Raw genomic sequence first — 96832 nt, forward strand, 5'->3', positions numbered from 1 at the left:
GCCGCTCAGCCGCTCACGCCAGTGCATGATCGTCTCGGGGTCGTCCTCGAACCAGTCCTGCCGGTCGTCCGTCGACCAGACGCCGACCTTGTTCAGCCAGCCCGCGAGGTTCGTGCTGGTGCTCACGTCCGGACTCGCGGTGACGACCCGGCGCGCCACCTCGGGCGCCGATCTGGTGAGATCGAGCAGCACGCGACCGAGCGCCGCCTGCGTGGTGCCGCTGCCGCTCGGCGTACGACCGAAGTCGGCCGGCACGGCCGGGATGACCGCCGCCGGAACGGGATCGCGGGTCAGTCGCCGCGCGGTGGCAGCGCACGCCCGTCCCTCCGGCGAGTCGGGCTCGAATCGCTGCCACGGGGCGGACGGGTCCATCCCGACCTCCTGCGCGAGCTGCGCATACTGCTCGTGCGTGAGCAGCGAGGAGTGGTTCTGCGGATGCCCGGCCGTGGGCAGCCCGTTCCCCTTGATCGTGTACGCGATGATCACCGTCGGGCGCGCATCGTCGATCTGCGCGAACGCCTCGCGCAGCGTCGCCAGGTCGTGCCCGCCCAGATTGCGGATCGTGGCGACGAGTTCGTCGTCGTCCACGGTCTCGAGCAGAGCCCGGATGGCGGAAGCCGACGCCTCGGCCCCGGGCAGGCGATGGCGCAGCTCCGCCGCCGGGCAGCGCAGCAGCCGCTGGTACTCCGCGTTGGGCATGTCGAGGATCCGCCGTCGGAGCTCGGCGCCTCCCGGATGAGACAAGAGCGCTTCGAGTCGCTGCCCGAACGGCACGGTGATGACCTGCCATCCCGCGGCGCTGAACATCCGCTCAAGCCTGCCTGCGGCGATGTTCGGCACCACCCGGTCGAGCGATTGCCGGTTCAGGTCGACGATCCAGACGATCTCGCCCAGGTCGGACACATGAGGGTCGAGCACCGCCTCCCAGACCGCACCCTCATCGAGTTCGGCATCCCCGACCAGCGAGTACTGTCTCCCCTGCGCCGACGCCCCCGAGATCGTGGCCGCATAGCGGCGGGCGATCGCGCCCCAGATGGGCGCGGTGGCGCCGATCCCCACGGAGCCGGTGGAGTAGTCGACGGTGTCGGGGTCCTTCGACCGGCTCGGATAGCTCTGGATGCCGCCGAACTCGCGCAGCGAGCCCATGTGGTGGTCGTCGAGCTCTCCGAGCAGATAGTGGATGCCGTGCAGCACCGGCGAGGCGTGCGGCTTCACCGACACGCGATCCTCGGGCTGGAGCTGGTCGAACCACAGCGCCGTCATGATCGTCGCGATGGACGCGCTGGACGCCTGGTGTCCTCCCACCTTGAGTCCGGACGGGTTGGGACGGACGCGGTTGGCGTGGTGGATCATCGACGTCGACAGCCACAGCACGCGCTGCTCGATCGCGGCGAGCGTGCGGAGGTCTGCGGCGGAGTCGGCGACGGGTGCGGCGAAGGCGTTCATGCGACGGGTTCCTCGGAATGGGATGCGGCGTCCTCGCCGTCATCCGCGGATGCTCCGGCCCTTCTGGGGCCGCAGGGTGAAGGTGCATGATGTGCGCCGATGCCCGGAGATGAAGCAGATGTTTCCCTCATTGGAGCAAGAGGTACCGTGTTGGACAATAGTGATCGTCGATATTGAGCAGAACGGGCAGAATCCCGCGATCGAGAGCCAGGATGATGAGCACTGTGTCCAGCACCAGAACCGCTGACCGCACCGACCGGGAGCTGCTGCGCCGGCTCATCCGCACGCCGGGGGCGACGATCGTCGCCCTCGCCGAATCGGCGGGACTCGCACGCAACACCGTCCGCTCACGCCTCTCCCGATACGACGAGGACGGGACGCTGCGCTCCTTCCAGCGCCGCATCGCCCCGGCCGCGCTGGGCTACCCGCTGAGCGCGTACGTGCTCACCCGGGTCACGCAGCGGAAGCTCGATCAGGTCGGTGAGGCGCTGTCCGAGATCCCCGAGGTGATCGAGGTGCTCGGCCTCTCGGGGATCACCGACCTCATGATCCAGGTCGTCGCACGAGACGCCGACGACCTGTACCGGGTCGCCGGCCGCATCCTCGGCGTCGACGGCGTCAAGCGCACCAGCACGGGCCTGGTGATGCGCGAGATGGTGCCGTACCGCATCCAGCAGCTGCTGTGAGAGCCACTGTGTTCATGAGCGGGTTCCGCATCGGATAGGATGGACAGGTTGTTTCCTGGTGACGTGTCCGAGCGGCCGAAGGAGCACGCTTGGAAAGCGTGTGTTGTGCAAGCAACCGCGGGTTCGAATCCCGCCGTCACCGCCAGAACGCCCGAGGGCCCTCACGACGTGGGGGCCCTCAGGCGTTTCCGGACCGGCGCACTCGCGCACGGCGTTGCGCTCAGGCGAAGCGGATGCCGTAGTGCGCGGCGTCGGGCGTGACCTCGAGCAGCGTCATCCCCAGGCGCTCGTAGAACGCGCCGGCGGCCGCGTTGGCGGGGTTCATCCCCAGGTGCAGGCCCGGCACGCCGCGGCGGCGCAGTTCGTCGAAGAGCGTCTCGATGAGCCGGCGCCCCAGCCCCTGACCCTGCGTCTCGGGCAGAAGATCGATGTGCAGGTGCGCGGGGTACTCGGCGGAGTAGGCGGCCTGCCCCGGCGCCCGGCGGGTCGCGAGCCCGATCATGGCGTCCTGTCGCGTCGGCTCGCTCTCGCCCGACAGCGGGTAGCGGCCCGCGACGCCCGGCCACCACTCGTCGCGGAACCATGTCTCGAACGCCTCGGTGTCGGACGTGGCGACGATGTAGCCGATGGTTCGTCCGTCGGCGGACTCCACGACCCAGGCCAGATCCGGATGCCGCTCCACATAGGGCACCGCGAAGATGTCACCCCAGAGACGATCGTCCTCCAGGATCCCGGTCGCATCGCCGCCGACATCCGCCGTCCGCACGCACACCTCGTACAGAGCGTCACGGTCGGAGGGACGGTAAGGACGGATGCTCGACACGGGGGACTCCTTCAGCTCCGCTGCTGCCACGGAACGTTCCCAGCCTAGTGAGGCCCAGCCTCCCGCGACCGCCGCGACCAGCAGCGGGGCCGCTGTGCCGACCAGCATCCCGCCGACGGTGTCGGTGAGCCAGTGAACGCTGAGGATCGTGCGTGACAGCGCCATGCCGACGGTCCAGCCGATTCCGACCGCTGCCGTCCAGCGTCGAGGCCAGACGAGGTACAGCAGCACTGCGAGCGTGGCGGCGTTCGTCGTATGCCCGGAGGGGAATGAACCGGGGTCAGAGACGACGAGCATGTCCTCCGGTCGCGCACGGTCGAACAGCGCCTTCATCAGCTGAGCGAGTCCCACGCTCACCAGCAGGGCGGCAGCCGCGAGCACCGCGGCCCGCCAGCGTCGCAGCAGCAGGAGGATCCCGATCAGCACCAGGGGCACGACGACGCCCGCCCGCCATCCCCCGCCGACGTAGTTCAGCACGTACGACAGCGCCAGCATCCACGGCTGCCTGACCTCGACCATCAGGTCGTGCCATCCCTGATCCAGGCCGTTCACCGCGCTACCGGGCAGCACCACGACGGCCCAGCCGAGCACGGCGGCGGCCGCGAGCATGCTGCCGACCGCGATCAGCATCCTGGCCCTGGTCATCGTCCCATTCTGCCTGCCCGGCTCGATCGACCCGGCATCACGCGCGTCAGGGTGCGAGCATCGCGACCGTGCGCGGGCGCACGATCAGCCAGAGCGACAGGATCGCCACCACCGCGCACCCCACCATGACGATCGCCATGGTGGTCGCCGTGATGCCGGACCCTGCCGAGATCAGCCCGACGGCCGGCGAGATGATCGCGGCGACGCCGTTGTTGCTCGCGCCCAGCACGGACGCGGCGGTGCCGGCGGCCTTGCCGTGCCGGTCCAGCGCGAGCACCTGCACGCAGGGGAACGTGAATCCGCAGGCCGTCATGAACAGCCACAACGGGATGACGGTGCCCCAGAACCCGGCACCCACCTGATCGCACACGATGATCGTCGCGCCCGAGATCAGCAGCAGAGCCGTCGAGAACGCCATCACCCACTGCGGCCCGAACCGCGCCGCCAGCCGCGCGGACACCTGCACACCGCCGACCACGCCGAGCGAGTTCGCCGCGAACAGCAGCCCGTAGGCCTGGGGGTTCAGTCCGTGCGTCTGCTGGAACAGGACCGGCGAGGCCGACAGGTACGAGAACAGGCCGGAGAACGTCATGCCGCCGATGATCAGCACGCCCACGAACACCCGGTCGGAGAACACGCTGCGGTAGCGCTGCAGCACGGTGCTGGACCCCCGCTCCTGCCGGCGCGCCTTCGGCAGCGTCTCGGGCAGCAGCAGGATCGCTGCGAGCAGCATCACGGCGCCGTAGCCGGCCAGGACCACGAAGATGCCCCGCCACGGCATGACCGTCAGCAGCCCCGAGCCGATGATCGGTGCGACCACGGGCGCGACGCCCGAGACCAGCGACAGGCGCGAGAGCATCACGACCAGGCGCCGCCCGCCGAACAGGTCGCGCACGATCGCCATGGCCACCACGCCGCCGGCAGCAGCGCCGATGCCCATCACCACGCGCGCCGCACCCAGCAGGATCAGATCCGGCGCGATGGCGGCGGCGATGCTGGCGAGCACATGCAGTGCGGTCACCACGATCAGCGGCACCCGGCGTCCGACCTTGTCGCTGAGCGGTCCGACGATCAGTTGACCGATCGCGAAGCCGATCATGGTGCCGGTGAGGGTCAGCTGGATCATCGCGGCCGAGGTCGAGAAGTCCGCCTCCAGCTGCGGGAACGCCGGCAGGTACAGGTCGATCGTGAACGGCCCGAGCGCCGTGAGCGCGCCGAGAAGCAGGATGTAGAGCACCCGGCGTCCGGTGGAGATCGCGTCGCCCGGGTGCAGCATGATCGGCGCGGTCGCCGGGTTCGCCCCGAGTGTGCGGATCGCGCCGGTCGGCGTGGAGGTGCGGATGGTTCCGGTGATGGCCCGGATGCTGCCGGTGGGAGTGCGATCGTCGCTCACGGGGAACTTTCGAGGGAGGAGCGGATGCTGCGCTCGAATCGATTCGACGCAGGGGAAGTCCTCAATGTTACTCGCCCGCACAACCTGCCGCGGACTCCGCGCAGGGCAGCCTCAGCGTGCGGCGACGCGGGCCAGACCCTCCTCCAGGTCGGAGATGAGGTCGGCGACGTCCTCGATCCCGACGGACAGCCGCACCACGTTCTCGGGGACGGCGAGCGCGGTGCCGCGCACCGAGGCGTGGGTCATCTCGGGCGGGTAGCCGATCAGCGACTCCACGCCGCCGAGCGACTCCGCGAGCTGGAACAGCGTGGTCGATTCGGCGAACGCGCGCGCTGCGGAGGGCCCTCCGGAAAGGCCCAGTGACAGCATCCCGCCGAAGCCGCTCATCTGGCGTGCGGCGATCTCGTGGCCGGGGTGCGAGGCGAGTCCGGGGTGATAGACCTCGGAGAACTCCGGCCGCGCCGCTGCCCACTCGGCGATCGCCTGCGCGTTCTCGCTGTGCTGACGCACCCGCACGGCGAGCGTCTTGATGCCGCGCGTCGTGAGCCAGGCATCCAGGGGTGCGGACACCGCGCCCACGGCGAACTGCTGGAATCGGACCGCCTCCTCGAACCTGTCGTCACGCAGCACCACCGCCCCTCCGAGCACGTCGGAGTGCCCGCCGAGGTACTTGGTGGTCGAGTGCACCACGATGTCGGCCCCGAGCGCGAGCGGCTGCTGCAGCGCCGGCGAGGCGAACGTGTTGTCCACGACCAGCACCGCACCGGCGGCGTGTGCGATCTCCGCGACCACCGCGATGTCGACGATCTTCAGCAGCGGGTTGCTGGGGGTCTCCAGCCACACGATCCTCGTCTCGGGCCGCAGCGCCGCACGGATGGCATCCGCGTCCTGCAGCTCCACCGTGGTGGTCTCGATGCCCCAGGGCGCCAGCACCTTCGTGAGCAGGCGGTAGGTGCCGCCGTACACGTCGTTGCCGAGCAGCACGTGGTCGCCGGGGCGCAGGATGCCGCGCAGCAGCGCATCCTCGGCGGCGAGCCCCGACGAGAACGACAGCGCCGAGGCGCCGCCCTCCAGAGCCGCGAGCTGCGTCTCGAGCGACGAGCGCGTGGGGTTTCCCGCGCGGTTGTACTCGTAGCCCTCCCGGAAGCCGCCGATGCCGTCCTGCACGTGCGTGGACGCCTGGTAGATCGGCGGGATGATCGCGCCGGTCGTCGGGTCGGGCTCCTGACCCGCGTGGATGGCTCGGGTGGCGAAGGCGCGGTCGGTCATGACTCTCCTCAGTCGTGTGGGGCGGTGTGCTCACCGTACGCCCGGCGACCCGGGCATCCGCCGTCCTGTTACGTCGCGAGACGACCCTTCGGCAGGCCCAGGGAGCCGGATGTCGTCAGCGGGACAGGTATCCGAGCAGATCCTGACGGGTCAGCACCGTGTGCGGGCGTCCGTCGACCGTGACGAGCAGGGCGTCCGCGTCGGCGAGCGCGCTGCGCGCCTGCGCGACCGGGGTGTGGATGCCGATGAGCGGCAGCCGCTCCCCCACGTGCATGCCCACCGGGTCGGCGGGCTGCGCCTCGCCCCGGAACAGCAGGTCGAGCAGCCCCTTCTCATCCACGGCGCCGACGACCTCGCCCATCATCACGGGCGGCTCGGCGCTGAGCACCAGCAGCTGCGAGACGTCGTACTCGGTCATGGTTCCGATGGCCTCGAGCACGGTCTCGTCCGGATGCGTGTGCACCAGCGCGGGGATCGCTCGGTGGGTCTCCTGCTTGAGCTTGATCACGACGTCGCGCGCGGCCAGCACGTCCGCGACGGTCTCCTCCGCCTCCACCTCGCTGAAGCCGTAGGATCGCATCCACGAATCGTTGAAGATCTTGCCCAGGTAGCCCCGCCCGCCGTCCGGCAGCAGCACCACCATCACGGCATCCGCGGGCAGGTCGCGCGCGACCCGCAGGGCGCCGACCACCGCCATCCCGCTGGATCCGCCGACGAGGATGCCCTCCTCGCGCGCGAGCCGGCGCGTCATGGCGAACGCCTCGGCATCCGTGACGGCGACGATCTCGTTCGGCACCTGCGGGTCGTAGGCCCCGGGCCAGATGTCCTCGCCCACGCCCTCGACGAGATACGGCCGGCCGGTCCCGCCGGAGTACACGCTGCCCTCGGGGTCGACGCCGATCACGCGCACGCGGTCGTCCGAGACCTCGCGCAGGTATCGTCCCGTGCCGCTGATCGTGCCGCCCGTGCCGACACCGGCGACGAAATGGGTGATCTGGCCGTCGGTGTCGCGCCAGATCTCGGGCCCTGTGGTCTCGTAATGGCTGCGCGGCCCGTTGGGGTTCTCGTACTGGTTGGGCTTGAACGCGCCGGGGATCTCACGGGCGAGCCGATCGCTGACGCTGTAGTACGACTCGGGGCTGTCGGCGGGGACCGATGTCGGCGTCACGACGACCTCGGCCCCGTAGGCGCGCAGCACGTCGATCTTGTCCGCACCCACCTTGTCGGGCACCACGAACACGCAGCGGTAGCCGCGCTGCTGCGCCACCAGTGCGAGCCCGACGCCGGTGTTGCCGCTGGTGGGCTCGACGATCGTGCCGCCCGGCTTCAGGTCGCCGGCAGCCTCGGCCGCGTCGATGATGCGACTGGCGATGCGGTCCTTGGCGGAGCCGCCGGGGTTCAGGTACTCGAGCTTGACCAGGACGGTGCAGGCGATTCCGGAGGTCACCCGGTTGAGCCTGACCAGGGGCGTGTCGCCGACCAGGTCGACGATGTTCTCGGCATAGCGCATGCGCTCCACGGTAGATGCACGGAAGCCGGATGCCGCTTGTGTTTCAGCCTGCGCGGGCTGTGTGTCCGCGCAGGCCGCACGTGCGGCATCCGGCTTCCGTCCGGTCAGCCCTTGGTCGCGCCGGCCAGCAGACCGCGCACGAAGAAGCGCTGCAGCGCGAAGAACACGATCAGCGGCACGACGATCGCGATCAGCGTGCCCGCCGACTGCAGGAACCAGCGGTTGCCCCACGTGCCCGACAGCGAGTTCAGCGCCTGGGTGATCGGCAGCGCGCCGGGCGAGGCGAAGATCGTCGCGACCAGCAGGTCGTTCCACACCCACAGGAACTGGAAGATGCCGAACGACGCGATGGCCGGCATCGCGAGCGGCAGGATGATGCGGAAGAACACCTGGCCGTGACCCGCGCCGTCCACTCGAGCCGCCTCGACGATGTCCCCCGGGATCTCGGCGATGAAGTTGTGCAGCATGAACGTCGCCAGCGGCAGGGCGAAGATCGCGTGCGCGATCCACACCCGGGCGAAGCTGTAGTCCAGGTCGTTCAGCGTGAAGCCCGGGAAGACCGCCACATCGCCGATCGTCAGCCCGTTGGAGAACAGGCTCAGCAGCGGCACCAGGGCCATCTGCAGCGGCACGATCTGCAGCGCGAACACGAACACGAACAGCAGGTTGCGGCCCTTGAAGTCGATCCACGCGAACGCGTAGGCGGCCAGCGAGGCGATCACGATCGGGAACACGGTGGCGGGGATCGTGATCGCGAGCGAGTTCACGAACGCCGTCGCCAGCGTGGTCGACGTGCCACCCGCGTTGAGCGCCTGCACGTAGTTGTCCAGGGTGAACTTCGGGTCGGTGAAGACGGTCCACCAGCCCGTGGACTGCGTGTCGGCGCCGGGACGGAAGGAGGTCACGAACAGGCCGAACGTGGGGATCGTCCAGAAGAAGGCGATGATCACGGCCGCGATCGTCGCGCCCTTCGAGGTGAGCTTCTTGTGGGCGATGGCCTCGTTGCGGCGCGTGTCGCGGGCGACCTGACGCTTGCTGCGGGTGTCGCGGACGATGGCTTCGGTGACGCTCATCAGCGGATCTCCCTCTGCTTGGCCATGGATCGGGCGTTGTAGATGATCAGCGGCAGCACGAAGATGAACAGCACGACGGCGAGCGCCGAGGAGTGCCCGTAGCTCTGGAAGCGCTGCTGCTGGTTGACCATCTCGAAGCCGAGCACGGTGGTGTCGTCGCGACCGCCGGTCATCACCGCGACGATGTCGTACACCTTCAGCGACATGATCGTGATGGTCGTCAGCACGACGATCAGCGAGGAGCGGATGCCCGGGACCGTGACATTCGTGAACCGCTGCCACGCGTTCGTGCCGTCGAGCTCAGCAGCCTCGAGCTGCTCGGCGGGAACGGCCTTGATCGCGGCGGAGAGGATCACCATCGCGAACCCGGTCTGGGTCCAGATGAAGACGATCAGCAGCATGATCGTGTTGAGCAGCGGCTTGACCGCCAGCCAGTTCACGGGGTCGCCGCCGAACATCGTCACGATCGCGTTCAGCAGGCCGAGCTGGTCGCCCTGCCGGTAGTCGTACATGAACTTCCAGATGATGCCGGCGCCCACGAACGAGATCGCGACCGGCATGAACACGAGGACCTTCAGCACCTTCTCGCCGCGGGCGCGGTCGATGAAGACGGCGTAGGCCAGCCCGAAGGCCACCGAGATGGTCGGGGCCAGCAGCGCCCAGATGAGGGTGTTGATCACGGACCACGTGCCGACCGGGTTCGTGAACACCCAGACGTAGTTCTCGAATCCGACGAACTCCTTGCCCGTCTTGTCGAAGAAGGACTTGAAGAAGGTCGCCACGGCCGGGTAGATCAGGCCCATCAGCAGCATGATCGCTGCGGGTGCCATGAAGAGGATGAGCTGGAACAGGTAGCCGGCACCCTGGCGCGATCGGTAGTCGGCGAAGAACAGCAGTGCGCCGGAGACCAGCGCGATTCCGACGACGTAGAGCACAGCGTTCGAGTACGGCCGCAGCAGCATGAACGCGAGCACCGGGATCACCAGGCAGGCCACGAGCCGCATGATGAAATAGCCCTTGCCGGGACGCGGGGCGTACTCGATGAGCACCAGCACGATCGCCACGACGACGCCGAAGGCGAGCAGGACGACCGGTATCTGCAGCAACGGGTGCAGACCGCCCAGCCACATGAAGAACGTGTTCAGCGAGACCGGCCCCAGCGCGATGCGCGAGGCATTCTCCACGGGTGTTGAGAACAGCAGCAGGAAGAAGAGGGCGACGATCAGCGCGAAACCGACCACGACGAGCGTGCGGGTGATCGCGCGTCCTCGTCGGTCTGTGCCGTGCGTGGTCTGCGGCAGCTCGCCTGTTCCCTGATCCTCGTCTTCGACGATCACTTGCGACATGGATTCCCCTTCTGTGAGGCGGGTGCGGGGCCGGGCGTCTCCGCCCTTCCCCGCACCCGTCAGCAGGTTGCGCTCAGACTAGCGCGACCGATCAGTTGTTGTAACCGGCCTGGATGTCGCTGAGCACCTGGTCGGTCGACTTGCCGTCGATCCAGTCGACCATGCCCTTCCAGAACGAGCCGGAGCCGACGGTCGCGGGCATCGCGTCGGAGCCGTCGAAGCGGAAGGTCGTCTTGTCGTCCTGCATGATCTTCATGGCATCCTGCAGGAACTCGCTCGACGCCAGGCTGGGGTCGGCCTTCTTGTTCGCGGAGATCACACCGCCGAGCTTGACGCGGGCGTCAGCGAACTCGGGCGATGCCATGAACTCGAGCACCTTGACGGTGGACTTGTCCGCGTTGAAGCCGGCGACGAACTCGCCGCCACCCTCGACGTTGAGCTCGCCCTCCTTGGTGCCGGGCATGATGAACGCGTACACGTCGCCGTCGGGCGCGACCTTCGGGGTCTGACCCGCGGCGTTCTTCACGTCGAGGAAGTTCGCCGACAGGAACGACGCCTGGTGCGTGAGCGCGCAGCTGCCGTCCGCGACCTTGGCGGCGACGTCGCCGAACGCGGTCGAGTTGATGCTCTTCACGTCACCGAAGCCGGCGTTCACGTAGTCCGGGTTCTTCAGGATGGAGCCGACCGCCTCGAAGGCGTCCTTGATCTGCGGGTCGGTGAACTTCACGTCACCGGCGACCCACTTGTCGTAGACGTCGGCGCCGGACTGGCGGAGGACGAGGTCCTCGACCCAGTCGGTTCCCGGCCAGCCCGAGGCGTCACCCGACGCGAAGCCCGCGCACCAGGGCGCCGTGCCGGTCTTGGACCGGATGGTGTCTGTGAGCTTGATCATGTCGTCCCAGGTCTTGGGGACCTCGACGCCCCACTCCTTGAACTTCGCCGGCGAGTACCAGATGTAGCCCTTGAGGTTGGCGAGCATCGGCGCGGAGTAGAACGTGCCGTCGATCGTGCCGTAGTTCTTCCAGTCCTTCGACCAGTTCTCGTCGACCGCCTTCGACACCCCCTCCGGAGCCTTCTGCACCTTGCCGGTCTCGACGAGGGACTTCAGCAGACCCGGCTGCGGGACGATCGCGATGTCAGGCGCGTCGCCACCGGTGACCTTGGTGACGATGTTGCCCTCGAAGCTCTTGTCACCGGTGTACTCGACCTTGATACCGGTGTCCTTGGTGAACTGCGCGAAGGTCTTGTTGAGGTCGTCGGCCTCGGAGCCGGTGATGCCGCCGGAGATGCGGACCGTGGTCTTGCCCTCCGAGCCGCCGTTCCCGCCGCCCGGCGTCGCCTCCGCGCATCCGGTCAGTGCGATCGCAGCCGCACCGACCAGAGCGAGGGGAGCAAGTAGGCGGTATCGCTGTGACAGAGCCATGTGTTTTCTCCTCATTCGGGTGGATCCCGGCCCTCAGGCTGCGATCTCCGCAGCCTTTGAGGAACCGATTCCAGGACAACCTACTTGCCCTGAGCGCCCTTGCACAACGCCACGCACAGAGATCTTCACAACCGTTGTGGAGACGTGATGCGTCGCGTGGGAGCGCTCCCATAGCCTATCGTGTGGAACCGGTTCCTTTCGACGCGGCATCCGGATACGCTGTCGTGAGCCCACCCCGGACGCCCGACCGGGCATCCGATTCGGAGGAATGATGAGCACGATCGCCGATGTCGCCGCACGCGCCGGCGTCTCGAAGGCGACCGCGAGCCGCGCGCTGAGCGGCGGCGGCTACGTGTCGCAGGAGACCCGCGCGCGCGTGCAGGCCGCGGCGTCCGAGCTCGCGTACGTGGCGCATTCCTCGGCGACAAGCCTGGCGACCGGGCGCTCGCTCTCCGTCGGCGTGATCATGCCCGCGCTGGATCGCTGGTTCTTCGCCGAGCTGCTCGCGGGCATTCAGGAGGGATTGCTCGCCTCCGGCCAGGACCTCGTGCTCTACGGCATCCAGGAGGGCACCGCCGAGCGCGCGCGGCTCTTCGAGGAGGTGCTCCCCCGGCGCCGGCTGGACGGCATCATCGCGGTGGGCATCCAGCCCAGCGCCCACGAGCTGGAACGCCTGATCCAGGTGGAGTCGCCCCTGGTCAGCGTCGGCGCCTACAGCGAGGACACCAGCGCCGTCTCGATCGACGACGCAGCCGCGGCGCGGATCGCCACCGAGCACCTGATCGACCTCGGCCACCGCGACATCGCCTTCCTCGGTGGCAGGGCGGATGCCGCGACCCACGCCTTCGGCGACGAGCAGCGCCGGTCCGGCTATCGCGAGGCCATGAACGCCGCGGGGCTCGCCGAGTTCATCCGGCATGCCGACGGCGCGCCGACCATGCCCGGCGGATACGAGGCGGGTGTGCGGATCCTCGGCGACAGACAGAACCGGCCGACGGCCCTCGTGGCGGTCTGCGACGAGGCTGCGATCGGCGGCGTGATCGGCGCACGAAGGCTCGGCCTGTCGGTCCCTGCCGAGCTGAGCATCGTCGGGATCGACGACCACGAGCACGCCGAGATGTTCGCCCTCACCACCGTGCGGCAGCAGCCGCGGGTGCAGGGGCGCGCGGCGGTCGACCTGCTGCGCCAGCGCATGGAGGCGCCGGACGCCGTCCCCGAGCGGCGCGTGCTCCCGTCCGAGCTCGTGGTGCGTGCGTCGACCGCCGCGCCGCGGACATAGCGTCGCGCACATGACAGAGGGCCCCGGGACGAATCCCGAGGCCCTCCGAGCGCTGTGAAGCGCGGGACGATGCGCTTCGCGCGTCGTCCAGACAGAATTACTTGAGGGTGACCGTGGCGCCGGCGGCCTCCAGGGCCTCCTTCGCCTTGTCAGCGGTCTCCTTGTTGGCGCCCTCGAGGACGGCCTTCGGCGCGCCGTCGACGACAGCCTTGGCCTCGCCGAGGCCCAGCGAGGTGAGCTCGCGGACCGTCTTGATGACCTGGATCTTCTTGTCGCCGGCAGCCTCGAGGATGACGTCGAACGAGTCCTTCTCCTCCTCGGCCTCGGCCGCACCAGCGCCACCAGCAGCGCCGGCGACGGCGACGGGGGCAGCAGCGGTGACGTCGAACTTCTCCTCGAACGCCTTCACGAACTCGCTGAGCTCGACAAGGGTCAGACCAGCGAACTGCTCAAGCAGCTCCTCGGTGGAAAGCTTCGCCATGATGTATCTCCTAATAAATGGGGTTTGGGTGAAAGAACGCAGGTCGCTTACGCGGCCTCGGCGGTCTCCAGCTTTTCGCGAAGAGCGTCGATGGTGGCGGCAGCCTTGCCCATCGTCGCCTTCATCATGCCCGCTGCCTTCGCCAGCAGAACCTCACGGCTCTCGAGCGAGGCGTACTTGTTGACCTCGTCGGCGTCGAGGGTCTTGCCCTCGAAGACGCCGCCCTTGATCACGAGAAGCGGGTTGGCCTTGGCGAAGTCACGCATGGCCTTGGCAGTGGCGACGAAGTCACCGTGCACGAACGCGACGGCCGACGGACCCTTGAGGTCGTCGTCCAGCGTCGTGATCCCCGCGTTGTTGGCGGCGATCTTGGTCAGCGTGTTCTTCACCACGGCGTATTCCGCGTCCTGACGGATGTCGTTGCGCAGCTGCTTGAGCTGGGCAACCGTCAGACCGCGGTACTCGGTCAGCAGGACGGCGTTCGAGTTCTCGAAGTTCTTCGTGAGCTCGGCAACCGTTGCATCCTTCTGCGCCATGGTCACTCCTTACGTGTACGGATGCCGCGCGGCTGCGTGGCATCGACCTCGACCGCCCGCATGAAAAGCAAAAACGCCCCGGCGCAAGCGCACGGAGCGTGAAACCCTCTGTGTCACCTGCGCGGGCCCCTGCTGAGCAGTGCTTCGATCCTCGTGCTCGCGCACGACGATGACCGGCGGTCTTCGGTTGCCCCCAGCTTACGGCATCCGCCCCTCTCCCCCAAATCCACCCGCTCCCCCACCTCCTACCTGCATCCTCGCCCCTGCTGGGCTACCTCGCCCCTGCTCGTTCACGTAACTGAGCAGGGGCGAAGTAGCTGAACAGGGGCGAGGACGAAACGAGAGACAGCACCGGGGAGCGGCACGGGAGGATGGCGCGAGCCGACGCGAAGGCGGCGTGGGAGTGCGGGGAGGGTGGGAGGCGGGGCGTAGGGTCGAAGGGTGACACCGGAACTCGAAGCGCGCATCATCGCGGACTCCCGCGATCGGGTCGCGTGGCTTCGGGCACGGGCGCGCGGGATCACCGCGACCGACGTCGCGGGTCTCTCCGGAGAGGCCTCCATCATCCGTGCGGCGGATGCCAAGCTCGGGCACGGTCCGCGCTTCGGGGGGAACGCCTACACCGATCACGGCCGTCGCCGCGAGCCGGAGATCGCCGCCTGGGTCGCGGCGACCCACGGCATCCTGCCCTCCTCCGCCCTGTTCCGCGCCGAGATCGAGCAGCGCCACCTCGCCACGCCCGACGGCGTCTGCGTCGACGGGGAGGGCCGCGTGCTGCTCGCCGAGATCAAGACCACCAACAAGTCCTGGGCCACCATCCCGCGCACCTATCTGCGCCAGGTGTGGTGGCAGCAGTACGTGCTCGGGGCCGAGCGGACGCTGTTCGTCTGGGAGGAGCACGTCGACTTCCAGCCGATCCACGACGAGCCCAAGAGCGTGTGGATCGAACGCGACGACAAGGAGATCGGCCGCCTCGTGGGGCTCGCCAACCGCCTGATCGACGAGCTGTACCACCGTACGACCGGCCAGACGCCTCCTGCGCGCGGTCCCATCGCGCCCAACCGCCGGGATGCCCTGCGCGAGCGCGACATGTTCCGCGCCCTCGCCCTGTCCGACTGAGGCCCCTCGGGCCGAGGCCATCCCGCCGCAGGGCCGGTCTCTCACGCGGTGGAGCGCTCGCGCTCCCTCACCCTGCGGCGCACGCGCAGATCCCCGAGGAGCATCGGGATCCAGGCCACGGCGCACAGCGCGGCCACGATCAGCGCGATCGTCGTCACGACCATCGGCGCGGTCACCGAGCCCTCCGGTGAGAAGCCCGCCTCGACGGCGTCGAGCACACCCATCCGGAAGAACCAGGCCGGCAGGGCGATCGTGATCGCGGGTCCGATCAGACCGACCGCGTATCCGCTGAGCAGCACCGCGCCGACCGTTCCCAGCAGAGCCAGCGGCATGGCGAACGACCGCGGGTCATTCGTCGCGCAGCTTCCGCCGCCGCAGTCCCAGTCCATCTGGTCGGCGGTGTACGCGAACGTGTACGCCGCCCAGGTCGCGACGGCCACCAGGACGATGGCACCCACCGCCGCGAGCACCTTGCGGTTTCCCCTCACGAACGGCTTCACACGAACCATCCTATGAATGGCCGGAGGCTTCGACGAACCGGCGAGCTTCACAGCGGTGCGAGCACGCGGCGCGCCTCGGCCGCCACCTCAGAGGCGATCGCGTCGAGCAGCGGCGAACGCAGGTTCCACTGCTGCCAGTACAGCGGCACCCGGATGAGCGGATCACCGAGCGACACCAGGGTGTCCGAGACGTGCGGCGCGGGGATGAGGCCCCACCCCAGCCCGAGTCGCACCGCCTCGGAGAAGTCGTGGGAGGCCGGCACGTAGTGCCGCGGCACCGACCAGGGGTCCACTCCCCTGGCCCTCAGCCAGCCCTGCTGCAGCGCGTCGCGCCGGTCGAAGTCCACGAACGGCGCGAGCTGCAGAGCATCGGACGTCACACCGTCCGGGAACCAGCGCGCCACGTAGTCGGCCGTCGCCATCGCGCGGTACTCCAGCACGCCCAGAGGCGTGACGGCGCTGCCGCCCACGGGCTCGGCCTCACTGGTGACGGCCGCCATCACCTCACCCGACTCCAGCATCCGCGCGGTGTAGTCCTGGTCGTCGCGGTGCAGGTCGACGTCGATCGGATGCTGTCGCGCGACGCGCGCGAGCGGCGCGAGGAACCACGACGCCATCGAGTCGGCGTTCACCGCGAGCGGCACACGCACGCGCGTCGCCCTGGCGGCATCCGCGTCGCCGAGCCCGAACGCGGCGACCGTGTCGTGCTCGAGCAGCTCGACCTGCCTCGCCAGCCGCACGAGCGCTTCACCAGCCTCGGTCGCACGCACCGGACGGGAGCGCACCAGCACGGCACGACCGATCTGCACCTCCAGCGCCTTGATCCGCTGGCTGACCGCGGACTGCGTGATGTGCAACCGGCGGGCAGCCGCCTCGAAGCTGCCCTCGTCCACGACAGCGGCCACGGTCGCCGCGAGCTGAGCATCGATCCTCATATCAGTCATGCTAATGGTAGAGCAGTTCTCTTCGCTGGCGCTGATACCCTCGCACGCCTAACGTGGAGACGTGCTCACCCTGCTCTCCGGCCTCGGCCTCATGTTCTCGCTCATCATCGCCGTCGGCGCCCAGAACGTGTTCGTGCTGCGCCAGGGTCTGCGCCGCGAGCACGTGCTGCCCGTCGTGCTGATCTGCGCGGCATCCGACGCCCTGCTGGTGGTCGCCGGAACCGCCGGCCTGGGCTATCTGATCGGCCAGCTCCCCTGGCTGCTCGTCGCCGCCCGCTGGCTGGGCGGCATCTCGCTCGTGGTGTACGGCATCTACGCCGCGCGCCGCGCCTGGGGGTCGAACGGCGAGTCGCTCGTCGCGGACGCCTCGCCCGCCGCGGATGCTGAGGGCGGATCGCGCACAGGGGGCACGGCAACGGCCACGCGATCACGCCTGGCGACCGTGGTCATCGCGACGCTGGCCTTCACGTACCTGAACCCCAACGTCTACCTCGACACCGTGCTGCTGGTCGGCTCGATCGCCGCCACGCACGGCGATCAGCGCTGGCTGTTCGCCGCCGGCGCGATCCTGGCGAGCATCACCTGGTTCTTCGCGCTCGGCTTCGGCGCCCGGCACCTGGGACGCTGGCTGCGCACCCCGCGCGCCTGGCGCATCCTGGACACCGGCATCGCCGTGCTGCTGGTGGTCATGGGCGTCCTGCTGGTACTCCCCGTGTTCACCGGCTGATCAGCGACCCTCGATCTCCGAGATCCGGAAGAGGATGAGGTCGCGGATGAGGGCTTCGGGAGGTTCCGAGCCGGGGTCGATGCGGATCGCACCCGTGCTGGCCTCGACGCCGGGAATCCCGGTGACCGCTCCGGCCACGGCGGCGACGGCGGCGGAGCTGAAGGGATAGACGCCGATGTGGGTCTTCGTCCGGATCGCGGAGATTAGCGCCTTGCCGCGCAGCTTGAGTGCGGGCATCCGGTATCCCGTGCCCTGCTCGGCATCCGGCGCCAAGTCCCGCGCTATCGCGTAGATCCGCGTCAGCGACGCAAGATCCGCCTCGTCGGTCACCGTGCTCAAGTACTCGTCGACAGCTCCCATGCGCTCATCCTGGCATCCGCCGGACGCACGCAGAAGGCCCCCGCCGGCGAACCGGTCGGGGGCCTTCGTGAAGACGATCAGCCTCAGATGGCGTTGACGTCCAGCGGGATGCCGGGGCCGAACGTGGTCGACACGGCGCCCTTCTGGATGTAACGGCCCTTCGAGCTCGACGGCTTCAGACGCACGATCTCCTCGAGAGCGGCCTTGACGTTCTCGTCGAGCTGCTCAGCGGTGAAGGAGGCCTTGCCGACGATGAAGTGCACGTTGGCGTGCTTGTCGACGCGGAACTCGATCTTGCCGCCCTTGATCTCCTCCACGGCCTTGGCCGGGTTGGGGGTCACGGTGCCGGTCTTCGGGTTCGGCATCAGGCCGCGGGGGCCGAGCACCTTACCCAGACGACCGACCTGGCCCATGAGCTCGGGGGTCGACACGGCTGCGTCGAAGTCGGTCCAGCCTGCGGCGACCTTCTCGATCAGCTCGCTGCCACCGACCTCGTCGGCGCCGGCGGCGATGGCGGCCTCAGCAGCCGGGCCGTTGGCGAACACGATGACGCGGGCGGTCTTGCCGGTGCCGTGCGGGAGCATGACGGTGCCGCGCACCATCTGGTCGGCCTTGCGCGGGTCGACGGAGAGCTTCAGCGCGACCTCGACGGTCGAGTCGAACTTCGCCGAACCGGTCTCCTTCGCGAGAGCCACGGCCTCGGTCGGAGTGTAGAAACGGTCTGCCTCGATCTTCGCGAGGGCAGCCTGGTATGCCTTGGACTTGGTAGCCATTGTTATCTCCCTCAGCCCTCGACCGTGATGCCCATGGAGCGGGCGGTTCCGGCGATGATCTTCGACGCGGCGTCGATGTCGTTCGCGTTCAGGTCGGCCTGCTTCTGCTCGGCGATCGCGCGGACCTGGTCCATCGTGATCTTCGCGACCTTGACGGTGTGCGGGGTCGCGGAGCCCTTGGGGACGCCTGCGGCCTTCTTGATCAACTCGGCTGCCGGCGGGGTCTTCAGGATGAACGTGAAGCTGCGGTCCTCGTAGACGGTGATCTCCACGGGGATGACGTTGCCGCGCTGCGACTCGGTCGCGGCGTTGTACGCCTTGCAGAACTCCATGATGTTGACGCCATGCTGACCGAGCGCGGGGCCGATCGGCGGCGCCGGGTTGGCTGCACCGGCGTTGATCTGAAGCTTGATCAGGCCGGTCACCTTCTTCTTCGGTGCCATTCTCTTTCCTTTCATCGAGCGGATGCCCGGGGGCATCCCTCTCCCGCAGATCCGGCATCTCCGGACCGCGGTTCCGTCTGCGCGCACGCCGAAGGCGGCGCACAAACCACACAAGTCTACCGGATCGGAGCGGATGCTGCGCTCACGCGTACCGCTCGACGATCCTCTCCCCGAGACGGCGCAGCTCGTCGCGCACCTCGGGCGGCCCGAGCACCTCCGCGACGCTCGTCCAGCCCGCGAGCTGCTCGGCGAGTGCATCGATGCGATGAGCGCTGACCTCCACGGCCGCGCGTCCCTCGGCATCCGGCTCCCCCTCCAGCATCCGCGCCTGCGCGCCGAATCGATCGGTCAGCGCTCGCACCGCCCACGGCTGCACGCGCAGGGTCGCGCGCACCGATCCCCGCAGGTCCTCGACGCGCTCGACCATGCGCGCCCATTCTCCCGCGAGGTCGAAGCCGTCCGGCGCAGCACCGGGGACGGCGAGGGCGGATGCCGAGAGCACGCGATCCACGCGGTAGGTGCGCAGTCGCTCGGCGTCCGCCGTCCCGGCCTCCGTGGCCGCCGGAGCTGCCAGCAGATACCAGCGCGCGCCGCGGCTGCCGACGACGAGCGGCACCAGCTCGCGGGTCACGACGCCCTGCGTGCCGTCGTACTCGATGCGCACCTGCCGTCGTGCGGCGATGGCCCGCTGCAGCGTGGTCACGGTCTCGGACACGGATGCCGGCTGCACCTCGCCCCACGGGATGTCGCGCACCGTGGCATCCGCCACCCGCTGGGCACCCTCCCGGAACGGCGCGGGCATGGCGCGCACGAGTTTGCGGACCGCGGCGACGCGCTCGGGCTCCGCGCCCAGGCTCTGCGTCAGGCCGATGAGGAGTGACGTGACCTCGCCCTCGGTGAGGCCGGTCAGATCGGTGCGAGCGCCGCCGATCAGCCGCCACCCGCCGCCTCGCCCGCGAGTGGGGTAGATCGGCACGCCCGACATCGCCAGCGCATCGAGGTCGCGTCGTGCGGTCGGCACCGAGACCTCCAGCTCGCGCGCCAGCTCGGCAGCGGTGACCTGGGGTCGCCCCTGCAGCAGGAGAAGAGCCTGGATGAGGCGGTCGGCGCGGATGCGGAAGCTCGATTCGGAAGATTCTTCAGAGAGATTTTTAAGTGATCAGAAGATGATCACTTCAGGTTCGAGCATAGAAGAACAAGCACCTCAGCAGAAGGAGAAATCATGTTCCGTGGACTCGCCAACCTCAACCTCGTCGCCGTCGACATGGATGCAGCCGTCGAGTGGTACTCGACCGTGTTCGAGTCGGCTCCCTACTTCGTCCGCCCCGAACAGGGTCCCGCGCAGTACGCCGAGTGGCGCTTCGGCGATGACGAGGATGAGTTCGCCCTGATGGACGCGCGCTTCCGTCCGGCGCTCCCCCAGCCCGGCGGCGCCCTCATCAGCATGCACGTCGACGACATCCAGGCCTCGTTCGACCGTCTGATCGGCCTCGGCGCCGTCGCCTTCGACCCGGTGACCCAGCGCGGCGAGGGCTGGTGGTCGGCATCCGTCAGCGATCCGTTCGGCAACCTGATCGGACTGATCCAGAGCCCGCACTGGGCCGCGCAGCACGCCTGAGCACCCCCGGACACGAAAGAACGGCCGCCCCGGAGGGGACGGCCGTTCTTCGTACGCGTGAAGCGTCAGAGCATCTTGGTGACCTGCTCGAACGACAGCTCGACGGGGGTCTCGCGCTCGAAGAGCGAGACGAGCACGGTGAGCTTGCCGGCGGCGGCGTTGATCTCGCTGATCGTGCCGGGAAGACCCGCGAACGAGCCCTCCTTGATCGTGATGGTCTCGCCGACCTCGAAGTCGACCTCGGCGGCCATCGGACGGGCCACGGCCACGCCGCCCTTGGCGGCGATGGACTTCGCGGTGGGGACGTCCTTCACCTCGACCAGCGACTTGAGCATGTTGAACGCCTCTTCGAAGCGCAGCGGCGTCGGGTTGTGCGCGTTGCCAACGAAGCCGGTGACACCGGGCGTGTGGCGAACGACCGACCAGGTGTCCTCGTTCAGCTCCATGCGCACGAGCACGTAGCCCGGGATGCGCACGCGGGTGACCATCTTGCGCTGGCCGTTCTTGATCTCGACGACATCCTCCATCGGGACCTCGATCTGGTAGATCTCGTCCTCGACCTCGAGCGTCGACTTGCGCTGCTCGATGTTCGCCTTCACCTTGCGCTCGAAGCCGGCGTAGGAGTGGATGACGTACCACTTGCCGGGCAGCATCCGCAGGTCCATCCGGAAGGCCTCGTACGGGTCCTCCTCGGCGGCGTCCACCTCGGCGTCGGCCTCGGCGACGTCCGCGACGAACTCGGGATCGAGCGCCGGAGCGTCCTCCTCGCCGTTCACGTCGGGACCGTCGTAGGGAGTCACTTCCTCAGCGGCGGCAGCCGCCTCCTCGGCGGTGTCCTCCGCAACAGCGTCGTTGAGGACTTCGGCGGCTGCTTCGGACTCAGCTGCTTCGTCCAGGTTCAGAGCGTCGTTCACGATCGCGTCCGCCTCCGGGTCTTCGATGTCGATGTCGTCGATGTCGTCTTCGTACTCCTCGTCGGAGTCGTCGTCGCCCTCGAGATGAAGGGCGACGGTCTCCGCGGACGCCACCGACTGCTCCTGCTCGGCGAGGATGTTGCCCTCCTGGGCCTCATCCTCCTCGCTGGACTGCTCGGCCGCGGTGGCCCAGTCGGCGTCGTCGGAATATCGTTCAGACACGTTGCTTACTTTCCGTTCACGGCGTGGGCACAGGTGCGTTCGTGCCGGGAACGCCGAACACGAGGTGGGTCACGAAGCCGAACAGCGAATCGAAGCCGTAGACCAGCCCCATCACGATCAGCACGAACACCAGCACCACCAGGGTGAACTTGATCAGCTCCTTGCGAGTCGGCGTGACGACCTTGCGGAGCTCGCTCATCACCTGCCGGAAGAACAGCGCGATCCGGCCGAAGAAGCCGAGCTGCTTGTCCCGCAGGGAGTACGGGCCCATTGCCACGGCATCGCCGCGAACGTCGTCCTGATCCATCCCGCAAGTACCTTTCGTGAGTCAGCATGTGCGCTGACGCGCAGGGCGGACAGGAATCGAACCTGCAACCTGCGGTTTTGGAGACCGCTGCTCTGCCAATTGAGCTACCGCCCTAGAGACCGGATGGTCCCTGGGTCCGCGTCCTCCGTGTGCCGATCAGGGCACGGTGAAGGATGCAGACAACTGCCCCTCAAGTGTACGGCATCCGATCGGCTGGGCCGAACCGAGCCGACATCCCGCGTGAGTCGCGCACCTCGGCAGCCCGCCGGATGCGGATCATCGCCCGTACTTCGGGCAGACTTGAGGGCACTGATTTCCACACGGCCGGAGGGGGTCCCGTGAGTTCGGACGTGCAGCAGTTCCAGGTCGATCTGCGCGGTGTCGTCGACCTGCTCAGCAGGCACATCTACTCGAGCCCGCGGGTGTACCTGCGCGAGCTGCTGCAGAACGCGAGAGACGCGATCGCCGCACGCTCCGAGGTCGACGACGCAGGCGGCAGCATCCGCATCTCCCCCCTCACCGACGAGACCGGCGAGTTCGTGCTGCGCGACGACGGCGTCGGCCTGACGGCGTCCGAGGTCACCGAGCTGCTCGCCACCGTCGGCCGCAGCTCCAAGCGCGACATCTTCGATCTCCCGCGCAGCGACTATCTCGGGCAGTTCGGCATCGGCCTGCTCAGCTGCTTCATGGTGTCGGACCGCATCGTGATCCGGTCCCGCAGCGCCCGCGGCGGCGCGGGCGTGGAGTGGGTGGGCAGCTCCGACGGCACCTTCCAGGCGGTCGAGCTGGACGAGGAGCTGCCGGTCGGCACGAGCGTGCATCTGACGCCGCGCTTCGATCAGGCCGATCTGCTGCGCCCGGCCGCCGTGCGGGAGCTGGCGCGCACCTTCGCCGAGTTCCTGCCGGTGCGGGTGACCGTGGAGATGCCGGGCGGCGACGTCGAGATCACCCGTCCGGCGCCGTTCCTCGGCGAGGGCGGACCGGATGCCGTGGCCGAATACGGCCGCGACCTCATCGGCGCGACGCCGATGGACGTGATCGAGATCTCCGAGCCGGGCACCGGCACGCGCGGCATCGCCTACGTGCTCCCGTTCGCCCCGCCGCCGAACGTGCGGCAGGCGACCCGGATGTACCTCGGCCGGATGCTGCTCGCCGAGCGCGCCCCCGATGTGCTGCCGGACTGGGCGTTCTTCGTGCGCGCCGTGGTCGACTCGCAGACGCTCTCGCCCACCGCCAGCCGGGAGTCGCTGGTGGAGGACGCCGCACTCGAACACGTGCGCGAGCAGCTCGGTGCCGGCATCCGCCGCTGGGTGCTGGAGCTGGGGCTGACCGCACCGCACCTGCTCACCCAGTTCGTGGCGGTGCACGAGCTCGGCCTGAAGTCCCTGGTGCGGCACGACGAGGAGCTCGCCCGCTTCATCACCCGCTGGCTCACCGTGGAGACCACGCACGGCACCATCCGGCTCGGCGACCTCGTGGAGCGGTACCCGCACGTGCGCTACGCGCGCACCGTTGACGAGTTCCGTCAGGTGGCGGGGATCATCCCCGCATCCGAGGTGCTGGTCAACGGCGGGTACCTGTACGACGCCGATCTGATCGCCGCGCTCCCGGAGCTGCATCCCGAGGTGACCGTCGAGCAGATCGACGTGTCCGCGGAGCTCGACCGCCTCGACCCGCCGCCGCTGGACGACCGCGACGCCGCGATCGCGCTGGAGGACCGCGCGAGCGCGGTGCTCGCGGCATCCGGCTGCGCGGTGGTGGTGCGCTCTATCGACCGGGCCGATCTGACCGGACTGTACGTCGCCGACCCCGCCGTGCTGCGCGCCATCGACCGGAGGCGCACCAAGGGCGTCACCGGCGGGCTCTGGGGCGGCGTGCTCTCGCGCATCGACGACGCCGTGGGCGCCGCCCGCGACGACGACCTGTCCGCTCGGCTGTGCCTGAACTGGGCGAACCGGGTCGTGCGCACGCTCGCGGGCGTCGCCGACGAGGCGGTGTTCGCCCGCACCGTGCAGCTGCTGTACATCCAGGCGCTGCTGGCCGGGCATCATCCGCTGTCCGACGCCGACCGCACCCTCATGACCACCGCACTGTCCGACCTGGTCTCGCTCTCGGCGGGCATCGGCGACGACGACTTCCCCTTCGAGATCTGAACCCACTGCAGGAGGACCCCATGGCCCGACCGAAGAAGCGCTTCAAGGAGCTGCTCGAGGAGATCGACCGCACCCCCTGGGGGCCGGCCGAGCAGGCGCTCGTCGGCGAGGCCGTCGCCCTCGCCCAGGAGATCGGCGACGAGCAGCTGGAGTACCAGGCGCGCATGCGCCAGACCGCGTCGGCGAACATGGGCGGCCTCACCGATGTGATGCTGAACTCGTTCGCCTGGTGCCTGGCGCATCACGACGCCGATCCGAAGCGCTTCCCCCTGGACATCGAGAACGGCGCCGCCGATCTGATGTGGCAGTTCAAGTGGATGGCGGCCTCGCTGCGCGGGTCGCCCGCGTTCTCGGCCGAGCAGGTCGCCGCTGTGCTCGACGACATGGAGGCGCACTACGTGCGGGCGGGCCTGGGCATGAGCGGCGTGCTGACCGCGCGGTTCGAGGATGCCTGGGACTCGGGGCGCTTCGACGACGCCGAGGCGCTGCGTGTGCAGCTGGAGACCACCCCGCGCGACGACTACAGCCACTGCGACGCCTGCGGGCGCAGCCAGTTCGCGGGATTCTTCGCGGAGACCGACCGCGACGACGAGGCGATCCGCCTCGTCGAGGAGATGCTGGAAGGCGGATTCTCCTGCGGCGAGGAGCCCGAGCACGCCCTCTCCCGCGTGCTGCTGCCGTACCTGCGCGCAGGCCGCCCCGAGGAGGCGCGCTCCGCTCACCTGCGCAGCTACCGGCTCGCGAAGGACAACCCCGACAACCTCGTGATCGTCGCGAACAATCTCGTGTTCGCCGCGGTGACCGGCAACGAGGCGCGCGCCCTGGCCCTGGTGGAGCGGCACCTGCCCTGGCTCGCGCACGACCAGCTCAACGTGGACGGCCATTTCACCGCACTCTCGGCGATCGGCTTCGCCCTGGACCGGGTGACCGAGGCCGGGCACGGGGACGCCCGCGTGCGCGGTGCGGACTCCCCCGCGCTCACGCCCTTCTTCGGCGCGCACGAGGGCCCCTGGACGGCATCCGAGCTGGCTGCGGCCGCGAACGCCGCCGCCGAGCGGATCGGCGCGGCGTTCGACGAGCGCGACGGCACCGACGCGCACGCCGCCCGCCTGGCGCGGACGCGTGCGCTGAGCACGCAGCGCTGGGACGTGCCGATCCGCTCGGACGCGTTCGCCGCCGCCCCCGCCGCTCCCGAGCCGCAGGATGCCGAGGGCTGGTACGACCGCGCCGTGGCGCTGGGCAGCTACGGCTCCGAGACGGACGCCCTGGCCGCGGCCGCACGCGCGTCGGAGCTCGCGGACCCCGAGAAGCGCGCGCGTCTGCTCGGACTGCGCATCGGCGCGCTGGTGTCGCTGGAGCGCTGGGACGAGGCATCCGCGCTGCTCCCGGAGCGCGCGGCCGCGCTGGACGCGGCCGGCCTCACCGAGCAGGTCGCCGTGGAGGGCCGTCTGGGCCTGGCGCTGTTCGGGCGCTACGACGAGGCCGACGTCTCCGCTCTCGAGCGGGAATGGGCGGATGCTGCGGGCCTGCCGGCGTGGACACGTGGCGATCTCGCTCTCACGCTCGCCTCCGCACGCCTGCGTGCGGAGGACTCCGAGGGCGCCCTGCAGTTCGCCGAGCACGCCGCTCGTGCCTTCGGCGAGGCCGGTGACGACCGCCTGGTCGCCGGGACCACGCTGCTGGCGATCATGACGCTGCTGCGGTCCGGCGACCTCGAGCGCGCCTCCGCCCTGGTGGACGGCATGCTCGCCGAGGAGACGCTGAACCCGGGACAGCGCGCCCGAGTGCTGGAGACCCGCGCCCGGATCCGCGGCGGCGCCGGCGAGCTCGCCGACGGTGCGGCGGACGCCGACGCGGCCGCGGGGATCCTCGCCTCGCTGGGCGGCTCCCAGTCCCTGGCGAGCACCCAGATGCTCGCGGGAGCGCTCTGGGAGGACGCCGGTGACGCCGAACAGGCCGTACTGCGGTACCGCTCGGGTGTCCGGCTGATCGAGCAGGAGGGCGGCGATGTGGCCGGCGCCCGGTACCGCCTCGGCCGCGCCATGCTGCACGCGGGCTACGCCGCGGAGGCGGCCGAGCTGCTCGGCGACGTGCTGCGCGCCGAGGAGGAGGCCGAGGTGCCGGCGGGTTCCAGAGCCATCACGGTCGGGATGCTGGCGCGGTCGCTGGCGGCATCCGAGGAGTTCGGGCAGGCCGTCGGCGCCTTCGGGTACGCGGCCGACCTGCACGAGCAGGCCGATGAGCCCGCCGACCAGGCGCTGATGCTCACCGAGCAGGCGAAGATCCTCGCCCGTTTCGGCGAGGGCGACGACGCCCGCGGACTGCTGGAGCAGGCGGCCGAGCTCGTGCGACCGACCGAGGCCACCGGAGCCATCGTCGAGGTGCTGCACAACCTGGGTCAGGCGTACGGCGGCACGGCCGACGAGCGCGCGTTCGGGCTGTTCGACGAGGTCGCGACGCTCGCGCAGGAGAACGACGCCCCTTGGCTGCTCGCCGACGTGACCGACTCGCGCGGGCGGGCCCTGGTGGAGTTCGGGCGCATCGACGAGGCGATCTCGGCGCTGCTGACCGCGGCGGACGGGTTCGCCGGCATCGGGGATGCAGGATCCGCCGGCGGCTCCGAGCTGTTCGCGGCGCGCACGCTCGTGAACGCGGAGCGGCTGGAGGACGCGGTGCCGCTGTACCGCAGCGTGCTGGACCGGTCCTCGGAGATCCCGCCGCTGCGTCAGGTGGGTGCGCTGGAGCTGGGCGACGTGCTCGAGAAGCTCGGCCGCGCCGGCGAGGCCGCCCAGGTGCGGGCGCTGATCGAGGACTGACCGCGGTTCCGGCCCGCAGCCGCCGAACCACCATCGAAACGCCGAGCCACCACGCAGATCACCGCGATCTGCGTGGTGGCTCGATGTCTGCGTGGTGGCTCGAGCAGCGGGCTCAGAACAGCTGGCGCCAGTTGGCCTTCGCCAGATCGAGCAGCTCGTCGCCGCGGCCTGACATGACCGTGCGGATGGCGTAGAGCGCGAAGCCCTTCACCTGCTCGGCCTTGATCGACGGCGGCATCGACAGCTCCTGTCGCTCGGTGACGACGTCGAGCAGCGCGGGCCCGTCGTGTGCGAGCACCTCGGCGACGGCATCCAGCAGATCCTCCGAGCGCTCCACACGCCGCGCGAAGATGCCGAGCGCCTGCGCGACGGCGGCGAAGTCGGGGTTCTCCAGGTCGGTGCCGTAGGTCACGAAGCCGGCGGCCTTCATCTCCAGCTCGACGAAGTTGAGCGAGGAGTTGTTGACCACGATGGTCTTCACCGGAAGCCTGTTCTGGGTGATGGTGATGAGCTCGCCCAGCATCATCGCGAGTCCGCCGTCGCCGGCGAGGGCGACCACCTGCTGGTCGGGACGGGCGACCTGGGCGCCGATCGCATGCATGAGGGCGTTGGCCATGGAGCCGTGGTTGAACGAGCCGATCAGGCGGCGCTTCTCGGTCATGGTGAAGTAGCGCGCCGCCCACACGGTGGGCGAGCCGACGTCGGCGGTGAAGATGGCATCCGAGGCCGCGGCCTCGTCGATCAGCCGGGCGAGGTACTGCGGGTGGATCGGCGCCTTGCCTCGGGTCGGCACCGCCAGGTCGTCCAGCTTGGCACGGGTCTTGCGGTAGTGCGCCGTGGCGTCGTCCAGGTGTGCGCGGTCGCTCTTCCTCTTCAGCCGCGGCAGCAGCGCCTCGGCCGTCGCCTTCACATCGCCCACCAGACCGAGATCAAGCGGATGCCTCTTGCCGAGCTGCTCGCCGCGGATGTCCACCTGGATGGTCGTGGCGCCTGTCGGATAGAACTGCGTGTACGGGAAGTCGGACCCGAGGACGAGCAGGGCCTCGGCATCCTCCATGGCGCGGAAGCCCGAGGCGAAGCCGAGCAGTCCGGTCATGCCGACGTCGAAGGGGTTGTCGTACTCGATGTGCTCCTTGCCGCGCAGGGCGTGCACGATCGGTGCGGCGAGGGCGTCCGCGAGAGCGATGACCTCGTCGTGGGCGCCCTCGACGCCTGCGCCGGCGAGGATCGTGACCCGGCTGCAGCCGTTCAGCAGCGTGGCGGCCTTCTCGAGCTCGGCCGGGCTCGGGGTGACCACCGGGTTCGCGCGCGGGATGACCACGGCCCGGTCGTCGGCGATCTTGGCGAGGGCGACATCACCGGGGATGACGAGCACCGCGACGCCGCGCTTCTCGATGGCGGCGCGCATCGCGATCTCCATCAGCCGCGGCATCTGCGAGGGGTCGGCGACGTACTCGGCGTAGACGCTGGACTCGCGGAACAGCTCCTGCGGGTGGGTCTCCTGGAAGTAGCCGGTGCCGATCTCGACCGTGGGGATGTGCGCGGCGATCGCGAGCACCGGCACACGGGAGCGGTTGGCGTCGTAGAGGCCGTTGATCAGGTGCAGATTGCCCGGCCCGCACGAGCCCGCGACGACCGCGAGGTCGCCGGTGAGGGCAGCATCCGCCGCTGCGGCGAACGCGGCCGACTCCTCATGACGGACATGCACCCAGCGGATCGTGCCGTCCTTGCGGAGGGCATCCGTGAACCCGTTCAGCGAGTCGCCCGGGATGCCGTAGACCCGGTCGATGCCGTTGGCGCGGAGCGTGCGGACCATGTTCTCAGCGACGGTCGTCATGACACGAGCCTATTGCCGACGCGGGCAGTGCGGGCCGGCGAAACCCGGCACGCTGATCGCCACCCGGGCCGGCCTGTCCGAGGCGCTGCTGTACAAGCACTTCGCCGACAAGCAGCAGTTGTTCCTCGCGGTGCTCGAGGAGCGTCTCCCCCGGCCTCGCTTCGATCCCGATGCCTCGCGCGGAGACGATCTCGCCACGGGATTGACCGACCTGCTCGAGCGGCTGATGCTGTTCTTCACCGCGTCGTTCCCGATCTCGGCGTCGATCTTCGGCGCGCCCGAGCTGCTCGCGCAACACCGCGCGGGCATCGCCGCGCACGGCCGCGGCCCGCACGAGCCCGTCTCCGTGGTGATCGCCTACCTCGACGCCGAGCGCGAGACCGGACGGGCCAGAGCCGACGCGGACACCACCGCCGCGGCACGCGCGCTGGTCGGGGCGGCGTTCCACCAGGGCTTCCTCGCCGATGCGCGAGCCTTGGCGGGCGGGGAATCGCCGCCGTCCTCCTCCCGGCGCTGGCACCACCTTCCGAGAACAGGACGACAGCCCGGAACAGGAAGATCTCGGCCTGAACCCTCCTGCGCTGAGCAGTTCTCCTGTCCTCGGCGACGCCATCGCGCCGCCAGCGCCGCTCAGTTGCTGCGGACTGCGGCATCCGCCAGCTGCTCCCGCAGGGCCGCCCGCGCCCGGTGATACCGACTGCGCACCGTGCCCTCCTTCATCCGCAGCATCCTCGCCACCTCGACCAGGCTGAAGCCCTCCCAGTGCAGCAGGCCGATGATGTCGCGATCGAGCGGATCCAGCTGGGCGAGCGCTCTGTGGAGCTCGTCGTGCTCGGCCGGGTCGGCGAAGCCTGGGTGCGGAGTCGCTTCCAGAACGCCACGGAGCTTCTCGACCACAGCATGCCTCCTGGCCCCGCCGCGCTGGTGATGCAGGAGCACGTTGCGCGCGATCCCGAACATCCACGGCCGCACGTCGTCGTCGGCATCCGGAAGCGAACGGGACCGCCGCCACAGCACCAGAAGGGTCTCGGCGAGCAGGTCAGCGGCATCCTCGCGCAGAGCGACGCGGCGCACGAAGTAGCCGAGCAGAGCGGATGCATGATCCTGCACCGCCCGCTCGACCCGGACCCGGCGCTCGTCGGCGGTCACTGATCCTCCGGCGCGCAGGTGAAGCCGGTGGCCTCGACGGTCCGTCCGGCTCCTTCGCTGAGCCAGCCAATGCCCGGGAACACGTCGCCTGCGAAGTCCTGCAGGACCGGCTCCAGCGCCCGCCCGATGCGCTCCTCACCATCGGCATCATCGGAGAGTGCAGGAGCCCGATCGTAGAGCCGCTGTCCCAGTCCTGACCAATTGTGCGCGAGCACCGCGGCGTCCAGGATGTCCCGGTCGCCGTCCTGCGGATTGCGGATCTCGATCCACACCCGGCAGCGCTCCTGGTGACCGGACTCCGTGGTCCAGTCGATCCTGATCGGCTGCTCGTTGCGGATGTTCTCCAGCGGCATCTCGACACCGCCCCAGTGCGACATGGTCGCCACGCCGACGCTCGTGCCCGCGGTGAGCAGGATCGCACCGCCGACGAGCGCCGGGAGCATCCACCGCACCCGCGCCCGTCGTGTCGGCGTCATCGCCCGCGCCACCCAGCGCGCCTCGGCCTCGGCATCCGCGGGCATCTCCGCGGCCATCTCCGCGAGCCGCTCATCCAGAGCATCCATGTGCTTCCCCTTCAGTTCCTCACATGGTCATTCCCGGACACCGCGATTCCGTTGCATCCCCCGAGGACTTTTCCTCGAACCACCACCGGAACGACGAACCACCACGCGGATCGCGGTGATCTGCGTGGTGGTTCGGGGACCTCGTGGTGGCTCGGCGCGGGACGGCGTCGCCACCGGCGCTCAGCCCTTGCGGATGAGCTTCTTGTTCACGAACTCGTCGGCGGCCAGCAGGCCCAGCTCGCGGGAGGTGCCGCTGCGCTTCACGCCCCCGAAGGGCAGCTCGGGGCTGTCGGCGAGCACGAGGTTCACGTAGACCATGCCCGCCTCGATGCCGTTCGCCACGCGCTCGGCCTGCTCGGCGTCCGTCGTGAACACGTACGAGCCGAGGCCGAACGAGGTGTCGTTCGCCAGCGCCACGGCAGCGTCCTCGTCCGCGACGCGGTACACGACGGCGGCGGGGCCGAAGAGCTCCTCGCGGTAGACGTCCATCGCGGGCGTCACGTCGGCCAGCACGGTCGGGGCGAAGAACGCACCCTCACGCGTGCCTCCGGTCAGCAGCGTCGCGCCCTGGGAGACGGCGGTGTCCACCTGCTCCTGCAGGCGCTCGGCCGCGGCCAGCGACGACAGCGGGCCCAGCACGGTGTCCTCCTGCGTGGGGTCCTCCGCCGAGACCGCGGCGAGCGATGCCACGAACTTCGAGGTGAACTCCTCGTACAGGCCGTCGACGACGATGAAGCGCTTGGCGCCGTTGCAGGACTGGCCGTTGTTGTCCAGTCGCGCATCCACGGCGTTCTGCACCACGGCGTCGAGGTCATCGGTGGAGAGAACGATGAACGGGTCGGAGCCGCCGAGCTCCAGCGCGACCTTCTTGAGGTTGCGTCCTGCCACCTCGGCCACGGCGGCGCCGGCGCGCTCGGAGCCGGTCACCGAGACGCCGTGCACGCGCGGGTCGGCGATGATCGTCGCCGCCTGCTCGTTCGTGGCGTACACGTTCACGTAGCCGCCGTCCGGCAGACCCGCGTCGCGGTAGATCGCCTCGATCGCGGCCGCCGACTCCGGGCACTGCGGAGCGTGCTTGAGGATGATCGTGTTGCCGATGGCGAGGTTGGGGGCCGCGAAGCGGGCCACCTGGTACGCCGGGAAGTTCCACGGCATGATGCCCAGCAGCGCGCCCAGGGGTGCGCGGCGCACCACGGCGGTGCCGTCGCCCACGATGTCCAGCGGCTGATCGGCCGTGATCTTCTCGATGTTGTCGGCGTAGAACTCGATGATGTCGGCGGCGAACTCCACCTCGCCCACGGCGGCGGCGATCGGCTTGCCCATCTCGCGCACGATGATCGCGCCGAGCTCGTCCTTGCGTTCGCGGTGCAGCTCGGCGATGCGCCGGATGACGGTCGCGCGCTCGGCGGGCGAGGTCGCCGCCCAGGTCGTGGCCGCGGATGCCGCGCGGGCGATCGCGTCCTCGACCTGCGCGTCGGTGAAGGTGTCGTAGGTGGCGAGGGTCTCGCCGGTGGCCGGGTTGATGACGGCGTAGTCGATCATGTCGGTTCCTCTCGTCGGATCAGCTGTAGGGAAGCATCGTGTACTTGGTGGACAGGTACTCGTGGATGCCCTCGGCACCGCCCTCGCGGCCGATGCCGGACTGCTTGACACCGCCGAACGGAGCCGCGGCGTTGGAGATCACTCCCACGTTCAGGCCCATCATGCCGGTCTCGAGCGCATCGATCATGCGGTGCCCGCGGGCGAGGTCCTCGGTGAAGACGTAGCCGACCAGCCCGTACTCGGTGTCGTTGGCCAGGCGCACGGCCTCGGCCTCGTCCGAGAAGCGGGCGATCGCGAGCACCGGTCCGAAGATCTCCTCGCGGAGGATGTCGCTGCCCGCGACCACGTCGGCGAGAACGGTCGGCTCGTAGAACGTGCCGTCGCCCTCGATCGCGTTGCCACCGGCCAGCAGGCGGGCGCCGCGCTGCACGGCGTCGCCGACCAGCTCCTGCGCCTTGGCGACGGCATCCGCATCGATCAGCGGGCCGATCACCACGTCGTCCTCGGTGCCGCGGCCGATCTTCATCGCGTTCACGCGCTCGGCGACGCGGCGCGCGAACTCGTCGGCGACGTCTTCGTGCACGATGAAGCGGTTCGCGGCGGTGCACGCCTGGCCGATGTTGCGGAACTTCGCCGCGATCGCGCCGTCCACGGCCTTGTCCAGGTCGGCGTCCTCGAACACGACGAACGGCGCGTTGCCACCGAGCTCCATCGACACCCGCAGCACGCCCTGCGCGGCCTGCGCGATGAGCTTCTGCCCGACCGGCGTCGAGCCGGTGAACGACAGCTTGCGCAGGCGCGGGTCTGCGATGATCGGGGCCGACAGCGCGCTCGAGCGCGAGGTCTGGACGATGTTGACGACGCCGGCGGGGAGCCCCGCCTCCTCCAGCAGCTTCGTGAAGAAGATCGTGGTCAGCGGCGTGAGCGCCGCAGGCTTGACGACCACGGTGCAGCCGGCCGCCAGCGCCGGGGCGATCTTGCGCGTGGCCATCGCGAACGGGAAGTTCCACGGGGTGATGAAGAACGACGGGCCCACCGGGCGCTGCGACACGATCATGCGACCGGTGCCCTCGGGGTTGCTGCCGTAGCGGCCGCTGATGCGCACGGCCTCCTCGCTGAACCAGCGCAGGAACTCGCCGCCGTAGGCGACCTCGCCACGGGACTCGGCCAGCGGCTTGCCCATCTCGAGGGTCATCAGCAGCGCGAGATCCTCCTTGTGCTCCTGCACCAGCTCCCAGGCGCGGCGCAGGATGTCACTGCGGGTGCGCGGGGCGGTGGCGGCCCAGGCGTCCTGCGCGGCGACAGCGGCGTCCAGAGCGCGGATGCCGTCGGCGGGCGTCGCATCGGCGATCGAGGCGATCACCTGGTTGGTGGAGGGGTCGCGCACATCGAAGGTGCGCCCCTCCTCGGCATCCGTCCACTGGCCGCCGATGAAGAGGCCGCCGGGGACGCGGGCGAGGAGTTCCTGCTCGTTCGGTGCGAGTGCAGTGCTCATGGTTTCTCTTTCTCTCGAGGAGGATCAGTGCTGGCGAAGGCTGGGCGGCGCGTCCATGCTAAGCGTCTTGCCGCGGAAGAAGTCGGGGGATACGAATCTCTGCACGAGCATCAGCACCCCGCCGAAGACGAGCAGGCCGACGCCGATGAAGAACACGATGCCGATGCCGCCCTCGCCGTTCTCGTCGGCGCCGATCGCGATCGACCCGTAGTCGGGGGCGAGGCTGTCGATCGCCGTGATCACGAACAGCACCAGCAGGATGATGCCGCCGACCAGAGGGCTGGCGAACTTGAAGAAGAAGTCCTTGCCCGAGTCGAACCACTGGTGACGGAAGTACCACACGCAGGACAGCGCGGTGATGCCGTAGTAGAAGCAGATCATCATGCCCAGCGCGAGGATCGTGTCCCACAGCGCGTCCTCGCTGAGGAAGCGCATCACGGCGTAGAAGCCACCCGCGACGACGGCCGAGGCGATCGTCGCGAACCCGGGCGTGAAGAACCGCGGGCTGACGCCGGCGAACCTCTTGGGCACGGCGCCGTAGTGGCCCATCGCCAGGAGGGTGCGAGCCGGCGAGATGAACGTCGACTGCAGCGAGGACGCCGACGAGGTGAGCACCGCGAGCGAGAGCAGGAAGGCCAGGCCGCCCATGACCGGACCCGACAGCGCGAAGAACACGTTGCCGCCGATCTCCTCGTTCGTGAGACCCAGTCCCTTGTCGCCGATCCCGGAGTACATCAGGCTGCTGACCGTGAGCAGGAGGTAGATCGCGATGATCGAGATCACCGTGAGCATGGCCGCGCGCCCCGGCGTGCGCTCGGGGTCCTTCGCCTCCTCGTTCATCGTGAGGGTGACGTCCCACCCCCAGAACATGAAGACCGAGGCCGACAGGCCCATCACGATCATGGACAGGCCGCCCTTGATCTCGAACGGGTTGAACCAGGCGAACTCCGGCATGTGCGCCTCGAAGGCGCTGCCCTGCACGGTCTCGACGATCGCCATCACGGCGAACAGCACGAGGATCGCGATCTGGAACGCCACCAGGCCGTACTGCAGCTTCTGCGAGGTGGACACGTCGCGGTACGACACCCAGGTGGCCAGCGCGACGAAGATCAGGCACACGGCGACGTTCACGAACGGGTCGCGGGTGATCTCGGCGATGGCCTCGTTGCCGGAGATCTGCGAGATCAGCAGGAAGAGGAAGTCGACGGCGATGCCGGCGAGGTTGGAGAGCACCAGGATCGTCGCGACGATCAGGCCCCATCCCGCCATCCAGCCGACGTACGGGCCGAAAGCGCGCGTGGCCCAGGTGAAGGAGGTGCCCGAGTCGGGCATCGCCTTGTTGAGCTCGCGGTAGCCGAAGGCGACGAGCAGCATCGGGATGAACCCGAGCAGCAGGATCGCAGGCACCTGGAACCCGACGGCGCCGACCGCGCCGCCGATGCCGGCCGTGTACGTGTACGCCGGGGCGATGCACGAGATGCCCATCACCAGGGCGCCCAGGACGCCCACCGTTCCGACGCTGAGTCCCTTGCGGGAGATGCCTCCGGTCACCGGGTCGGCGGTGCCGGGCACGGCGTCGCCCGGTGCGGCGGCGGATGCCGCAGTGGAGAGCGGAGACTTCGTCGACTCGCTCATGTTCACGCTCCTTCGGCGCGGGTGCGGGGCACCACGATCATGGGGACGGGCAGCTCGCGGAGCATCTTCGCCGCGGTCGAGCCCAGGAACAGCCGGCGCGGCTGGGCGAGCCGGCTGGAGCCGACCAGCACGATCTCTCCCGGCAGCCAGTCCAGCTGCGCGACGGCGTCCTCGATGCTGTCGCCCCCGGCCTGCAGCACCTCGACGTCGGTCTCGCCGGAGAGCCGGTCCCTGGCCGAGGCGAGCACCTGGTCGACGTGGGCGTCCTTCAGCAGCGTGATGGCGCCGGTGTTGAGACCCGCAGGAACGTCGAGGGGCATCAGCGAGACCAGCCGCACGGCGGCCCCGGATGCCGAGGCGAGGCGCACGGCGCTCTCCAGCAGCAGCTCCGCACCCGGGCGGGTGCCGGTGGCGACCGTGATGCGCGGCAGCCCGGCATCCGGCTCGCGCGAGAGTCCTGCCGGTGCGAGCGCCACGGGCACGGTCGAGGCGTGCAGCAGCTCGGATGCCACCGAGCCGAGCCGGTGGCGGCGCAGGGCACCGCCGTTCGCGGCGCCGAGGACGAGCAGCGTGGCGCCGAACTCGTCTGCGGCGGCTTGCAGACCCTCGCCGAACGACTCGGCGAAGCGCACGTGGGCGCTGTGCACGATCCCGGCGGGGATGGTCTTCGCAGCATCCGCCAGCCAGGAGCGCGCCTGCTCGCGGAGAAGTTCCTCGTACGCGCGCTCGGGGGCGACGGCCTTGCTCATGGTGCCCTCGGAGGGCAGCACGATCACGACCCGCAGTGCAGCACCCGTGGCGCGCGCGAGGCGCGCGCCGAGGGCGAGCGCGTCGGCGCCCGCATCCGTCGCCGTGTAGCCGACGACGATCGAGCCGGTCACGCGTCGCCGCCGGCGGCGGCGCGCGCCTTCTCGACGATCTGGGATGCCGCCAGGCGGCCCATCCGGATCGCGCCGTCGACGTGCTGGTAGCCGGCGCCGGCCATGTCGCTGCAGGCGAAGTGGATCGGGCCGACGGCGGAGCGCAGGTCGGCGCCGTAGCGGTGCAGCCCGCCCATGTCGAAGCTGGCGGCGTAGGCGCCTCGGGTCCACTCCTCGGTGCCCCAGTCGCTCTCGTAGTAGACGACCGGGTTCTTCGCCTCGGGGCCGTAGTAGTGCGACAGCGACTCGAGGATGCGCTCCTTGCGCTCCTCGGCGCTCAGTGCGAACAGGTCGTCGGCGTTGCGGTCGCTGACGAAGCCGACCAGCGTGCCGCGCTCATCGCCGTGGTTGGTGTTGTCGTAGGCCTCGTGCGAGAGCTCGTACGGGCTGAACGCGGTGCCGCTGAGGCCCTGCTCGCGCCAGAACGGACGGTCGTACACCGCGTGCACCTTGATGACGAAGCCCATCGACAGATGCTGGTGCAGCTGGTGCTGGCGACGCGGCAGCGGCGGGACGAACGAGATCCGGTTGTAGAGCACCGGGGCGTGCGCGAGGATCGCGAAGCGCGCGCGCACGGTGGTCCTGTCGGTCACGGCGACGACGCCGCCGGTCCCCGAACCCGACGAGGGGTCGGACCACTCCAGGCTGCGGACGGGCTGCCCCAGCAGCACGTCGTGGCCGAGGCGCTCGGCGAGCAGCAGCGGAACCTGCTGCAGGCCTCCGACGACGCGCTTGTCGAGGATGAAGTCGGCGTCGACGAGGTTCGAGTAGGAGCCCGCGGATGCCGCCATCAGCAGCGACTGCAGCAGCGAGAACGCGTGCGTCGGCTTGGTGAGCATGGCCGAGCCCGTGGCGAAGGCGAGGTTGCGGATCGCCTCGTCGTCGTCGGTCTGCGTGCGCAGCCAGGCATCCCAGGTGATGCTGTCCCACTCCGCCGCGTTCGGGTGCTCCCAGGGGCGGTCGGGGTCGATCTCGGCGACCATCGCGTCGAGACGCTCGGTGACATCTGCGATGATCTTCTCGGTCGCGGGCGACACCGGGAACATCTCGCCGGTGAAGCGGTGCACGACTCCGTCGGGGCCGACGTAGACGCTGTCGCCCTCGCGGTAGCGGCTGAAGGTCTCCAGACCGAGCTCCTCGACCGTCTGCTTCAGGGCGTCCTGATCCGGCGAGATCCACTGGCCGCCGAGCTCGAGCATGGCGCCGTCGATGACGTCGGTCCACAGCCGGCCGCCGACGCGGTCGCGCGCCTCCAGCACGGCGACGGAGAGGCCCGCCCTGCGCAGCTCGTTGGCTGCGGTGAGGCCGGCGGCGCCGGCTCCGATGATGACGACGTCGCGGCTGATCTCGTGCTCGCTCATGAGCGATCTCCTTTGATGCAGAGGGTGAGGTGTGAAGGTGCTGCCGGCCGCGATCCCTGATCCCCCGACCAGGATCGCGGCCGGCGGTCTCAGTTGCCCTGGGCGTTCGCGAGCGCGGCCGCGACGACGTCCAGGCCGTCGTTCAGCAACTCGTCGCCGATCGACAGCGGCGGCAGGAAGCGGATGACGTTGCCGAAGGTGCCGCAGGTCAGGACGATGACGCCCTCGGCGGTGCAGGCCTTGGCGACGGCGCCGGTGAGGGCGGTATCCGGCTCCCCCGTCTCGGGGTTCACGAACTCGGCGGCCATCATCGCGCCGTGGCCGCGGACGTCGCCGATGCGCGGGTCGGTCGCCTTGATGGCCTCGAGGCGGTCGCGCAGGATGCTGCCGATCTGCTGCGCGCGCTCGACGAGGCCCTCGTTCTCGAAGGCGTCGATCGCTGCCAGTGCGGCGGCGCAGGCGACGGGGTTGCCGCCGTAGGTGCCGCCCAGGCCACCGGCGTGCGCGGCGTCCATGATCTCGGCACGGCCGGTGACGCCGGCGAGCGGGAGACCGGCGGCGATGCCCTTGGCGGTGGTGATGAGGTCGGGCTCGATGCCGAAGATCTCGCTGGCGAACATGGCGCCGGTGCGGGCGAAGCCGGTCTGCACCTCGTCGGCGATGAAGACGACGCCGTTGGCGCGGCTCCACTCGACGATCGCCTCGAGGAACCCGTCGGCGGGGACGATGAAGCCGCCCTCGCCCTGGATGGGCTCGATGATGACGGCGGCCAGGTTGTCGGCGCCGACCTGCTTCTCGATGAGCGTGATGGCGCGCTTGGCGGCCTCGGCGCCGGACAGGCCGTCGCGGTAGGGGTACGAAGCGGGCACGCGGTAGACCTCGGGGGCGAACGGCCCGAAGCCGGACTTGTACGGCATCGACTTCGCGGTCAGCGCCATCGTGAGGTTGGTGCGGCCGTGGTAGCCGTGGTCGAAGGCGACGACGGCCTGGCGTCCGGTGTGCTTGCGGGCGATCTTGATCGCGTTCTCGACGGCCTCGGCGCCGGAGTTGAACAGCGCCGTCTTCTTGGCGAAGTCGCCGGGGGTCAGGCGGTTCAGCGCCTCGGCCACCTCGATGTAGGACTCGTAGGGCGAGATCATGAAGCAGGTGTGGGTGAACTGCGCTGCCTGGGCTGCGACTGCCGCGGCGACCTTGGGGTGCGCGTTGCCGACGCTGGTCACGGCGATGCCGGAGCCGAGGTCGATGAGCGAGTTGCCGTCCGCGTCGAGGACCACTCCGCCACCCGCGGCCACGACGGCGACCGGCATGGACGTGGAGACGCCGCCGGCGACGGCATCCGCCTTGCGGGCGAGGATCGCGGCCGAGCGGGGCCCGGGGAGTTCGGTGACGACGCGACGGACCTGCTCGAGGGTGGGTCCGCCGGCGGGGATCGTGGAGGTCTCGTCGATGAGTGTCATGAGGCGAGGCTACGTCCGGCCGCACACGGATGCATTCGCCCGCCCGTACAATTGTGCTGAGCACTTCGCCGCTTCGTACATTCTGGAGACGCCATGGAACCCGCCGCCGCGCCGACCCTGCGCACCCTGCTCGGCCGGCGCGACCTCGGGCTGCGCCTGGTGTCCGACGAGTCGGAGCTGGTCGACGGCGCGCTGGAGCAGCCCGTTCGCTGGGTGCACAACTCCGACCTGGTGGACCCCACGCCGTTCCTCGCCGAGGACCTGGTGCTGCTGACCACCGGCATGCAGCTCGCCGAGGAGGACGCTGAGGGCGCCGCCGCGTACGTCGCGCGCCTGGTCCACCGCGGCGTGCTCGCTCTCGGGTTCGGCTCCGGCGTGCACCGCGTCGGCGTGCCCGACGAGCTCATCGCCGCGTGCGCGCACGCCGGGCTCGCACTGTTCGAGGTCCCCTACGACATCCCGTTCCTCGCGATCGCCCGCGCGCATGCTGAAGCCATCGCGGCCGCCGCGTACGCCCGGCGCACCTGGGCACTCGAGGCGCAGCGCGCGCTCGCGATCGCCGCGCTCCGCCCGCACGGACTGGAGTCGACGCTGTCCGAGCTGTCGCGCCGGCTCGGCTGCTGGGTGGGGATGTACGACGCGACGGGCGCACTGAGTCACGAGCATCCGGCCGCGCTCGGATCGGGAGCGGATGCCGTCGCCGCCGGAGTCGCCGAACTGCTGGCCCGCGGCGGTGCGGCCAGCCGGACGATCGAGGATCCCGACGGCGCCTTCACGCTGTTCACCCTGGGGCGCACCGGCCAGCTGCGCGGCGTGATCGCGATCGAGGCGGCGGCGCTGGACGCCGAGACCCGCGCGGTCATCACCTCCGTGATCGCGATGGCAGGACTCGCGCTGGAGCAGAACGAGCAGATGTCCAGGGCTCGCCGCCGGATGCACACGCAACTGCTGGCGTCGCTGCAGGACGACGACCCGACGCTGGCGCGACGCGTGCTCGGCTCCCTTCCGGCCGCCCCGATCGTGCTGGCCGTCGCCGAACCGTCGCGTGCCGGTGCCCTGATCGACTGGTGGGAGAGGCGGCGGACGGACGCCGGGGTCGCCTCCTTCGTGGCCGAGGACCCGGATGGCGTGACGATCTGCCTCTCCGCCGCGGACGCCGCCGAGTTCGACGAGGCCGCCGGCCGGCTCGGCATCCGGATCGGGCTCTCCGGGGCCGGGGAGTACAGCGGGTTCTCGCAGGCGCACGCGCAGGCACTCACCGCGCTGCGACGCGGGCGGAGCGGGGTCACCCGGTACGCGGATGCCACTTCCGGCGGCGTGCTCGACACTCTGGGCGGGGAGGAGACACGGCTGCTCGCCCGCACGCGCCTGGCCCCGCTGCGCCGCCACGACGAGGAGACCGGCGGCGAGCTGGAGCTCACTCTGCGGGTCTGGCTGGAGCACGACGCCCACAGCGAGCGGACCGCCGCCGCCCTCGGCATCCACCGTCACACGCTGCGCACGCGCATCGCGCAGGCGGCCGGGCTGCTCGGCTCGGACCTGTCGTCGTTCCCCGCGCGGGCCGAGCTGTGGGCCGTGCTGCGCGCGGCGTGACACGGCCGGCGGCGCCGGAGATCAGCGCTGCAGGATGCGCTCGGCGAGGATCCGCCTGCTCTGCAGCACGTCGGACTCGGTCTGGGCGATGAGAGCCGCGACATCGTCGAAGCGCAGCGTCGGACGCATCCTCTCGTGCAGGAGTACCCGCATGAACCGGCCGTACAGGTCGAGATCGAGGTCGTGGACGTAGACCTCCACGCGCCGCGCCCGCTCCCCCGCGAACGTGGGATTCGTGCCGATGCTGACCGTGGCGCCCCACGGCGAGGAGCCGCTGCCGCCGATGAGCGCCGTCGCGACGTAGACGCCGTCCTCGGGGATGTCCGCATCGGGGCACGCCAGGTTCGCCGTGGGGAATCCGATCACGCGTCCTCGGCCGTCGCCGGGGACGACGCGCCCGCCGAGCGCGAGCGGGCCGCTGCGCGCCGGATTCATCCGCGTGGCGGGTCGCCGACGATGCTGCGGTAGCGGCTCTGGTGGAACACGAGCGGCTCGATGCCGTCGAAGAGCTGCACGTCCGCGATCTCGTACAGCGCGATCTCGTGATCGCCGCCGTCGTAGGTGGCGTAGGGGCGGCAGGTGAGCCAGAGCGCGGCCCCGTCGACCAGCAGGGCACCCTGCTCCGCGCGCTGCATCGCCTGGTCGCCGAACCTGTCGCCCTCGCGAGAGGCGAGCCGACGGGAGAACTGCTCCTGGTCGTGACCCAGCACGCTCATGCCCAGCTCGGGCACGCCGCGCAGCTGCGGCCACGTGCGCGAGGTACGGGCCGCACTGATCGCGACCAGCGCGGGCTCCAGCGAGATCGACGTGAAGGAGTTCACCGCCATGCCGACGGGCGCTCCCTCGACCTCGGCGGCGAGCGCGACCACGCCCGTCGGGTAGAGCGAGAAGGCGCGGCGCAGAGCGAGGTCACGGGTGAGCGGTTCTGCCACAGAGGTCATCTCCGGTTCCTTTCGTCAACTTTGACTATATAAAACTGTACGACATCGTGATCATGCAAGACAACACGGATCCGGCCTCCAGCTGGATAGCATGGGCCCATGTCGACCACACGCCTCGTCGTCCTCGGTGCCGTCAAGCAGTTCCAGCCGGTGCACGGCTACTTCCTGCGTCGCGAGCTGATGACCTGGCACATCGACGAGTGGGCGCGCATCCAGCCCGGTTCCATCTACAACGCGCTGCGCGCCCTCGAGGTCGACGGCTACATCGTCGAGAACGGCACGGTCGCCGAGGGCAAGCGTCCCGCGCGCACGACCTACCGGATCACCCCGTCGGGCGAGGTGGAACTGCAGCGGATGCTGCGCGAGAACCTCTGGAACGTGAAGCCGTTCGACACCGAGGCGATCATGACCATCGCGTCGTTCATGTTCGTCCTCAGCCGCCAGGAGGTCATCGCGGGCCTGGAGAACAGGCTCAGCAAGAGCGACTCGATCATCACGACCAACGGCTTCAACGTGCAGGACACGCTGCGATCCGAGACCACGCCCAAGTACGTGCGGGAGATCTTCGACCTCTCCACCGCGCGCCTCACCGCCGAGAAGGAGTGGACCCTCGCGCTGCTGGAGCGCCTGCGCGCCGGCGAGTACCGCTTCGCCGGCGAGACGCCCGAGCCCGCGGACGCCGCTGCCTCCGAGGCCTGACCCGGACATCCGGCCCGGCCCGCGCCCGTCAGCGTCCGCGCACCAGCGCGTCGATCGTGTCGGGCGTGAGCGCATCCGTCGTCGCACCGCGATGACTCGCGACGATCGCGCCCGCCGCCGCCGCGCGCAGCAGGGCGTCGGCCAGGCGGATGCCGCCGGCCAGCGCCGCAGCCAGGGCACCGCAGAACGCGTCGCCCGCGCCCGTCGTGTCCACCGCATCGACGGGGAACGCCGGCACGTACCAGGGCTCCTCCCCCGCGCGATGCAGCTCCACGCCGTCCGCACCGAGCGTGCGGATCACGATCGCCGCCCCGTCCGCATGCAGCCGCGCGACGCCGCCGAGCTCATCCGCCTCGGTCTCATTCACCACCAGGATGTCCGCATCGCCGAGAAGCGCGAGCGCGGCCTCGGCGGCGGGAGCCGCGTTGAGGATCGTCAGGGCGCCGGCGGCCCTCGCCGCGGCGAGCGCGGCGGCGACGGCCTCGACCGGCACCTCGAGCTGAGCGAGCACGACGGAGGCGCCGGCGACGTCGGCCGCGGCGTCTGCGGCGGCGAGCGCGCCGTTGGCTCCGGCGGCGACCAGGATGCTGTTGTCGCCATGCACCGAGAGGATGTGCGCGACGCCGGTGGGCGCGGCATCCGTGCGGCGGAACTCGCCGATCACCCCGGCATCCCGCGCCGACGCCTGCAGCAGATCGCCCGCCTCGTCGTCCCCCACCATCGCGCACATGCGGGTGGGGGCGCCGGAGCGGGCGGACGCCACCGCCTGGTTCAGCCCCTTGCCGCCGGGGAAGCGCCCGAGCGCCTCCCCCAGCAGCGTCTCGCCGAGGGTGGGGAGCCGCGGGATCCCGACGACGATGTCGAGATTCGCGCTCCCCACCACCACGACTCCGGTGAGGGAGTCAGACACGCGTGAGCGACTTCCGGTACGAGGACCCGGTGTGGGACTCGGCCAGAGCCGGAGTCGACGTGCCGATCAGTCGCTCGCGCAGCGACTGCGGGTGCTCGGGCTGCGCGGCGATCGCGCCGCGCTCCTTGAGGATCGGCAGCACGTGCTCGATGAAGTCCTCGGTCGAGGCCGGCGGGATGGTCGGCGCGAAGAGGAAGCCGTCCAGGTCGGCGCCGTCGGCCAGCTCGATCATGCGGTCCGCGATCTGCTCGGGGGTGCCGACGATCGGGCGGGCCCCGACGCCGTGCGCGTGCCAGTCGCCGAGCACGTCGCCGACGGTCTTGTCCGCGAAGCGGGCGACCTGGGTCTGCGACAGCTCGGTGCTCAGCTGCGCCATCGGGGTGTCCGGCGCGTAGGCCGAGAGGTCGAGCCCGGTGAACCACGCGTACGACGCCACCGTCACCTCCGGGTTCTGGGCATCCGCGACCTCGGCGTACTTGCGGCGCGCCTCCTCCTCGGTGCTGCCGACCACCGCCGCGAAGGCCGACATGATCTTGACGTCGGTGCGGGCCCGGCCGTTCTTCTCGGCCTCATCGCGGATGCTGCTGGAGTGTCCGAGCAGCTGCTCGACGGAGCCGCTGCCGACGAAGATCGCCTCGCCGTGCTTGCCGCCGAACTCGCGGCCCGCCGGCGACGCGCCGGCCTGGAACAGCACCGGGGTGCCCTGCGGCGAGCGCGAGGTGTTCCCGTAGCCGTGCGAGCGGAAGTAGGTGCCCTCGTGCGCGATGCGGTGCACCCTGGCGGGGTCGGCGAAGCGCCCGTTCTTGTCGCGCTCCAGCGCACCCTCCTCCCAGGCCTCCTCCCACAGCCTGTAGACGACCTGCATGAACTCGTCGGCCATCACGTAGCGCTCGTCGTGGCCGACCATCGGCACGCCGAAGCCCTGCACGGCGGTGTCGGCGGTGCCGGTGGTGACGACGTTCCAGCCGATGCGCCCGCCCGAGAGGATGTCGAGCGTGGCCATCCGGCGCGCGAAGCTGTAGGGCGCCTCCAGCAGGGTCGAGCCGGTGGCGACGAGTCCGAGGCGGCTGGTCTCGGGGATCAGCGCGCCGAGGATGATCGCCGGGTCGAGACGGGGCAGGTCCAGGCCCTCGATCGAGCAGATGTCCGGGCGGTCGCCGGCGACGTCGGCCCAGCCCCATGCATCGGCGAGGAAGAGGAAGTCGAAGCCGGCGTCCTCCACCATGCGCGCGGTGCCGCGCCAGTAGTCGAGGCTGTCGAACAGGTAGCGCTTGTTGTCGGGGTGCCGCCAGGTGGCGGTGCCCGAGTCGTTCGCCTGGGCGTTCTCGAAGAGTCCGAGTCGCAGCTGCTTGGCCATGATGTGCCTTTCTTTCGGATGTCGATGGATGCTGTTTTCGGGTACGCCGAGGGAACCCGAGGGCGCGGGACGCCCGGGGACGGAGGGGTGGATGCGGTGGGTCAGCCCTTGGCGGTGACCTCGCCGTCGCTCCACCACAGCAGGCGCCCGCGCACCAGGGCGAGCAGCACGATCAGCAGCACGCCGGTGATCGCGAGCAGGGTGATGGCGCCCCAGGTCACGGGCAGGTTGGCCTGCGCGGCCGAGGTCGTCACCAGCGAGCCGAGACCCGCCTGCTGGCCGGCCGCCACGAACTCGGCGACCGCCGCGCCGACCACGGCCATCGGCAGCGCGATGCGCAGACCCGCGAACACGTACGGCATGCTGCCGGGGAAGCGCAGCTCCCGGAAGATCTCCCAGCGGCTGGCGTGCAGCGTGGTGAACACGTCGAGGGCGCGCTGGTCGACGTCACGCAGACCCGCGAGCGAGTTCACGAGCATCGGGAAGAAGACCACGAGTCCGGTGACGATGAACTTCGGGACCATGCCGAAGCCGAACGCGACGACGAGCGCGGGGGCGATCGCGACGATCGGGGTGACCATCACGATGATCACCAGCGGCATCACGGCCCGCTCGATGATCTGGAACTCGGTCATCACCACCGCGAGCAGGAATCCGGCGAGGATGCCCGCGGCGGCGCCGACGACGACCTCGAGCAGGGTGACGAGGAAGTTGGACCAGTACATCGACGCGTCGCCGATCAGGCTCGCGCCGATGTCGCCCAGCGAGGGGAGCACGTAGGGGTTGGTCCAGGCGATGACCTGCCAGAGCACGGCAGCGATCACGAAGGTGATCAGGGTCGGCACCCAGGAGCCCCAGCGCAGCCACGGCGGCATCCCCCGGCGCGGTCCCGCCGCACGGGCGGTGGCCGCGGCGATCGTCGCGGTCGTGTCGCGGATGGTGATGTCAGACATGAGCCCTCTCCATCTGTGCGCGCAGGGTGTCGCGCACGGTCCTCTCCAGGTCGCGGTACGCGTCTGTCGCCCAGGCGTCCTCCCCGCGCGGGCGGGGCAGATCCACGTCGATGATCTCGGCGATGCGGCCCGGGTGCGCGGCCATGACGACGATGCGGTCGGACAGCATGATCGCCTCGGGCACGGAGTGCGTGACGAACATCACCGCCTTGCGGTTGGACTGCCAGAAGTCCAGCAGCGCCATGCGCTGCAGGTCGCGGTTCATCTCGTCCAGCGCAGAGAACGGCTCGTCCATCAGCATGATCGCCGGGTCGAACACGAAGGCGCGGGCGATGGCGGCGCGCTGCTGCATGCCGCCCGACAGCTGGCCGGGGTACTTCTTCACGGCGTGGCCGAGGCCGAAGGTGGACAGCAGCCGCTCGGCGTCGCCCACCTGCCGGCTCCCGCCCGCCTTCCTGTTGATGCGCAGGGGGAGCTCGACGTTCTCGAGCACGGTCTTCCAGGGCAGCAGAGCCGGCGACTGCGGGACGAGACCGATCTTCTTGTCCCGGGATGCCGCTGTCACGCTCTCGCCGTCGATGGTGACGGTGCCCTCCTCGGCGTCCAGCAGGCCCGCGACCACCTTCAGGAGCGTCGACTTCCCGCATCCGCTCGGTCCGATCACCGAGACGAACTCGCCCATGCCGATCGTGAGGTCGATGTCGTCGAGCACGGTCACCTGCCGGCCGTCGACGCCGAAGCGCTTGGTCACGCCGCGGACCTCGACACCGGCGCCGGGGGTCACTTTCCGGCCTCCGGCCAGATCAGCTCGTCGCCGTCGTAGAGGTCCGCCACGAGCTCGGTGTCCATCATGTCGGCGATCTTCGGGACCGACTTCACGTTGCCGTACTTCTCGACCAGCCTGTACTCGGGCTCCCACATGGCCTCGGTCTGCACGCCGGGGTGGCCGCCCTTGCTGGCGCGCACCCACTCCGACTCGACGGCCCAGGTGCGGGCGAGCTGCTCGCGCGGGAACGCGGCGCCCTGGTTGTTGTCCTCGGCGAGCTTGGCGAGCTTGTCGATGCAGGCGTCGCTCTCGTCGAGGCAGTACTGCAGGGCCTTCAGGCTGGCGCGCATGAAGTCGGCGGCGACCTCGCGGTGCTCCTTGAGGAAGCGCGAGTTGACCTCCATGACGTTGTAGGTCCCCTCGACGCCCTCGTCCTCCGGGAGGAACTCGCTGAACGGCAGGTTCTGCGCCTTCAGCGACTGCGGCTGGTTCGACGCGTAGCCGACGATCGCGTCGACCTGGTCGCGCACGACGACGGTGGGGTCGTAGTTGGTCATCTTGACCATCTCGACCTTGGACGCATCCACTCCGGCGTTGTCGAGCATGGCCGACGCGATCGGGGTGAGGTTGATGAAGTAGCCGAGGGAGCCGCCCTCGAGGTCCTTGAGGCTCTTCAGCTTCTCGTTGCCGAAGATCGAGAACGGCGAGGTGGTGCCGTAGGTGGCGACCGCCGTGAGGTTCTTGCTGTTGGCGGCCGCGAGCATGACGTCGGATGCCGAGCCGAGCGCCGTGAACTGAGCCTGGCCGGATGCCACGAGCTGCTGCCCGTTCGCTCCGGAGGCGTTGATCTCGACCTTCAGGCACAGGTCGTCGAAGTAACCGAGCTCCTGAGCGAGGAAGACGTCGAGCTGCCCGGCGCTGGCCGAGTAGCCGTAGCCGGAGATGTAGGTGATCGTTCCGGCATCCTGATTCCGCTGGCAGGCGTCGGCATCGACGGCCGCCTTGTCGGGAGCGGTTCCGCCGGCGCTGGACTGTGCGGCGCAGCCGCCCAGAGCCAGTGCGGCTGTGAGAACACACGTCAGGGTGGCGGCAGTGCGGAATCGGGTTTCAGCGTGAGCCATGGGGGTCCCTTCTCGGCCGTTCGTCGTTGATGGCTCGTTGAAAGTAACATAGTCAAGATTGACTATGCAAGAACGAACGAGTTTTGACGACGAACGACCGGGACCCTGCCGCGATCAGCCGGCGAGCGCCGCGATCAGCTGATCGGCGGTGCCGGTGAACTCCGGACCGTGGCCAGGCAGCATCCGGCGCTCGGGAAGCCCGCGCAGCCGCTCGAGACTCACCGGCGTCTGGTCCGGCGCATCGCTGAACGGCCCGAGCGCCACCGCCTGCACGCCCGTGAGCACATTGCGCGTGGTCACGGCGTCGCCGAGGAAGACGGCATCCGCCGCGGGAACGCGGATGGCGACCGATCCGGCCGAGTGGCCGGGCAGGCCGATGACCTCGGGGCGACCAGGCAGGTCGAGCACGTCGCCGTCACGGAAGGTGCGGACCTCGCCGAGATGACGCGTGCGCAGCGCACCACGGCGGATGCCGGTCGCGAGGAAGCGGAGGGTGGCGCCGAGCCGCCACGCGCCGCCCGCGGCGTGGGACTTCTCCTCTCCCCTGGCCCGCGCGGCATCCGCCTCGTGCACGTGCACGGGCACGCCGTGCTCGGCACGCAGCCACTCCGCGATGCCGATGTGGTCGCTGTCGCCATGGGTCAGCACGACGCCGCGGATGTCGGCGACGTCGTGGCCCGCAGCCCGGAGCGCCTTCTGCAGGGCGCGGCGATCGCCGGGCAGTCCGGCGTCGATGAGCGTGATGCCCTCGTCGGTCGAGATCGCGTGCATGGCGACCAGGTCGTCGCCGATTCGGATGAGCTGTGCGTTCATGTTGGCTACATTACGTAGCCTTGATGGCTAATGTCAATAGCCTTATGATCGAAGGACGAGGACAGGGAGGCCGCATGCCCGCACCGCTGCGCGTGAGCCAGGAGCGCCTGGTGCACGCCATCCGCGAGATCGCCGAGCGTGACGGCATCGACGCCGTCACGATGAGCTCGGTGGCGTCCGCCGTCGGCATGCGCACGCCGAGCCTGTACAAGCGGGCCGCCCACCGCCACGATCTGCTGCGGCTTGCCGCAGGCGACGCCGTGCGCGAGCTCATGACCGACATCTCCGAGCTTCCGGCGCACGATTCCGCCGGCGCACTCACCGTCCTCGCGCGCACGCTGCGTGCCTACGCCGCCCGCGCACCGCGCGTCTCGGCGCTGATCTTCGCCGCCCCCTCCGCACAGGCCGACCCGACCCCGGCATCCGCCGAGCCGCTGCTCACCGCGCTGATGACCGCGATCGCCGCCGCCGTCCCCGGAGACCCTCTCCCAGCCGCACGCACCTTCACCGCCTGGATCTTCGGCTTCTGCACCATGGAGCAGGCCGGCGCCTTCCGTCTCGGCGGCGACGTCGACGAGGCGTTCGAGTTCGGACTCGACGCCCTGCTGGGCGCCATCGGTGCGCGACGCGGCTGACGATCAGCGCGGGGCGTGCGCCTCGAGGAACTCGTACACGTCGGTCGTGTCGACGCCGGGGAACGAGCCGGTCGGCAGCGTCGCCAGCAGAGTGCGCGGGGTGCGCACGTTCGGCCAGGACTGCTCACGCCAGCGCTCCTCGAGCTCGGCGGGCGCACGCCGGCAGCACACCTCGGCGGAGTGCTTGGACACGCCCCGATTGGTCGTGTCGCGGCCGACGAACCACTTCGTGTCGTCGAAGCGCACGCCCACGCTCACCGAGTGCAGCCCCTCACTGGAGGGCTCGACCCGGGCCGTGCACCAGTAGGTGCCGTTGCCGGTGTCGGTGTACTGGTAGTACGGGTTGAAGCGATCCTCCACCTCGAACACCTCGCGGCTGGTCCAGCGCCGGCAGCACATCTGCCCCTCGATCGAGCCCAGGCGGTCGGTGGGGAAGTTCACGTCGTCGTTCTCGTACGCCTTGGTGATCGTGCCGGACTCGTGCACCTTGAGGAAGTGCACGGGGATGTCCAGATGCCGCGTCGCGAGGTTCGTGAAGCGGTGCGCGGCCGTCTCATAGGACACGGAGTAGGCGTCGCGCAGATCCTCGACCGAGATCGCGCGACGGGACTTGGCCTCCTGCAGCACGGGGACGACGTGCGACTCCGGCACGAGGATCGCCCCGGTGAGGTAGTTGGTCTCCACGCGCTGCCGCAGGAACTCGGCGTAGCTTCGGGGTTCGCCGTGGCCCAGGATGCGACTGGACAGCGCCTGCAGCACGGCGGTGCGGGCGTCGCCCTTCGCCTGCACGTTGCCGGAGAGGTACAGCCGGCCGTGCGCGAGGTCGGCGACGCTGCGGGTCGTCTGGGGCAGATCGTTCGCATAGTGCAGCGTGAAGCCGAGATGCGCGGCGATCTCGGATGCCGTGCGCTGCGTGATCGGCCCGCCGGGATGCCCCACCGCTGCGAGGATGTCGGCCGCCTGGGCCTCCAGATCCGCGAAGTAGTTGTCCTGACTGCGCATGAGGTGCCGCAGCTCGACGTTGGCCCGCCGCGCCTCCTCCGGGGTGGCGGCCCGTTCGTCGCGCAGCCGCTCGATCTCGCCGTGCAGGGCGAGCATCGCGGCCAGCGCCTGATCGGGCATCGACTTGCCGATGCGGAAGGCGGGGATGCCGAGCGCCTGGAACGTCTGGCCCTTCATCGCGCGCTCCAGCGCGATCTCCATCGTGCTGCGCTCATCGAGCGGCTCACCTTCGAGCAGCGCGTCGATCGTCGCGCCCAGGGCGCGGGCGATCGACTGCAGCAGGGTGAGCTTGGGCTCGCGCTTCCCGGTCTCGAACATCGAGACCTGACTGGGCGCGCGGTCGATGCGCGTCGCGAGCTCCTCGAGGGTCATCCCCTGCGCGGTGCGGAGCTGTCTGATCCGCCGCCCGATCGTGAGGGCGTCGGACTCTTCTGGGGCATCCGTGCTGGCCATGGGGGCAAGTGTGTCACAGAAACAGAAATTCCAGAAAACTTCTCCCCAGAAATGGTCAGTTGGCACCTGAATCTTCACCCACAGTGGATGACAAGCCACCCGGCATCCCATCTCACGGAGGAGACAGATCATGAGCATCGCCACTGCCGCACAGACCGACCAGATCAGGATCGTCGACACCGTCGCATCCGCCCGACCCGAGCTCGGTCCCGCGCTGCGCATCACCGGGCCCCTGAACGACCGGTTCGACGAGATCCTGACGCCGGATGCCCTGGCGTTCCTCACGGAGCTGCACCACCGCTTCGCCGGGCGCCGCCTCGACCGCCTCGCCGACCGGATGCGCCGCCGCTTCGAGATCGGCAACGGCCACGACCCCCGCTTCCGCGAGGACACCGCGCACATCCGCGAGGACGCCGACTGGCGCGTCGCCGGTGCCGGCCCCGGCCTGGAGGACCGCCGCGTGGAGATCACCGGCCCCACCGACCCCAAGATGACCATCAACGCCCTCAACTCCGGCGCCCGCGTGTGGCTGGCCGACCAGGAGGACGCCACCAGCCCCACCTGGGGCAACGTCATCGGCGGTCAGCTGTCGCTGCGCGACGCGATCCGCGGCGAGCTGACCCACACCAGCGCCGACGGCCGCGAGTACCGCGTCACGGCGGAGCGCACCCCCACGATCGTGATGCGCCCGCGCGGCTGGCACCTCGGCGAGAAGCACATCGACTTCATCGACCGCACAGGTCGCACGCTGTCCGCATCCGGCTCCCTGGTGGACTTCGGCCTGTACTTCTTCCACAACGCGCAGGCGCTGATCGACGCCGGCCGCGGCCCGTACTTCTACATCGCCAAGCTGGAGTCGAGCGAGGAGGCGCGGCTGTGGAACGACGTCTTCTCGTTCAGCGAGGAGTACATCGGCATCCCGCACGGCACGATCCGCGCGACCGTGCTGATCGAGACGCTGCCCGCCGCGTTCGAGATGGACGAGATCCTCTACGAGCTGCGCGACCACTGCGCAGGGCTCAACGCGGGCCGCTGGGACTACATCTTCTCGATCATCAAGAACTACCGCGGCCGCGGTGCGCGCTTCGTGCTCCCCGACCGCAGCGAGGTCACCATGACCGTGCCGTTCATGCGGGCCTACACCGAGCTGCTGGTCAAGACCTGCCACCAGCGCGGGGCCCACGCCATCGGCGGCATGAGCGCCTTCATCCCGAACCGCCGCGACCCCGAGGTCACCGAGCGCGCCCTGGAGAAGGTGTCCGCCGACAAGCGGCGCGAGGCCGGCGACGGCTTCGACGGCACCTGGGTCGCCCACCCCGACCTGATCCCGGCCGCGCAGGCGGAGTTCGACGCCGTGCTCGGCGACCGCCCGAACCAGATCGACCGGCAGCGCGACGACGTCCACGTGACGGCCGCTCAGCTGCTGGACCTGCGCATCGGACGCCCGATCACCGAGAAGGGCGTGCGCGACAACGTGTCGGTGGCCATCCGCTACATCGAGGCATGGCTGCGGGGCCTGGGCGCCGTGGCTCTCGACGACCTGATGGAGGACGCCGCGACCGCCGAGATCAGCCGCTCCCAGGTGTGGCAGTGGATCCACCAGGACCGCCGCACCGAGGAGGGCGACCTGATCACCGCCGACTACGTCGAGCGCCTGATCACCGAGATGCTCGCGCAGACCCCGCGCACCGAGGGCGACCGCTTCGACGACGCCGCCGAGGTGTTCCGCGAGGTCGCCCTGCACCCGGAGTTCCCCGCGTTCCTGACGCTCCCGGCATCCCGCTTCCTGACCGAGACCGACTGACGACCCGCCCCACTGAGAAGGACATGACATGACTCACTACCAGGACGACATCGCCGCCATCCAGGAGCTCAAGGACGCGAACGGCTCCGCATGGAACGCCATCGACCCCGAGTCGGCCGCACGAATGCGGGCGCAGAACCGCTTCCGCACGGGCCTCGAGATCGCGCAGTACACGGCCGACATCATGCGCCGCGACATGGCCGAGTACGACGCCGACTCGTCGGTCTACACCCAGTCGCTCGGCGTCTGGCACGGCTTCATCGGGCAGCAGAAGCTGATCTCGATCAAGAAGCACCTGAAGTCGACGAACAAGCGCTACCTGTACCTGTCGGGATGGATGGTCGCTGCCCTCCGCTCCGAGTTCGGACCGCTCCCCGACCAGTCCATGCACGAGAAAACGGTCGTCCCCGCGCTGATCCAGGAGCTGTACACGTTCCTCCGCCAGGCGGATGCCCGTGAGCTCGACCTCCTGTTCACCCAGCTGGATGCCGCGCGTGCGGCCGGAGACGAGACCGCGGCGGAGTTCATCCAGTCCCAGATCGACGGTTTCGAGACGCACGTCGTGCCGATCATCGCGGACATCGACGCCGGCTTCGGCAACCCCGAGGCGACGTACCTGCTCGCCAAGAAGATGATCGAGGCGGGCGCCTGCGCCATCCAGATCGAGAACCAGGTCTCGGACGAGAAGCAGTGCGGTCATCAGGACGGCAAGGTCACGGTTCCGCACGAGGACTTCATCGCGAAGCTCAACGCCGTCCGCTACGCGTTCCTCGAGCTCGGCATCGACAACGGGATCATCGTCGCCCGCACCGACTCGCTGGGCGCCGGCCTCACCCAGAAGCTCGCCGTCAGCCGGACGCCCGGCGACCTGGGCGACCAGTACAACTCGTTCCTGGACGTGGAGGAGATCGGCGAGGCCGAGCTGGGCGACGGCGACGTTGTCATCAAGCGCGAGGGGAAGCTGCTGCGGCCGAAGCGCCTGGCGAGCAACCTCTACCAGTTCCGTCAGGGCACGGGCGTCGACCGGGTGGTGCTGGACTGCATCACCTCGCTGCAGAACGGCGCCGACCTGCTGTGGATCGAGACCGAGAAGCCGCACGTCGAGCAGATCGCCGAGATGGTCGACCGCATCCGCGAGGTCGTGCCGAACGCCAAGCTGGTGTACAACAACAGCCCGTCGTTCAACTGGACGCTCAACTTCCGGCAGCAGGCCTACGACCAGCTCGTCGAGCAGGGCCAGGACGTCTCCGCGTACGACCGCGACAAGCTGATGAGCGTCGACTACGACGACACCGAGCTCGCCCGCATCGCCGACGAGAAGATCCGCACGTTCCAGCGCGACGGATCCGCCCGAGCCGGCATCTTCCACCACCTGATCACCCTGCCGACGTACCACACGGCCGCGCTGTCGACCGACAACCTCGCCAAGGGCTACTTCGGTGACGAGGGCATGCTGACCTACGTCCGCGACGTGCAGCGCCAGGAGATCCGCCAGGGCATCGCCACGGTCAAGCACCAGAACATGGCCGGCAGCGACCTCGGCGACAACCACAAGGAGTACTTCGCCGGCGACGCCGCTCTGAAGGCCGGCGGCCAGCACAACACCATGAACCAGTTCAGCTGACACAGCTGCACGACCGTGGAACGCCTGCACGACCGATTCGCCGAGTCGGTCGTGCAGGTGTTCCCGCGTCGTGCATCTGTACCGCCCGCGCATCCGAAGGAGACCCCATGATTTCCACCGCCGACCTCTACGACCAGCACGGCGACGCCCTGCAGTCCCTCCCTCTGCAGCTGCGCTCGTTCGGCGGCCTGCTCCGCTTCGAGGGCCCCATCCGCACCGTGCGGTGCTTCCAGGACAACGCGCTGGTGAAGCAGATCCTGCAGACGCCGGGCGACGGCGCGGTGCTGGTCGTGGACGGAGCCGGGTCTCTGGAGACCGCGCTGATGGGCGACATGATCGCGCAGAGCGCCGTGGACTCGGGCTGGGCCGGCGTCGTGATCAACGGATGCGTGCGCGACAGCGTGGCGCTGATCGGGATGCCGCTGGGCGTGAAGGCACTCGGCACCAACCCGCGCAAGAGCGCGAAGGAGGGCGCAGGAGAGGTCGACGTCGTGGTCGGGTTCGGCGGCGTGACCTTCCGCCCCGGCGCACTGCTGCACGCCGATGAGGACGGCATCCTCGTCGAGCGCTGAGCGCGATGCGCGCGCATTGTCGGGCGGCCGGATGACTGGGTAGTGTGCTGATGAGATCACGTGGTGGTCTGCGCGGGCGCCTCGACCTCATCGACGCCCGCGGCGGTCGGCTTCGATGACCGTCTCACTCCCGGGAGGACCCCATGCGCCCCATCCCCCGCCGGTCGCTCGTCGATGAGGCCATCGAGCAGCTCCGCGAGCAGATCGACGACGGCAGCTGGCCCGTGGGGCATCGTCTGCCCGCCGAGGCCAGGCTGGCCGAGGAGCTCGGCATGAGCCGGGCATCCGTCCGCGAGGCGACGCGCGCACTCGTGCACGCGGGCCTGCTCTCCTCCCGTCAGGGCGACGGCACCTTCGTGATCGCCACCGACGAGGCCGATGTGGCCCTGCGCCGGCAGCTCGGCGCCTCCGAGGTCGTCGAGGTCATCGAGGTGCGCCGCGGTCTGGACATCGCGGCCGCGCGAGCCGCCGCCCTCCGCCGCACGGACGGCGACCTCGACCGGCTCGCCGGCATCCTGCAACGCCGCCGTCGCGCTGCCGAAGAGGGCGACGAGGCTTCCTTCGTGCAGGCCGACGTCGACTTCCACGTCGGGCTGGCGGATGCTTCGCACAATCGCACGCTGCGCGAGATGTACCGCAGCTTCTCGGCGGTGATCGGTTCGACCGTCGAGCTGAGCGACTGCCGCGTCCCCGGCAGCATCGAGCTGTCGCACGACCATGAGGATCTGCTGGACGTCGTGCGCGCGCAGGACCACTCCGCCGCGGTTCGGGCGGCGCTGCGCATCCTGGACGCCCAGGAATCCGCAGTCCGCAACCGCCAGCGCGACTGACGCCTCCGCCCCCGCCGGGAAGTGCCGGGTCGCTGATCTGCGCGACCCGACTGCTCCAGATGCCGCTTTGGACGAAGAATCTGTCTTCTTTGCCCCTGATCCTGAATATTCTTCGGATCCTCCCCCGCAGGCCCGATGTTTCTGCGATTCTCTTCTACGCTCTGCTGTCACCCACGCACCTGGAGAATCAATGAGGATCGGCGTACCCACCGAAATCAAGAACAACGAGAATCGCGTCGCGCTCACCCCCGCCGGCGCCGATCGGCTCGTGCACGAGGGCCACCGCGTCCTCGTGCAGTCCGGCGCAGGACTCGGATCGCGCATCACCGACGAGGCCTACCTGGCCGCCGGTGCGGAGATCGTCTCCTCGGCTGAGGAGGCGTGGGGCGAGGCGGACCTGCTGCTGAAGGTCAAGGAGCCGATCGCTCAGGAGTACGGGTTCCTGCGTCCCGAGCTGACCCTTTTCACCTACCTGCATCTCGCCGCCGACCGGGCTCTCACCGGCGCGCTCGTCGATGCGGGCACCACGGCCGTCGCCTACGAGACCGTGCAGCTGCCCGATCGCAGCCTGCCGCTGCTCGTGCCGATGAGCGAGATCGCCGGTCGCCTCTCGGTGACCGTCGGCTCGTACTCGCTGATGCGCTCCAACGGCGGCCGCGGAACTCTGCTCGGCGGCATCGCCGGCACCCCGCGCGCCAAGACCGTGGTGATCGGCGGCGGGGTCGCGGGCGAGCACGCCGCCGCGAACGCCCTGGGCCTGGGCTCGAAGGTGACCGTGTTCGACATCTCGCTCCCCCGCCTGCGCGAGCTCGAGCACCGCTACGGCGGCGCGCTCGAGACCCGGGCATCCAGCCGCTACGACATCGCCGAGGAACTCGCCACGGCCGACCTGGTGATCGGATCGGTGCTGATCCCCGGCGCCGCGGCGCCCAAGCTCGTCACCGACGAGATGGTGGCGGGGATGAAGCCGGGCTCGGTGCTGGTCGACATCGCCATCGATCAGGGCGGATGCTTCGAGGGCTCCCACCCCACCACGCACGACGACCCCACCTTCGCCGTGCACGACTCGATCTACTACTGCGTGGCGAACATGCCGGGCGCCGTGCCCGAGACCGCAACCCGGGCGCTCACCAACGCCACGCTGCCTTATGTGTCGGCGATCGCGGGCAAGGGCTGGGACCGCGCGGCATCCGACGATGCCGCCCTCGCCAAGGGCCTCAATGTCAAGGATGGCCGGATCACCCTCCCGGCAGTCGCCGAGGCGCACGGTCTCGCCGCCTGATCGTCCGGGGCGCGGGTCAGTATTCCGTTCTGCTGATCCGCGCCCGCGTACGATGGATGCCGTGACCGAACGCGCACCACTCTCCCGCAAGCTGTCCGCCATCGCCGAGTCCGCCACCCTGAAGGTGGATGCCAAGGCCAAGGCCCTCAAGGCTGAGGGCAAGCCCGTCATCTCCTACGCGGCCGGCGAGCCCGACTTCGCAACCCCGCAGTTCATCGTGGACGCTGCGGCCGAGGCTCTCGCCGATCCGGCGAACTACCGCTACACCCCCGCCCCCGGCCTTCCGGCGCTGCGCGAGGCGATCGCCGCGAAGACGCTGCGCGACTCGGGGCTGGAGGTCTCCCCCAGCCAGGTCATCGTCACGAACGGCGGCAAGCAGTCGGTGTACCAGGCATTCCAGACCGTGGTGAACCCGGGCGATGAGGTGCTGCTGCCCGCCCCGTACTGGACCACCTACCCCGAGGCCATCCGCCTGGCCGACGGCATTCCGGTCGAGGTCTTCGCCGGTGCCGATCAGGACTACAAGGTCACCGTCGCCCAGCTCGAAGCCGCGCGCACCGAGCGCACCACCGTGCTCGTGTTCGTCTCGCCGTCCAACCCCACCGGCTCGGTCTACTCCGCGGAGGAGACGAAGGCCATCGCCGAATGGGCGCTCGAGCACGGGATCTGGATCATCTCCGACGAGATCTACCAGAACCTCACCTACGACGGCGTGAAGGCCACCTCGGTGGTGCAGGCGCTGCCCGAGGTCGCGAACCAGACGATCCTCGTCAACGGCGTGGCCAAGACCTACGCGATGACGGGCTGGCGCGTGGGCTGGATGGTCGGCCCCGCGGATGCCATCAAGATCGCCGGCAACCTGCAGTCCCACCTGTCCAGCAACGTGAACAACGTCGCGCAGCGCGGCGCGATCGCCGCGCTGAACGGCCCCCAGGACGAGGCCGAGCAGATGCGCCAGGCCTTCGATCGCCGTCGCCGCCTGATCGTCTCGGAGCTGTCGAAGATCGAGGGTCTCGTGGTCCCGACCCCCACCGGCGCCTTCTACGTGTACCCCGACGTGCAGGGGCTGCTGAACCGCACCTGGACCCGCCGCGACGGCAGCACCGTGACGCCCACCACCTCGCTCGAGCTCGCGGACTTCATCCTCGACGAGGCCGAGGTCGCGGTCGTGCCGGGCGAGGCATTCGGCCCCTCCGGCTACATCCGCATGTCGTACGCGCTGGGCGACGACCAGCTGCTGGAGGGCGTGCAGCGCCTGCAGAAGCTGTTCGCCTCCTGACGCCCTCTTCGCGCCGACACCCGCTTTCCGTCGACGCCCCCAGGCACGGACTCCCGCGCCTGGGGGCGTCGTCGTCGGAACCGGTGCCCGCGTCGTCAGCCCTGGTGGCCGATCAGCCAGCGCACCCCGTGCCGGTCGACCAGTGTGCCGTCGGAATCACCCCACGAGCGCTTCTGCAGCGGGTCGATGACCTCGCCGCCCGCGGCGAGCGCGTCGAACCACCCCGCGAGCGTGTCCGGGTCGGCGGTGCCGAGCAGCGAGAGGAACATGCCGCTCATCGCCACCGAGTCCTCGCCGGTCGCGGCATCCGCTCCCGCCAGCTCGACCGGGCCGTTCACCAGCATCCCGTGCGCGATCGCGTCCTCGGGACCGTCGGTGCGCCCTGCCTGGGCGTAGGTGAACATCTGCAGCTCGCCGCCGAAGATCGCGGCGTACTGCTGCAGCGCCTCGGCCGCGTCTCCGGGGAACAGCAGGTAGGGTATCAATCCGCTCATCCGGCGAGCCTACGCAGGATGGGTCGCGATCACCAGACCTACAGCTCCACCCCCACGAGCACGGGCTCCGGCTGCAGCAGCAGGCCGAACTCGGAGTGCACGCGGCTCTGGATGAAGCGGGCCAGCTCGCTGAGCTCCGCCGCATTCGCCCCGCCCCGATTGGTCAGCGCGAGGGCGTGCTTGGTGGAGACGGATGCTCGCGACCGGGGCAGCTTGAACGCCTTGCCGATCCCGGAGTGCTCGATCAGCCAGGCGGAGCTGACCTTGACGAGCCCCTCCGGGCGGTCGGCGCGCGGCGTGAGCCCGTAGTAGTTCTCCAGCGGGATCACCGTCATCGTGTCGAGGTCGGGCTCGACCGGCCAGCGCGGGCACTCCGGCGGCAGGGTGCGGGCGACGTGCTCGGGCACGATCGCGTTCTGGAAGAACGATCCGGCGCTGTGCGTGTCGGGATCGTCCTCGTTCAGCAGCATCCCCTTCGCCGCGCGCGTGGCGAGGATGCGAGTGCGCACCCACTCCAGCGGCACCGGGTCGAAGCCTTCCAGGCCCAGAGCCCGGCGCAGCTGCTCGCCGCGGATGACGCGTCCGGCATCGCCCGTCACGGCGAGATCCAGCGTGACGGACGTGATCACGGCTCGCCGCTGCGGGACGCCGCCGTAGTGATGCTTGAGCACCGAGGTGCGGAAGCCCAGTCCCAGTTCGGCGGCCGGCACGACGACCGGAGCGCTCGCACCCTCGTCGATCAGCTCCACCTCGACGAGGGTCTCCTGGATCTCCTGGCCGTAGGCGCCGACGTTCTGCACGGGTGCGGCCCCGACGGTGCCGGGGATGCCGCTCATCGCCTCGATGCCCGCATAGCCGCGCGCCACGGCGTAGGCGACCAGGTCGTCCCAGCCGTGCCCGGCCTGCGCACGGAGCCGGATGCGACCCTCGTGCGGAGACGGGAGCTCCTCGATGCCGGAGGTCAGGATGCGGATCACCGCGCCCTCGAAGGGCTCGTCGCCCACGAACAGGTTCGACCCGCCGCCCAGCACGAACCACTCGTCCCCGGTCGCCCACACCTCGTGCAGCGCGTCGACGAGCTCGGCGGTGGAACTGGCATCCAGCATCCGCTCCGGAGCAGCTCCGGTGCGCAGGGTGGTCAGCTGCCGCAGCGGGATCGGGGTGACCTCTCGCGACGCCATGTCAGAGCGCGACCCGCAGCTGCGCCTTGACGAGCACGGTCGTCTCGGCCGCCTTGACCGTCAGGTCGATGCGCGCCGAGGTCTCGTCCACGGCGCCGACCTTCGCGAGCACGTGCACGTCGGCGCCGTCCTCCGGGTCGACGACGACGGGCTTCGTGAAGCGCACGCCGTAGTCGATCAGCCGCGCGTCGGCGGGAAGAGCGGCGACGACGACGGAGGATGCCAGGCCCATGGTCAGCATCCCGTGCGCCAGGACACCCGGCAGGCCGACTGCCGCCGCGACGTCGTCACGGTAGTGGATCGGGTTGAAGTCGCCGGATGCCCCGGCGTAGCGCACCAGCGACTCGCGCGTCAGGTGCACGGTGCGCTCGGCGATCACGTCGCCCACGGTGAACCCGGCCATCAGGCGTCCTCTCCCTCGGAGTCCGAGCCGACCAGCAGCACGCTCGTCGCGGTGACGACGTGCTCGCCGGCCGCATCGGTGATGGTCGCGTCGCTCGTGATCATCGCGTTGCCGCCGAGCGCGCGGATGCCGGTGACCGACAGCTGCGCGGTGAGCTCGTCACCCGCGACGATCGGGCGCGAGTAGGTGAAGCGCTGCTCCGCGTGGATGGTGCGAGCCAGCACGATCCCGGAGTCGGGCTCGGCGAGCAGCTGCTGCAGCGTGAGGTCCTGGATCACCATCGCGAAGGTGGGCGGAGCCACGACGTCCGCGTAGCCGGCCGCCTGCGCGGCTGCGAGGTCGGTGTGCTGCGGAGCGTCGGCGAAGACCGCGCGCGCGAACTCGCGCACCTTCTCGCGGCCGACGAGGTAGGGGGCCGTCGGCGGGAACTCCCGGCCGACCAGATCGTTGTTCACGGGCACCCTTCGATCCTATCCGGGGCCGCTGGGCGTCGCGGCCTGCGCGCCACCGTGGGAATTCTGCTGTGCGAACACGAGCGGACCCCTTGACCATCAGCCAGCTCATTGATTAAATGCGATTGTTTCTGCCATCGAACGATCAGAATCACTCACCACGAGGAGACGATGAAGTTGAACTCACCATCCTGCCGCCCGCGCTTGCGTGCGCTCGGCCTCGCCATCGCCCTGGGGGTGTCCGGCATCGGGATCGCCGGCACCGCATCGGCGGCATCGGCCGCATCCGTCGCCCAGACGGTGGCGAAGACGTCCTCCGCCCCCACCCCGATCACTCCCCGACCCGCCGCTCCCGAGGTCCCCGTCGACTCGACCGGCACCTCGATCGGCTCGATCACGGACGTGCAGCGCGACGGAGCGTCTGTCACCCTCACCGCCGAGCACGGCGCCATGCGCGTGACCTTCCTCGAGGACGGCACCTTCCGGCTCGAGGCCGACCCGAGCGGTTCCTTCACCGATCCCGCGAACACCCCGGAGGGCGATGCGGCACGCACCGCCGACATCGTGGTAGGTGCGAAGACATTCGGCGGAGCGGATGTCGCGGTCGCCGACGGCGACGTGATCCGCATCGCGTCGAAGGCCGTCACGGTCTCGGTCGACCGCGCCACGGGGGCCGTCTCAGCGACCCGCGCCGACGGCTCGACGATCTTCGCGGAGTCCGCCGCGATCACGTTCGGCAAGAGCTCCGCCACCCAGCACCTGAAGGGCCAGAAGGGCGAGCAGATCCTCGGCGGCGGCATGCAGAACGGCCGCTCGATCCACACCGGATCGGTCATCAACATCGCCAACAACTTCGACTGGGACGACGACGGCTACCCGAACGCGGTGCCGTACTACATGTCCTCCGAGGGCTACGGCGTGCTGCGCAACACCTTCGCGAAGGGCACGTACGACTTCGCGCAGCACACCACCACGCACCAGGAGCGCCGGTTCGACGCGTACTACTTCGTGGGCGACTACGAGCAATCCCTCGAGTCGTACACGCAGCTCACCGGGCGGCCGATGATGCCGCCGGTGTATGCGCTGGAGTACGGCGACGCGGACTGCTACAACCGCTCCAGCCCCACGTACACCGGCACCAGGACGCCGTCGAAGCTGCGCACCCCGCAGGCGCTCGACGTCGCCAAGGGCTTCGTCGAGAACGACATGCCCGCCGGCTGGATGCTGGTCAACGACGGCTACGGCTGCGAGTACCAGGAGCTGCCGGAGACCATCGACGCCATCCAGGAGCAGACCGATCTGAAGACCGGCCTGTGGACGCAGCGCTCGCTGGACAAGCAGGAGTACGAGGTCGGCGAGGCCGGTGTGCGGCTGCGCAAGCTCGACGTGGCGTGGGTGGGCAGCGGCTACCGTCTCGCGCTCACCGGCTGCGAGGCCGCCCACGACGGCATCGAGAAGTACTCGGATGCCCGCGGCACCGCGCTCATGGTCGAGGGCTGGGCCGGCTCCCAGCGCTGCGGCATGCAGTGGACGGGCGACCACTCCGGAAACCTCGACGCCGTGCGGTGGCAGATCTCCGCGCTGACCGGCGCCGGCAACTCGGGCCTCGCGTTCTCCACGGGTGACGTGGACGGCATCTTCGGCGGCTCGCCGGAGAGCTACGTGCGCGACCTGCAGTGGAAGGCGTTCGCCCCGGCTCTCTACTCGATGAGCGGCTGGGCCTCGGTCGACAAGCGGCCGTGGCTGTACGGCGACGAGGCGACGAAGATCAACCGCAGCTATCTGCAGCTGCGCCAGCGCCTGATGCCGTACATCTACACGCTGGCGGCCGAGTCCCACCGCTCGGGGCTGCCCATGATGCGCTCCCTGGCACTGGAGCACCCGAAGGACCCCGGCTCGTACAGCGTCGAGGCGAACAACGAGTTCCTGCTCGGCAGCGATTACCTGGTCGCCCCGGTCTTCACGAAGACCGACGTGCGCAACGGCATCTACCTGCCCGCCGGATCCCAGTGGGTGGACTTCTGGACCGGGGCCGCGCACGAGGGCGGACAGGTGCTGAACGGGCACCCCGCCCCGCTGGACAGGCTGCCGATCTTCGTGCGCGCCGGAGCGGTGGTGCCACAGGGCATCACCGCCCGCAACGCGTCGCTCGTGCCGGCGAACTCTCCCGTCACGCTGTCGGTGTTCCCGCAGGGCGAGAGCTCGTTCTCCCTCTACGAGGACGACCAGGTCACCCGCGCCTACGCGGGCGGCGCCTCCAGCACCCAGAAGTTCACGGTGCAGGCACCGGGCGCAGGCAAGAAGGGCTCCGTCACGATCGGAATCGGAAAGCGCGCCGGCTCTTACGACGGCAAGGCCGAGGCCCGGCCCTACGTGATCGAGGCGCACACCGGCTCCGCTCCGGCCAACGTGTCGATCGACGGCAAGGGCCTGAAGCAGGCGGCGTCCCGCGAAGCGCTGGATGCCGCCACGTCGGGGTGGTTCTTCGACGCGGAGGACGCCGGCGGCGTCATCCGCGTGAAGGTTCCCGCCCTCTCCTCCTCCGCATCGGCCGAGGTCGTGCTCGCGGCGACCAGCGCCGTCGGCGGACGGGACGCCGACCTCACCTCGGCATCCGTCTCGGTGACTCTCGACGATCGCGTGTTCCAGGGCGACACGACCTCGGTGGAGGCCACCTTCCGCAACACCGGCACCAAGAAGAAGGAGAACGTGACCCTCACCCCGCAGCTCCCCGAGGGCTGGTCGCTGGTCTCCGCGAAGGGCGACAGGGCCTCCCTGGTCGAGCCCGGCGCCTCGGTGACCGCCACCTTCGAGGCGAAGGTCACGGATGCTGCTGCCGCCGACCTGCAGACGGTGAGGGCGGTCGCCGACTACACCGCGCAGAAGACCGCGCAGCAGGCGTCCGGGGCGAACCAGATCTACGTCGCCTACGGGTCGCTGGCCGGTGCGTACAACGCCGACGCGGTGACCACGATCGACACCGCGAAGGCCGGGGACTTCGACGGCGGCGGGGCCACGTTCTCGGCCGAGGCGCTGGCGCGGGCCGGCGTCGCGCCCGGATCGACTGTCACTGTCGGCACCGGTGAGGCGGCGATCGCATACACGTGGCCGAACCCGTCCGGCGCGAAGGACTCGGTCTCCCCGGCCGGGCAGACCGTCGCGCTGACCGGCAAGGGCACGCACCTCGCGGTGCTGGCCTCCGCCGCATCCGGCGGCGGCGTCAACCCCGCGCTCGAGCTGCACTACGCCGACGGCACGGTCTCGAAGCAGAACGTGTTCTTCCCGAACTGGCTGCCGCAGGCATCCGGACTGGGCGGCGCCAGCGTGGCGATCACGAGCCTCGGGCGCAACAGCGCGACCAATCCGAACGTGTACGAGTACCCCACCGGCAGGTACCAGGTGTACTCGAACCTCGTGCGGCTGAACCCGGCGAAGGAGCTCGCGTACGTCGTGCTGCCCACCGAGAGCCGGCTGAAGATCTTCGACTGGAAGGTCGTCGACCAGCCGATGCCGCCGGCGCCCTCGGGTACGGTCTACGCATCCGACCTGAACTGGATCAGTGCGACCAACGGCTGGGGCGTGATCGGCAGGGACGTCGCCAACAAGGACTCGGCGACCTCGCCCGATCTTCCGCTGGCGATCAACTACATCGATCCGGCGACCGGTTCGAGCCCGACCTACGAGAAGGGCCTCGGCGTGCACGCCGCATCGAAGGTGACGTACTATCTCGGCGGCAAGTGCTCGAGCTTCACGGCATCCGTCGGTCTCGAGAAGGACTTCGCCGGCAACGTCATCTTCACGGTCGACACCGATGGGACCAACCGCTACCAGTCCCGCACGTTCACGCCGGGCTTCGCGCCGGAGGAGGTGAACGTCGACCTCACGGGGGTGCAGTACATCGACCTCAACGTGACCGCTCCGGGCAGCATCAACGGTGCCCACGGAGTGTGGGGAGACGCGCTGTTCCACTGCTGATCCGTCGGATGCGGGCGGCGTCTCTTCCGGGAGGCGCCGCCTGCGCCGTGTCCGGGGCATGCGCCCGCGGCGAGCGCCGCCCGGGCCCACCGGGTCCTCAGCGGCTGCGGATCGCCTTGATGCTCATCTGCACGGCGATCGCGACGAGGTACGCCGCGAACAGGATGTTGCCCGTCGCCGGGTCGATCAGGGTCGCCAGCCATGCCCCGAGAGCGGTCGTGGTGCACGCCGAGATCCCGATGATCAGCGCGCCCGCCACGTCGACGTTGCGGTGCCGCAGATTGCCGATCGTGCCGGAGACCGCGGTCGGGATCATCATCAGCAGCGAGGTGCCCTTGGCGACCAGGTCGCTGGTCCCGAACACCACCATCAGCACGGGGACGACGACCACTCCTCCGCCGACGCCGATCAGGCCCGCGATGACGCCGGTCAGGATGCCGACCAGCACCAGTCCGGCTCCGTTCAGCCAGGTCAGGTGGAACACCGAGTCGCGGGAGGGGATCACCAGGAAGAGGCTCACCAGCACCACGAGCAGGAAGGCGACGAAGCCCCAGCGCAGCGCGCGCTGCGAGATCCTCGGCATCAGCCGCGATCCGATCTGCGCGCCGGCCACGGCTCCCGCCGCGAGGATGAGCGCCGGGATCCAGGCGACCGAGCCCGAGAGCGCGTACGAGATCACGCCGACGCTCGCCGTCGGCACGATCGCGGTCAGCGAGGTGCCGGCCGCGAGCCGCTGGTCGAAGCCCAGCAGCAGCACGAGCAGCGGCACGATCACCGTGCCCCCGCCGACGCCGAACAGACCGGAGAGGAGGCCGGCGATGAGGCCGATCGCCACGAACCCGGCGTACGCGCGAGGCCCCCGGGTGTTGGCCTGTTCATCGCGCACGATGAACAGACTATCCCGGGAGCCCCGTCGGCCCTGCGGCGCGTGACGCCTCTCAGACCTCCTGGTCGGCCTTGATCGGCACCGCGATCGACTCGGTCAGGTGCTGCTCGTAGCGCGTCTGCCTGCGACGCAGCCAGAGCGCACCGAGGATCAGCACCACCAGCACGCCGTACGCGATCGCCGCGAACGGGCTCGCGATCAGCGTCATCGGGTCGCCCTGGCTCAGCTGCAGGGCCTTGCGCAGCTCGCCCTCGCCCATCGGGCCGAGGATCATGCCGACGACCAGCGGTGCCACGGGGATGCCGTAGCGCCGCATGAAGTAGCCCAGCACGCCGATGATGAGCAGGATGACGATGTCGGTGATGTTGAACTTGATCGCGTACGCACCGAAGGCGGCGAACATCAGGATCCCGGCGTACAGGTACGGTCGCGGGATCTGCAGCAGTTTGACCCACATGCCCACCAGCGGCAGGTTCAGCACGATCAGGATGACGTTGCCGAGGTACAGGCTCGCCACCAGCGCCCACACCAGCGCGGGCTGGTTGGCGAACAGCAGGGGCCCCGGCTGGATGCCGTAGGACTGGAAAGCGAACAGGATGATCGCCGCCGTCGCCGTGGTCGGCAGGCCCAGCGTCAGCAGCGGCACGAGCACGCCGGCGGCCGCGGCGTTGTTGGCCGCCTCGGGGCCAGCCACGCCCTCGATCGCACCGCGCCCGAACTGCTCCTTGTGCTTGGAGAGCTTCTGCTCGGCCGCGTAGGAGAGGAAGGTCGCGACGTCGGCGCCGCCGGCGGGGATCGTGCCGATGGGGAATCCGATCGCCGTGCCGCGCAGCCACGGCTTCCACGACCGGCGCCAGTCCTCCTTGGTCATCCAGTTGCGCCAGCCCTTCGTGACCGGGATGACATCGACGCCGCCGTGCCGCATCCTCGACGCGACGTACAGGGTCTCCCCGACGGCGAAAAGGCCCACCGCGACGAGCACGACGCTGATGCCCTGGTTGAGCTCCGGGATGCCGAGCGTGTAGCGCTGCTGCCCGGACAGGGCATCCGTGCCGACCAGCCCGATGAACAGGCCGATCGCGAGCGACAGCACGCCGCGCGGCACCGACTTGCCCATCAGCGCGCCGACCGTGACGAACGCGACCACGATCAGCGCCAGCTTGTCGGGATTGCCGAGCGAGACCGCGAAGTCGGCCAGGATCGGCGCGAGCAGCGTCAGTCCGACGGTCGCGATGGTGCCCGCGATGAACGAGCCGATCGCCGCCGTCGCCAGCGCAGCGGCCCCCCGTCCGAGTTTGGCCATCTTGTTGCCCTCGATGGCCGTGACTATCGAGGCGGATTCGCCCGGTGTGTTCAGCAGGATGCTGGTGGTCGATCCGCCGTACATGCCGCCGTAGTAGATGCCGGCGAAGGTGATGATCGCCGCGGTGGCGTCGAGCGTGTAGGTCAGCGGCAGCAGCAGCGCCACGGTCATGGCCGGGCCGATGCCGGGGAGCACGCCGACGGCCGTGCCGATGAAGACGCCGATGAACGCCCACATCAGGTATTCGGGCTGCAGCGCCGTGGCGAAGCCCTCCAGGAGCAGACTCCAGCTGTCCATCAGAACATCCCTCCCAGCCAGCCGAACGCAGGGCCCCAGGGCAGCGAGAGCCCGAGGAACCCGCCGAACACGATCTGCACGACCAGCGCGACGACCAGTCCGACGACGAAGCCCAGCCACCAGCGCTTGGCACCGAGGGCCCAGGCGACGATGCCGAACAGGACGGCTGCGGCGGGCGCCCAGCCGATGAGCTCGATGAGCAGCAGGTGCACGACGATCGCTCCGACGATCTTCGCGAGCGTCACCCAGTCGGTGCTGGCATCCGGATCGATGTCCTCGCCCTCCTCGACCTCCGCGCGCTCACCGCGCAGCACGCCGATGAGGACGGCGGCCGCCGAGCCGATGAGCAGGACAGACACGGCGATCGGGAAGACTGTCGGTCCGACCTGGATGCCGACCGGGACGTGGATGCTGAAGGCGCCGACCAGGGCGAGGACGCCGAGGGCGAGCATGAGCAGGGCGAAGACGAGCTCTCCGATGGGAACCCGTGGGGCGGGCCGAGTCTCCTCGGCCCGCCCGTTCGCCCCGGTGATCGGGGCGGTCATGTCAGATCAGCCCGATGTTCTTGAGCGTGCCCTGCACGTCGGAGATGTTCTGCTTGACGAAGGAGTCCAGCTCGGAGCCGGTGAGGAAGGCGTCGGCCCACCCCTTGGTCTCCAGTTCCTTCTTCCACGCCTCGGAGTCGTGCATCTCGGTGACGATGCGCTCGAGCTCGGCGCGGTCGGCGGCGGAGATGTCCCCCGGTGCGATCACGCCGCGCCAGTTGGTGAGCACCACGTCGTAGCCGGCGTCGGTGATGGTCGGCACGTCGGGCAGCTGCTCGACGGGCTTCTCGCTGGACACGGCGAGCGCGCGCATCTTGCCCGCCTCGATGTGCTGCTGGAACTCGCCGACGCCGGAGATGCCGGCAGCGACCTTGCCGCCCAGGATCAGCGACACGGCCTCGCCGCCGCCCGCGTTGGGCGTGTAGTTCAGCTTGGCGGGGATGTCGGCGCTCTTCACCCCGGCCGCGTCCAGCAGGAGGCCGGCGAGGATGTGGTCGGCGCCGCCGGCGGATCCGCCGGTGACGGTGATGGCCTGGCCCTTGTCGACGATGTCCTCGACCAGGCTCTTCAGGTCCTTGTACTTCGAGTCGGCCGGCACGACGACCACGAGGGGCTCGTCGGTGAGGCGGGCGATCGGCGTGGTGTCCTCCAGGCGCACCTTGGACGCGTTGGTCTCGATGGCGCCGACCATGACCAGGCCGTTGACCATCAGTGTGGCGGGGTCCTTCTCGGTGGCCAGCTGGGCGAGGCCGATCGTGCCGCCCGCGCCTCCGACGTTGGTGACCGGAGCGGTCTTCACGATCTTGTCCTCGGTGAGCACCTTGGCCATCGTGCGACCGGTCTGGTCCCAGCCGCCGCCCGGGTCGGCGGGGACGACGATCGAGACGTTCGAGAAGCTGGACTTGGCGTCCTTGCCGCCGGCGTCCGTCTTGTCGCCTCCGCCGTTCTGCGCCGAGCAACCGGCGAGTGCCAGGGCTGCGATGGCCGCGATCGCGACCATCGCGTTACGGGACTTCTTCAGGCGCTGATTCTTCATGCGCTCCTCCTTGAGCGGTGTAGGGAATGACGCAACGCTATGCATCGCGGCGGCGCCGCCATCGCTTCGGAAACCATTGGTCGCGTTTCGAAAGTATTGGTCGTGGATGCCTGCGGAAGGCGGTTCCGGGCGTGCGCGAGTGCGGGGAGAATGGATCCGTGGCCTCGAGGATGAAGCTCGCATCGAAGAAGATGCGCGAACGCAGGATGACCCTGCGCGTGCAGCTGATCCTGCTGCAGGCCCTGATCGTGGCCGTCGTCACGCTCATCGCCGGGGTGACTGCGGGGATCATCCAGGCGCACACCGTGCGGGATGCGTACGAGGACCGGATGCTGGCGGTCGCGCAGTCCATCGCATCCATGCCGCTCATCCGTGCCGCCTTCGACGACGAGGATCCGTCGGCGACCATCCAGCCGCTCGCCGAGGCCATCCGGCGCGCCTCGGATCTCACCTATGTGGTCGTGGCGAACGCCGACGGCATCCGCTACTCCCATCCGAACGCGGCCCTCATCGGTCAGAAGGTCTCCACCGATCCGTCCGTGCCGCTGTCCGGGAAGATCTACATGGGCACGCAGACCGGCACGCTGGGCCCGTCGTGGCGCGTCAAGGTGCCGATCTTCTCGGACGAGTCGCAGGTCATCGGAACGGTCTCGGTGGGCATCCTGGAGTCCCAGGGCGACGGCGAGTTCGCCGTCTACCTGTTCTGGATCATCGGCGCCATGCTCGGCGCGGTGATCCTCGGGGTCTTCGGCTCCGCCTGGGTGACGGCGGTGATCCGCCGCCGCATCCATCTGCTCGAACCTCATCAGATCACGGCGCTCGTGCGCAATCAGGAGACCACGCTGCACGGCCTCAGCGAAGGCGTGATCACCGTCGACGCGCACGGGATCGTCACGCTGGCGAACGACGCCGCCGCCCGGCTGCTCGGCACGGACGCCGAGACGCTCACCGGCTCCCCCGCCGCCGACGTGCTCGGCGACGAGCTCATGGCCGTGCTGCACGACGGCGAGGACGCGGGGCGGCCGGTCATCGTGGGCAGCAGCGTGCTCGTGGCGCGCAGCACCGGAGCGCGCGTGGACGACGCCGCCGTGGAGGCGACGCTGCTGCTGCGGGACCACACCGAGCTGCACGACGTGGTGCGCCGGGTGGAGGCGGCGGACGCCATCATCGCGTTCCGGCAGCGCGCGAGTCTGCCCAAGGGGCTCAGCGCGGAGACGCTGGAGCGGGTCTCGGCCGCGCTGGCTCAGCATCCGGACGTCTCCGCCGCGGAGCTCGGCGAGGTCCTGTCGATCTCACGCGTGAGCGCGCGACGATACCTGGAGCATCTGGCCAGCACGGGGCGAGCGCTGCGCTCGCTGGACTACTCCACCAAGGGCAGACCAGGAACGCGCTACCGTGCGAACGAGCCGGTCGGAACCCTTGGGACTGTGTCTCAGATTGTGCGAGACTGACTCCCATAACGGGGCGGTGTGCCTGACGCCGCACGTCGATCAAAGGGGATCCCATGTTCCGCAGCACCTACCCTGATGTCGAGATCCCCGCGATCTCGATCTACGACTACCTCTTCAGGGACCTGGACGAGGCCACGCTGGACCGCGTCGCCATCGTCGACGGGCCCACCGGCGCCGAGACGACCTATCGTCAGCTCATCGGCCAGATCGACCTCTTCGCGGGTGCGCTTGCGGCCCGCGGCGCCGGCGTCGGCACCACGGTGGCCGTGCTCTGCCCCAACGTCCCGGCGTTCGCGACGGTGTTCCACGGCATCCTGCGGGCGGGCTCGACGGCCACCACCCTGAACTCCCTGTACACCGCCGACGAGATCGAGAACCAGCTGCGGGACGCCGAGGCGGAGTGGCTCGTGACCGTGTCGCCGCTGCTCGCCGGCGCGAAGGAGGCGGCAGCGCGCGTCGGCTTCGCCGACGACCACGTGATCGTGCTCGACGGGGCGGAGGGACACCCCAGCCTGCGCGATCTGCTGGGCGAGGGGCACGCCGCCCCGGAGGTGTCGTTCGATCCGGCCACGCACCTCGCGGTGCTCCCCTACTCCTCCGGCACCACCGGGCGCCCGAAGGGCGTGATGCTCACCCACCGGAACCTGGTCGCCAACGTGGCGCAGTGCCAGCCGCCGGTGATCAGCGTCGGCTCGTCGGACCGGCTGCTGGCGGTGCTGCCGTTCTTCCACATCTACGGCATGACGGTGCTGCTCAACTTCGCGCTGCGTCAGCGCGCGGGCCTGGTGACGATGCCGAAGTTCGACCTGCCCGAGTTCCTGCGCATCATCGCTGAACACCGCACCACCTGGGTGTTCGTTGCACCTCCGATCGCGGTCGCCCTGGCCAAGCATCCGATCGTCGACCAGTACGACCTGTCCTCGATCAAGGTGATCTTCTCCGGCGCGGCGCCCCTCGACGGCACGCTCGCGTCGGCGGTGTCCGAGCGGCTGCACTGCCGCGTTGTGCAGGGCTACGGCATGACCGAGACCAGCCCGGCCGTGAACATCGTGCCCGCCGACCGCACCGACATCGATCCCTCCTCGATCGGTCCGCTCGTCCCGAACACCGAGGCCCGCCTCGTCGACCCCGACACCGGTGCGGACGTCGAGCCGCCGGCCGCCGGCGCGAGCGCCCCCGGCGAGCTGTGGGTGCGCGGCCCGCAGGTGATGGTCGGCTATCTGAACCGCCCGGATGCGACCGCTGAGATGCTGGACGCCCAGGGCTGGCTGCACACCGGCGACATCGCCACCGTGACCGCCGACGGGATCTTCCGCATCGTCGACCGGCTCAAGGAGCTCATCAAGTACAAGGGGTACCAGGTCGCCCCGGCCGTGCTCGAGGCTGTGCTGCTGGAGCACCCGCAGATCGCGGATGCCGCGGTGATCGGCGCGAACGACGCCGACGGCCAGGAGGTGCCGAAGGCGTACGTCGTCCGTCAGGCCGATGCCGACCTGTCGGCCGAGGACGTGATGGAGTTCGTCGCGGCGCACGTCGCCCCGCACGAGAAGGTGCGCATGGTGGAGTTCATCGACGTCATCCCGAAGTCCAGCTCCGGGAAGATCCTGCGCAAGGACCTGCGCGCAAGGACCTGAGCCCGCCAGCCCGCGAAGAGACGAAGAAGCCCGCCATCCCCGAGGGGATGGCGGGCTTCTTCTGTGCAGTGTCGCTGCGGCTTACTTGCCGGCCTCGACGAAGCCTGCGGCCTCAGCGGCCTCAGCGGTGCGGAACCACACCTCTGCGACGGTCGCGTCGTACCACTGGCCACCGGGCTGGTGGAACTTCATGGAGTCCTTGTTGCCCTTGATGTCGAAGCCCTCGGGAGCCGAGCCGTCCTCGAGAGGAGCGGCGGAGTCCTCACCGAAGCCGCCGTCGACGAGAGCGGCCGGAGCGGCGGTCTCCTCAGCGGGAGCCTCCTCGACCTTCTCGGCCTTCGGGGCGGCCTTGGCGGCCGGCTTCGCAGCGGCCTTCTTCTTCGGGGTGACGGGCTCGAGGACGAGCTCGATCACGGCCATGGGCGCGTTGTCGCCCTTGCGGTTGCCGACCTTGGTGATGCGGGTGTAGCCGCCCTCACGCTCGGCGACGAGCGGCGCGATCTCGTTGAAGAGGATGTGCGCGGCGTCCTTGTTGGAACGCAGCACGGTCAGCGCGCGACGGCGGGCGTGCAGGTCGCCGCGCTTGCCGAGCGTGATGAGGCGCTCAGCCAGCGGACGCAGGCGCTTCGCCTTGGTCTCGGTCGTCTTGATCGACTTGTGGGTGAAGAGCGCTGCCGCGAGGTTCGCGAGAAGAAGGCGCTCGTGTGCGGGGCCGCCTCCGAGGCGGGGACCCTTGGTGGGCTTGGGCATAATCGTCTAACTCCTGGTCGGAAAGAGGTCGGGTATCAGAAGGACTCGTCTTCGTTGCCGCTGTAGAAGTGGGCGCCGTCGAAACCGGGCACCGAATCCTTCAGCGACAGACCGAGCGAGACGAGCTTGTCGCGCACCTCGTCGACCGACTTCTGACCGAAATTGCGGATGTTCATCAGCTGCGTCTCGGAAAGGGCGACCAGCTCCGAAACGGTGTTGATGCCCTCGCGCTTGAGGCAGTTGTACGAGCGCACCGACAGATCGAGGTCCTCGATCGGCATGGAGAGCTCGCTGGAGAGGACAGCCTCGACCGGCGCGGGGCCGATCTCGATGCCCTCGGCCTCGACGTTCAGCTCGCGGGCGAGACCGAACAGCTCGGTGAGGGTCTTGGCTGCCGAAGCGACGGCGTCGCGGGGGCTGATCGCCGACTTCGTCTCGACGTCGAGGACGAGCTTGTCGAAGTCGGTGCGCTCACCGGCACGCGTGGCGTCGACGCGGTACGCGACCTTCAGGACCGGCGAGTAGATCGAGTCGACCGGGATCTGACCGGCCTCGGCGTACTCGTTGCGGTTCTGCGAGGCGGACACGTAGCCGCGGCCGCGCTCGATGGTGAGCTCGAGCTCGAAGCGAGCGGTGTCGTTGAGCGTCGCGATGACCAGGTCGGGGTTGTGCACCTCGACACCCGCCGGAGCGGAGATGTCGGCCGCGGTGACCTCGCCGGCGCCCGTCTTGCGCAGGTACGCGGTGATGGGCTCGTCGCGCTCGCTGGAGACGACCAGCTGCTTGATGTTGAGGATGATCTCGGTGACGTCCTCCTTCACACCGGGGATCGTGCTGAACTCGTGCAGCACGCCGTCGATGCGAATGGTGGTGACCGATGCGCCGGGGATCGACGAGAGCAGGCTGCGGCGCAGCGCGTTGCCGATCGTGTATCCGAAACCGGGCTCGAGCGGCTCGATGACGAACCGGCTGCGGTTCTCGGAGATCTTTTCCTCGGTGAGAGTGGGACGCTGTGCGATGAGCACTATGTGTTCCTTTCGATCACATGCCCGCTATATGACATGTGTTTTGGTGAGGTCTTGAGTTGTGGAAATCTGCGGGCGACTGTGCCCTGCGGGGCCCGGAAGGGCCCCAGCAGGGCAGCAGTCATGCGAGATCAGACGCGGCGACGCTTCGGCGGACGGCAGCCGTTGTGCGCCTGCGGGGTGACGTCCTGGATGGACCCCACCTCGAGGCCGGCGGCCTGCAGCGAGCGGATCGCGGTCTCGCGGCCCGAACCCGGACCCTTCACGAAGACGTCGACCTTCTTGACGCCGTGCTCCGCAGCCTGGCGGGCAGCGGACTCGGCTGCCATGCCTGCGGCGTACGGGGTCGACTTGCGGGAGCCCTTGAAGCCCACGCCACCCGACGAGGCCCAGCTGATGACAGCGCCGGACGGGTCGGTGATCGAGACGATCGTGTTGTTGAACGTCGACTTGATGTGGGCCTGGCCCAGCGCGATGTTCTTCTTCTCCTTGCGGCGCGGCTTGCGCGCGGCGGCCTTGGGTGCAGCCATGAAAGTGTTCTCCTAATCCCTGGCCGCCGCTTAGCGGGCCTTCTTCTTGCCGGCGACGGTGCGCTTCGGGCCCTTGCGGGTACGGGCGTTGGTCTTGGTGCGCTGACCGCGGACCGGGAGGCCACGACGGTGGCGGAGGCCCTCGTAGGAGCCGATCTCGACCTTGCGGCGGATGTCTGCGGCGACCTCGCGGCGCAGGTCACCCTCCACCTTGTAGTTGCCTTCGATGTGGTCGCGGAGGGCCACGAGCTGGTCGTCGGTGAGATCCTTGACGCGGATCGACTCGTCGATCTCGGTCGCCTTGAGGATCTCGACGGAGCGGGTACGGCCGATGCCGTAGATGTAGGTGAGGGCGATCACCACGCGCTTGTCGCGCGGGATATCAACGCCGGCAAGACGTGCCATGCGGTTCTCCTGGAGTTTTGTGGAGGTGTGGAGCAGCATCCGTTCCCGGGCCTCCGTCCCGGGGTGTCCGCCTCCGTCGCCCCGCAGGGGCGAACCGAGGCATCCGATGCTGCCTGTTGTTCGATATTGAGTTGTTCAGCTGCCGGGCCGGATGCCGAGGCATCCGATCCGACCCCTGCTCAGCCCTGGCGCTGCTTGTGGCGCGGGTTGCTCTTGCAGATCACCATGACGCGACCGTGACGACGGATCACGCGGCAGTGGTCGCAGATGGGCTTGACGCTGGGGTTGACCTTCATGATGTTTCCTGTTCGCTGTCTTCACCGTGCGGGCGCGAGCGCCCGGGGTGTTACTTCTCGACCGATCAGCGGTAGCGGTAGACGATGCGACCGCGGGTCAGGTCGTAGGGCGAGAGCTCCACGACCACGCGGTCCTCGGGGATGATGCGGATGTAGTTCTGCCGCATCTTTCCGGAGATCGTCGCCAGAACCTTGTGTCCGTTGGTGAGCTCAACGCGGAACATCGCGTTGGGCAGAGCCTCGGATACAACGCCCTCGATCTCGATGACACCGTCTTTCTTAGCCATAGCCTCGCTGACGCTTCTGCAGATCGGTCGATCTGCGGTGGATGGGTGATGGTTGGTGGGCCTCATCCGGACACGCCGGAACAAGGCGCAAGGCACCAAGGATCTATACTAACCGACACGCCCGCCTCCGGCAAATGCAGGGGCGGGCGTGCGGGATGTGCAGACGCTCAGCTGATCAGTGCGATGAGCTTCTGCAGGTCGGCCTGGTTCTGCATGTTGAGCCGCTTGCCGTTGATGTCGACCGTGGGCGTGCCCTGGATGTCGTGCTTCGACGCCTGCGCGACGCCGAACTTCTTGTACGTCTCCTTGGTGATGCAGGAGGCCACCTTGTCGGCGCCCGCCTCCTTCGCGAGGTCGGCGAGCTTGCTCGTCTCCAGGCCGGGAGTGTTCTCCTTGGGCTGGTTCGCGAAGAGCAGCTTGGCGTATGCGAGGTACTTGTCCGGCTGCTCGGACGCGACGCACACCGCTGCGGCGGCGGAGCGGGACGAGTACTCCGTGCCCTGCGAGTAGCGGTCCAGGATCGCGATGGGGTGGTAGTTGAGCGTGATCTTGCCGTTCTCAGCCGCCTTCTCCAGCTGGGGGCCGAACTGCTGCTCGAAGCTGTTGCAGACCGGGCACTGGAAGTCGACGAAGATGTCGACCGTGTCCTTGCCGTCTCCGAACGAGATCGCGCCGGTGTCCGCGTTGAAGGACTTCGAGCTGGACGGTGCGGGCCCGGCATCCGTCGCACGGTTGTTCATCCACACCACGACCGCGCCGAGTGCGATCAGCACGACGACGACAGCGGCTGAGATGCCGATGACGAACCAGTTGGGCTTGCTCTGTGCCTGGGCCATGACAGTCCGATCTTTCTGCAGAGAAGTTGACACCCTATTGTGCCGTGCGCACACTATGCCCCGCCTGTGACGAGGCTTCGCTCCCCTGCCCTAGGCGATCGGCACGGGGACGACCCCGAACGGAGCGAGGCCCGCGGCGCCGCCGTCGGGTGCCGTCAGCACCCAGATGCCGCCCTCGTGCCTGGCGACGCTGTGCTCCCAGTGCGAGCCGTCGGAGCCGTCGATCGTGGAGACCGTCCAGTCGTCGTCCTCGACGAACGTCTCCTCGCCGCCGGCGGTGACCATCGGCTCGATGGCCAGCACGAGACCCGGACGGATCTCAGCTCCGGCGTCCGGCGTCCGGTAGTTGAACACGCTCGGGGATTCGTGCATCTTGCGTCCGATGCCGTGGCCGACGTACTCCCGCAGGATGCCGTAGGTCTCCCCCGACACCGCAGAAGGGCCCTGCGCCTCGATGTAGTCCTGGATGGCGGCGCCGATCTCGCCGATGTGGGAGGCGGATGCCATGGCCGCGATACCGGCCCACATGGATCCCTCGGTGACGCGGGAGAGCTCCTCCCGTCGCGCGACGAGCTCCGGCTGACCGGGATCGGGCACCACGAACGTCACGGCGCTGTCGCCGTTCCACCCCTGGAACTGCGCACCGCAGTCGACGGAGACGATGTCGCCCGGCTGCAGCACCAGGTCACCCGGGATGCCGTGGACGACCTGCTCGTTGACCGAGATGCAGGTCGTGTGCCGGTAGCCCCGCACCAGCTTGAAGTTCGACTCGGCGCCGCGGTCGGCGATCAGGCGGTCGGCGACCGCATCCAGCTCGGCCGTGCTGACACCCGCGCGCACCATCGGACGCACAGCCTCCAGTGCGGCGGCCGTGATCAGACCGGGCTCGATCATCGAGCGCAGCTGCGCCGGGGTCTTGTAGATCGACTTGCGGAACATCGTCATGCGGACGCGGCTCAGACGAGCTGGCCGATGCCGCGGGCGCTGAGCGCCGCGGAGATCCGCGCGGTGATCTCGTCGAGCGAGCCCACGCCGTCGATGCGATCGACGATGCCGCGCTGCTCGTACACCGAGATGATGGGAGCCGTCTCGTGCTCGTAGATGTCCAGACGGTGCGCGATCGCCTCGTCGGTGTCATCCGAGCGGCCCTGCTCCACCGCACGCAGCCGCAGCCGGGTGAGGCTCTCCTCGCGCGGGACGTCCAGGAGGATGACGGCAGCGAGCGCGGCATCCGACTCCGACAGGAACGCGTCCAGGTGAGCGACCTGCGTGGTGTTGCGGGGGTACCCGTCGAGCAGGAACCCGTCGGCGGCGTCCTCCTGGGACAGGCGGTCGCGCACGATCTCGCTGGTCAGCTCGTCCGGCACCAGGTCTCCGGCCTCGAGGATCGCGGTGACCTGCTGTCCGAGCTCCGTCCCCGCTTTGATGTTGGCGCGGAAGATGTCGCCCGTGGACACCACCGGGATGTTCAGCGCCTCGGCGACGCGGACGCCCTGCGTGCCCTTGCCCGAGCCCTGCGGGCCGACGATCAGGAGTCGTGCGGATGTCGTCATCGGAGGAGCCCTTCGTAATGGCGCTGCTGCAGCTGCGCGTCGATCTGCTTCACGGTCTCCAGTCCGACGCCCACGATGATCAGGATGGACGCGCCGCCGAACGGGAAGTTCTGGTTCGCCTGCACCGTTGCCAGCGCGACCAGCGGGATCAGCGCGACGATGCCGAGGTACAGCGAGCCCGGGAATGTGATGCGGGTGATCACGTAGTCCAGGTACTCCGCCGTGGGACGGCCGGCACGGATGCCGGGGATGAATCCGCCGTACTTCTTCATGTTGTCGGCGACCTCGACCGGGTTGAAGGTGATGGCCACGTAGAAGTAGGTGAACGCGATGATCAGCAGGAAGTAGATCAGCATGTACAGCGGCTGGTCGCCCGAGACGAGGTACGTCATGATCCAGGTCACCCACGCGGCGGGCTCGCTGCCGTCGGTCGGGGTGTTGAACTGCGCGATCAGCATCGGCAGATACAGCAGCGACGAGGCGAAGATGATCGGGATCACACCCGCCATGTTCACCTTGATCGGGATGTAGGTGTTCGTGCCGCCGTAGGTGCGACGGCCCACCATGCGCTTGGCGTACTGCACCGGGACGCGTCGCTGGGACTGCTCGACGAAGACGACCAGGGTCATCACGACCAGGCCGATGACGAGCACGAGCAGGAAGGTCTCGAAGCCCTTGGCCTCGGCGATGTTCCACATCGAGCTCGGGAAGGTCGCGGCGATCGAGGTGAAGATCAGCACGGACATGCCGTTGCCGATGCCCTTCTCGGTGACCAGCTCGGCCATCCACATGATCAGGCCGGTGCCTGCGGTCAGGGAGATGATGATGAGCATCTGCGCCCACCACACGTCGTTCGTGAGCAGCTTCTGGCAGGCCGCATCGCCCGCCTGGCCGAAGAGCTGTCCGCTGCGGGTCACGGTCACCAGCGTCGCGGACTGCAGCAGCGCGAGCGCGATCGTCAGGTACCGGGTGTACTGGGTGAGCTTGGTCTGGCCCGCCTGGCCCTCCTGGTGGAGAGTCTCGAAGTGCGGGATGACCACGCGCAGCAGCTGCACGATGATCGTCGCGGTGATGTACGGCATGACGCCCAGCGCGAAGATCGAGAGCTTCAGCAGCGCGCCGCCGGAGAACAGGTTGACCAGCCCGAGGAGTCCCTCGGTGCCGGCGCTGGCGGCGAGGCACTGCTCGACGTTCGGGAAGTGAACGAACGGAGCCGGCACATTCGAGCCCAGACGGTACAGGGCGATGATGCCGATGGTGAAAAGGATCTTCGCACGCAGATCGGGCGTGCGGAAGATTCGCGCGATGGCGCTAAACAAGGGCGTTCCTCCTGAAGGGATTGCCGAACGTCGAAGGACGGCCGAAAGTCCAGGGTAACGCACAGGAGGGGCCGGAGAATCTCCGACCCCTCCCAGCGTTCACAGCTGAATGCTCAGTTGACCGAACCGCCGGCGGCGACGATCTTCTGCTCGGCGCTGCCGGACACCTTGTCGACAGACACGGTGAGCTTGACCGAGATGTCGCCGTCCCCGAGGACCTTGACCTTCTCGTTCTTGCGCACGGCGCCCTTGGCGACCAGGTCGCTGACGGTGACGTCGCCACCCTTCGGGTACAGCTCCGCGAGCTTGGCCAGGTTCACGACCTGGTACTCGACGCGGAACGGGTTCTTGAACCCGCGCAGCTTCGGGGTGCGCATGTGCAGCGGCATCTGCCCACCCTCGAAGCCGACCCGCACGGTGTTGCGGGCCTTGGTGCCCTTGGTGCCGCGACCGGCGGTCTTGCCCTTGGAGCCCTCACCGCGACCCACACGGGTCTTCGGGGTGTTGGCGCCGGGGACCGGACGCAGGTGGTGGACCTTCAGGACGGCGGGACGCGAGACCTCGGCCTCGGCGTCCTTCTTGGCCGGTGCCTTCTTGGCGGCGGCCTTGGCCGGAGCGGCCTTGGCAGCTGCCGGCTTGGCGGCGGCCTTCTTCGGAGCGGCCTTGGGCGCCTTCTCCTCGACGGCTTCGTTCTTCTCAGCCATTAGTCGATCTCCTCAACCTTGACGAGGTGAGCGACGGCGCGGACGTAACCGCGGGTCTGGGCGTCGTCGGGACGGACGACCGAGTCGCCGATCCGCTTGAGACCCAGCGAACGCAGCGTGTCGCGCTGGTTCTGCTTCTCGCTCACCTTGGACTTGATCTGCGTGACCTTGAGGCGCTCGGCCATCAGGCACCTACCTTCTGCGCGGCGGCGGCGGCAGCGGCCTTCGCCTCGTTGCGGATGATGATCTGCGGCACGACGGCGTCGTACTCGAGACCACGGCGAGCCACGACGGCACGGGGCTCCTCGAGCGACTGCAGAGCCTCGACGGTCGCGTGCACGATGTTGATCGTGTTCGACGAACCGAGGGACTTCGACAGCACGTCGTGGATACCGGCGCACTCGAGCACGGCGCGGACCGGACCACCGGCGATGACACCGGTACCGGCAGCGGCCGGACGCAGCAGCACCACACCGGCAGCGGCCTCACCCTGCACCGGGTGCGGGATGGTCGAGCCGACGCGCGGGACGCGGAAGAAGTTGCGCTTGGCCTCTTCGACACCCTTCGAGATCGCGAGGGGGACCTCGCGGGCCTTGCCGTAGCCGACGCCCACCAGACCGTTGCCGTCACCGACGACCACGAGAGCGGTGAAGCTGAAGCGACGACCGCCCTTCACGACCTTCGAGACGCGGTTGATGGTGACGACGCGCTCCAGGAACTGGTTGTCGCCACGGTCGCGCGAGTTGCGGTCGCGGCTCTGGCCGCGGTCACGGCCGCCACGACGACCGTCGCGCTGCTCGCGCTGCGGCTCGCTCTGGGCCTGGCCCTCGGCAGCAGGCTGCTCGGTGGTCACTTCGTTCTCCTTGTTGTCACTCACAGTGCCAGCCCCCCTTCGCGGGCGCCATCGGCGATGGCCGCGACACGACCGGCGTAGCGGTTGCCGCCACGGTCGAACACAGCCTCGGTGAAGCCGGCAGCCTTGGCGCGCTCGGCGAGCAGCTCGCCCACCTTGCGGGCCTTGGCGGTCTTGTCACCGTCGAAGGAGCGCAGGTCGGTCTCGAGCGTGGAAGCGGATGCCACGGTGTGGCCCTTGCTGTCGTCGACGAGCTGCACGAACACGTGGCGCGCGGAGCGGTTGACGACCAGACGCGGGCGGACGTCGGTGCCGACGATCTTCTTGCGAAGACGCAGGTGACGACGCGCGCGGGCGGCGGACTTGGACTTGACAGCCATGGTTACTTACCAGCCTTTCCGGCCTTGCGACGCACGACCTCGCCGGCGTAACGCACGCCCTTGCCCTTGTACGGCTCGGGCTTGCGGATCTTGCGGATGTTCGCAGCTGCCTCGCCGACAGCCTGCTTGCTGATCCCGCTGACGGTCAGCTTGTTCGTGCCCTCGACCGTCAGGGTGATGCCGGCGGGCGGGTCGATCAGGACCGGGTGCGAGAAGCCGAGGGCGAACTCGACCGAGTTGCCCTTCTGCTGCACGCGGTAACCGGTGCCGACGACCTCGAGGCCCTTGGTGTAGCCCTGGGTCACGCCGATGATGTCGTTGCTGATGAGCGTGCGGGTCAGGCCGTGAAGCGACCGGGACGCGCGCTCGTCGTCGGGGCGGGTGACCAGAACCTGGTTCTCCTGCACCTCGACCTGGATGGGAGAGGCGACCGTGAGGGTGAGCTCACCCTTGGGGCCCTTCACCGCGACCTCACGGCCGTCGACCGAAACGGTCACGCCCGCGGGGATCTCGATGGGAAGTCGTCCGATACGAGACATGTCAGATCACCACACGTAGGCGAGAACTTCTCCGCCCACGCCCTTCTGCTCTGCCTGACGGTCCGTGAGGAGACCGGAGGAGGTGGACAGGATGGCAACACCCAGGCCGCCGAGGACCTTGGGCAGCTCGGTCGACTTCGCGTAGACGCGGAGACCGGGCTTCGACACGCGCTTGATGCCGGCGATGGAGCGCTCACGGTTGGGACCGTACTTGAGCGACAGGGTGAGGCTGCTGCCGACGCGGGCGTCGGTCACCTCGAAGCCGGCGATGTAGCCCTCCTTCTGGAGGATCTCGGCGATGTTCGTCTTGAGCTTGCTCGACGGCATGGTCACGGAGTCGTGGTGCGCCGAGTTCGCGTTGCGCAGACGGGTCAGCATGTCTGCGACCGGGTCTGTCATTGTCATGGTGGTTTCCTTCGTTCATGAGGTTCCGGCTGCCGTTACACGACAGACGGCCTGCTATGAGCACGGTGTCCGAGCGGACACACAATCTTCAATTGTACGGGACGTGGGGAGGGATGCCTGACGCATCCCTCCCCACCTCTCCGCTTACGCCGCGGCGTCGGTCGACTTGAACGGGAAGCCGAGCGCCTTCAGCAGCGCGCGACCCTCGTCGTCGGTCTTGGCCGTGGTGACCACGGTGATGTCGAAACCGCGGACGCGGTCGATCTTGTCCTGATCGATCTCGTGGAACACGCTCTGCTCCTGGAGACCGAAGGTGTAGTTGCCGTTCCCGTCGAACTGGTCGCCCGACAGACCGCGGAAGTCGCGGATGCGGGGCAGCGACAGGTTCACCAGACGGTCCAGGAACTCCCACGCGCGGTCACCGCGGAGGGTGACGTGCGCGCCGATGGCCTGTCCCTCGCGCAGCTTGAACTGCGCGATCGACTTGCGAGCCTTGGTGACGATGGGCTTCTGACCGGTGATCCGGGTGAGGTCGTCGACCGCACCATCGATCACCTTGCTGTCGCGAGCCGCCTCGCCGACACCGGTGTTGACGACGACCTTGACCAGGCCGGGGATCTGCATGACGTTGGCGTAGCCGAACTGCTCCTGCAGAGCCTTCTTGATCTCGGTGTTGTACTTGGCCTTCAGGCGGGGCTGCACCTTGACAGCCTCCGCAGCCTCAGTCGCTGCCATCAGAGGTCCTTACCTGACTTCTTCGCGTAGCGCACGCGGACCGTGCGCTTCACGCCGTCCTTGACCTGCTCCTCGACCCGGTGGCCGACGCGGGTCGGCTGCTTGGTCGAGGGGTCGACGACGGCGACGTTGGAGATGTGGATCGGGGCCTCGACGGTCTCGATCCCACCCGTCTTGGTGCCGCGCTGGGTCTGGCCGACACGGGTGTGCTTGGTGACGTAGTTCACGCCCTCCACCACGACGCGGTTCTGCTCGACGAGGACCTCGAGGACCTTGCCCTGCTTGCCGCGGTCGCCGCCCTTGTCCTGCTTGCGACCGGTGATGACCTGAACCAGGTCGCCCTTCTTGATGTTCGCCATGATCAGATGACCTCCGGGGCGAGCGAGACGATCTTCATGAACTTCTTGTCGCGAAGCTCACGACCGACCGGTCCGAAGATACGGGTGCCGCGGGGCTCCCCGTCGTTCTTCAGGATCACGGCGGCGTTCTCGTCGAACTTGATGTACGAGCCGTCGGGACGGCGCGTGGACTTGACGGTGCGGACGATGACGGCCTTGACCACATCGCCCTTCTTGACGTTTCCACCGGGGATCGCGTCCTTGACCGTCGCGACGATGGTGTCGCCCAGGCCCGCGTAACGACGGCTGGAACCGCCGAGAACACGGATGGTGAGCAGCTCCTTCGCGCCGGTGTTGTCGGCGACCTTGAGGCGAGACTCGGTCTGAATCACTTTGCCTTCTCCAGGATCTCCACCAGACGCCAGCGCTTGGTGGCGCTCAGCGGGCGGGTCTCGTTGATGAGGACCAGGTCGCCGATGCCGGCGCTGTTGGTCTCGTCGTGGGCCTTGACCTTCGAGGTCTGGCGGATGACCTTGCCGTAAAGCGGGTGCTTCACGCGGTCCTCGACCTCGACCACGATGGTCTTGTCCATCTTGTCGCTGACCACGTAGCCACGGCGGGCCTTGCGGTAACCACGGGCGTCGGCGTCGCGCACGTCGTGCGCGGCGTGCTCAACGGCCTCAGCAGCCTTCTTCTCAGCCATTACTCGGCCTCCTCCTTCGGCGCGTCGGCCTCTTCAGCCTTCTTCGCCTTCGCCTTGGACGCCTTCTTGGCCGGAGCCTCGACCGGAGCGGGCGTCGCACGGATGCCCAGCTCGCGCTCGCGGATCACGGTGTACAGGCGCGCGATGTCGCGCTTGACGGCGCGGATGCGGCCGTGGCTCTCCAGCTGGCCGGTGGCCGACTGGAAACGGAGGTTGAACAGCTCCTCCTTGGCCTTGCGCAGCTCCTCGACGAGGCGCTGGTCTTCGAACGTGTCGAGCTCGGCAGGTGCGAGCTCCTTGGTGCCGATCGCCATTACGCGTCGCCCTCCTCGCGCTTGATGATGCGTGCCTTGAGCGGCAGCTTGTGAATGGCCCGGGTGAGGGCTTCGCGTGCGAGCTCCTCGTTCACGCCCGCGACCTCGAAGAGGACACGGCCCGGCTTGACGTTGGCGACCCACCACTCGGGGGAACCCTTACCGGAACCCATGCGGGTCTCGGCAGGCTTCTTGGTGAGGGGACGGTCGGGGTAGATGTTGATCCACACCTTTCCACCGCGCTTGATGTGACGCGTCATGGCGATACGAGCGGACTCGATCTGACGGTTGGTCACGTAAGCGGGAGTCAGAGCCTGGATGCCGAACTCGCCGAAGGAGACCTTCGTGCCGCCGGTCGCCTGGCCCGAACGCTTCGGGTGGTGCTGCTTGCGGTACTTGACCTTGCGAGGGATGAGCATTATGCCGACGCTCCTTCTGCGACAGGCGCCTCGTTGCGAGGCGCGCGACGACGGTCGCCACGCTCGCGCTGCGGCTTCATGTTGGCCTGCTCGCGTGCGAGTTCCTTGTTGGTGAGGTCGCCCTTGTAGATCCAGACCTTCACGCCGATGCGGCCGAAGGTGGTCTTGGCCTCGTAGAAGCCGTAGTCGATGTTCGCGCGCAGCGTGTGCAGCGGCACACGACCCTCGCGGTAGAACTCGGAGCGGCTCATCTCCGCGCCGCCGAGGCGGCCGGAGACCTGGATGCGGATGCCCTTGGCGCCGGCGCGCTGCGCGCCCTGCAGACCCTTGCGCATCGCACGACGGAACGCCACGCGAGCAGACAGCTGCTCGGCGATGCCCTGCGCGACGAGCTGAGCGTCGGCCTCGGGGTTCTTGACCTCGAGGATGTTCAGCTGGATCTGCTTGCCGGTGAGCTTCTCGAGGTCACCGCGGATGCGCTCGGCCTCGGCGCCACGGCGGCCGATGACGATGCCCGGACGTGCGGTGTGGATGTCCACACGCACGCGGTCGCGGGTGCGCTCGATCTCGATGCCCGAGACGCCGGCGCGGTCGAGCTGCGTCTGCAGCAGGCGACGGATCTTGATGTCCTCGGCGACGTAGTCGGCGTAACGCTGGCCGGGCTTCGTCGAGTCCGAGAACCAGCGAGACACGTGGTCCGTGGTGATGCCGAGGCGGAAGCCGTACGGGTTGACTTTCTGGCCCATTACTTGCTCGCCTTCTTCGTCTTGGCCGCCGGAGCCGCGTCAGCGACCTCGGGGGTGGCCAGCACGACCGTGATGTGGCTCGTGCGCTTCTTGATCTGGAAAGCGCGACCCTGAGCGCGGGGCTGGAAACGCTTGAGCGTCGTGCCCTCGTCGACGTACGCGTTCTTCACGTACAGGTCCTGCTCGTCCAGGTACTCGCCGTCGCGATCGGCCTTGACCTGTGCGTTCGCGATCGCAGCGTGCACGAGCTTGTAGATCGGCTCGCTTGCGCCCTGCGGGGCGAACTTGAGGATGGCCAGTGCTTCCTGCGCCTGCTTGCCCTTGATGAGGGCGACGACACGACGAGCCTTCTGCGGGGTCACGCGGATGTGCTTCACGCGTGCGATGGAGTCGACCATTAGCGGCGCCGCCCCTTCTTGTCGTCCTTCACGTGGCCGCGGAAGGTGCGGGTGGGCGCGAACTCGCCCAGCTTGTGGCCGACCATGGTCTCGGTCACGAACACGGGGATGTGCTTGCGACCGTCGTGGACGGCGATCGTGTGACCCAGCATGGCCGGGATGATCATCGACCGGCGGGACCAGGTCTTGATGACGTTCTTGGAACCGGCCTCGTTCTGACCGACCACCTTGCGAAGCAGGTGCTCGTCGACGAAGGGGCCCTTCTTAAGACTGCGTGGCATCTTCCTCTACTCCTACTTGCGCTTCTTGCCGGCGTTACGGCGACGCACGATGTACTTGTCGGATTCCTTGTTGGCGTGACGGGTACGACCCTCAGCCTGGCCCCACGGGGAGACGGGGTGACGTCCACCGGACGTCTTGCCCTCACCACCACCGTGCGGGTGGTCGACCGGGTTCATCGCGACACCGCGGACGGTCGGGCGGACGCCCTTCCAGCGCTTGCGGCCGGCCTTGCCCCAGTTGATGTTCGACTGCTCGGCGTTTCCGACCTCGCCGATGGTCGCGCGGCAGCGCGCATCGACGTTGCGGATCTCGCCCGAGGGCAGACGCAGCTGAGCGTAGGGGCCGTCCTTCGCGACCAGACGCACCGAGGCGCCGGCCGAACGTGCCATCTTCGCACCGCCGCCGGGACGCAGCTCGATAGCGTGGATCACGGTACCGGTGGGGATGTTCTTCAGCGGCAGGTTGTTGCCGGGCTTGATGTCGGCGCCGGCACCGGACTCGACGATGTCGCCCTGCTTCAGCTTGTTCGGCGCGAGGATGTAGCGCTTCTCGCCGTCGAAGTAGTGCAGCAGCGCGATGCGCGCGGTGCGGTTGGGGTCGTACTCGATGTGAGCGACCTTGGCGTCGATGCCGTCCTTGTCATTGCGACGGAAGTCGATGACACGGTACTGGCGCTTGTGGCCGCCACCGATGTGACGGGTCGTGATGCGGCCCTGGTTGTTGCGACCACCGGTCTTCGAGAGCGGACGCAGCAGCGACTTCTCCGGCGTCGATCGGGTGATCTCGGCGAAGTCGGCCACCGACGAACCGCGGCGACCCGGGGTCGTGGGCTTGTACTTGCGAATAGCCATTATCTGTCCTTATCCCCCGGTCAGCCGACTGCCGTGAAGATGTCGATGGAACCCGACTTCAGCGCGACGATGGCGCGCTTGGTGTCCTTGCGCTTACCGGTGCCGAAACGGGTGCGGCGGGCCTTGCCGACGCGGTTGATCGTGTTGACCGAAGCCACCTTGACGCCGAAGATCTTCTCGATGGCGAGCTTGATCTCGGTCTTCGAGGCGCGGGGGTCCACCAGGAAGGTGTACTTGCCCTCGTCGATCAGACCGTAGCTCTTCTCGGAGACGACCGGGCCCAGGATGATGTCGCGCGGGTCCTTGTTCAGGGCCGTTGCGAGGATGTTCTGCTCAGTCATGCCGAGACCTCCTCGGTTGCGCCGGTCTTCGAGGCGATGAAGGCCTCGAGGGCGGCCTTGGTGAAGACGATGTCGTCGGAGACGACCACGTCGTAGGCGTTCAGCTGGTCGAAGCTGAGCACGTGCACGTTCGGAAGGTTCCGGACGCTCTTCACGGTCAGCTCGTCGCTGCGCTCGATGACGACGAGCACGTTCTTCGGACCGGCGACGGCGGCGAGCAGGCCCGCAGCGGTCTTGGTCGAAGGCGTGGCGTCGGCGACGAAGGCCTCGACAGCGTGCAGGCGCTCACCGCGGAAGCGGTCGCTGAGCGCGCCCAGCAGGGCGGCGGCGATCATCTTCTTGGGGGTGCGCTGCGAGTAGTCGCGCGGCTTCGGGCCGTGGACGATGCCACCACCGGTCATGTGCGGCGCGCGGATGGAGCCCTGGCGGGCGTTACCCGTGCCCTTCTGCTTGAAGGGCTTGCGGCCTGCACCGGAGACCTCACCGCGACGCTTGGTCGAGTGGGTGCCCTGGCGTGCGGCAGCGAGCTGCGCGACGACGACCTGGTGGATCAGCGGGACGTTGGTCTTGACGTCGAAGATGGCGGCGGGCAGCTCGATGGAGCCGGCCTTCTTGCCGTCGACTGCGATGACGTCGAGCGCGAGAGTCGAGTCAGCCATGATCAGGCACCCTTCACTGCGTTGCGGACGAAGACGATGCGACCACGTGCGCCGGGGACGGCGCCCTTGACGAGCAGCAGACCCTTCTCGACGTCGACGGCGTGCACCGTGAGGTTGAGGACGGTCACGCGCTCGCCACCCATACGGCCGGCCATGCGCATGCCCTTGAACACGCGGCTCGGGGTCGACGAGGCGCCGATCGAGCCGGGCTTGCGGTGGTTGCGGTGCGCACCGTGCGATGCCGAGACGCCCTTGAAGTTGTGGCGCTTCATGACACCCGCGGTGCCCTTGCCCTTGCTGGTGCCCACGACGTCGACCAGCTGGCCGGCCTCGAAGGTGCCGTCAACGGTCAGCTCCTGGCCGAGCGCGTAGTCAGCGGCATCCGCGGTGCGGATCTCGGTGACGTGGCGACGCGGCGTGACGCCGGCGGCCTCGAAGTGAGCGGTGAGCGGCTTGTTGACCTTGCGGGGGTCGATCTGACCGTAGGCGATCTGAACGGCGTTGTAGCCGTCCTTCTCGGGGGTACGGATCTGGGTGACCACGTTCGGGGCCAGCTCGATGACGGTGACGGGAACGAGCTTGCCGTTCTCGTTCCACACCTGGGTCATGCCGAGCTTGGTGCCGAGCATGCCCTTGGAGATCTTTGCGTTGATGTCAGCCATGTCGAACCTCAGAGCTTGATCTCGATGTTGACATCGGCCGGAAGGTCGAGACGCATCAGCGAGTCGACAGCCTTGGGCGTCGGGTCGACGATGTCGATCAGACGCTTGTGGGTGCGCATCTCGAAGTGCTCGCGGCTGTCCTTGTACTTGTGGGGGGAACGGATCACGGCGATCACGTTCTTCTCCGTGGGAAGCGGCACCGGGCCGACGACAGTCGCGCCCGCACGGGTCACGGTGTCGACGATCTTGCGGGCCGACGTGTCGATGACCTCGTGGTCATACGACTTCAGGCGAATGCGGATCTTCTGTCCCGCCATTGTCTGCTCTCTCTCTATAAGCGTCTTACCGACCGGGGCCGGGTGACCCTGGGGCATTGGACGCACCTCGGCGCTGTTCACGCCTCGGCACTCGATCGGCTCCGAAGAGCCTCTCTGCGCACCACTGTTCTGCTGTCATTCCGCGCGCCGGAACGCGCGGCATCCGACTTCCTGCCATGCAGGCACACCAGGACCCCCGTGAGGAGGTGTCGGATTGTGTGTTCTGCTGCCCGCGGCCTAGAACCCTGCGCATGCTCGTGATGAGCGCGCCGCCTATGCACTTTCGTGGCAGTGATCCCGCGCATCACGAAGAGCGCAGGAATGTGGAACCTGTCTATTCTGCCATGACCGATTCGCCTACTGCAAACCCGGGCGTGTCGCGCGCCGATTCCGCGTGTTTCCGGGGCTCCGCGAGGCGCGGCTCAAGACGCTGGGCGGAGCATCCCCATGCTCCGCCCAGCGCTATGGGAGGCCCGGTGGGAGGGGACGCACCGGGCAGGAGGTGCCGACGAGAAGGGATGCCGGTCGCCTCGCTCAGGTGCGCGACCGGACGGTCGCGCAGACATGGCGATGCATCCGTGGTCGACCCACGTGCGCGGCACGGCGTTCCCCATGATGAATCCCCAGTCATTCGGATGCCGTGCCCCCACGGCATCCTTCGCCGCACAGATCCCCAGGCGGCGCTCACAGTCTAGAGGAGAATCCGGTTCCGCGACATAGCAGAGGGCGACGCACCTCACGGGTGCGTCGCCCTCCTGGATCCGGTGAGTGCTGTTACTCGTTGCCGACGGCTCCGTCGACGTTGTCGCGGACGCCGTCGATCTGCTCGGCGGCACCCGGGGCGACCTTCTTGGCGAGGTCAGCGGCTCCGTCGAGGAGCTTGTCGCTGATGCCCTCGGCCTGCTCGCTGTGCAGCAGCTCCTCGACCTTCTCCTTGTTCTGCTCGAACAGTTCCTTGCCCTGGTTGACGAGATCCTCGATGCCCATGGGTTCCTCCCCCTGTCGCTTCACGCAGTTCTCTGCGCCACGTACAGTTCTACGCGATGCGCGCGGCTCCGACAAGAGCCGGGATCGTCCCGGCGCGTCGGCGGCGGGCCCGCGGGGAAGACGAAAGGGGCCGGGCCCGAAGGCCCGACCCCTGAGGTCGCTTGAGAAGCGGAATTACGCGTTGATCTTCGTCACCGTGCCGGCGCCGACGGTGCGGCCACCCTCACGGATCGCGAAGCCGAGGCCCTCTTCCATGGCGATCGGCTGGATCAGCTCGACCGACATGTCCGTGGTGTCGCCGGGCATGACCATCTCGGTGCCCTCGGGCAGCGTGATGACGCCGGTGACGTCCGTGGTGCGGAAGTAGAACTGCGGACGGTAGTTCGTGTAGAACGGGTTGTGACGGCCACCCTCGTCCTTCGAGAGGATGTAGGCGGTGCCCTCGAAGTTGGTGTGCGGGGTGATCGAGCCCGGCTTCACGACGACCTGACCGCGCTCGACGTCCTCGCGCTTGGTGCCGCGGAGCAGCAGACCGCAGTTCTCGCCGGCCCATGCCTCGTCGAGCTGCTTGTGGAACATCTCGATACCGGTGACCGTGGTCTTCTGCGTCGGGCGGATGCCGACGATCTCGACCTCGGAGTTGATGGCCAGGGTGCCACGCTCGGCGCGGCCCGTGACGACGGTGCCACGACCGGTGATCGTGAAGACGTCCTCGATCGGCATCAGGAACGGCTTGTCACGGTCGCGCTCCGGGTCCGGCACGCTGTCGTCGACGGCCTGCATGAGGTCGAGGATCGCCTTGACCCACTTCTCGTCGCCCTCGAGCGCCTTCAGCGCCGAGACCTGCACGACGGGAGCGTTGTCACCGTCGAAGCCCTGCGACGAGAGCAGCTCGCGGACCTCGAGCTCGACGAGCTCCAGGATCTCCTCGTCGTCGACCATGTCGCTCTTGTTCAGGGCGACGAGCAGGTACGGCACGCCGACCTGCTTGGCGAGCAGCACGTGCTCGCGGGTCTGAGCCATCGGGCCGTCGGTGGCGGCGACCACGAGGATCGCGCCGTCCATCTGGGCAGCACCGGTGATCATGTTCTTGACGTAGTCGGCGTGGCCGGGGGCGTCGACGTGCGCGTAGTGGCGCTTCGGGGTCTCGTACTCGATGTGCGAGATGTTGATCGTGATACCGCGCTGACGCTCCTCGGGAGCCGAGTCGATCGAGGCGAAGTCACGCTGGACGTTGGTCTCCGACGGGTAGGTGTCGGCGAGCACCTTCGAGATCGCGGCAGACAGCGTGGTCTTGCCGTGGTCGACGTGACCGATCGTTCCGATGTTGACGTGCGGCTTGGTGCGCTCGAACTTGGCCTTGGCCACTGGGTCCTCCTCAGGACGTTCGTGTAGAGACGGCCGGGCACTGGATTGTGACCGGCTCCCTACGGGTTAGGTTTCTCAGTTTAGTAGAGAGGGAATGTGAAGTTGTAGGGAGCCCGGGATGCCGTTCGCACGGCATCCCGGACAAGGACTTACTCGCCCTTGGTCTTCTGGATGATCTCGTCAGCGACGGCGCGAGGAACCTCGGCGTAGCTGTCGAACTCCATCGAGTACACGGCACGGCCCGAGGTCTTCGAGCGCAGGTCGCCGATGTAGCCGAACATCTCGGACAGCGGGACCGACGCACGCACGACCTTGACGCCCTGGGCGTCCTCCATCGACTGGATCTGGCCACGACGCGAGTTCAGGTCGCCGATGACGTCGCCCATGTACTCCTCGGGAGTACGGACCTCGACGGCCATCAGCGGCTCGAGCAGCACGGGGTTCGCCTTGCGGACGGCCTCCTTGAAGCCCATCGAGCCGGCGATCTTGAACGCCATCTCCGAGGAGTCGACATCGTGCGATGCGCCGTCGATCAGGCGGGCCTTCACGCCGACCATGGGGTAGCCGGCGAGAACACCGGTGTTCATGGCGTCCTGGAAGCCCTGGTTGGTCGGCTCGATGTACTCGCGCGGGATGCGACCACCGGTGACCTCGTTGGAGAACTCGTAGGTCTTGTCGGCCGTGACCTCGAGGGGCTCGATCGTGAACTGGATCTTCGCGAACTGACCCGAACCACCGGTCTGCTTCTTGTGCGTGTAGTCGTGCTTCTCGACGGCCTTCTTGATCGTCTCGCGGTACGCCACCTGCGGCTTGCCGACGTTGGCCTCGACCTTGAACTCGCGCTTCATGCGGTCCACGAGGATGTCGAGGTGCAGTTCGCCCATGCCCTTGATGGTCGTCTGACCGGTCTCGGGGTTCAGCTCGGTGCGGAAGGTCGGGTCCTCCTCGGCCAGCTTCTGGATCGCGGTGCCCAGCTTCTCCTGGTCGGCCTTGGTCTTCGGCTCGATGGCGACCTCGATCACGGGCTCCGGGAACGTCATCGACTCGAGGACGACCGGGGCGGCCGGGTCGGCGAGGGTGTCACCCGTGGTGGTGTCCTTCAGGCCGATGACGGCGTAGATGTTGCCGGCGGTCAGCGAGTCGACCGGGTTCTCCTTGTTGGCGTGCATCTGGAAGATCTTTCCGATGCGCTCCTTCTTGCCCTTGGTCGAGTTGACGACCGCGGAGCCGGAGTCCAGGTGGCCCGAGTACACGCGCACGTAGGTCAGACGACCGAAGAACGGGTGCACGGCGACCTTGAAGGCGAGCGCGGAGAACGGGTCGTTGGCGTCGGGGTGACGCTCGATGACCTTCTCCTCGTCCTTCGGGTCGTGCGCCTCGATGGCGCCCACGTCGAGCGGGTTCGGGAGGAAGTCGACGACGGCGTCCAGCATCGGCTGCACACCGCGGTTCTTGAACGCCGAACCGCACAGGACGGGGTAGATCTCGTTCGCGACGACCATCTTGCGGATGGCGCCCTTGATCTCGGCGACCGTGAGCTCCTCGCCGCCGAAGAACTTCTCGAGCAGCGCGTCGTCGGTCTCGGCGACGGTCTCGAGCAGCTGCTGACGGTACTCCTCGGCCTTGGCCTGGAGGTCGGCCGGGATCTCCTGGATCTCGTACGACGCGCCCATGGTGACGTCACCCTTGGCATCGCCGGGCCACACCAGTGCGCGCATCTCGATCAGGTCGATGACACCGACGAAGTCGTTCTCGGCACCGATCGGGAGCTGCAGCACGAGCGGCTTGGCACCCAGGCGGTTCACGATGGTGTCGACGGTGTAGTAGAAGTCGGCGCCCAGCTTGTCCATCTTGTTGACGAAGCAGATGCGGGGCACGTTGTACTTGTCGGCCTGACGCCACACGGTCTCGGACTGGGGCTCGACGCCCTCCTTGCCGTCGAAGACGGCGACAGCACCGTCGAGCACGCGGAGCGAGCGCTCCACCTCGACCGTGAAGTCCACGTGGCCGGGGGTGTCGATGATGTTGATCTGGTTCTTGTTCCAGAAGCAGGTCACGGCGGCAGACGTGATCGTGATGCCGCGCTCCTTCTCCTGCTCCATCCAGTCGGTCGTCGAGGCGCCGTCGTGGGTCTCGCCGAGCTTGTGGTTGACACCCGTGTAGAACAGGATGCGCTCGGTGGTGGTGGTCTTGCCGGCATCGATGTGCGCCATGATGCCGATGTTGCGGACCTTGCTCAGGTCGGTGAGCACTTCTTGTGCCACGGGGGTTCCTCCGGGATGGTTCAGGAACGAACAGTTGGTGGGAGCGGATGCCGCAGGTCCTGCGGCATCCGCTCAGCCCGTTACCAGCGGTAGTGGGCGAAGGCGCGGTTCGACTCGGCCATCTTGTGGGTGTCCTCGCGGCGCTTGACCGCGGCACCCAGACCGTTCGACGCGTCCAGGATCTCGTTCTGCAGGCGCTCGGTCATCGTCTTCTCACGACGACCCTTCGCGTAGCTGACCAGCCAGCGCAGCGCGAGGGTGTTCGCACGGTGCGGCTTGACCTCGACGGGCACCTGGTAGGTCGAGCCGCCGACGCGACGGCTGCGGACCTCGAGGGTGGGGCGCACGTTGTCGAGCGCCTTCTTGAGGGTGGCGACGGCGTCCTGGCCGTTCTTCGCCTCGACGCCGCGGAGGGCGCCGTAGACGATCGACTCGGCGAGCGACTTCTTGCCGTCGACGAGGATCTTGTTCACCAGCGAGGTGACGATCGGAGCACCGTAGACCGGGTCGTTGACGACCGGGCGCTTGGGAGCGGGTCCCTTACGAGGCATCTAACTCAACCCTTCTTCGCGCCGTAGCGGGAACGAGCCTGCTTACGGTTCTTGACGGCCTGGGTGTCCAGGGCGCCACGGACGATCTTGTAGCGGACACCGGGGAGGTCCTTCACACGGCCACCGCGCACGAGCACCAGCGAGTGCTCCTGCAGGTTGTGACCCTCACCGGGGATGTACGCGGTCACCTCGGTGCCGTTGCGGAGCTTCACACGAGCGACCTTGCGCATCGCCGAGTTCGGCTTCTTCGGGGTGGTGGTGTACACACGGGTGCACACGCCGGCCTGCTGCGGGTTCGACTTCAGGGCGGGCGCCTTGGTCTTCGAGACCTTGGGCGTACGTCCCTTGCGAACCAACTGCTGAATCGTTGGCACGTTCTCTCCTAATAGTGCTGCACGGTGACAGCATGATGGGTTTCACATCATGACCCACCGGCAGGACGGAACCGTCCTGCTTTTGGTGTGATGGGTATGCCGTGGGGGCGAACCGGCGGTGCCGGCGCCCAGCATGCGCGCACAGCCGTGCGCACACCCGATCAAGTGTAATGCGGCGTAACCCCGACGGTCAAATGACGGCGGACGCCACGCCGGTCTCCCGAGATCTCATCGCAGATCCCGCATCCGCGCCACCACACTGCGGTCGGCGCCCTCGCGCCGCTCCCCCGCGACGGCGATGATCAGCAGCACCGCACCGATGGTCGCCAGCGTGATCCACCACGGCATGGACTCGATCCCCCGCCCGAGCTGCACGGCGAACACGAACACGTTCTCGACCGGAAGCACGATCAGGCCGATCACGAACGGCGCGGCCAGCCGACGCGCGGCCCCGACCAGGATCGCGGCGAGCGCGAGCACCATCACGAGGATCGCCCGCCAGGTGAGCGGATCCGTGAAGGTGGACACGACGGATGCCGACATCATCACGATCAGGCCCGGCGCGAGCAGCGGCCAGGAGCCCCGCCGGCCGTGCGGCCAGCCGTCCAGGGCGGGAGCGTCGCGTTTCGGCTCCGCTCCGACGGCATCCGCTCCCCTCGCTCCGCCCGCTCCCCTCGCTCCGCCCGCGGAGCGCAGGCCGAGGGCGCCGGCGGCGAGCAGGAACAGGCCGAGGGGCAGCGAGAACGTCTCCACGCGCAGCTCGCGGGGACTCCAGGCGACGACCGCGGTGATGAAGGCGAGGCCGAACAGCACCCACACGGGCGGGAGCGTCGTCGAGGTGCGGCGCGCGGTCAGCACCATCAGTGCCAGCCAGCCGAGCATGAGCGTCCACATCCCCCAGATCACGAACCAGTCCTCCGCGATCGCGGGCCACACGCCGATGCCGAAGGCGAGCGCTCCGGGCACGGTGAGCCAGCGAGTGGCGATGAGGCTCGCCTGCAGGGCGGGCGCTTCGCGCGGAGATGTGCGCTTCGCGCGGACGTTCTGCGCCGATCCGTCCGCGGCAGGCGCACTTTCCCGCGGCTGACGCACGGCCGATGCGGCAGATGCGGCGGATGCGGCGGAGCGCAGCATCCGCGCGGCGACGAGCAGCGCGAGTGCGGCCAGGGCGCTCGATCCCACGCAGAGCAGGAAGAGCCCGGCGTCCCCGCCCAGCACCGGCGACCGGTCCAGGCCGCTCCCCCAGCGCACCGCCTGCGCGGTGCCGCCGAGCGCGGCGACGGATGCCACCAGGATCGCGGTCGCGCGCAGCGGGCGCAGCCTCCGCGTCCGCGGACCCGCCGCCCTGCTCACGAGCGCGGCGAGTGCGAGCAGCACCCACGCCGAGGCGAGCAACGCATGCGCACGCCAGGGCACCTCGGCCGTGCCGCGGGCCGCGATCAGTAGCACCAGCACGGGGATGATCGCTCCGGCGAGACCCGCGGCGAACAGCGGGATCGCACGGGCCCCGCGCAGCGCGAGCAGCACGGCGATCAGTGCTGCGGCGAGCGCGGGCGGGAGCAGATAGGCCTCAGCCAGCTGCACGCCGTTCAGCGCCCACAGCGACCAGAGCGCGCCCGTGAACGCGACGCCGGCGACCCACCATCCGTACCGGCGCCCGGCGAGGAGGGAGGTGAGCGCCGCTCCGACGCCGAGCAGGATCAGCACGAGGCAGGCTGTGCCGAAGCCGGCCGCCTCGCGGGCCAGCGCCAGCAGCACGGCGATCGCACCGGTGAGCAGTGCGGACGCCTCGATCGCGACCCGGGCCGCATCCGCCGTGGCGGCGATGCGCCCGCGCGCGACGAGCCCATCGCGGATCATGCGCCCTGAGGGCAGCACCAGCGCGATGACCGCGGCGATGATCGGCAGCACGACCGGCGATCCGCTCCGCACCAGCAGCTGCGCGCCCAGGCACAGGATGACGACCGCGAGCGTCGGCACCAGCAGCCCCGCGGCGACCGTGCGGATCACGACTGTCAGACCCTCGCGACGCGTCAGCAGCAGGGCGAGGGCGAGCACGAACATCAGCCCGGTCGACAGCGCGGTCCAGCCGCTGCGCTCGAACACCACCTGGGCGACGCCCAGCGCGAAGGGCACGGTGGCGACGACGAGCACGGTCTGCCAGTTCCGCGCGTGCACCACAGGGAGGAACGTGGCTGCGACGGCCCCGAGAAGTCCTGCGGATGCCGTCAGGCTCAGCAGCGCGACGCCATCGACCCCGGCCAGCGACAGCGCCGTCCCGACCAGGACCAGGGCGTAGGCGTAGCCGATGCCCACGTGCAGGAGGCGCGCCGCCTCAGGGACGGTCAGCGCGGCTGCGGCGAGCACGACGAGGGTCGCGATGCCGGCATACGGCACGAGCGCCCGCTCCTGCCAGGACAGCAGAACCGCGACCGCCAGCGCGAGGTGCACGGCGATGACCAGGAGCACCCGCAGCGACGTCCATGCGGACGCCTTCCGGGCGGCGATGCCCGGCGCGATGTCGGTCGCGAAGTCGGGCGTGGTCTCGGCCACCGCACCGGCCGCCGCGGTGGCGGGCCTGACGCGGGCGAGGACGAGGGCGGTGCCCGCGGCCGCGATCAGCACCACGGCGATCCCGATCGGAAGCGGCAGCACGTGCGAGGCGGCCAGGCAGAGCACCGCCGCCGTCGAGTACAGCACCGTCACGACCAGCGCCGCGGAGCGCAGCGGGCGGATGTCCGGGCGGACGCGCGTGCACAGCGCGAAGGCCCCGAAGCCCGCCGCGATGAGAGCGAGGGAGAGGAGCATCGCCCACGTGCCCGACCCCAGGACCGGCGCGGAGCCCCCGTCGGCGGTTTCGGCGATGGCGAAGCGCAGCAGCGTGGTCCCGACGAACCCGCCGGTGATCACCGCCGGAGCGCTGGTCACGCCCGCGGCCAGGCCGGCGCCGACGGCCATCGGGATGCGCGAGGTGCGCTGCGGCAGCGGCACGAGTGCGCACAGGATCAGCGCGATCACGGCGCCGGCGGGCGGGAAGGCGATGAACCACGAGTAGTCGATCGATGCGGACTGCAGGAGTCCGGATGCCGCGAAGGCCCCTGCGCCCGTGATCAGCACGCCGGCGGCGAACGCCCAGGTCCTGGGGATCGTGCGGGTCGTCGCCAGTACGGCGTGCACGGCGAGCACCGCCAGCACCGCCGCGATCGACAGGGCGGTGGCACCGGTGAGGACGACGCGTCCGATCGCGAGGATCGTGACGATCACCTGCAGTGCGGTGAGTGCGGCGAGCTCGGCTGCGAGCGGGCGGCGGGATGCGAGCCCGGTGCCAGCATCCGTCACGGCATCCGGCCGCTCAGAGGCCGTGGATCCCTCGGCGAGGCCGGAGTCCGCGAGCACCGGCTCCGCGGTCGACGGCGTCTCGCCGTCGGCATCCGGTCCTTCGTCGCGCACCGGGAACCGGGGCGCGAACCGCGGCAGCAGGGCCATCAGACCGGTCGCCGCGAAGGCCGAGGCCGCCAGCCACAGTGCCGCGCCGACGCCGGTCTGCGCGGCGAAGCCGAGCATGGCGGGGGCCGCGGCGGGGCC

The 96832-nt window shown here is 69.0% G+C and carries 100 protein-coding genes and 2 tRNA genes (1 of these 102 running past the window's edge); 21 read left to right on the forward strand and 81 right to left on the reverse strand.

The features are described from left to right. Window positions 1-1446: the 5' portion of a transketolase-like TK C-terminal-containing protein gene (locus MIAR_RS13375; protein WP_285636829.1), read on the reverse strand. The gene continues 879 nt to the left of window position 1, outside the view; only the first 1446 of its 2325 coding nucleotides appear in the window; it begins with the start codon at window positions 1444-1446; its stop codon lies beyond the left edge, outside the window. A 215-nt stretch (window positions 1447-1661) separates the two neighbouring features. Between MIAR_RS13375 and MIAR_RS13380 the strand changes: the two genes are divergently transcribed. Continuing rightward, complete coding sequence (locus MIAR_RS13380; protein WP_425561603.1) at window positions 1662-2132, forward strand: Lrp/AsnC family transcriptional regulator; 471 nt, start codon at window positions 1662-1664, stop codon at window positions 2130-2132. A gap of 57 nt (window positions 2133-2189) precedes the next feature. Beyond that, a tRNA-Ser gene (locus MIAR_RS13385) sits at window positions 2190-2277 on the forward strand. Window positions 2278-2352: 75 nt separating this feature from the next. On the opposite strand, the gene MIAR_RS17510 is transcribed toward MIAR_RS13385, so the two are convergent. From MIAR_RS17510 to MIAR_RS13425, 7 genes are all read right to left on the reverse strand, one after another. Next, window positions 2353-3600, reverse strand: coding sequence for a GNAT family N-acetyltransferase (locus MIAR_RS17510; protein WP_344289320.1), 1248 nt, complete (start codon window positions 3598-3600; stop codon window positions 2353-2355). A 46-nt stretch (window positions 3601-3646) separates the two neighbouring features. Then, on the reverse strand, window positions 3647-4876 hold the full coding sequence (locus MIAR_RS13400) for a multidrug effflux MFS transporter (protein ID WP_285638523.1): 1230 nt from the start codon (window positions 4874-4876) through the stop codon (window positions 3647-3649). Between the two features lie 228 nt (window positions 4877-5104). Beyond that, window positions 5105-6262 carry a cystathionine gamma-synthase gene (locus tag MIAR_RS13405; protein ID WP_285636835.1) on the reverse strand — a complete coding sequence of 386 codons (1158 nt, stop codon included), beginning with the start codon at window positions 6260-6262 and terminating at the stop codon, window positions 5105-5107. Between the two features lie 115 nt (window positions 6263-6377). Continuing rightward, window positions 6378-7772, reverse strand: a complete 1395-nt coding sequence (locus MIAR_RS13410; RefSeq protein ID WP_285636838.1) for a cystathionine beta-synthase — start codon at window positions 7770-7772, stop codon at window positions 6378-6380. Window positions 7773-7876: 104 nt separating this feature from the next. Beyond that, window positions 7877-8845 carry a carbohydrate ABC transporter permease gene (locus MIAR_RS13415; RefSeq protein WP_285636841.1) on the reverse strand — a complete coding sequence of 323 codons (969 nt, stop codon included), beginning with the start codon at window positions 8843-8845 and terminating at the stop codon, window positions 7877-7879. Then, entirely contained in the window at window positions 8845-10191 is a 1347-nt protein-coding gene (locus MIAR_RS13420) for a carbohydrate ABC transporter permease (RefSeq protein WP_285636844.1), read from the reverse strand. The genes MIAR_RS13415 and MIAR_RS13420 overlap by 1 nt, the downstream gene beginning before the upstream one ends. Window positions 10192-10282: 91 nt before the next feature. Further along, window positions 10283-11614, reverse strand: coding sequence for an ABC transporter substrate-binding protein (locus tag MIAR_RS13425; RefSeq protein ID WP_285636847.1), 1332 nt, complete (start codon window positions 11612-11614; stop codon window positions 10283-10285). A 271-nt stretch (window positions 11615-11885) separates the two neighbouring features. On the opposite strand from MIAR_RS13425, the gene MIAR_RS13430 reads away from it, so the two are divergent. Next, a complete protein-coding gene (locus MIAR_RS13430; RefSeq protein ID WP_285636851.1) occupies window positions 11886-12893 on the forward strand; it encodes a LacI family DNA-binding transcriptional regulator in 1008 nt (335 codons plus the stop codon). Window positions 12894-12990: 97 nt separating this feature from the next. Here MIAR_RS13430 and rplL read toward each other — a convergent pair whose 3' ends face one another. After that, window positions 12991-13374: a 50S ribosomal protein L7/L12 gene (gene rplL, locus MIAR_RS13435; RefSeq protein WP_285636854.1), complete on the reverse strand. Its 384-nt coding sequence runs from the start codon at window positions 13372-13374 to the stop codon at window positions 12991-12993. A gap of 47 nt (window positions 13375-13421) precedes the next feature. Further along, on the reverse strand, window positions 13422-13910 hold the full coding sequence (rplJ, locus tag MIAR_RS13440) for a 50S ribosomal protein L10 (protein ID WP_285636857.1): 489 nt from the start codon (window positions 13908-13910) through the stop codon (window positions 13422-13424). Window positions 13911-14351: 441 nt separating this feature from the next. Here rplJ and MIAR_RS13445 point away from each other — a divergent pair, with 441 nt between their 5' ends. Further along, entirely contained in the window at window positions 14352-15029 is a 678-nt protein-coding gene (locus tag MIAR_RS13445; RefSeq protein WP_285636860.1) for a YqaJ viral recombinase family protein, read from the forward strand. A gap of 41 nt (window positions 15030-15070) precedes the next feature. Here MIAR_RS13445 and MIAR_RS13450 read toward each other — a convergent pair whose 3' ends face one another. Continuing rightward, a complete protein-coding gene (locus MIAR_RS13450; RefSeq protein ID WP_285636863.1) occupies window positions 15071-15529 on the reverse strand; it encodes a hypothetical protein in 459 nt (152 codons plus the stop codon). A gap of 47 nt (window positions 15530-15576) precedes the next feature. After that, window positions 15577-16464 (reverse strand): LysR family transcriptional regulator ArgP, encoded by an 888-nt coding sequence (locus MIAR_RS13455; protein ID WP_285636866.1) that lies wholly within the window; start codon window positions 16462-16464, stop codon window positions 15577-15579. 70 nt (window positions 16465-16534) lie between these two features. Here MIAR_RS13455 and MIAR_RS13460 point away from each other — a divergent pair, with 70 nt between their 5' ends. Then, a complete protein-coding gene (locus tag MIAR_RS13460; RefSeq protein ID WP_285636869.1) occupies window positions 16535-17200 on the forward strand; it encodes a LysE/ArgO family amino acid transporter in 666 nt (221 codons plus the stop codon). Here the strand turns inward: MIAR_RS13460 and MIAR_RS13465 are convergent, their stop codons facing one another. The 4 genes from MIAR_RS13465 to MIAR_RS13480 all read right to left on the reverse strand — a co-directional run bounded on the left by MIAR_RS13465 (window position 17201) and on the right by MIAR_RS13480 (window position 19890). Continuing rightward, window positions 17201-17560 (reverse strand): iron chaperone, encoded by a 360-nt coding sequence (locus tag MIAR_RS13465; RefSeq protein WP_285636872.1) that lies wholly within the window; start codon window positions 17558-17560, stop codon window positions 17201-17203. A gap of 83 nt (window positions 17561-17643) precedes the next feature. After that, the gene (gene rplA, locus MIAR_RS13470) at window positions 17644-18333 is read right to left on the reverse strand and encodes a 50S ribosomal protein L1 (protein ID WP_285636875.1); all 690 of its coding nucleotides are present in this window, start codon (window positions 18331-18333) and stop codon (window positions 17644-17646) included. Window positions 18334-18344: 11 nt separating this feature from the next. Further along, complete coding sequence (gene rplK, locus MIAR_RS13475; protein WP_285636878.1) at window positions 18345-18776, reverse strand: 50S ribosomal protein L11; 432 nt, start codon at window positions 18774-18776, stop codon at window positions 18345-18347. 142 nt (window positions 18777-18918) lie between these two features. Continuing rightward, window positions 18919-19890 carry a helix-turn-helix transcriptional regulator gene (locus MIAR_RS13480; RefSeq protein ID WP_344289654.1) on the reverse strand — a complete coding sequence of 324 codons (972 nt, stop codon included), beginning with the start codon at window positions 19888-19890 and terminating at the stop codon, window positions 18919-18921. Window positions 19891-19998: 108 nt separating this feature from the next. Between MIAR_RS13480 and MIAR_RS13485 the strand changes: the two genes are divergently transcribed. Then, window positions 19999-20394 carry a VOC family protein gene (locus MIAR_RS13485; protein ID WP_285636881.1) on the forward strand — a complete coding sequence of 132 codons (396 nt, stop codon included), beginning with the start codon at window positions 19999-20001 and terminating at the stop codon, window positions 20392-20394. A gap of 65 nt (window positions 20395-20459) precedes the next feature. Here MIAR_RS13485 and nusG read toward each other — a convergent pair whose 3' ends face one another. The 3 genes from nusG to MIAR_RS13500 form a co-directional block, all read right to left on the reverse strand. Next, window positions 20460-21530 carry a transcription termination/antitermination protein NusG gene (gene nusG, locus MIAR_RS13490; RefSeq protein WP_285636883.1) on the reverse strand — a complete coding sequence of 357 codons (1071 nt, stop codon included), beginning with the start codon at window positions 21528-21530 and terminating at the stop codon, window positions 20460-20462. Window positions 21531-21546: 16 nt separating this feature from the next. Further along, entirely contained in the window at window positions 21547-21837 is a 291-nt protein-coding gene (secE, locus tag MIAR_RS13495; RefSeq protein WP_285636886.1) for a preprotein translocase subunit SecE, read from the reverse strand. A gap of 41 nt (window positions 21838-21878) precedes the next feature. Then, window positions 21879-21951 (reverse strand) — tRNA-Trp (locus MIAR_RS13500). 224 nt (window positions 21952-22175) lie between these two features. Here MIAR_RS13500 and MIAR_RS13505 point away from each other — a divergent pair. Both MIAR_RS13505 and MIAR_RS13510 read left to right on the forward strand, forming a co-directional pair. Continuing rightward, complete coding sequence (locus MIAR_RS13505; RefSeq protein ID WP_285636887.1) at window positions 22176-23990, forward strand: HSP90 family protein; 1815 nt, start codon at window positions 22176-22178, stop codon at window positions 23988-23990. Between the two features lie 20 nt (window positions 23991-24010). Further along, the gene (locus tag MIAR_RS13510) at window positions 24011-26806 is read left to right on the forward strand and encodes a hypothetical protein (RefSeq protein WP_285636889.1); all 2796 of its coding nucleotides are present in this window, start codon (window positions 24011-24013) and stop codon (window positions 26804-26806) included. Between the two features lie 112 nt (window positions 26807-26918). Here MIAR_RS13510 and poxB read toward each other — a convergent pair whose 3' ends face one another. Then, on the reverse strand, window positions 26919-28643 hold the full coding sequence (poxB, locus tag MIAR_RS13515; protein ID WP_285636891.1) for a ubiquinone-dependent pyruvate dehydrogenase: 1725 nt from the start codon (window positions 28641-28643) through the stop codon (window positions 26919-26921). Between poxB and MIAR_RS13520 the strand changes: the two genes are divergently transcribed. Then, window positions 28621-29334: a TetR/AcrR family transcriptional regulator gene (locus tag MIAR_RS13520; RefSeq protein ID WP_285636896.1), complete on the forward strand. Its 714-nt coding sequence runs from the start codon at window positions 28621-28623 to the stop codon at window positions 29332-29334. The genes poxB and MIAR_RS13520 overlap by 23 nt on opposite strands. Here MIAR_RS13520 and MIAR_RS13525 read toward each other — a convergent pair. From MIAR_RS13525 to gabT, 8 genes are all read right to left on the reverse strand, one after another. Further along, entirely contained in the window at window positions 29274-29792 is a 519-nt protein-coding gene (locus MIAR_RS13525; protein ID WP_285636899.1) for an RNA polymerase sigma factor, read from the reverse strand. The two genes, MIAR_RS13520 and MIAR_RS13525, sit on opposite strands and share 61 nt — an antisense overlap. Further along, window positions 29789-30355: a hypothetical protein gene (locus tag MIAR_RS13530; RefSeq protein ID WP_285636902.1), complete on the reverse strand. Its 567-nt coding sequence runs from the start codon at window positions 30353-30355 to the stop codon at window positions 29789-29791. Before MIAR_RS13530 ends, MIAR_RS13525 begins: the two co-directional genes overlap by 4 nt. A 180-nt stretch (window positions 30356-30535) precedes the next feature. Continuing rightward, window positions 30536-31897 (reverse strand): NAD-dependent succinate-semialdehyde dehydrogenase, encoded by a 1362-nt coding sequence (locus MIAR_RS13535; protein WP_285636905.1) that lies wholly within the window; start codon window positions 31895-31897, stop codon window positions 30536-30538. A 19-nt stretch (window positions 31898-31916) separates the two neighbouring features. Continuing rightward, on the reverse strand, window positions 31917-33392 hold the full coding sequence (locus MIAR_RS13540; RefSeq protein ID WP_285636908.1) for an NAD-dependent succinate-semialdehyde dehydrogenase: 1476 nt from the start codon (window positions 33390-33392) through the stop codon (window positions 31917-31919). Window positions 33393-33416: 24 nt separating this feature from the next. Continuing rightward, entirely contained in the window at window positions 33417-35027 is a 1611-nt protein-coding gene (locus tag MIAR_RS13545) for an APC family permease (RefSeq protein ID WP_285636910.1), read from the reverse strand. A 2-nt stretch (window positions 35028-35029) separates the two neighbouring features. Continuing rightward, window positions 35030-35908, reverse strand: a complete 879-nt coding sequence (locus MIAR_RS13550; RefSeq protein ID WP_285636912.1) for a universal stress protein — start codon at window positions 35906-35908, stop codon at window positions 35030-35032. After that, complete coding sequence (locus MIAR_RS13555) at window positions 35905-37308, reverse strand: flavin monoamine oxidase family protein (RefSeq protein WP_285636915.1); 1404 nt, start codon at window positions 37306-37308, stop codon at window positions 35905-35907. Before MIAR_RS13555 ends, MIAR_RS13550 begins: the two co-directional genes overlap by 4 nt. A gap of 89 nt (window positions 37309-37397) precedes the next feature. After that, window positions 37398-38765, reverse strand: a complete 1368-nt coding sequence (gene gabT, locus MIAR_RS13560; RefSeq protein WP_285636918.1) for a 4-aminobutyrate--2-oxoglutarate transaminase — start codon at window positions 38763-38765, stop codon at window positions 37398-37400. 93 nt (window positions 38766-38858) lie between these two features. Between gabT and MIAR_RS13565 the strand changes: the two genes are divergently transcribed. After that, a complete protein-coding gene (locus MIAR_RS13565; protein WP_285636921.1) occupies window positions 38859-40358 on the forward strand; it encodes a PucR family transcriptional regulator in 1500 nt (499 codons plus the stop codon). Between the two features lie 21 nt (window positions 40359-40379). Here MIAR_RS13565 and MIAR_RS13570 read toward each other — a convergent pair whose 3' ends face one another. Next, the gene (locus tag MIAR_RS13570; RefSeq protein ID WP_285636924.1) at window positions 40380-40793 is read right to left on the reverse strand and encodes a riboflavin kinase; all 414 of its coding nucleotides are present in this window, start codon (window positions 40791-40793) and stop codon (window positions 40380-40382) included. Next, a complete protein-coding gene (locus tag MIAR_RS13575) occupies window positions 40790-41299 on the reverse strand; it encodes a flavin reductase family protein (RefSeq protein ID WP_285636927.1) in 510 nt (169 codons plus the stop codon). Before MIAR_RS13575 ends, MIAR_RS13570 begins: the two co-directional genes overlap by 4 nt. A gap of 99 nt (window positions 41300-41398) precedes the next feature. On the opposite strand from MIAR_RS13575, the gene MIAR_RS13580 reads away from it, so the two are divergent. After that, window positions 41399-41998 (forward strand): PadR family transcriptional regulator, encoded by a 600-nt coding sequence (locus MIAR_RS13580; protein ID WP_285636930.1) that lies wholly within the window; start codon window positions 41399-41401, stop codon window positions 41996-41998. Between the two features lie 28 nt (window positions 41999-42026). Here the strand turns inward: MIAR_RS13580 and MIAR_RS13585 are convergent, their stop codons facing one another. From MIAR_RS13585 to MIAR_RS13610, 6 genes are all read right to left on the reverse strand, one after another. Next, window positions 42027-42908 (reverse strand): PfkB family carbohydrate kinase, encoded by an 882-nt coding sequence (locus tag MIAR_RS13585; RefSeq protein ID WP_285636933.1) that lies wholly within the window; start codon window positions 42906-42908, stop codon window positions 42027-42029. Then, window positions 42901-44265: an NtaA/DmoA family FMN-dependent monooxygenase gene (locus MIAR_RS13590; RefSeq protein WP_285636936.1), complete on the reverse strand. Its 1365-nt coding sequence runs from the start codon at window positions 44263-44265 to the stop codon at window positions 42901-42903. Before MIAR_RS13590 ends, MIAR_RS13585 begins: the two co-directional genes overlap by 8 nt. A gap of 101 nt (window positions 44266-44366) precedes the next feature. Further along, window positions 44367-45218, reverse strand: coding sequence for an ABC transporter permease (locus MIAR_RS13595; protein WP_285636938.1), 852 nt, complete (start codon window positions 45216-45218; stop codon window positions 44367-44369). After that, entirely contained in the window at window positions 45211-46002 is a 792-nt protein-coding gene (locus MIAR_RS13600) for an ABC transporter ATP-binding protein (protein WP_285636940.1), read from the reverse strand. Before MIAR_RS13600 ends, MIAR_RS13595 begins: the two co-directional genes overlap by 8 nt. Then, complete coding sequence (locus MIAR_RS13605; protein WP_285636942.1) at window positions 45999-47105, reverse strand: ABC transporter substrate-binding protein; 1107 nt, start codon at window positions 47103-47105, stop codon at window positions 45999-46001. The genes MIAR_RS13600 and MIAR_RS13605 overlap by 4 nt, the downstream gene beginning before the upstream one ends. Window positions 47106-47219: 114 nt before the next feature. Continuing rightward, on the reverse strand, window positions 47220-47918 hold the full coding sequence (locus MIAR_RS13610) for an MBL fold metallo-hydrolase (RefSeq protein ID WP_285636945.1): 699 nt from the start codon (window positions 47916-47918) through the stop codon (window positions 47220-47222). A gap of 74 nt (window positions 47919-47992) precedes the next feature. On the opposite strand from MIAR_RS13610, the gene MIAR_RS13615 reads away from it, so the two are divergent. Beyond that, window positions 47993-48553 carry a TetR/AcrR family transcriptional regulator gene (locus tag MIAR_RS13615; RefSeq protein WP_285636948.1) on the forward strand — a complete coding sequence of 187 codons (561 nt, stop codon included), beginning with the start codon at window positions 47993-47995 and terminating at the stop codon, window positions 48551-48553. Window positions 48554-48556: 3 nt separating this feature from the next. On the opposite strand, the gene MIAR_RS13620 is transcribed toward MIAR_RS13615, so the two are convergent. Beyond that, window positions 48557-50008, reverse strand: coding sequence for a helix-turn-helix domain-containing protein (locus MIAR_RS13620; protein WP_285636951.1), 1452 nt, complete (start codon window positions 50006-50008; stop codon window positions 48557-48559). Window positions 50009-50138: 130 nt separating this feature from the next. Here MIAR_RS13620 and aceB point away from each other — a divergent pair, with 130 nt between their 5' ends. The 6 genes from aceB (at window position 50139) to MIAR_RS13650 (ending at window position 57399) form a co-directional block, all read left to right on the forward strand. Continuing rightward, on the forward strand, window positions 50139-51812 hold the full coding sequence (gene aceB, locus MIAR_RS13625) for a malate synthase A (RefSeq protein WP_285636953.1): 1674 nt from the start codon (window positions 50139-50141) through the stop codon (window positions 51810-51812). 28 nt (window positions 51813-51840) lie between these two features. Then, complete coding sequence (locus tag MIAR_RS13630) at window positions 51841-53436, forward strand: isocitrate lyase (RefSeq protein WP_285636955.1); 1596 nt, start codon at window positions 51841-51843, stop codon at window positions 53434-53436. A gap of 107 nt (window positions 53437-53543) precedes the next feature. After that, window positions 53544-54008: a ribonuclease E activity regulator RraA gene (rraA, locus tag MIAR_RS13635; RefSeq protein WP_285636957.1), complete on the forward strand. Its 465-nt coding sequence runs from the start codon at window positions 53544-53546 to the stop codon at window positions 54006-54008. A gap of 143 nt (window positions 54009-54151) precedes the next feature. Next, complete coding sequence (locus MIAR_RS13640) at window positions 54152-54838, forward strand: FadR/GntR family transcriptional regulator (protein WP_285636960.1); 687 nt, start codon at window positions 54152-54154, stop codon at window positions 54836-54838. A gap of 190 nt (window positions 54839-55028) precedes the next feature. Next, window positions 55029-56120: an alanine dehydrogenase gene (gene ald / locus MIAR_RS13645; protein ID WP_285636964.1), complete on the forward strand. Its 1092-nt coding sequence runs from the start codon at window positions 55029-55031 to the stop codon at window positions 56118-56120. Between the two features lie 61 nt (window positions 56121-56181). Continuing rightward, window positions 56182-57399, forward strand: a complete 1218-nt coding sequence (locus MIAR_RS13650; protein WP_285636967.1) for a pyridoxal phosphate-dependent aminotransferase — start codon at window positions 56182-56184, stop codon at window positions 57397-57399. Between the two features lie 95 nt (window positions 57400-57494). Here the strand turns inward: MIAR_RS13650 and MIAR_RS13655 are convergent, their stop codons facing one another. From MIAR_RS13655 to MIAR_RS13670, 4 genes are read right to left on the reverse strand one after another with little or no spacing between them, the layout of a single operon-like run. Beyond that, window positions 57495-57893 carry a VOC family protein gene (locus MIAR_RS13655; RefSeq protein WP_285636970.1) on the reverse strand — a complete coding sequence of 133 codons (399 nt, stop codon included), beginning with the start codon at window positions 57891-57893 and terminating at the stop codon, window positions 57495-57497. Window positions 57894-57931: 38 nt separating this feature from the next. Then, window positions 57932-59074, reverse strand: a complete 1143-nt coding sequence (locus tag MIAR_RS13660) for a UDP-N-acetylmuramate dehydrogenase (protein ID WP_285636973.1) — start codon at window positions 59072-59074, stop codon at window positions 57932-57934. Window position 59075: 1 nt separating this feature from the next. Next, window positions 59076-59477: a MaoC/PaaZ C-terminal domain-containing protein gene (locus MIAR_RS13665; protein ID WP_285636974.1), complete on the reverse strand. Its 402-nt coding sequence runs from the start codon at window positions 59475-59477 to the stop codon at window positions 59076-59078. Then, complete coding sequence (locus MIAR_RS13670) at window positions 59477-59938, reverse strand: FAS1-like dehydratase domain-containing protein (RefSeq protein ID WP_285636977.1); 462 nt, start codon at window positions 59936-59938, stop codon at window positions 59477-59479. The genes MIAR_RS13665 and MIAR_RS13670 overlap by 1 nt, the downstream gene beginning before the upstream one ends. Before the next feature lie 195 nt (window positions 59939-60133). Here MIAR_RS13670 and MIAR_RS13675 point away from each other — a divergent pair, with 195 nt between their 5' ends. After that, window positions 60134-63904: an NPCBM/NEW2 domain-containing protein gene (locus tag MIAR_RS13675; RefSeq protein WP_285636980.1), complete on the forward strand. Its 3771-nt coding sequence runs from the start codon at window positions 60134-60136 to the stop codon at window positions 63902-63904. 97 nt (window positions 63905-64001) lie between these two features. Here MIAR_RS13675 and MIAR_RS13680 read toward each other — a convergent pair whose 3' ends face one another. The 4 genes from MIAR_RS13680 to MIAR_RS13695 are packed head-to-tail and all read right to left on the reverse strand — an operon-like array spanning window position 64002 to window position 67971. Next, window positions 64002-64790: a sulfite exporter TauE/SafE family protein gene (locus MIAR_RS13680; RefSeq protein WP_285636983.1), complete on the reverse strand. Its 789-nt coding sequence runs from the start codon at window positions 64788-64790 to the stop codon at window positions 64002-64004. Window positions 64791-64842: 52 nt separating this feature from the next. Continuing rightward, window positions 64843-66390, reverse strand: a complete 1548-nt coding sequence (locus MIAR_RS13685; protein WP_285636986.1) for a tripartite tricarboxylate transporter permease — start codon at window positions 66388-66390, stop codon at window positions 64843-64845. After that, the gene (locus MIAR_RS13690; RefSeq protein ID WP_285636989.1) at window positions 66390-66935 is read right to left on the reverse strand and encodes a tripartite tricarboxylate transporter TctB family protein; all 546 of its coding nucleotides are present in this window, start codon (window positions 66933-66935) and stop codon (window positions 66390-66392) included. The genes MIAR_RS13685 and MIAR_RS13690 overlap by 1 nt, the downstream gene beginning before the upstream one ends. 1 nt (window position 66936) lies before the next feature. Then, on the reverse strand, window positions 66937-67971 hold the full coding sequence (locus tag MIAR_RS13695; protein ID WP_285636993.1) for a Bug family tripartite tricarboxylate transporter substrate binding protein: 1035 nt from the start codon (window positions 67969-67971) through the stop codon (window positions 66937-66939). A 158-nt stretch (window positions 67972-68129) separates the two neighbouring features. Here MIAR_RS13695 and MIAR_RS13700 point away from each other — a divergent pair, with 158 nt between their 5' ends. Next, entirely contained in the window at window positions 68130-69422 is a 1293-nt protein-coding gene (locus MIAR_RS13700) for a PAS domain-containing protein (protein ID WP_285636996.1), read from the forward strand. A gap of 53 nt (window positions 69423-69475) precedes the next feature. Next, entirely contained in the window at window positions 69476-71056 is a 1581-nt protein-coding gene (locus MIAR_RS13705) for an AMP-binding protein (protein WP_285636998.1), read from the forward strand. 81 nt (window positions 71057-71137) lie between these two features. Here MIAR_RS13705 and rplQ read toward each other — a convergent pair whose 3' ends face one another. The 36 genes from rplQ to MIAR_RS13885 all read right to left on the reverse strand — a co-directional run. Then, on the reverse strand, window positions 71138-71806 hold the full coding sequence (gene rplQ, locus MIAR_RS13710; protein WP_285637001.1) for a 50S ribosomal protein L17, sunset domain variant: 669 nt from the start codon (window positions 71804-71806) through the stop codon (window positions 71138-71140). Between the two features lie 35 nt (window positions 71807-71841). Then, the gene (locus tag MIAR_RS13715; RefSeq protein ID WP_285637003.1) at window positions 71842-72831 is read right to left on the reverse strand and encodes a DNA-directed RNA polymerase subunit alpha; all 990 of its coding nucleotides are present in this window, start codon (window positions 72829-72831) and stop codon (window positions 71842-71844) included. A gap of 131 nt (window positions 72832-72962) precedes the next feature. Further along, complete coding sequence (gene rpsK / locus MIAR_RS13720) at window positions 72963-73361, reverse strand: 30S ribosomal protein S11 (protein WP_071644012.1); 399 nt, start codon at window positions 73359-73361, stop codon at window positions 72963-72965. A gap of 30 nt (window positions 73362-73391) precedes the next feature. After that, a complete protein-coding gene (gene rpsM, locus MIAR_RS13725; RefSeq protein ID WP_193596792.1) occupies window positions 73392-73766 on the reverse strand; it encodes a 30S ribosomal protein S13 in 375 nt (124 codons plus the stop codon). A 179-nt stretch (window positions 73767-73945) separates the two neighbouring features. Then, complete coding sequence (gene rpmJ, locus MIAR_RS13730; RefSeq protein WP_071644008.1) at window positions 73946-74062, reverse strand: 50S ribosomal protein L36; 117 nt, start codon at window positions 74060-74062, stop codon at window positions 73946-73948. A 65-nt stretch (window positions 74063-74127) separates the two neighbouring features. Beyond that, entirely contained in the window at window positions 74128-74349 is a 222-nt protein-coding gene (infA, locus tag MIAR_RS13735) for a translation initiation factor IF-1 (RefSeq protein WP_005050493.1), read from the reverse strand. 167 nt (window positions 74350-74516) lie between these two features. Continuing rightward, entirely contained in the window at window positions 74517-75185 is a 669-nt protein-coding gene (locus MIAR_RS13740; protein WP_285637050.1) for a DsbA family protein, read from the reverse strand. Between the two features lie 90 nt (window positions 75186-75275). Next, window positions 75276-76124 (reverse strand): type I methionyl aminopeptidase, encoded by an 849-nt coding sequence (map, locus tag MIAR_RS13745; RefSeq protein WP_285638527.1) that lies wholly within the window; start codon window positions 76122-76124, stop codon window positions 75276-75278. A gap of 17 nt (window positions 76125-76141) precedes the next feature. After that, window positions 76142-76738: an adenylate kinase gene (locus MIAR_RS13750; RefSeq protein ID WP_285637053.1), complete on the reverse strand. Its 597-nt coding sequence runs from the start codon at window positions 76736-76738 to the stop codon at window positions 76142-76144. Beyond that, window positions 76735-78057: a preprotein translocase subunit SecY gene (gene secY, locus MIAR_RS13755; protein WP_285637055.1), complete on the reverse strand. Its 1323-nt coding sequence runs from the start codon at window positions 78055-78057 to the stop codon at window positions 76735-76737. The genes MIAR_RS13750 and secY overlap by 4 nt, the downstream gene beginning before the upstream one ends. Window positions 78058-78170: 113 nt before the next feature. Continuing rightward, window positions 78171-78761 (reverse strand): 50S ribosomal protein L15, encoded by a 591-nt coding sequence (rplO, locus tag MIAR_RS13760; RefSeq protein ID WP_285637057.1) that lies wholly within the window; start codon window positions 78759-78761, stop codon window positions 78171-78173. Continuing rightward, entirely contained in the window at window positions 78761-78946 is a 186-nt protein-coding gene (rpmD, locus tag MIAR_RS13765; RefSeq protein WP_071640253.1) for a 50S ribosomal protein L30, read from the reverse strand. The genes rplO and rpmD overlap by 1 nt, the downstream gene beginning before the upstream one ends. Next, a complete protein-coding gene (gene rpsE / locus MIAR_RS13770) occupies window positions 78946-79638 on the reverse strand; it encodes a 30S ribosomal protein S5 (RefSeq protein WP_425561605.1) in 693 nt (230 codons plus the stop codon). The genes rpmD and rpsE overlap by 1 nt, the downstream gene beginning before the upstream one ends. Then, a complete protein-coding gene (rplR, locus tag MIAR_RS13775; RefSeq protein ID WP_285637062.1) occupies window positions 79635-79994 on the reverse strand; it encodes a 50S ribosomal protein L18 in 360 nt (119 codons plus the stop codon). The genes rpsE and rplR overlap by 4 nt, the downstream gene beginning before the upstream one ends. 2 nt (window positions 79995-79996) lie before the next feature. Further along, entirely contained in the window at window positions 79997-80533 is a 537-nt protein-coding gene (gene rplF / locus MIAR_RS13780) for a 50S ribosomal protein L6 (RefSeq protein ID WP_285637064.1), read from the reverse strand. Between the two features lie 6 nt (window positions 80534-80539). Continuing rightward, window positions 80540-80938: a 30S ribosomal protein S8 gene (rpsH, locus tag MIAR_RS13785; protein WP_285637066.1), complete on the reverse strand. Its 399-nt coding sequence runs from the start codon at window positions 80936-80938 to the stop codon at window positions 80540-80542. Window positions 80939-81082: 144 nt separating this feature from the next. Then, window positions 81083-81673 carry a 50S ribosomal protein L5 gene (gene rplE, locus MIAR_RS13790; RefSeq protein WP_285637068.1) on the reverse strand — a complete coding sequence of 197 codons (591 nt, stop codon included), beginning with the start codon at window positions 81671-81673 and terminating at the stop codon, window positions 81083-81085. After that, window positions 81673-82032 (reverse strand): 50S ribosomal protein L24, encoded by a 360-nt coding sequence (gene rplX, locus MIAR_RS13795; RefSeq protein WP_285637070.1) that lies wholly within the window; start codon window positions 82030-82032, stop codon window positions 81673-81675. The genes rplE and rplX overlap by 1 nt, the downstream gene beginning before the upstream one ends. Window positions 82033-82034: 2 nt before the next feature. Continuing rightward, complete coding sequence (gene rplN, locus MIAR_RS13800) at window positions 82035-82403, reverse strand: 50S ribosomal protein L14 (RefSeq protein ID WP_028496524.1); 369 nt, start codon at window positions 82401-82403, stop codon at window positions 82035-82037. Beyond that, the gene (rpsQ, locus tag MIAR_RS13805; protein WP_285637077.1) at window positions 82400-82714 is read right to left on the reverse strand and encodes a 30S ribosomal protein S17; all 315 of its coding nucleotides are present in this window, start codon (window positions 82712-82714) and stop codon (window positions 82400-82402) included. Before rpsQ ends, rplN begins: the two co-directional genes overlap by 4 nt. After that, the gene (rpmC, locus tag MIAR_RS13810; RefSeq protein ID WP_285637080.1) at window positions 82714-83028 is read right to left on the reverse strand and encodes a 50S ribosomal protein L29; all 315 of its coding nucleotides are present in this window, start codon (window positions 83026-83028) and stop codon (window positions 82714-82716) included. Before rpmC ends, rpsQ begins: the two co-directional genes overlap by 1 nt. After that, on the reverse strand, window positions 83028-83447 hold the full coding sequence (gene rplP / locus MIAR_RS13815; protein ID WP_179410064.1) for a 50S ribosomal protein L16: 420 nt from the start codon (window positions 83445-83447) through the stop codon (window positions 83028-83030). The genes rpmC and rplP overlap by 1 nt, the downstream gene beginning before the upstream one ends. After that, window positions 83447-84193: a 30S ribosomal protein S3 gene (rpsC, locus tag MIAR_RS13820; protein WP_193596808.1), complete on the reverse strand. Its 747-nt coding sequence runs from the start codon at window positions 84191-84193 to the stop codon at window positions 83447-83449. Before rpsC ends, rplP begins: the two co-directional genes overlap by 1 nt. Continuing rightward, window positions 84193-84591 (reverse strand): 50S ribosomal protein L22, encoded by a 399-nt coding sequence (rplV, locus tag MIAR_RS13825; protein WP_285637090.1) that lies wholly within the window; start codon window positions 84589-84591, stop codon window positions 84193-84195. The genes rpsC and rplV overlap by 1 nt, the downstream gene beginning before the upstream one ends. Continuing rightward, a complete protein-coding gene (gene rpsS, locus MIAR_RS13830) occupies window positions 84591-84872 on the reverse strand; it encodes a 30S ribosomal protein S19 (protein ID WP_179410061.1) in 282 nt (93 codons plus the stop codon). The genes rplV and rpsS overlap by 1 nt, the downstream gene beginning before the upstream one ends. Window positions 84873-84884: 12 nt before the next feature. After that, window positions 84885-85724, reverse strand: coding sequence for a 50S ribosomal protein L2 (rplB, locus tag MIAR_RS13835; protein WP_193596811.1), 840 nt, complete (start codon window positions 85722-85724; stop codon window positions 84885-84887). A 20-nt stretch (window positions 85725-85744) separates the two neighbouring features. Further along, complete coding sequence (gene rplW, locus MIAR_RS13840) at window positions 85745-86065, reverse strand: 50S ribosomal protein L23 (RefSeq protein WP_285637097.1); 321 nt, start codon at window positions 86063-86065, stop codon at window positions 85745-85747. Then, entirely contained in the window at window positions 86062-86724 is a 663-nt protein-coding gene (gene rplD / locus MIAR_RS13845; protein WP_285637100.1) for a 50S ribosomal protein L4, read from the reverse strand. The genes rplW and rplD overlap by 4 nt, the downstream gene beginning before the upstream one ends. Window positions 86725-86726: 2 nt before the next feature. After that, a complete protein-coding gene (gene rplC / locus MIAR_RS13850) occupies window positions 86727-87386 on the reverse strand; it encodes a 50S ribosomal protein L3 (protein WP_285637105.1) in 660 nt (219 codons plus the stop codon). Window positions 87387-87394: 8 nt separating this feature from the next. Continuing rightward, the gene (rpsJ, locus tag MIAR_RS13855; protein ID WP_193596815.1) at window positions 87395-87703 is read right to left on the reverse strand and encodes a 30S ribosomal protein S10; all 309 of its coding nucleotides are present in this window, start codon (window positions 87701-87703) and stop codon (window positions 87395-87397) included. 774 nt (window positions 87704-88477) lie between these two features. Continuing rightward, window positions 88478-88690 carry a hypothetical protein gene (locus MIAR_RS13860; RefSeq protein WP_285637108.1) on the reverse strand — a complete coding sequence of 71 codons (213 nt, stop codon included), beginning with the start codon at window positions 88688-88690 and terminating at the stop codon, window positions 88478-88480. A 174-nt stretch (window positions 88691-88864) separates the two neighbouring features. Further along, the gene (gene tuf / locus MIAR_RS13865; protein WP_285637112.1) at window positions 88865-90058 is read right to left on the reverse strand and encodes an elongation factor Tu; all 1194 of its coding nucleotides are present in this window, start codon (window positions 90056-90058) and stop codon (window positions 88865-88867) included. 149 nt (window positions 90059-90207) lie between these two features. After that, a complete protein-coding gene (gene fusA, locus MIAR_RS13870; RefSeq protein WP_285637115.1) occupies window positions 90208-92322 on the reverse strand; it encodes an elongation factor G in 2115 nt (704 codons plus the stop codon). 80 nt (window positions 92323-92402) lie between these two features. Continuing rightward, window positions 92403-92873: a 30S ribosomal protein S7 gene (gene rpsG, locus MIAR_RS13875; protein WP_017201608.1), complete on the reverse strand. Its 471-nt coding sequence runs from the start codon at window positions 92871-92873 to the stop codon at window positions 92403-92405. Between the two features lie 5 nt (window positions 92874-92878). Continuing rightward, complete coding sequence (gene rpsL, locus MIAR_RS13880) at window positions 92879-93247, reverse strand: 30S ribosomal protein S12 (protein WP_029145644.1); 369 nt, start codon at window positions 93245-93247, stop codon at window positions 92879-92881. Window positions 93248-93475: 228 nt separating this feature from the next. After that, window positions 93476-96832, reverse strand: a 3357-nt coding sequence (locus tag MIAR_RS13885; RefSeq protein WP_285637122.1) for an SCO7613 C-terminal domain-containing membrane protein, incomplete at its 5' end; no start/stop codon positions are given.

This window comes from Microbacterium arabinogalactanolyticum (assembly GCF_030268005.1).
Classification (GTDB): Bacteria; Actinomycetota; Actinomycetes; order Actinomycetales; family Microbacteriaceae; genus Microbacterium; species Microbacterium arabinogalactanolyticum.

Excerpts from the sequence above, each read along its gene's own strand:
- MIAR_RS13380 (WP_425561603.1), top strand. The coding sequence starts at position 1,662 with ATGAGCACTGTGTCCAGCACCAGAACCGCTGACCGCACCGACCGGGAG.
- MIAR_RS17510 (WP_344289320.1), bottom strand. The coding sequence starts at position 3,600 with ATGACCAGGGCCAGGATGCTGATCGCGGTCGGCAGCATGCTCGCGGCC.
- MIAR_RS13400 (WP_285638523.1), bottom strand. The coding sequence starts at position 4,876 with ATGCTGCACCCGGGCGACGCGATCTCCACCGGACGCCGGGTGCTCTAC.
- MIAR_RS13405 (WP_285636835.1), bottom strand. The coding sequence starts at position 6,262 with ATGACCGACCGCGCCTTCGCCACCCGAGCCATCCACGCGGGTCAGGAG.
- MIAR_RS13410 (WP_285636838.1), bottom strand. The coding sequence starts at position 7,772 with ATGCGCTATGCCGAGAACATCGTCGACCTGGTCGGCGACACGCCCCTG.
- MIAR_RS13415 (WP_285636841.1), bottom strand. The coding sequence starts at position 8,845 with ATGAGCGTCACCGAAGCCATCGTCCGCGACACCCGCAGCAAGCGTCAG.
- MIAR_RS13420 (WP_285636844.1), bottom strand. The coding sequence starts at position 10,191 with ATGTCGCAAGTGATCGTCGAAGACGAGGATCAGGGAACAGGCGAGCTG.
- MIAR_RS13425 (WP_285636847.1), bottom strand. The coding sequence starts at position 11,614 with ATGGCTCTGTCACAGCGATACCGCCTACTTGCTCCCCTCGCTCTGGTC.
- MIAR_RS13430 (WP_285636851.1), top strand. The coding sequence starts at position 11,886 with ATGAGCACGATCGCCGATGTCGCCGCACGCGCCGGCGTCTCGAAGGCG.
- rplL (WP_285636854.1), bottom strand. The coding sequence starts at position 13,374 with ATGGCGAAGCTTTCCACCGAGGAGCTGCTTGAGCAGTTCGCTGGTCTG.
- rplJ (WP_285636857.1), bottom strand. The coding sequence starts at position 13,910 with ATGGCGCAGAAGGATGCAACGGTTGCCGAGCTCACGAAGAACTTCGAG.
- MIAR_RS13455 (WP_285636866.1), bottom strand. The coding sequence starts at position 16,464 with ATGAGGATCGATGCTCAGCTCGCGGCGACCGTGGCCGCTGTCGTGGAC.
- MIAR_RS13465 (WP_285636872.1), bottom strand. The coding sequence starts at position 17,560 with ATGGGAGCTGTCGACGAGTACTTGAGCACGGTGACCGACGAGGCGGAT.
- rplA (WP_285636875.1), bottom strand. The coding sequence starts at position 18,333 with ATGGCTACCAAGTCCAAGGCATACCAGGCTGCCCTCGCGAAGATCGAG.
- rplK (WP_285636878.1), bottom strand. The coding sequence starts at position 18,776 with ATGGCACCGAAGAAGAAGGTGACCGGCCTGATCAAGCTTCAGATCAAC.
- MIAR_RS13485 (WP_285636881.1), top strand. The coding sequence starts at position 19,999 with ATGTTCCGTGGACTCGCCAACCTCAACCTCGTCGCCGTCGACATGGAT.
- secE (WP_285636886.1), bottom strand. The coding sequence starts at position 21,837 with ATGGATCAGGACGACGTTCGCGGCGATGCCGTGGCAATGGGCCCGTAC.
- MIAR_RS13510 (WP_285636889.1), top strand. The coding sequence starts at position 24,011 with ATGGCCCGACCGAAGAAGCGCTTCAAGGAGCTGCTCGAGGAGATCGAC.
- MIAR_RS13520 (WP_285636896.1), top strand. The coding sequence starts at position 28,621 with ATGTTCTCAGCGACGGTCGTCATGACACGAGCCTATTGCCGACGCGGG.
- poxB (WP_285636891.1), bottom strand. The coding sequence starts at position 28,643 with ATGACGACCGTCGCTGAGAACATGGTCCGCACGCTCCGCGCCAACGGC.
- MIAR_RS13530 (WP_285636902.1), bottom strand. The coding sequence starts at position 30,355 with ATGGATGCTCTGGATGAGCGGCTCGCGGAGATGGCCGCGGAGATGCCC.
- MIAR_RS13535 (WP_285636905.1), bottom strand. The coding sequence starts at position 31,897 with ATGATCGACTACGCCGTCATCAACCCGGCCACCGGCGAGACCCTCGCC.
- MIAR_RS13540 (WP_285636908.1), bottom strand. The coding sequence starts at position 33,392 with ATGAGCACTGCACTCGCACCGAACGAGCAGGAACTCCTCGCCCGCGTC.
- MIAR_RS13545 (WP_285636910.1), bottom strand. The coding sequence starts at position 35,027 with ATGAGCGAGTCGACGAAGTCTCCGCTCTCCACTGCGGCATCCGCCGCC.
- MIAR_RS13555 (WP_285636915.1), bottom strand. The coding sequence starts at position 37,308 with ATGAGCGAGCACGAGATCAGCCGCGACGTCGTCATCATCGGAGCCGGC.
- gabT (WP_285636918.1), bottom strand. The coding sequence starts at position 38,765 with ATGACACTCATCGACGAGACCTCCACGATCCCCGCCGGCGGACCCACC.
- MIAR_RS13565 (WP_285636921.1), top strand. The coding sequence starts at position 38,859 with ATGGAACCCGCCGCCGCGCCGACCCTGCGCACCCTGCTCGGCCGGCGC.
- MIAR_RS13570 (WP_285636924.1), bottom strand. The coding sequence starts at position 40,793 with ATGAATCCGGCGCGCAGCGGCCCGCTCGCGCTCGGCGGGCGCGTCGTC.
- MIAR_RS13575 (WP_285636927.1), bottom strand. The coding sequence starts at position 41,299 with ATGACCTCTGTGGCAGAACCGCTCACCCGTGACCTCGCTCTGCGCCGC.
- MIAR_RS13580 (WP_285636930.1), top strand. The coding sequence starts at position 41,399 with ATGTCGACCACACGCCTCGTCGTCCTCGGTGCCGTCAAGCAGTTCCAG.
- MIAR_RS13590 (WP_285636936.1), bottom strand. The coding sequence starts at position 44,265 with ATGGCCAAGCAGCTGCGACTCGGACTCTTCGAGAACGCCCAGGCGAAC.
- MIAR_RS13595 (WP_285636938.1), bottom strand. The coding sequence starts at position 45,218 with ATGTCTGACATCACCATCCGCGACACGACCGCGACGATCGCCGCGGCC.
- MIAR_RS13605 (WP_285636942.1), bottom strand. The coding sequence starts at position 47,105 with ATGGCTCACGCTGAAACCCGATTCCGCACTGCCGCCACCCTGACGTGT.
- MIAR_RS13610 (WP_285636945.1), bottom strand. The coding sequence starts at position 47,918 with ATGAACGCACAGCTCATCCGAATCGGCGACGACCTGGTCGCCATGCAC.
- MIAR_RS13615 (WP_285636948.1), top strand. The coding sequence starts at position 47,993 with ATGCCCGCACCGCTGCGCGTGAGCCAGGAGCGCCTGGTGCACGCCATC.
- MIAR_RS13620 (WP_285636951.1), bottom strand. The coding sequence starts at position 50,008 with ATGGCCAGCACGGATGCCCCAGAAGAGTCCGACGCCCTCACGATCGGG.
- aceB (WP_285636953.1), top strand. The coding sequence starts at position 50,139 with ATGAGCATCGCCACTGCCGCACAGACCGACCAGATCAGGATCGTCGAC.
- MIAR_RS13630 (WP_285636955.1), top strand. The coding sequence starts at position 51,841 with ATGACTCACTACCAGGACGACATCGCCGCCATCCAGGAGCTCAAGGAC.
- rraA (WP_285636957.1), top strand. The coding sequence starts at position 53,544 with ATGATTTCCACCGCCGACCTCTACGACCAGCACGGCGACGCCCTGCAG.
- MIAR_RS13640 (WP_285636960.1), top strand. The coding sequence starts at position 54,152 with ATGCGCCCCATCCCCCGCCGGTCGCTCGTCGATGAGGCCATCGAGCAG.
- ald (WP_285636964.1), top strand. The coding sequence starts at position 55,029 with ATGAGGATCGGCGTACCCACCGAAATCAAGAACAACGAGAATCGCGTC.
- MIAR_RS13655 (WP_285636970.1), bottom strand. The coding sequence starts at position 57,893 with ATGAGCGGATTGATACCCTACCTGCTGTTCCCCGGAGACGCGGCCGAG.
- MIAR_RS13660 (WP_285636973.1), bottom strand. The coding sequence starts at position 59,074 with ATGGCGTCGCGAGAGGTCACCCCGATCCCGCTGCGGCAGCTGACCACC.
- MIAR_RS13665 (WP_285636974.1), bottom strand. The coding sequence starts at position 59,477 with ATGGCCGGGTTCACCGTGGGCGACGTGATCGCCGAGCGCACCGTGCAC.
- MIAR_RS13685 (WP_285636986.1), bottom strand. The coding sequence starts at position 66,390 with ATGGACAGCTGGAGTCTGCTCCTGGAGGGCTTCGCCACGGCGCTGCAG.
- MIAR_RS13690 (WP_285636989.1), bottom strand. The coding sequence starts at position 66,935 with ATGACCGCCCCGATCACCGGGGCGAACGGGCGGGCCGAGGAGACTCGG.
- MIAR_RS13695 (WP_285636993.1), bottom strand. The coding sequence starts at position 67,971 with ATGAAGAATCAGCGCCTGAAGAAGTCCCGTAACGCGATGGTCGCGATC.
- MIAR_RS13705 (WP_285636998.1), top strand. The coding sequence starts at position 69,476 with ATGTTCCGCAGCACCTACCCTGATGTCGAGATCCCCGCGATCTCGATC.
- rplQ (WP_285637001.1), bottom strand. The coding sequence starts at position 71,806 with ATGCCCAAGCCCACCAAGGGTCCCCGCCTCGGAGGCGGCCCCGCACAC.
- rpsK (WP_071644012.1), bottom strand. The coding sequence starts at position 73,361 with ATGGCTGCACCCAAGGCCGCCGCGCGCAAGCCGCGCCGCAAGGAGAAG.
- rpsM (WP_193596792.1), bottom strand. The coding sequence starts at position 73,766 with ATGGCACGTCTTGCCGGCGTTGATATCCCGCGCGACAAGCGCGTGGTG.
- rpmJ (WP_071644008.1), bottom strand. The coding sequence starts at position 74,062 with ATGAAGGTCAACCCCAGCGTCAAGCCCATCTGCGACCACTGCCGCGTG.
- infA (WP_005050493.1), bottom strand. The coding sequence starts at position 74,349 with ATGGCTAAGAAAGACGGTGTCATCGAGATCGAGGGCGTTGTATCCGAG.
- MIAR_RS13740 (WP_285637050.1), bottom strand. The coding sequence starts at position 75,185 with ATGGCCCAGGCACAGAGCAAGCCCAACTGGTTCGTCATCGGCATCTCA.
- map (WP_285638527.1), bottom strand. The coding sequence starts at position 76,124 with ATGTTCCGCAAGTCGATCTACAAGACCCCGGCGCAGCTGCGCTCGATG.
- MIAR_RS13750 (WP_285637053.1), bottom strand. The coding sequence starts at position 76,738 with ATGACGACATCCGCACGACTCCTGATCGTCGGCCCGCAGGGCTCGGGC.
- rplO (WP_285637057.1), bottom strand. The coding sequence starts at position 78,761 with ATGGCTGAGAAGAACGAAGCCGTCGAGGAGAAGGCGCCCAAGGCCGCT.
- rpmD (WP_071640253.1), bottom strand. The coding sequence starts at position 78,946 with ATGGCCGAGCGCCTCAAGGTCACGCAGATCAAGTCCAAGGTGAGCGAG.
- rplR (WP_285637062.1), bottom strand. The coding sequence starts at position 79,994 with ATGGCTGTCAAGTCCAAGTCCGCCGCCCGCGCGCGTCGTCACCTGCGT.
- rplF (WP_285637064.1), bottom strand. The coding sequence starts at position 80,533 with ATGTCTCGTATCGGACGACTTCCCATCGAGATCCCCGCGGGCGTGACC.
- rpsH (WP_285637066.1), bottom strand. The coding sequence starts at position 80,938 with ATGACAATGACAGACCCGGTCGCAGACATGCTGACCCGTCTGCGCAAC.
- rplE (WP_285637068.1), bottom strand. The coding sequence starts at position 81,673 with ATGGCAGCGACTGAGGCTGCGGAGGCTGTCAAGGTGCAGCCCCGCCTG.
- rplX (WP_285637070.1), bottom strand. The coding sequence starts at position 82,032 with ATGGCGAACATCAAGAAGGGCGACCTGGTTCAGGTCATCACCGGTCGC.
- rpsQ (WP_285637077.1), bottom strand. The coding sequence starts at position 82,714 with ATGGCTGAGAAGAAGGCTGCTGAGGCCGTTGAGCACGCCGCGCACGAC.
- rpmC (WP_285637080.1), bottom strand. The coding sequence starts at position 83,028 with ATGGCGATCGGCACCAAGGAGCTCGCACCTGCCGAGCTCGACACGTTC.
- rplP (WP_179410064.1), bottom strand. The coding sequence starts at position 83,447 with ATGCTCATCCCTCGCAAGGTCAAGTACCGCAAGCAGCACCACCCGAAG.
- rpsC (WP_193596808.1), bottom strand. The coding sequence starts at position 84,193 with ATGGGCCAGAAAGTCAACCCGTACGGCTTCCGCCTCGGCATCACCACG.
- rplV (WP_285637090.1), bottom strand. The coding sequence starts at position 84,591 with ATGGTCGACTCCATCGCACGCGTGAAGCACATCCGCGTGACCCCGCAG.
- rpsS (WP_179410061.1), bottom strand. The coding sequence starts at position 84,872 with ATGCCACGCAGTCTTAAGAAGGGCCCCTTCGTCGACGAGCACCTGCTT.
- rplB (WP_193596811.1), bottom strand. The coding sequence starts at position 85,724 with ATGGCTATTCGCAAGTACAAGCCCACGACCCCGGGTCGCCGCGGTTCG.
- rplW (WP_285637097.1), bottom strand. The coding sequence starts at position 86,065 with ATGACTGAGCAGAACATCCTCGCAACGGCCCTGAACAAGGACCCGCGC.
- rplD (WP_285637100.1), bottom strand. The coding sequence starts at position 86,724 with ATGGCTGACTCGACTCTCGCGCTCGACGTCATCGCAGTCGACGGCAAG.
- rplC (WP_285637105.1), bottom strand. The coding sequence starts at position 87,386 with ATGGCTGACATCAACGCAAAGATCTCCAAGGGCATGCTCGGCACCAAG.
- rpsJ (WP_193596815.1), bottom strand. The coding sequence starts at position 87,703 with ATGGCGGGACAGAAGATCCGCATTCGCCTGAAGTCGTATGACCACGAG.
- MIAR_RS13860 (WP_285637108.1), bottom strand. The coding sequence starts at position 88,690 with ATGGGCATCGAGGATCTCGTCAACCAGGGCAAGGAACTGTTCGAGCAG.
- rpsG (WP_017201608.1), bottom strand. The coding sequence starts at position 92,873 with ATGCCTCGTAAGGGACCCGCTCCCAAGCGCCCGGTCGTCAACGACCCG.